The organism is Shinella sp. S4-D37 (assembly GCF_040812195.1).
Classification (GTDB): domain Bacteria; phylum Pseudomonadota; class Alphaproteobacteria; order Rhizobiales; family Rhizobiaceae; genus Shinella.
Genome location: NZ_JBFNXL010000005.1, coordinates 3555317 through 3664095, shown reverse-complemented (window position 1 = coordinate 3664095; position 108779 = coordinate 3555317). Strand labels below are relative to the sequence as shown.

The following is a 108779-nucleotide window of genomic DNA, read 5'->3' as shown; positions in this document are numbered from 1 at the left end:
GACTATCTCGACCGCCGCTTCGATGCCGCGCTGCCCGACCGCCAGCCGGCGCCGCGCCCGGAAATCCGCCTCATCCAGCGGCCGATCGGCCCGGTCGCCGTCTTCGGCGCCTCCAACTTCCCGCTCGCCTTCTCGACCGCCGGCGGTGACACCGCTGCCGCGCTTGCGGCCGGCTGCCCCGTCGTCGTCAAGGGCCATTCCGCCCATCCGGGCACGGGCGAGATCGTCGCCGAGGCCGTGCTTGCCGCCATCAAGAAGACCGGCGTGCATCCGGGCGTCTTCTCGCTCATCCAGGGCGGCAACCGCCAGGTCGGCGAGGCCGCCGTGCAGCATCCGCTCATCAAGGCCGTCGGCTTCACCGGCTCGCTCGCCGGCGGCCGCGCGCTCTTCAACCTGTGCGCCGCCCGTGCCGAGCCGATCCCGTTCTTCGGCGAACTCGGCTCGGTCAACCCGATGTTCGTCCTGCCGGAAGCCGTCAAAGCCCGCGCCGAAGGCCTCGGCCAGGGCTGGGCGGGCTCGCTCACCATGGGCGCCGGCCAATTCTGCACCAATCCGGGCATCGCCGTCGTGACGGACGGCGCGGATGCCGACCGTTTCACGGCCGCCGCCGTGGAGGCCCTCGGCAAGGTCGCCCCGCAGACCATGCTGACCGACGGCATCGCCAAGGCCTACCAGGACGGCCAGGCGCGCTTTGAAAGCCGCAACACGGTCAAGCCGCTGCTGACCACGCAGTCCACCGGCCGCAATGCATCGCCGAACCTCTTCGAGATCTCGGGCGAGCAGTTCCTCGCCGACCATGCGCTGTCGGAAGAGGTCTTCGGCCCGCTCGGCCTTGTCGTGCGCGTCTCTTCCGTCGATGAGATGGAGGCGCTTGCCCGCAAGTTCGAAGGCCAGCTGACGGCGACCATCCACATGGATGAAGGCGACCTCGAAGATGCCAGGCGCCTGCGCCCGATCATCGAGCGCAAGGCCGGCCGCGTGCTGGTCAACGGCTTCCCGACCGGCGTCGAGGTGGTGGATTCCATGGTTCACGGCGGCCCGTATCCGGCCTCCACGAATTTCGGCGCGACGAGTGTCGGCACCATGTCGATCCGTCGCTTCCTGCGTCCGGTATCCTACCAGAACATGCCGGAAGGCCTGCTGCCGGACGATTTCACTAGCTGATTCAAGCGCTTCGCTTTCAAGGGGGCGGGCTTCTACAGGGAGTCCCGCCCCCGGATATTTTCTCTGCCCGGGTATATACTTTTTGTATATTGGTTGTATTTTAGAGCCGGTTTACAGTCTCGGCGCAGGACGGACCTCCGCCGCGTGAATCGACAGACCAACCCAGGGAGAGAGTTATGAAGAAGACCTCGGTCCTCGCCTTCGGCCTCGTGGCCGCCACCGCTCTGACCAGCCCGGCCAAGGCCGACAAGCTGGACGACATCATCTCGTCGGGCACGCTGCGCTGCGCCGTCGTCCTCGACTTCCCGCCGATGGGCGCACGCGACGAGAGCAACAATCCGATCGGCTTCGACGTCGACTACTGCAACGATCTGGCCAAGGCGCTCGGCGTCACCGCCGAGATCGTCGAGACGCCCTTCCCGGAACGCATCCCGGCCCTGATGTCCGGCCGCGTCGATGTCGGCGTCGCCTCGACCTCCGACACGCTGGAGCGCGCCAAGACCGTCGGCATGACGATCCCTTACTTCGCCTTCGAAATGGCCGTCACGGCCAATGACAAGTCGGGCATCAAGTCCTTCGAGGACATGAAGGGCAAGACGGTCGGCGCCACCGCCGGCACGTTCGAGGCCATCGCGCTCGAAAAGTCGGTCAAGGAATGGGGCGGCGGCGAGTTCCGTCCGTACCAGACCCAGGCCGACGTCTTCCTTGCGCTGAGCCAGGGCCAGATCGACGCCACGGTCTCCACCTCGACGGTCGCCCAGTCCAACGTCAAGAGCGGCAAGTTCGCCGGCATCTCCGTCGTCGGCAAGGCGCCCTATGACATCGACTATGTCTCGCTCTTCGCCAACCGCGAAGAATACGGCCTGATCAACTACCTGAACCTCTTCATCAACCAGCAGGTGCGCACCGGCCGTTACAAGGAACTCTACGAGAAGTGGGTCGGCGGCGAAGTGCCGGACCTGTCCGTCAGCGGCGTTTACCGCTAATCTGCCGTTTCCCGGCGGCGCGGGGCATGCGTCCCTCGCCGTTCATCGTTTCCGAAGGGTGAGACGGCAATGTTCAGTTATACCTTCCATTGGAACCAGGCGCTGAAGGCGTTGCCGCAGATGCTGGACGGCGCGCTGGTCACGCTGCAGATCGCGCTGCTTTCCATGGCCATCGGCCTCGTCGTCGCGCTGGCGCTGACGCTCTTCCGGCTGTCCGGCAACCGCACCCTCGGCGGCTTCGCCACGGCGTGGGTCGAGGTCGCGCGCAACACGCCGGCCCTCTTCCAGATCTACATGGCCCATTTCGGCCTCGGCAGCTTCGGCATCCACTTGAGCCCGTATACGGCGCTGCTCGTCGGCATCGCCTTCAACAATGCCGGCTATCTCGCGGAGAACTTCCGAGGCGCGCTGAAGGCGATCCCCGAGACGCAGACCCGTGCCGGCCGCTCGCTCGGCATGACGCCGCTCATGGCCTTCCGCTACATCGTCATGCCGCAGATGCTGCGCATCGCCTTCCTGCCCGCCACCAATCAGATGGTCTGGGCGATCCTGATGACCTCGCTCGGCGTCACCGTCGGCATGAACACGGATCTGGCCGGCGTCACCCAGGCGCTGAACGCGGTCTCCTTCCGCACCTTCGAATTCTTCGCGCTCGCGGCGGTCATCTACTACGTGATCGCCAAGGCCGTCACGCTCGCCGCGCGCCTCGCCGCCGCGCGCATGTTCCGCTACTGAGAGGGGTAAGCCATGTTCGATACCGCTCTCACGCTCGCCGATCTCGGCTTCCTCGCAAAGGGCGCGGTGATGACGCTCGCCGTCACCGCCGTCTCCGTCCTCGCCGGCACCATCCTCGGCATCCTCTTCGGCGTGCTGCGCAACCAGCTCGGCACCTACTGGTCGCTGCCCATCACCTTCCTGCTCGATATCTTCCGCTCCGTGCCGCTGCTCATCCAGCTCGTGCTCGGCAATGCGCTGCAATCGATCCTGAAGCTCGGCTGGGCGCCGTTCACCACCTCCTGCGTGGTGCTGTCGCTCTATACGGCCGCCTATTGCACCGAGATCGTGCGCGGCGGCATCTCCGCCGTGCCCACCACCACGCGCCGCGCCGCCCGCTCGCTGGGCATGACCTGGTGGCAGGACATGCGCTACATCGTGGCGCCGCTCGCCACGCGCGTCTCGCTGCCCGCCTGGATCGGGCTGACGCTCGGCGTCATGAAGGATTCGGCCCTCGTGCTCTGGCTCGGCCTCATCGAGCTCCTGCGCGCCTCGCAGATCCTCGTCACGCGCCTGCAGGAACCGCTGTTCATCCTTTTGATCTGCGGCGCCATCTACTTCATCATCTCCTTCCCCATCGCCCGGCTGGGCGGGTATCTCGAAAGACGGTGGTCCAATGATTGAGATCGAAAACGTCCGCAAATCCTTCGGCCAGCTGGAAGTCCTCAAGGGGATCGACCTCACCGTTGAGAAGGGCGAGGTGCTGACCATCATCGGGGGCTCGGGCTCGGGCAAGTCGACGCTGCTCACCTGCATCAACGGTTTGGAGACCATCGACGCCGGTCGCATCGTCGTCGACGGCACCGACGTCCATGCCAAGGGCACGGACCTCAACAAGCTGCGCCGCAAGCTCGGCATCGTGTTCCAGCAGTTCAACGCCTTCCCGCACCTGACGGTGCTGGAGAACGTCATGCTGGCGCCCGTCAAGGTGCTCGGCCAGTCGAAGGCCGAGGCCGAGGCGATGGCCGTCAGGCAGCTCACCCATGTTGGCCTCGGCGACAAGCTGAAGGTCTATCCGAGCCGCATGTCCGGCGGCCAGCAGCAGCGCATGGCCATCGCCCGGGCGCTCGCCATGTCGCCGGCCTACATGCTGTTCGACGAGGTGACCTCGGCGCTCGACCCCCAGCTCGTCGGCGAGGTGCTCGACACGTTGCGCATGCTCGCGTCCGAGGGCATGACGATGATCTGCGTTACGCACGAAATGAAGTTCGCCCGCGAGGTCTCCGACCGCGTCGCCTTCTTCCACAAGGGCGTCATGGCCGAGATCGCCCCGCCGGAAGAGCTGTTCGGCGCGCCCAAGGATGCCGACCTGCAAACCTTCCTCGCCGCGACGCATTGAGGCCATGATGAAGACCGAAATCGAACCCGGCGTCGTCGTCATCGGCGCCGGCGTGGTCGGCCTTTCGGCGGCCATCGCCGCCCAGGCCCGTGGCCTTGCCGTCACCGTCATCGAGCGCGAAGCGCCCGCCGCCGGCGCATCCGCCGGCAATGCCGGCGCCTTCGCCTTCACCGACATCCTGCCGCTCGCCTCGCCCGGCATCCTGAGGAAGGCGCCGAAATGGCTGCTCGACCCGCTCGGGCCGCTCAGCGTGCCGCCGTCCTATGCGTTGCGCATCGCGCCGTGGATGTTCCGTTTCTGGCGCGCCTGCGCGGCCGGCCGCGTCGCCCATTCCACCGCCGCGCAGACCGCGTTGTTGGACCTTTCCAGGACGGTGCTGGAGCCCTTCCTCGGCCAGACCGGCACGCTTGCCATGCTGCGCAAGGAGGGTAACCTCCAGGTCTATGAGAGCCAGGCCGAACTGAATGCATCGCTGCCCGGCTGGAAGGCCCGCGAGGAACACGGCATCGAGTTCCGCCACATGGACGCTGCCGAAATGGCGCAGATCCAGCCCGGCCTCGCCCCGCGCTTTACCCACGGCACCTTCACGCCCGGCTGGTATTCCATCGCCGATCCGAAACTCTACACGCTGGCGCTCGCCGATCATTTTCGCGCGCAGGGCGGAAGGATCGAGCAGGCCGAGGTCTCCGGCCTCAGGCCCGTCGAGGGCGGCGTCGAGATCACGACGAGGGACGGCCGCACGCGCCGCGTGGAAAAGATCGTGCTCGCCGCCGGCGCCTTCTCGCACCGCGTCGCCCGCACGCTCGGCGAAAGCATCCCGCTCGAGACCGAGCGCGGCTACAACACGACCCTGCCGCCCGGCGCCGTCGACCTCAGGACCCAGGTCACCTTCGGCGGCCACGGCTTCGTCGTCTCCCGCCTGTCGACCGGCATCCGCGTCGGCGGCGCGGTGGAGCTCGGCGGGCTGGAACTGCCGCCGAATTTCCGCCGGTCCGAGGCCATGCTGGAAAAGGCGAAAGCCTTCCTGCCCGGCCTGAAGCCGGAGGGCGGTGTGCAGTGGATGGGCTTCCGCCCCTCGCTGCCCGACAGCCTGCCGGCCATCGGCCGCGCCCGCGCGACGCCCGATGTCGTCTACGCCTTCGGCCACGGCCATCTCGGCCTCACCCAGTCTGCCGGAACGGCGCGCCTCGTCGCCGACCTCCTGGCCGACCGACCCCCGGCGATCGACCTCACGCCCTTCTCGCCACAGCGCTTCTAGTCAACGCCCGCGCCCCTTGGGGGCGCGGCACCCGTCTCGACCATCTCCCGCAAGGCGCACCACATCGCCGGCGTCGCTCCGTGCATGTTCACAGGACGGTGAGCACAAAATCTCGGCCTACATTCCGGACGGGGAAAATCAGGGCGGGTTTGAAGAGAATATGGCGGACAGAGAGGTTGTGCGAGCAACCTTGAAAATCAGTCCGCTACCTTGTCCAACTCCCGTGAAGGTGCATTTGAAAAGATTGAGGAAATCGGCGCAGCGACCAACCGGATAAAGGTGGCAGCTCTCTGGCTTGCGCAGTCACGTGAAATGGTTGAAGGCTCTATCATCGCCGAAATGAAACGGCGCTTCGGATTGCGCAACCTTGAGGCTATCGAGGCTTGCCAGCAGGCGCATGTGCTCCTCTTTGGTGACAAGTCGATCCCGGAACCGATTGGGCGCTTCCACCTCATCGAAGGTGGCAAGCATGGGCATTCGGGGGCGTGACATGGCGATCCTCGAAGAGAACGATATCCTGTTCGCCCACAAGGCGCTCAACGTCATGGCGGGTCTGACCGAAGCGACCAAGCGCGTTGCGGCGGCGATCATCGACCATTTCAACAAACGCACCGGCCAATGCGACCCCAGCATTGAGCGCCTTGCAACGTTGCTCGGCATCGACCGGGCGACCGTCATTCGTGCGACTGAGAAGCTCCACGAACTCGGCTATGTCGAGAAGATGAGCCACGGTGGGAAGGCGCATCGCGCCAGCTACCTGCCGAATTGGGACGGCTTCCGCGCCATTGTCGAGGATTGGGACGCGCGCATGAAAACGGGCGACGGCCCGGATAAGGGCGTAACGCGTGACGTAACAGGTGACCTTCCGCCTCCGGCAAAGGTCGCACGGCTGCGACACAAACCCATCGAAGTAACCAATCGAATAAACCCATCGAAGGGGAACGCGCGGAAAAGTCACCTGAGAAGCCGCAGGCTCACAGCCCGCCGAAAGCGCAGCATGGGCTCTGGAAGGGGAACAAGCCGGGAGCGCAGCGCTCCATGCTCTTGCCGATCAACGGGGGCAGAAGCCCCAGCCATGCGGATGCAGCGAGGGCAGCAGCCGAACGGAGGTGGTATGCACAGGTTCATGCTCTCGGCTTGAAGGCGGAGGCTGACGTGCTGGAGTGGATCACCTGGGACAGGCAGGAGGCGGCAACGCAAGCCGAGATGAACCGCAAGGGCGGCGGCATTGCGTTCATCGTGGACGGCATGCAGGCGGAGAGGATGCGGGTTTATGGCTGATTGGCCGTACAACACAGGTGCCTGGCGCAAGCTGCGCGCGGCGAAGCTGGTGGCCGCTCCGCTCTGCGAGCATTGCAAGGCCCGAGGTGTGCTCGTCCAGGCGAATACCGTGGACCACAACACGCCCATAGCCAAAGGCGGAGCACCCTTCCCGGCGCTGGAAGGGCTGACCTCGCTGTGTGAGCGATGCCACAACGAGAAGACCGCGACGCATGACCGAGGAACAGCGAAGCCCTTCGCTCGACGGTTCAAGGGCTTCGATGCGAGCGGCAATCCCATCGATCTGGCCGACGAATGGCACCGCATGCGCGAGAAATGATTTTCTACAGAGGCATGGGGGCAGGTCAAATCACGGCAGTTTGGTGGGGTTCAGACCGTTGGGGAGGACGGAAGATATTTAGTTTTGGGACCTAGAGAATTGAACTTATTGGAATATTTTTGCGAAAGGCTTATCTGACATGGCGGTAAGAGGCATCGGGGCAAAGCCCCTTTCGGAACGCGGCAAGGTCGCTCAGCGGCCGGTGAAGCCTTGGGAAGAGCCTGGCTTGACCCGTCCGGAGCGGGTTATCGCCTTTCTTGAGGACTTGCCGATCACGGCCGGGAAACTGGCGGGCACGACGATGAAGATGCGGCCGTGGCAAGCCCCGTCAAAATCACTAGCATACCAGCCTCCGACGCTGGGAGAGCGCTCGGCTATCTCGCCAAAATGAAAGGAGAAGACTGGACAGAGTACTATTTCTACATGTCCGATGATTGTTGCCGCTATTGGAGCCCCATGCTCCCCAAAGACGAGCGAACTTGGCTCCGCATTATGGCGGCGACACCTATGACCCAGATGGTCGAATTTGAGGGCTTCCCCGAACCGTTAAGGTGGCGGTTTGCCCATGACGATATGGCAACCGTCCTTGGAGCTCTAGCGTGAAAGTCAGACCGTTTGCGTAAAGGCGAGTAGCACACGGTCAAGTAACCGCTCGCATGCCCAAGGCCCGTAAGGCCAAACCACAATTTCCTTCCCAACAAGCCACCTAGTCAGCACCCGCGAGCGCGGGAACCCTCGCGCTCGGCCTCAATTCAACCTCGAAGGCAAAAAGGAGAACTCTTCCATGCCTGTGAATATCAGCCCCGGTGCGGGGCATACGAAAAAATCCAAACCCCTCCCGTCCGATTTCGAAACATTCGAATCCGCCAAATTGGCGCGCACGCGGTTGATCTGCCAGTTGCGCAAGCTGGATGATCCGGCCGCTACTGCCCTTGCCGACGTGCTGGGTGCATGCCGGAAAGCGAGCCGGTGCGGCTCTGGTGCGTGCCCGGTGTGCAATCGTGTCTTCCGCATCCACCTTGCTGGCGAAGTTAAACGGGCACGTCCCTCGGCCTTTGATGTCCTCCGCATTTCGCTGATCCCCGCTAGTTTTCGCGTGGAATCTGGTGGCCTTGCTGATTTCGATCTTCGTCGCTGGGTATCGAGTCGCCATCGCACGATTGAACGGGCGCTTCCTCCGGAAAGCTTGTTCGCCGGCGGTGTCGATGTCTCCCTCAATACCCTTGAGAACAACGATCCCCATTGGTGCTTCCACATTTATGGTTTCGTGTTGTTGCCGCTCGGCTGGGGTGTGCACAATCGTTCCAAGGTGCGGCGCTTGCGCGCCGAGCTTGAACGCCGGTGCCCGCCTGTCCCGAAGTCTGATCGTATAGGTGCCGAAAAGGTCCTCACCGTTGCTGCGATGGATTCCGACAGTTTCGATGACGCGGTTCTCTATGCGCATAAGGGCGATTTCTACCGTCGCTCGCGTTACGCCTATACGCGAAGGAAAACGGGTACGCGTTCTACGAACGTAACCCCGCAAACGCTTCCTCGTTCGGCGAAGGTCGAGCTGTCGTTGTTCCTTGCCCGTTTCCCGCTGGGTTCCCGACTAATCCTCATCGGCTTTCGTCGCCGGGGTACCCTGCGCAACCTCAACGACGCCTTCCGCGGCACCTTCGTTGACGGTCACGTCGTCGCCACGCGCGGCGTTATGGTGCTCGACCCAGACGATTGGAAGGCGGTGTTTCAGGCTGTGCGGGAGTTCGATGGCTTCACGCCCGAGGACGATCCCCACGGCGAACACGACTTCGGCGTCGTCACCTTCAAGGGCGAGCGGTACTTCTGGAAGATCGATTATTACGACCTCGATCTTCGTGCCGCGTCACCCGATCCAACCGACCCAGCTTTCACCGTTCGCGTCATGACCATCATGCGGGCGGATGAGTATTGACCATGAGAGCCGCCACTCCAGCCGACTGCCTTGCAAGCCCGCCCCACCGGCGGGCTTCTTCAATTCGGGGGCCTGACCTTACGACCAGCAGGCAGTGGCAAGGGGGCAGGCTCGTCAGGGTCGATATCCCGGAACAGGGCGGAGACCCGGACGTCCAGCACTTTCGCAAAAGCCTCCAAGGTGGACACGGTGACGTTCTCCGAGCCGCGCTCGACCCGGCCAACATACGCGCGGTCGATACCAGACTCCAGCGCCAGCCGTTCCTGCGAAAGGCCCTTGGCGACCCGAAGGCGTCGAAGGTTCCGGCCGATGATGGTGCGCGTGTCCATGCGGACACATGAGCCACATCGAAGGCTTGACAATCGACGGACCAATAGTCCCTTATTATTCAACCAAACGACGAACAGGAACAACCACAGAATGAACGCCTACCTCAACGCCATGCGCCGCTATTTCGATTTCAAGGGACGGGCAAGCCGTACCGAGTTCTGGATGTTCACGCTGGTCGTGTTCGTCGGTGGCATCATCGCCTTCATATTCGATCTTGCACTTGGGAATGCCCAGAACGGGCCACCCTTCATCACAGCCCTCTGGGTCATTCCGCACTACATCCCGGCGCTGGCCGTCGCCGTTAGGCGTCTCCACGATATCGACAGGACGGGATGGTGGGTTTTGATCGGCATCATCCCGATCGGCGCGCTGGTCTTGATCGTTTTCTATTGCCAAGCTTCGACGCCCGGCGCGAACCGTTTCGGTGGTGCAACGACCGATGCCGGGGCGGCAACGGTCGACCGGGCGGGGCAGGCCATGCCCTCGGCCTCGGTTCAGCAAGCCCATAGCGCCGTGACGTTGGCCGCTGGCGGGCATTCGGCCGCGCCGGGCAGTTCGGCTGCCCCCGCACCCCTTGCCGAGCTTGAGCGCCTAGTGGCCCTCAGGGCGTCGGGCGTGATCGATGAGGCCGAATTCACCCGCCTCAAGGCCGCCGTCATCAACCCGACCAGTGCCTGACGCGTACGATGCGGCCCCGCGTCACTGCGGACCTGGTCCGCGAGGTCAACACCTAATCACCTTTGGAGGAATATCCATGAAGATCGCCGTCGGCATCATCTCCCTCATGTTGGGCCTGCTGGTCATGCTACAATCCTGCGCGGTCGGGACCGCATCGCATATGCTTGGAGAAGAGGCGGCGAGCGAGGCCGGGGCGATGGGGCTATTTGCCGGACTGCTGCTGTTCTTCGGCGGCGCGTTCGCATTCGGCCTTCCCCTAGTCTCCGCTTGCCTCTTCACCCTCGCGGGCCTGATCGCGCTCCTCGGTGCGGCCGAGGTTCCCGACTTGTCGATCTGGGCCATCATGGCATTCGTGCTCGCGCTGCTGTCCTTCTTCGCATGGCGGTCGGGCAAGAAGAAGACTGCGGCACTCGCCTCGGCATCGCCGTCGAATTCACAGTCGAGCTGAGGCGCATAATGCGTTTTCTTATCGCCGTGACTTCCGTCATTTCCGCCGTTGATAACGCCTACGATAAGGCAGACTGCGTTTGATCTTCGACCCAAGCGAACCGATGGCCCCCTATCACCGTGAGCATCGCCTAATTTTCCCGACAAAATTGCACAATGCGCATTGCAACCTTTGCTGGATTGGATAACGTTTCATCCTATCTGAGGGTTAGGGGAACACCATGTCCATCCGTCTACGAGCTACGCTCCTTTCGTGCGCGGCGGCGATTGCCTTCGCCGGAACGCCGGTTGCCGGTCAAGATCTCGGCGGCATCATCAACCTGATGGGTCGCGTCATCGAGCACGACATGCAAAATCAGGCTGAACGTCGGCGGCAGCAAGCCCAAGAACGCCTCTACAGGGAGCAGCAGCGCGCTATAGCGCGTGAAGAGCAGGCTCGTATTGACGAAGTTCGTAGACAGGAAATCATCCTCATCAAGCGGTTGCAGACGGCGTTGAGCAAGCTCGGCTTCTACGAATCCAAGATTGACGGTGACCGTGGTCCGGGAACCAGAAAGGCCGAGGCGCTGTTCTCGGCGGCATTCAATGTCGATGCGATCAATCTCGACGAAGAAACGATTGCGGCGCTGGAGGACATCGCTGCCCTAGGCTTCAGAAGTGGTGAAGAGCACCGACAGGCGACGGCGGCAGGCTTTACGAATCGGACCGATTATCTCGCGGCGATGAAAGGCGGCTTCGAGACCGCTCAAGACTACGAAAGCGCGAAGCGGCAGGGCTTCGACACGTTCGAGGATTTTCGCCTTTTCCGCACCTCCGGCTTCACGAATTCCGCCGACTATCGCATAGCCAAGCAGGGCGGCTTTTCAGACAGTGCGGAATTCGAAGCGGCGACCAAGCTGGGCTTTTCTGAGCGCAAAGATTATCTGGACTTCAAGTCGACCGGGCTGGCTGACAAGAAATCCTACGAGGCGGCGAAGGTCGAGAAACAAGCGATCCAAAAGGCAGCCGATACATGCGATCAGCTTGCGAACGGCGACGATCTCGTGCGGGCGGTCGATGTTTGCCTTGCGGCCGTTTCCTTGGGTGTCACGGCACCGCTTAAACCATCTCTCGAACGCCTGAACGACCGTATCAACGAGTCGCTCAAAATCGAGCAGGCTGCCGCCATGCCGGACGTGCAGGTCGCCTCTCAGGGCGCGGGTGGCCAGAACTTGCCCGCTGCTGGTGATTTCCTGGCCCGCCGGGCGGCGTTGCGGTCGGCGCAGCAAAGACTTGCCTGTGGCAGTGCCGTCGTGAACGGCAGTTGGAGTGATGCCGACGAGCAGTGCGGGCTTGCCTTGCAAAGTGATGCAACCGAAGAAATCCGCCAATTGAAAACCAAGGCCGGAGAAGAACTTGCCGCCGCGCAGGCGGAAGCGGAAAAGGCGGAGCGCGAACTCAAGGCAGCCGCGGATGCAGAACAAAAGCGTCTGGCGCTCGACGCTGCGCGAAACCGTATGACCGCCCTTATGTCGGCCATGACGGAGTTCAGCGCGAGCAAGGGGACCTTCAGCAACGCGATTGGCATCGCCAAGGCTGCCGTGCGACTAAAGCAACTGGAAGGATCGGAGGACGTTTCCTCCATCGAACAGGCCATACTGAGCGCTGACGAGCTTTTGAAGTCGGAAGCAGGGTTCCAGAAGTTCCTAGCCGACAAGGAAAGAGCAGGTGAAATTGCTCAGGTCAACGCGCGCGCGACCGCCCTTGCAGAAATTCGCAGAACCGAAGCTTTCATCACGCAGTTTGTTGGAAGCAATGTCCTCCACGAATCCGTGAACGACCTTCTGACGCTGCAGGATAAGCTCTCGGCGGCCAAAGGCTCCGAACAGGATGAGCGCCTTTTCCATGCACAGAAGGAAGCCAAGGCTGAGATCGAAAGGATTGGTCTCTCAGACGACCTCGCTTCTTTCATCTTTGAAGAAAATGTGCCCAAGGACACCGGGATCGCGCAGGCCGAGAATGGGCTGGCCATCACCGAGGACAATAGGGCGCTGCTGGAAGGGAACGCCAATGATGTTGTCATTCTTGGCAACTTCACGTCGGGCGCACCTCATCTCCTTGTCAATCTGCTGGGCGAGACGACCTTGGATGGCGGAAACGCCGTTTATTGCTGGATCGGCCGCGACACGAGCAACCCGCCATTATTCGATCTCGTATCACCCGTTTTGCGAAAGCTTGGGGCGAGCAGAATGGCGCCGTCGGGCGCGTGCGTAAACCAAAGCGCCTTGCAGCAAGATATTCTCATAGTTGAACGCGGCGCACTGCTAGCCCGCGATATCCTTGAGGCACGCTATCTTATCGAGGCGCTCGAGAAGGGCGACCTGAAGGTCATACAAACAATCGCATGGGGCGAGGTGGGAGCCGTTGCGGAACAGCGCAAGCAACTTTCCGACACCATACGCAGCGAGGTCGTGGGAGGCGTCCGCAGTGGCTTCGGCTTTGTTCAGGTAGAGAACACCGCCGACACACTTTGCATGGTCGTCGATCCCGCCGAGCAGTCGTTTCACGACTATGCATTCGAGATCGTAGGGCCGGAGCTGGAATTGGTGATACCGGTCGCCAAAGAGCGGACAGCCTTGTCTCTCGATCGCGCCTTTGCCGGTGCGCAGAAGAACATGTGCCGCGTCATCTATGCAAATGCGGAGAACATGGCGCGTCTAATCGAGGCCACGAAGAAGCTCAACGCCGAAGCGACGGTCCTGCCCCTGTGGATCGAAACCAAGCTGATCGAAGACGGGAAAAATCTGGCGGAGAAGTCCGCACAGGAACGGCAAGCGGAAATCGCAGCACGTAGGCAGGAAATGGAGGCGGCGGCCACGTTGGCTAAAAAGCAGAGTGAAGAAGCAGCAGTGGTTCGGGCTCGCGCGCAGCAGGAACTGCGTGATCGCTATTCGCAGGAAGCCCGTTCCGCCTATAACGAGCTTTCGGGCATCCAGAAGGCGTTCATCAGCAATGACAGCACGAAGGCGGGACAATTCGCTTCTCTCTTCCCTGACATTGCCCGCTGGAAGCAAGAGATTGCGGCAGGCGGCTGGGAACTCGACAAGTACGATGACGAGCTGGTCGACTACGGCACGGCGAACTGGATGGGGCGCAAGCTGGAAGCCGTTACGTTGAAGGCCACGATATCCACGAAGAATGCTGTTCGCGGCGAGTACGCGACGATCTGCTTTGTAACCGGCTATCTTATGGACACCGAATTCGAGATGCGGCGGGACGCTATGGCGGTGGAGTGTGGGGCTTCGGACAAGGTTCTAGCCGACTGGCAGACCAGCCGAACCTTTGAAAGCCGATGGGTGGCGAGGTAGCCCTTAGCTCGCCGCTTGCGGCGGCATCGGGTTAGCTTGGTTCAATATGCGATAAACCTGCATGCGCGAGCAGCCCACCCGCCGGGCGATCTCGGCAGGCCCGATACCAGACGCGTGGGCCTCAAGAACGTCAGCCCTGTTGATACGAGCCACGCCGCCACGATAAATGCCTTTCGCCTTCGCCCGCTCGATGCCCTCGCGTTGTCGCTCCTTGATGAACCGGCGCTCCATCTGGGCGACCATGCCCAGCACGGTCAGCACCATGTGCCCCATATCGCCGCGCGTGGTGACGTGCGGGTCGAGCACGGTCACGAACGCGCCGCGCTGTTCGCATTCGTGCACAATGTTCAGCACGTCGCGCGTGTCACGGCCCAGCCGGTCGAGGCGCGTCACGACAAGCTCGTCGCCGGGGCGCAAGAACTCGATGACCGTCGCCAGTTCGTCGCGCCCCTCGCGACTGCCGCCGGATATCTTTTCCGAACGAATGATTGCACAGCCTTCGGCCTTCAGCTTGGCTAGCTGCTGGTCAAGGTCTTGGTCGATAGTACTGACGCGGGCATAGCCGATGCGGGTCATATGTCACCTCAGGTTCAAAACCCGAGGCTACCGCGTCACAAATAGCCCCGGTCAACCCAGACGTTACGTACAGCCCATAGCTGTTGGTGGCGTCACGCGAGGGTATACCCTGATGCAGCGACGAAACGAAATTTCCGCAGAACAACCGGACCAGACCTTTCCTCGCAATTCGGGGCTCGGCGCTGGTGCCGCCCCAGAAGACGGCACCTAGGCAAAAGCCTGCGCTCGGCTTGGCCAGCAATCTAGCAGTACGTCTTGAGGATGTTCTCGGTGGTCGATAAATAGGTGATTTCCGGCTGTGCGTGATTTCTGTCTACTGGAATCGTGCTAGCTGTACTTCCTATGAACACACGTATCAAAACATTAGCAGAGTGGCTGGCAGCACGGCTCATTGGTTTGGCTGACCTATTGAGAAGCATGGAGGGCTCGGCGGCTACGCGCGCAAAGTTCGTAAATTTAGCGCCAACCGACCAAGCTGACAAAGACGGTGTATATTCCGATGCATTAAAATTCGCTACGAGTGACCCGAAGGTATTCAATATTGCCCTGACAGGCCCTTATGGGTCGGGGAAAAGCAGCATTATCCAATCCTTTCTCAAAAATTATCAGAGGCCAAGTCTTCACATATCTCTCGCGTCGTTCGCACAAGAAGCGGATGCAGGTGGGGACGAAATAAAACGCCAGAAGATTGAAAGAAGCATACTGGAACAGATGCTTTATGGCGCCGACTCTAACAAACTCCCGTTGTCTCGCTTCAAGCGAATTCAGTCGCCCGGTGTTCTGTCAGTATTGAAATCACTATACATCATGATTGGTCTGCTAGCGCTTTGGTACACTTTTGCAAAGCAGAAAGCCATTATTGACGGCACATTTTTCACTCCGTTCGAACTCGGAAATTGGCTCAATCTGGGAGGCCTCGCCCTCGCAGCGCTATTCCTCTGGACTGCGCTGCATCATTTCTACGTGGCCAGCTTCGGGCTATCACTAAAGAGTTTCTCGCTTAAAGACATTGAGATAAGGCCCGCATCAGATAATCAGGAATCAATTCTCAACAGACACCTAGATGAAATAATCTACTTCTTTCAATCGACAGACTACGATCTCGTTATAATTGAGGATTTAGACCGATTTGAAGACCCAGAAATCTTCGTCACATTGCGCGAAATCAACAGTCTGGTGAATGAGAACTCAGGCATCAAACGAAGCATTAGGTTTCTATATGCCTTACGCGATGATGTATTCGCCAACACCGATCGGACAAAATTCTTCGAATTTATTATTCCAGTTATTCCGATCATCAACACGTCGAACTCAATCGATATGGTCCTGGAGCAAGGAAAGAGGCTAGCACTCGACGGACGCCTTAATCCTCAGTTTCTGAGAGAGGTTTCGCGGTATCTCAATGATCTGAGGCTGATTCAAAATATATTCAATGAATACGCTATATACATATCCAACTTGGAAACCGACGAAGAGAATGTACTTGACGCCAATAAGCTGCTTGCAATCCTAATTTATAAGAACATTTACCCCCGAGACTTCGAACACCTGCATCGGGGCGAAGGCAATCTCGCAAATATCTTGAGCCGGCAAGATGAACTCATCATGCAGGGCGAGACTGCCTATAGATCCGAGATAGCGGATATCGAACAGAAGATTGAAGCTGGTGAACGGCAGGTACCCTCCGACCTAAAAGAGTTGCGCCAGATCTACGCAATGGCACTTGTCCAGATGCTGCCCGCGAATGTCTACGCTGTCAGCCTAGATGGACAGTCTTGGACTACCCTCAAGCAGTTGGCAGACCGCAATGATTTCGAACAATTGATCGAAGCTGGGCATCTCTACTGCCTCCAGAGCAATGGCAACCAGCCGCGTGCCAGCATCGCCAGCTTGCAGGACAACGTCGATCCCCAGAGATCTTATTCGCAGCGCAAATTGGCAATAGAAAACAAGGCGGCCGCCAAGAAAGAGGAGAGCTTGCGTCGAATTCCGGAGCTAAGATCAAAGATGAGGACGCTTCGAACAACCAAATTTAACGAGCTCGTGCGTTCAAGTGCTGAGCATGTAACCAATCTTTTCGACGGATTTTGCGAGAAAGGAGATCTGGCTCGCTTTCTGATTTTGGAAGGTTACCTCGACGACACTTACTACCAGTATACGTCGCTCTTCCATTCTGGTCGACTATCGCCAAATGACAACAAGTTCCTTATTCAAATACGGGCGTTTGCTACTCCCGACCCTGCCTTTCCAGTCGACAACCCAAAGGAGGTCATCGCGGCGATGCGCGATGAGGACTTCGGTCAAAGTTATGTTCTCAACGTCAAGCTGGTGGACAGCCTTCTGATTGAGGCGATCCGCTATGACGACCAGATTCGGAGACTCTTCGAGTTTATCGCGTCTAATTTCGATGCCTGCGAGGCTTTCTTCGAGGCATACTACGCCACGGGACGCGCCGCCGCCGGGTTGCTTTCTGGCTTGACTGACAAATGGAAGCAGTTCGTTCCAACAGCTATCGCAAGCAAACACAGTCTCTCCCATGTTACGCAGTTACTGATGAGCCTTCCTGAAAGTGCGCTGGTGGCAATGGCAAGTGATAGCGACGAATTCACTGAATTCGTCGCGGCGAACCTTTCTGAAATTCTGGCGCTTGCATCTGACCTAGCGCCCGAACGCCTAGAGCGTATTGGCGTCGAAGTTCACGACCTTCCGGCCATAGCCGCGTATCCAAGCACCGTACGGTTCATGGTAAAGAAGGGGTCGTTTGAACTCTCGATAGCCAATCTTGAACATGTCTATCGAGAGGTTGTGGGGGAGACCAATCTCACGGCGTTTCGCCAGTCCAACTACACCACAATACGCACAATGACTGATCCGACATTGATGACGAGGGTCGAGCGCGAGTTCGATATCTATCTTCGCGACGTGCTTCTTGAGCTTGACGACAATTCCGAAGAGGATGTCGCGGCTATAGTCGATATCTTATGCCGCGAAGAGCTTAACGAAGACGATTTGCGCGCGTTTCTCGGAAGGCAAATGGTTCTTCTGCCAACGTTGGCTGGAGTTCCCGAGAGGTTGCACGCCATGATGTTTGAGCTGCAACGTATTGAGCCGACATGGGAGAGTTGTATTACGTTTTTGGGAAGCAGTGGATTCGCTGCGGATACCTTGGTGGCTTATCTGGATCGGGAAGATGTGCGCGCGGCCATCTTGAAATACCCCCTGCCAAGCGATGCGAAAGCGCTGCCACTAAGACAAACCCTCATTGACGCCGATGCAATGAGCGACGAAAGCTACCAGGAATATGTCCGAGCATTGCCCAAACCATTCCAGAGATTCCCTGAAAAGTTAGCTTCCTCGAAGCTCACCATACTTATCAACGAGCATAAGATCACGTTCTCTAAAGAAAACCTCGACTCGCTAGATATCGAGACGGACTTACCTGTGCTTTTCGTAGCAGAAAACATCGACGCTTACCTCGCGAGTCCAGACACGTTTGCAGTTGACGACGACTTCCGCGAAAGGCTCCTTCGAGGCGAAACAGATGACGGAGATAAGCGTGCAATCATTGAGCTTATGGATATGAGCAAGCTCACCGAGTTGCCCAACCGAGCAGCACTCATCGGTCCGATCCTTGATCGCACAGATGGTGAATTGTCTCACCTTGATGCAAACACAGCGAGATCGCTGATTCTGAATTCAAAACCCATTGAGACCCAGATTTCTCTCTTCAACAAGCTCCACTCGACCATGACTCTAGAGGAAGCTCGCCAAGTCCTCGCGTCGCTGCCGGAACCGTTTTCTGAGATTACGACGGGATATCACTCTCCAAAATTGCCGAACTCAGATGAAAATCGTGGGTTGGTCCAATGGCTTGATACTCGCGGTGTTATCTCGTCGTGGAGTGAGATAAGCAGTTGGTTGTCAGGTAATGGCATACGCGTAAACCTGAAAAGGCGATGATAAGTTAACCGTGCCCTCGCAACAAATCCCGTGGAAGCAAGCCGAGCGAATATGTGGGCTGATTTGTTGGTTGGGTTGGCGAATTCGGTCGCCACCATATATATTTCAATAGCTTACGGGGACTAATGGCGGACAGAGAGGGATTCGAACCCTCGATAGAGTTTCCCCTATACACGCGTTCCAGGCGTGCGCCTTCAACCACTCGGCCACCTGTCCGTCCGCTCGCTGCCGACGGTCAATCCGGCGCGGACCGCTTTCCTGTTTCCATTTCGGCGGGACGGCGCGATATATACCGAGGTTTGCGGCGGGATCAACCGCTTTCTGACAGATTTTTGAAGGTTGTCCGGCTTCTGGCGAAGGATTGCGCAAAGCCGGCCGTCTTCCTATCTATAGGCGTGAAGAAAGCGGAGCGGATTTGGGCTTGCGCGGGCGATACCTGGAGGGTGCGCGATGATCCGGTTCATCCTGAAGGCCATCAGCCTCGTCGCGCTCGTCGTCGCCGTCATGGCCGGCACGATCGATGCGATCCAGTCGGTTTCGGCCTCCGAGCCGGTGCTGACGCCGCTGGCCGTCGCCTGGAGCACGGCAAGCCCCGATACGATCGCGCTCGTTGCCGACGGCATCATGCGCAACCTCCATCCCTATGCCTGGGATCCGGCGGCCATGTGGGTGCTCTCGCAGCCGGCCTTTGCCGTCCTGCTCGCCGTCTCGCTGTTCTTCTGGGTGATCGCCTACAGGCGCCCGCCCGTCGCGGGCCGCTTCACCGCCTGAAAGACACTTTTCGCGATTCCCGCCTTGCAGCCCTGCTGGAATCGCCCAACCGGCCAGGAGGCCTAGAATGTTCCTGATCGACATGTTCAACAAGAAGACCGTCATGCCCGCCGCCAGCGCAGCCCTGCCTGGGCGCGCCGAGCCCATCGCCACCTCCGATACCCATTTCGTCAACGGGCATCCGCTGAAGGGACCCTATCCGGACGGGTTCAAGACCGTGCTGCTCGGCATGGGGTGCTTCTGGGGCGCCGAACGGCTGCTCTGGAAGATCCCGGGCGTCCATGTGACGGCGGCCGGCTATTCCGGCGGCTTCACGCCCAACCCGACCTATCACGAGACGACGACCGGCCTGACCGGCCATACCGAGGTCGTGCGCGTCGTCTACGATCCGGCCGTCGTAGGCCTGGAGGCGCTGCTGAAGGCGTTCTTCGAGGCGCACGACCCGACGCAGGGCATGCGCCAGGGCAACGATATCGGCACGACCTATCGCTCGGCGATCTATCTCGACGATGCGGCGGACCTTGCAACCGCGCGCCGCGTGCGCGACGGCTACCAGGCCGCGCTGGCGGCGGCGGGGCGCACCGACAGGATCACCACGGAGATTGCCGAGGCCGGGCCGTTCTACTTCGCCGAGGACGCGCACCAGCAATATCTCGCCAAGAATCCGGGCGGCTATTGCGGCCTGCGGGGCACGGGCGTTACCTGCGCCATCGGCTGATTTCGCAAACTTTTCAGAAGGATGCGCACCGCCGCGAAAAGGCTTTCGCGGCGGCTTCTATTTTTTACCAGTTGAAAAATTTCTGGTGAATTTTTGCCGGAGCCGTGCAAGGATGCCGCCAGCCTGACCCAAGGGAACGGGTCGGTGGCTCCGTTGCGCGCCTTTCGGGCGCCCACGCGGAAGGTCCCTATAAGATCAATAGCGAACAGGGCTGCACAATGAAAAAAACCCTTCTCACCCTTCTTGCCACGGCCGCCATGTCGGCGAGCGCGCTTGCCGCGGACATCAAGCCGGCGATCATCTACGATCTCGGCGGCAAGTTCGACAAGTCGTTCAACGAGGCAGCCTATAACGGCGCGGAAAAGTTCAAGGCCGAGACCGGCATCGACTATCGCGATTTCGAGATCGCCAACGACGCGCAGCGCGAGCAGGCGCTCCGGCGCTTCGCCAGCGACGGCAACAACCCGATCGTGATGGCCGGCTTCTCCTGGGCGGCGCAGCTGGAGAAGGTCGCGGCCGAGTATCCCGACACCAAGTTCGCCATCATCGACATGGTCGTCGACAAGCCGAACGTCCGCTCGGTCGTCTTCAAGGAAGAGGAAGGCGGCTGGCTCGCCGGCATCCTCGCCGGCATGGCGTCCAAGACGAAGACCGTCTCCTTCGTCGGCGGCATGGATATCCCGCTGATCCACAAGTTCGCCTGTGGCTATATCGGCGGCGCCAAGTCGCTCGGGTCCGACATGAATGTGCTCGAAGCCTATACGGGCACGACGCCGGACGCCTGGAACGACCCGGTCAAGGGCGGTGAGATCGCCAAGTCGCAGTTCGACCAGGGCTCGGACGTCGTCTATCACGCGGCCGGCGGCACGGGCGTCGGCGTCCTCCAGGCGGCGGTCGATGCGGGCAAGCTCGGCATCGGCGTCGATTCCAACCAGAACGGCATGCATCCCGGCAAGGTGCTGACCTCGATGGTCAAGCGCGTGGACGTCGCCGTCTACGACGCCTTCATCACCGCCAAGAACGATACGTTCCAGCCGGGCGTCAACGTGCTCGGCCTCAAGGAGAACGGCGTCGACGTCGCGATGGACGAGAACAACGCCCCGCTCATCACCCCGGAAATGAAGGCTGCGGTCGACAAGGCCCGTGCCGACATCATTGCCGGCACGGTGAAGGTGCACGACTACATGTCGGACGAGACCTGCCCCTACTGAGCGGCAGCGACGGCCCGTTTGCCGGAAGGCGGACGGGCCGATTCCGTCTTCCCGGATCCGCTTCAGTAATGCGGCGGGCGGGTGACGGCCGGGGCTTCCAGGGAGCCCTCTTCCAGCGCAAGGAACCGTTCCGTCAGCCGGTCGAGCTTCGACCGCAGCTGCTCGACCACCCGCCATTGCTCGGCGAGCTGGTCGGAAAGCTCCTCGATCGTGTTGGCCTGGTGGGCGACGTGTTCCTCCAGGCGGGCGAGACGATCGGCCTCGTCGGGGCGGTCGGGCGTGGTCATGGCTTTCCTCCCCGGTGAAATACCGGGCGGCAGGAGCTATAGCGGCAGAGGGCCGGCCCCGCAATCGGACTGGACAAGGGCGGCGGAAGCAACAAGACTAAGACCGGTCGGCCGAGAGGCCCGTCGGCCTCAAATCCCCGTAAGAGTGGATCGTCATGAGCGAATTGGCAATCGAACTGAAGGGCATCGACAAGAGCTTCGGCCTCGTCCACGCCAACCGGAACATCAACCTGAAGGTCCGCAAGGGCACCATTCACGGCATCATCGGCGAAAACGGCGCCGGTAAATCCACCCTCATGTCGATCCTCTACGGCTTCTACCAGGCCGACCATGGCGATATCCTCGTCGACGGCCGGAAGGTCAGTATCCGCGATCCGAATGCCGCCATCGCCGCCGGCATCGGCATGGTGCACCAGCATTTCATGCTGGTGGAGAATTTTACCGTGCTGGAGAACATCATGCTCGGCGCGGAAGAGAGCCAGATCCTCAATGCCGGCATCACCAAGGCGCGCGCCGAGCTGAAGCGGCTGGAAAAGGAATATGCCCTGGAGGTCGATCCGGACGCCGTCATCGAGGAACTGCCTGTCGGCATCCAGCAGCGCGTGGAAATCCTCAAGGCGCTCTACCGCAAGGCCGATATCCTCATTCTAGACGAGCCGACGGGCGTCTTGACGCCGGCCGAGGCCGATCATCTCTTCCGCATCCTCGAGCAGCTGAAGGCCGAGGGCAAGACGGTGCTGCTCATCACGCACAAGCTGCGCGAGATCATGGCGATCACCGACGAGGTCTCCGTCATGCGCCGCGGCGAGATGGTGGCGACGCGCAGGACGAAGGAAACCTCGGTGGAGGAACTGGCTGAGCTGATGGTCGGCCGCCGCGTGCTGCTGCGCGTCGAAAAGGGCGAGGCGAAGCCTGCCGACGTCAAGCTCTCGGTGAAGAACCTCACCGTGCGCGACGGCCGCGGCGTGACCATGGTCGACGACGTCTCCTTCGACATCCGCGCCGGCGAGATCGTCGGCATCGCGGGCGTCGCCGGCAACGGCCAGTCGGAGCTGCTGGAGGCGATCTCCGGCATCCGCCGTGCCAAATCCGGCACGGTGCTGCTGAACGGCAAGCCCATCGACGTCACCGGCCATGCCGACCCGGCGGACCTGCGTCGGCGGGGCCTTGCCCATGTGCCGGAGGACCGGCACCATGTCGGCCTCGTTTTGAAATTCGAGGAAAGCGAGAACGCCATCCTCGGCTACCACGACGATCCGAAATACCGCAAGGGCATGCTGCTCGACATCGATGCCATCCGCGCCGATGCGGAGGAGAAGATCGCCGCCTATGACATCCGCCCGCCGAACCCGCGGCTGAAGACCGCCAATTTCTCCGGCGGCAACCAGCAGAAGATCGTGCTGGCGCGCGAGATGGAGCGCGATCCGGACGTGCTGGTCATCGGCCAGCCGACGCGCGGCGTCGATGTCGGCGCCATCGAGTTCATCCACAAGCGCATCATCGAGATGCGCGACCAGGGCAAGGCGGTGCTGCTCGTCTCGGTCGAGCTCGACGAGATCCGCGCGCTGTCCGACCGCATCCTCGTCATGTTCGCCGGCCGCGTCGTCGGCGAGCGCACGCCCGATGCCACCGAAGGAGAACTCGGTCTTCTGATGGCCGGGGTGGAAGGCCGGAAGGAGGCCGCGGAATGAGTGTCCCGCACGCGAAACTGCCCGGCTGGGCCGAATATGGCCTGATCCCGCTCGTCAACCTCGCCGTCGCCTTCCTGATTTCCGGCCTCGTCGTGCTCATCGTCGGCGAGAGCCCGCTGGAAGCGGCCTACCACATGATCAACGGGGCCTTCGGCCGCGGCGAATATATCGGCTTCACGCTCTACTATACGACCACCTTCATCTTCACCGGCCTTGCCGTGGCCGTCGCCTTCCATTGCGGCCTGTTCAACATCGGCGGCGAGGGGCAGGCCTATATCGGCGGCATCGGCGTGGCGCTCGCCTGCCTGTCCTTCGACCATACGCTGCCCTGGTATCTGGTCTTCCCGATCGCCATCCTCGGCGCCGCCTTCTTCGGCGCGCTCTGGGCGCTCATCCCCGGCTGGCTGCTGGCCAGGCGCGGCAGCCACATCGTCATCACGACGATCATGTTCAACTTCATCGCCGCCAGCCTGATGAACTACCTGCTCAACAAGGTGTTCAAGCCGCTCGGCTCCATGTCGCTGGAAACCCGCACCTTCGATGCCGGCGGGCAGCTGCCCAAGCTCGACTGGCTGATGTCGATCTTCGGCCTTTCCGTCGGCACGGCGCCGTTCAACATCTCCTTCCTGCTGGCGCTTCTTGCCGCCTTCGGCGTCTGGGTGCTGATCTGGCGCACGCGGCTCGGCTACGAGATGCGCACCATGGGCCACAGCCCCGCCGCCGCGCGCTATGCCGGCATCAAGGAGGCGAAGATCATCGTCATCACCATGATGATCTCGGGCGGGCTGGCCGGCATGATGGCGCTGAACCCGATCATGGGCGAGCAGTTCCGCATGCAGCTCGATTTCGTGCAAGGCGCGGGCTTCGTCGGCATCGCCGTGGCGCTGATGGGCCGGTCGCATCCGGCGGGCATCATTCCCGCCGCGCTGCTCTTCGGCATGCTCTACCAGGGCGGGGCGGAAATCTCCTTCGAGATGCCCTCCATCTCGCGTGACATGATCGTCATCATCCAGGGCCTCGTCATTCTCTTCGCCGGCGCGCTCGAGCACATGTTCCGCCCGGCCATCACGCGCCTCGTCCTCGGCCTGTCGCCGAAGACGCGCGACGTCGCCGCCACCAAGGGAGCCTGATATCAATGGATTTCTTTCAGGTCTTCATCGAGCTGGCCCAGTCAACGGTCCGCCTCTCGACGCCGCTGATCCTTGCAGCGCTTGCCGGCCTCTTCACCGAACGCGCCGGCGTCTTCGACATCGGCCTCGAAGGCAAGATGCTGGGCGCGGCCTTCGCGGCCGGCTGCGTCGCCTATATCACCCAGTCCGTGACGATGGGGCTTCTTGCCGCCGTGCTCGTCTCGGTGCTGCTCTCGCTGGTGCACGGCTATGCCTCGATCACCCAGCGCGGCAGCCAGATCGTCTCGGGCGTCGCCATCAACTTCGTCGTCGCCGGCTCCACCGTCATCCTCGGCGAGGCCTGGTTCCGCCAGGGCGGGCGCACGCCGGCGCTGACGGAGGACGGCCGCTTCGGGCGGATCACGCTGCCGTTTGCCGATGCGGTGCGCGAGGTGCCGATCCTCGGCCAGATCTATTCGGGCCTGCTCTCCGGCCATTCGCCGCTGACCTATCTCGCCTTCCTGATGGTGCCGGCAAGCTGGTGGATTCTCTACCGCACGCGCTTCGGCCTGCGCCTGCGCGCCGTCGGCGAGAATCCCGGCGCGGTCGATACGGCCGGCATCTCGGTCATCTGGCTGCGCTACCGCGCCGTCATCTGCTGCGGCATCCTGTGCGGCGTCGCCGGCGCCTATCTCTCGCTTTCCGCCAATGCCGGCTTCACCAAGGGCATGACCGCGGGCAAGGGCTATATCGCGCTCGCCGCCCTCATCTTCGCCAAGTGGCGGCCGAAGAACATCCTCTTCGCCTGCCTGCTCTTCGGCTTTCTCGATGCCTTCGCCATCCGCTACCAGGGCTATGCCTTCCCGCTGATCGGCAAGGTGCCGGTACAGTTCATGCAGGCGCTGCCCTATATCCTGACGGTGATCCTGCTTGCAGGCTTCATCGGCAAGGCCATTCCGCCGAAGGCCGGCGGCGTGCCCTACGTCAAGGAGCGCTAAAGACATGTCCCATGACCTCTTCGAGGCGGCGCGCGCCGCGATGGCCTTCGCGCATGCGCCCTATTCGAAATTCCCCGTCGGCGCGGCGATCCGCGCCGAGGACGGCAAGATCTATGCCGGCGCCAATATCGAGAACCTGTCCTTCCCGCAGGGCTGGTGCGCCGAGCCGACCGCGATCAGCCACATGATCATGGCCGGCAACAGGAAGATCGTCGAAATGGCCGTCATCGCCGAGAAGCTGCCGCTCTGCCCGCCCTGCGGCGGCTGCCGGCAGAAGATCGCGGAATTCGCCACCGCCGGGACGCCGATCTACCTGTGCGACGAGACCGGCGTCCAGAAGACGATGACCATGGAAGAATTGCTGCCGCACGGCTTTGCGACGGATGTGATCGGATGAGCGCGGAAACGACAGAGCTCCTTCGCGCCCGCCTCGGCGGTGTGCTGCCGCGCACCGGCATCGTGCTCGGCTCGGGCCTCGGCACGCTCGTCGAGGCCGTCGAGAACCCGCTGCGCATACCCTATGCGGACCTGCCGAGCTTTCCCGTCGGTTCCGTCTCGGGCCATGCCGGCGAAATGGTCATCGGCACGCTCGGCGGCGTGCCGGTCATCATGCTCTCCGGCCGCGTGCATTATTACGAGCGCGGCGATGCCAACGCCATGCGCCCGCCCATCGAGGTGCTGAAGGGACTCGGCGTCACGTCGCTCATCCTCACCAATTCGGCGGGATCGCTGCGCGAGGACATGCCGCCCGGCTCGGTGATGCGCATTTCCGACCACATCAATTTTTCGGGCAGCAATCCGCTGATCGGCATCGAGAGCGACGACCGCTTCGTCGGCATGACCAATGCCTATGACGCGGACCTTGCCGCGCGCATGGAGGGGGCGGCCGGCAAACTCGGCATCCCGCTGTCCTCCGGCGTCTATATGTGGTTCTCCGGCCCGAATTTCGAAACGCCGGCGGAAATCCGCATGGCGCGCGTCCTCGGCGCCGATGCCGTCGGCATGTCGACCGTGCCGGAAGTGCTGATCGCCCGCCATCTCGGCCTGAAGGTCGCCGCCGCCTCGGTCATCACCAATTTCGGTGCCGGCATGACGGGCGGCGAACTCAGCCATCACGAAACCAAGGACATGGCCCCGATCGGCGGGAAGCGGCTCGCCGCGATCCTTGCCGAAATGATCGCGGGCGGAGACGAAGACCATGCATGAGGACAGCATCAAGGCGACCGCGCAGAAGGCGCTCTCGCTGCTCGACCTGACCGACCTCACCGACAATTGCGATGCCGCCGCCATAGAAAAGCTCTGCGCCCAGGCACAGACGCGTTTCGGAAACACGGCCGCCATCTGCATCTGGCCGCGCTTCGTGGCTGAGGCGCGGGGCATCCTCGGTGCGGGCCATGCGGTGAAGATCGCAACCGTCGTCAACTTCCCCTCCGGCGACCTTGCGGTCGAGGCCGTGCTGGCGGAGACGAAGCAGGCGATCGCCGATGGCGCCGACGAGATCGACCTCGTCATCCCCTACCGCGCCTTCCTTGCCGGCAACGCGGCGGCGGTGAGCGAGATGGTGGCGGCGGTCAAGGCCGCCTGCACGCCGCCGGTGCGCCTCAAGACCATTCTGGAAACCGGCGAGATCAAGGATGCGGCGCTCATCCGCAGGGCGTCGGACCTCGCCATTGCCGCCGGCAGCGACTTCATCAAGACCTCGACCGGCAAGGTCTCGGTCAATGCGACCCTGCCGGCCGCCGAAATCATGCTGACGGCGATCAGGGACAGCGGCAAGCCGGTCGGCTTCAAGCCGGCGGGCGGCGTGCGCACGGTGGCGGATGCCGGCGAATACCTCGCGCTTGCCGCCTCGATCCTCGGCGAAGGCTGGGCGACGCCGCAAACCTTCCGCTTCGGCGCCTCCGGCCTTCTCGGCGATATCCTCTCCGTGCTCGGCGGTCAGTCCGCGCCGCCGCCGCCCGCGAGCTACTAGCATGCTCCCGCAGGAGACGATCCGCCGCAAGCGGAACGGCGAGCCCCTCACCGCCGGGGAGATCGCCCGGTTCGTCGCCGGCCTCACGGATGGCAGCGTCTCCGAAGGGCAGGTGGCGGCCTTCGCCATGGCGGTCTGGTTCAACGGCATGGCGCGCGAGGAGACCGTGGCGCTGACGCTCGCCATGCGCGATTCGGGCGATGTGCTCGACTGGTCGGACATTGACCGGCCGGTCGCCGACAAGCATTCGACCGGCGGGGTGGGCGACAATGTCTCCCTCATGCTGGCGCCCATCGTGGCGGCCTGCGGGCTTGCCGTGCCGATGATCTCCGGCCGCGGGCTCGGCCATACCGGCGGCACGCTCGACAAGCTGGAATCGATCCCCGGCTACACGATCATGCCTTCCTCCGACCGTTTTCGCCGCACGGTGCGCGAGGTCGGCTGCGCCATCATCGGCCAGACGGCGGATCTCGCGCCGGCCGACAAGCGCCTCTATGCCATCCGTGACGTCACGGCGACGGTCGATTCTGTGCCGTTGATCACTGCCTCGATCCTTTCCAAGAAGCTTGCCGCCGGCCTCCGGTCGCTGGTGCTCGACGTGAAGGTCGGCAACGGCGCCTTCATGGCGGATGCCGGCGAGGCGGAGACGCTGGCCCGCTCGCTGGTCGCGGTCGCGAACGGGGCCGGGGTCACGACCGCCGCCCTCATCACCGACATGAACCAGCCGCTCGCCGATGCCGCCGGCAATGCCGTCGAGATCGCCAACTGCATCGCCTTCCTGAAGGGCGGCAAGGCCGGGACGCGCCTGGAGCGCATCGTGCTCGCCTTCGCGGCGGAAATGCTGGTTCTGTCGGGATTGGATGGGGATATCGCCGCGGCCGAAGGCCGGGCCGCCACGGCCCTTTCCAGCGGCGCGGCGGCCGAGACGTTCGAGTGCATGGTGCAGGCGCTCGGCGGCCCGGCCGACCTCCTGGAACGCCCGGAGGTCTATCTTGCGCCGGCCCCCGCCATCCGGCCGGTCATGGCGCCGCATTCCGGCTACCTTGCCGCCTGCGACACGCGCGGACTGGGCCTTGCCGTCATCGAACTCGGCGGCGGGCGCAGCCGCCCGGACGTCGGGATCGACCATCGCGTCGGTTTCGACCGGCTGCTGCCGCTCGGCAGAAAGGTGGAGAAGGGTGAGGAGATCGGCCGCGTGCATGCGGCGGATGCGGAGCGTGCGGCGCAGGGCGCGGCGCGGCTTGCCGGGCTCTACCGCATCGCGCCGGAGGCGCCCGTGCCGTCGCCGGATATCCTGAGGCGCATCAGCGGATGAGGTGCATCCGGCCGTCCTCGACGCGGTAGGACGACAGCCCCTTCAGGAAGCTCATGCCGATCAGCGTGCCGGACAGCGCCCTGTCCTCCAGCACCATGGCGCCGACATTCTCCAGGCGTACCGGGCCGATCTCGACGCGGTCGAGCTTGACATAGGCGGCGCGCGCCTTGCCGTTCGCCGTATCGACGGCGTAGCGGAAATTGAGGTCGCCCTTGTCGATGCCGAGGCGCTGCGCCGTCGAGATGTTGATGGCGACCATGCTGGCGCCGGTATCGACCATGCCCTCTTCCTTGCGGCCGTTGATGGCGAAGCGGCCGGTGAAGTGGCCGTTCGGATCGGCGCTGATGACGGCGTTGCGGTTGCCGGTATAGCGCGCCGCGCCCGTGCCGGCCTCCACGGCCGCCTTCTCCACCTTCGCCTCGGGCACTTTGGCGGTCGCGTCGAGATAGCGCGTCGCGACGCCGGGCACGAAGGCCGCGGCCGCGACGACGGAACCGACGAGAAAGACAAGGCTGCGAACGAACATGGGACGGTCTCCGGAAGGATCTGTCCCGAAATAGCACGCATCCGGCTAACGGACGGCAAAAGGGGCGCCCGTCGGCGCCCCTCTCCACGATCTTCGATCGGTTTGGTAAATGGTGCGTTAAATGCTTTTGCGAGCACCCTCGCCCCCCTCAAGTCATCCTCGGGCTTGACCCGAGGATCCATGCGGCGGGTGTGGCGTGGATGGTCGGGTCAAGCCCGACCATGACGGAGGAGAGGGCAGAGGCCCTGTCCGGTCAGCCGTTCACTTCGTGCCGTACATGCGGTCGCCGGCATCGCCGAGGCCGGGTACGATATAACCCTTCTCGTTGAGCTGGCGGTCGATGGAAGCGGTGTAGACCGGCACGTCCGGATGGTGCGCGCGGAAGCTCTTGATGCCTTCCGGCGCGGCGAGCAGGCAGAGGAAGCGGATGTTCGTCGCCCCGCGGCTCTTCAGCGTGTCGATGGCGGCAATCGCCGAGTTGCCCGTCGCCAGCATCGGATCGACGACGATGACGAGGCGCTCGTCGATGCTGTCGGGCGCCTTGAAGAAATATTCGACCGCCTCCAGCGTCTCGTGGTCGCGGTAGACGCCGATATGGGAGACGCGGGCGGAGGGCACCAGCTCCAGCATGCCCTCAAGCAGCCCGTTGCCGGCGCGCAGGATCGAGGCGAAGACCAGCTTCTTGCCTTCGAGGACGGGTGCGTCGATCTCCTCCAGCGGCGTCTCGATGCGCTGCGTGGTCAATTCCAGGTCGCGCGTGACCTCGTAGCAGAGCAGGGTGGAGATCTCGCGCAGCAGGCGGCGGAAACTCCCCGTCGAGGTCTCCTTCTTGCGCATGATGGTCAGCTTGTGCTGCACGAGCGGGTGATCGATGACTGTAACGCCGTCCATGGCCAACCTTCCGAAAACGAGTAAACGCCTCTTTTTCCACGGAACGGCGCATGGCCGCAAGAGTGGAGCGCGCCCGGCCGGCAACATCCCCAGCCGGCTTTGCCCCTCAAAGCCGCGAAAGCAGCCGTTCGCGCGTCGGGTCGTCGACGAAGGCGGCCTCGATCGCGGTCCGCGTCATGCCGAGAAGGTCGTCGTCGCGGAAGCCCATGATTGAGGAAGCGACGTCGTATTCGCGGGCAAGCGAGGTGTGGAAGAACGGCGGGTCGTCGGAATTGAGCGTAACGCGGACGCCGGCTTCGTGAAGGGCGCGCAGCGGATGGCGCTCGAAATCGGGGAAGACTTTCAGCGCCACGTTCGAGCCGGGGCAGACCTCCAGCACCACGCCCTCGTCCGCCAGCCGCCTCACGAGGTCGCCGTCCTCGATGGCGCGCACGCCGTGGCTGATGCGGGTGGCGCGGACATGGTCGAGCGCGTCGCGCACGCTGAAGGCGCCCGAAAGCTCCCCGGCATGAATGGTGATGCCGAGGCCGGCATCGCGGGCGATGTCGAAGGCGCGCGCGAAATCGGCGACGCGGTGCATGCGCTCCTCGCCGGCAAGGTTGAAGCCGGTGATCAGCGGATGCGGCCGGCGGGCGGCATATTCCGCCGCCTTCACCACCCGTTCCGGACCGAAATGGCGGATGCCGACGATGAGGAGGCGTGTCTCGATGCCAGTTCCCGCCCGGGCCCGCTCGGCGCCCTCGGCAAGGCCGCTTATATAGGCATCGGCGCCGATGCCGACGGCGTCCCCCTGGTCGGGCGAGACGATCAGCTCGCTGTAGATGGCGCCGGCCTCGGCGATCCCGGTGAGGTAGGTCTCGGCGAGGACGGCATAGTCCTCCTCCGTGCGGAAGAGGTTGGCCGTCGCGTCGTAGCTCGCGACGAAGCTGGTGAAATCCTCCCAGGCATATTCGCCGTCGCGAATGAAGCTGGAGGTGTCGATGCCGTAGCGTTTGGCCTGCGAAAGGGCGAGGGAAGGCGGGGTCGCGCCCTCGATATGGCAGTGCAACTCCGCCTTGGGCAGGTGTCTGGTCACAGAAAGCTCCTTCCGTGCCGGCCGGGCGCAATGCCGAGATGGCGCGCGACGCTCTCGCCGATATCGGCGAAACTGGCGCGGGTTTGAAGGAGGCGCGAGCGCAGGCCCGGACCGAAGCTCATGATCGGCACGCGCTCGCGCGTATGGTCGGTGCCGCGCCAGGTCGGGTCGCAGCCGTGGTCGGCGGTGAGGATGACGATATCGCCTTGCTTCAGCTTGCGGTCCACCTCCGGCAGGCGCCGGTCGAAGGCTTCCAGCGCGGCGGCATAGCCCGCGACATCGCGGCGGTGGCCGTAGAGCATGTCGAAATCGACGAAATTGGTGAAGACGAGATCGCCGTCCGCCGCCTCGTCCATGACGCGGAGCGTGGCGTCGAACAGCGCCATGTTGCCGTTCGCCTTGGTCAGCCGGCCGATGCCCTGGTGGGCGAAGATGTCGCCGATCTTGCCGACGGCATGCACGGTGCGGCCGGCCTCCGTCAGCCGGTCGAGCAGGGTCGGTTCCGGCGGCGGCACGGAATAGTCGCGGCGGTTGCCGGTGCGCTCGAAGGTCTCCGGCGTATCGCCGACGAAGGGCCGCGCGATGACCCGGCCGATGCGCCCGCCCGGCCGCTCGTCGAGGATCTGCCGCACTCTCTCGCAGAAGGCGAGCAGCCGGTCGAGGCCGAAGGCGCGCTCGTGCGCGGCGACCTGGAAGACGGAATCGGAGGAGGTGTAGCAGATCGGCTTGCCGCTGCGGATATGGTCGAGGCCGTGGCGGGCGATGATATCGGTGCCGGAGGCATGGCAATTGCCGACGATGCCCGGCACCTTGCCGGCGCTGCAAATGGCCTCGACGAGTTCCGGCTCGAAGGCGTCGCCCTCCGTCGGGAAATAGCCCCAGTCGAAGGCGACGGGCGTACCGGCGATCTCCCAGTGGCCGGAGGGCGTGTCCTTGCCGTTGGAGACCTTGCTGGCGGCGCCGTGATAGCCGAAGACGCGCTGCGGCACGTCCATGCCCCGCGGGAAGCGGCCCGTCGCGGCGCGGGCGGCGTGCAGCAGGCCGAGCGCCGACATGTTGGGAAGCGTCAGCGGCCCCTGGCGCAGGCCCGGCCGGTCGGCAGCGCCTGCGGCGCAGAATTCGGCGATATGGCCGAGCGTATCGGCGCCGAGATCGCCGAAGGCGGCGGCATCCGGCCCACCGCCGATGCCGAAGGAATCGAGAACGAAGAGAAAGGCTCGCGCCATGGATCACCTGCCGTCTGTCCGCCTCCGTCCCGCAGGGCGGACCGGAGGAATTGCGAGACATGACACGGGCCTTGCAGCCGGTTCAAGCGAAATCGGCAGGATGCGGGAGGCGGGGTCAGCAGTCGGCGCAGTCGATCTTCTTGCCTCGGCGCAGGCGGAAATAGCTCGTCCGGCCGAGCGTGATCTTGTTGAGGTTCGAATCAAGGTTCGGCGCGAGCAGCAGGATCGAATAGGGCACCGACAGCTCCGTCCGCACGATGAAGGTTTCCATGTCCTCCATGTCGCTCGGCAGATCCACCGCGTTGCCCTTGACATAGGGGGCGTTCCCGCCCTGGTCGCGCGACCAGGCGACCGTCGCCTTGCCGTCGGCGGCGACGGAGACGCCGGTGATCTTCAGCGTGTATTCGCTGCCGAGGGGGAACGGCGCGACGATCTTGGCGACGACGTCCTTCATCGTGTCGAGCGTCGCCTTGCTGGTCGTGTCGTTCTGCGTCAGGAGGTCGGAGACGGTGGCCGACGCGCGGCTGACCTTGCGCGAGGCGGTGATGGCGACGGTGATCTCGAAGGCGCTGACATAGGCCATCATCAGGAGCGGCGCGACGATGGCGAATTCGATGGCGCCGACGCCGCGCCGATCCTCGATGAAGCGGCGCAGCCGCAGCAGGATGCCGCTTGCGGCGTCCCGCCGCCCGTCCATGCCGGAAAGGACCTTGCGCATCACGGATAGTCCTCGTTCTGGACGACGGCCGTCGCGATCATCAGGTAGTTCTGCCGCGAGCCGTCGGCCGCACGGATGTTGGAGACATAGGGCCGGACGAGGTCCGTCACGATGTCCCAGCGATAGTAGGCCCGCACGATGTTGATGGTCTGCTTGCCGCCGGGAGCGATCCTGAAGGAACTGGTGTCGAGGTCGCTGCCGACAAGCGGGATGGTCTTCGGGATGTCCGCGAACCTGGCGAAGCTCCTGACATCGAGATACAGCTTGCTGGGCGTCTTCACCTCGTCCGCCGAACAGGGCATCAGGATGGAGATCTCGTCGCAGAACGCCCTGCGGAATTCCTCCTGCGTGACGTTGGAACGGATTTCGCCGGTCCTGATCTTGCGCGCCATGGCTTCCGTGGCATTGGCGAGAAGCTGCTCTGCGGAAAAGGCGACGAAGGTTTCCAGCGAGGCGAAGACGATCGCGAAGAAGGGCAGGCTGAGAAGCGCGATCTCGATGGCCGTCGCGCCATCGCGCCGGGCAAGGAAGCGGCCGAAAAGGCGCTTCATCGGCCTCCGGCGGGCAGGTGCGTCATGATCGAGCGGCATCGCGATCCGTTCCCAAGTGCTGGCCCAAGTGCTGACCAAGTGCTGGACACGGGCGAGGATAGGCCGCGGAACGTTTATATTTCGTATGCGCGAAGCCGAAGAGTTGAACGGTTTCCCGCATTCGGACGCCCGAAGCGGGACGCGGGCATCAGCCGCCGTTCTTGTTCCGCGCGACATGCTCCTCGCAATTGGGCGTGCAGGAGAGCACGGAGCGGTCCGTCTGCCGGAAGACGCGCACCGTGTTGCCCTCGTCGATCGACACGAGGATGCGCTCGTCGACGATGGCATTGCCGTCCGCGTCGAGGAGGACCAGGTTGGTGGTGCCGAAATTGCGGCCGGTCAGCACGATTGTCTGGGCATCGGCGACGGTCGCATCGGCGACGTCGGCATTGCCGATGATCACCTTGCTGACGGGGCGGTCGAGCTTGAGCACGCGCGCGTGGTCCATATAGACGCGCATCAGCGGCTCGTCGGCAAGGGCGGAAGAAGCCGTCGCCGCCACGACAAGCGCGGCCGTCACAAGCTTTGCGGCTCCTGCAGCGAAAATCCCGTCGCGTCCCATAAACAGTCATCCCAGTGATAAAACACCGACAGCATCGCTGCGAATGGTGAACGAAGATTTAAGCCACCCGCTAACCTTGTAGATATATCCGGGATCCGGACAGGGCCCGTTGCTGCTCCGGCGGGCCGGAAACGGGGCAAATGCCTGTCTGCAGGGGGTTTAACCGGATGGTGACCATAAAACCCGCAAGCTTCTGGCAGGATTTTGTTAACCGGGTTCCTTAAGGTGATGGAAATGGCTTGCCTGTAGGTTGCAGTCATCCGAACAACGGAAACAGTTGGCGGACGTGCTGAACCAACAATCGTGGAGCTAGGAGAATACCATGACCAAGATTTTCGCTCGCCTTATGAAAGACGAATCGGGCGCCACCGCCATCGAATACGGCCTGATCGCCGCCCTGATTTCCGTTGCCCTCATCACCGGCGCAACCGCCCTCGGCAACTCGCTGAACGAGACGTTTACCACGCTGGGCACCAAGCTGACCACCGAAGTGAACAAGTAATCGCCGGCGGAAAACCAATCTCCGTATTTGGAAAGCCGCCTCTTAGGCGGCTTTCTGTTTTCCGGCATTATCCTTTTCCAAACGGATCGCGGGCATTCTTCGCCGAAAGGAGGGCATCATGACCCAGGCCATCATCTTCGTGGTTTTCCCGCTCTGCCTTGCGGTCGCGGCCTGCTCCGATTTCCTGACGATGCTCATCCCCAACCGGGTCTCGGCGATCCTCCTTGCCGCCTTCGTCGTCGTGGCGCCGCTGGCAGGCCTCGATCTTACGCAGATCGCCATGCATCTTGCCGCCGGCCTTCTCGTCTTCTCCGTCTGTTTCTCGCTCTTCGCCCTCAATGTCATGGGCGGGGGCGACGCCAAGCTCCTGACCGCCAGCGCCGTCTGGTTCGGCATGAGCCTCTCGCTGGTCGAATACCTGGTCTATGTCTCCTTCCTCGGCGGGCTGCTGACCGTCGCGATCCTCGCCCTGCGCGCCAACACGAACCTGATCCTCGCATCGGGCCTGCCGGTTCCCGATCACCTGCTCAAGGCCAGGAAGGTGCCCTACGGCATCGCGATCGGGATCGGCGCCTTCCTCGCCTATCCGTCCTCGCCGCTGATGCTCGCCGCGCTGGGTTGAGCCGGCCGCCCCCGTCATCGTCTCGGTCGTCGTTCTGCCAGCCCCGGTTGAAAAACCGGGAGCAACGCCTGCGTGCGGCCTAGCGTCGTTAGCTTCGCGTTAACCATGCGCGTAAGGCGCTCATTAACCATAATTACACCATTGCCGGTCAATGTGGGCGGATAGAAAAGTCCGCAGCCCCAGGGAAACCACATGAGACCGGCGCGAATCATCATTCTGGCAGTGGCCGTCGTTTCGGCCGGCGTCGCGGGCCTTCTGGCCCTGAAGGTCGCCGGCGGCGGTGGCGCGCCCGCCCAGACCGAAGCCGTCGTCGAGCGCGAGCCCACGGTCAACGTGCTGGTCGCCAGGGAAAGCCTGCCGGTCGGCGCGCGGCTCAATCCGGAGACGATAACCTGGAGTGCCTGGCCGAAGGGCTCGGTCGTCGAGGGCTTCATCACCGACCAGAACCGGCCGGACGCCATGGAGAGCCTCAACGGCGCCATCGCCCGCATGCCGATCTTCAACGGCGAGCCGATCCGCCAGGAGAAGATCGCCGATTCCAGCAACCGCATCATGTCGTCGCTGCTGCCCTCGGGCAAGCGGGCGGTCGCCACGGAGATCTCGGTCGCCACGGGTGCCGGCGGCTTCATCCTGCCGAACGATCGCGTCGACGTCATCATGGTGCGCAAGAGCCAGGAAGGCTCCTCCTACCTGACCGAGACCGTGCTGTCGAACGTGCGCGTGCTCGCCATCGACCAGCAGATCCAGGAGAACGAGGACGGTTCGAAATCCGCCGTCGGCACCACCGCCACGCTGGAACTGACGCCCGACCAGACCAAGGTGATCGCCGTCGCCCAGCAGATGGCCGAGCGCCTGTCGCTGGCGCTGCGCAGCATCGCGGATGCCCAGGAGGCCGATACCGGCGCGGCCGACTACCTTCTCAGCGGCGGCGACGGCATGCCGGTCATCCAGGTGATCAAGACCGGTGAAATCGTGAACGGCGGCTCGCCCGCAGCCCAGAAGTGACCAGGAGCTGACCCCGTGTTTGGAATCACAAGGACTTTTCGGGCTTCCGTCGCCGGCGGGCTGAGCTTCTGCCTGGCGCTTTCCGGCCTGTTTGAAACCGTTGTCAACGGCGCGCCGGCGCTCACCGCCGAAGCGGCGACCGCCTCCGTCATCCGCATCAGCGATGCCGGTCCCGGCGCCCGCAAGGCGGTCAAGCTCGGCCTCAACAAGGCGATCGTGGTGGACCTGCCGACCGATGCGCACGACATCCTCGTCGCCGATCCGGGCAAGGCGGACGCGGTCACCCGCACCTCGCGGCGCATCTACCTCTTCGGCAAGGACGTCGGCCAGACCAACATCTTCATCTTCGGGCCGGGCGGCGAGGAGATCGTCAGCATCGACCTCACCGTCGAGCGCGACATCGACGGCCTGCAGGCGAACCTGCGCCGCTTCATTCCCGACTCCGACATCCAGGTCGAGATCATGTCGGACAACATCGTGCTGAGCGGCACCGTGCGCACCCCGCAGGATTCCAAGCGCGCCGAGGAGATCGCCGGGATCTTCCTCAAGGGCGGCGAGGCGACGACCCGCAACATCACCGCCCAGGGCAACAACGGCGACGCGGCGATCTTCGGCGAAGTGCGCCAGCGCTCCGAAGTGGTCAACATGCTGAAGATCGACGGCGAGGACCAGGTGACGCTGAAGATCACCGTGGCGGAAGTCAGCCGCCAGGTGCTCAAGCAGCTCGGCTTCAACGGCTCCGCGCAGGGGTCGAATGCAGGTATCTCCTTCCGCAACCCGACCAATCTCGGCGGCGCCGCGGACTGGGTCTCCAACGGCGTCGCCTCCGGCACGATCGGCGGCCTCGCCCTCGCCGGCAGCATGAGCGCCATGGAACAGGCCGGTGTGATGCGGACCCTTGCCGAGCCCAGCCTGACGGCGATTTCCGGCGAAGAGGCTCGCTTCTATGTCGGCGGCGATTTCCGCCTTCCGACCGAACAGACGATCGAGGGCGGCGGCGAGGGCGAGGCGACGACGGTCAGCCGCAGCATCACCCAGGTCGAATACGGCATCCGGCTGAATTTCCGCCCGGTCGTGCTGTCACCCGGCCGCATCAGCCTGCGCGTCGAGACCGAGGTCTCCGAGCCGACCTTCGAAGGCTCGGCCACCTATGGCGGCGCCTCCACCATTCCCGGCATGACCGTGCTCGGCATCCGCCGCCGCGAGGCCACGACGAGCGTCGAACTGCCGTCGGGCGGCTCGATCGTCATCGCCGGCCTCGTCAAGGACGATATCCGCCAGGCCGTCTCCGGCCTGCCGGGCCTCTCGAAAATCCCGATCTTCGGCACGCTGTTCCGCTCCAAGGACTTCGTGCGCAACGAAACGGAAATGGTCATCATCGCCACGCCCTATCTCGTGCGGCCCGTCGCGCGCACCGCGCTCCAGCGTCCGGACGACAATTTCAACGCGACCAACGATGCGGCGAGCTTCTTCCTCGGCAAGGTGAACAAGATCTACGGCCGCAAGGAAGACGCCATGCCGGCGGGCAATTACCACGGCTCCATCGGCTTCATCTACAAGTGACGGGACGGGACATGCGCGACACGACCAGCAAGACTTGGCTTTCCGCAAGGAACCGCACCATGCACCGGCACCTGCCGACACGCGCCGCGCTTGCGGCGACCCTCATCCTGTCCGCCGCCCTCCTTGCCGGCTGCGGCGCGCGTCCCGACCGGTCCGCCACGGCGTCGATCCCGGACGACTACCGCACGCGCCACCCGATCGTGCTGTCGGAAACCGCGCAGACGATGGACATTCCCGTCGCCACCGGCGACCGGACCCTGACCATGGCGATGCGCGACAATATCCGCGGCTTTGCCTCCGACCATGCCGCCAAATCGCGCGGCGCAGTACAGATCATGCTGCCGCTCGGCTCGGCCAATGCCGCGACGGCGGATCACCTGCGCAAGGACATCCGCGCGACGCTGACGGCGGCGGGGGTGAGGCGCGACCAGTTGATCGAGACGCGCTACGACGCCAGCGGCTACGGCGCCAATGCGCCGATCCGCCTTGCCTTCTTCGCCATCACCGCCCAGACGGGTCCGTGCGGTCAATGGCCTGAGGATCTCGTCGTCAACACGATGGAAAACAAGAATTATCATAATTTCGGCTGCGCGTCGCAGGCCAACCTTGCCGCCCAGATCGCCAATCCGATGGATCTGGTGCAGCCGCGCGGCATGACCGAGATCGATGCGGCGCGGCGTTCCGCCGTGATCGACGACTACCGCGATATAGGCCAGCCGCCGCTCTGACCGGCGGCCGGGGCCAGGCACATATCCATCCGGTCCGCCGGACACCAGGAACGGGCATGACGATGAGCACAATAGACTACACCATCGAGCGCACGGGCGCAGGCGAGGCGGAGGAGACGGTCCGGCCCGCCGAACTGGACGGCGTGCGTTCGCTGCCGCGCATCTCGGTCCACGCCTTCTGCGAAAGCGAGGCCATGCTGCGCACCATGGAGCGCTGCGGCCAGGACCGTCGCATGGCCAAGGTGAGCCTGAGGGTCTCCAGCGCCAGCATCGCGGCGGCGGCCAACATGTTCGCCTCGGCGCCGACGCCCAACCTCCTGATCCTGGAGACCTCGACGGAGCCACGCGGCATCATGGACGAGCTCGCCCCGCTGGCCGAGGTCTGCGATCCCAGCACCAAGGTCATCATCGTCGGCAGCTACAACGACATCCCGCTCTACCGCGACCTCATCCGCAACGGCATTTCCGAATACATGGTCGGCCCCGTCGGCATGGCCGACGTCCTCAGTGCCATGTCGGCGATCTTCGTCGATCCCGATGCCGAGCCGCTCGGCCGCACCATCGCCTTCATCGGCGCCAAGGGCGGCGCGGGCTCCTCGACGATCGCGCACAATTGCGCCTTCGACATTTCGAGCCTCTTCCAGACGGAGGTGATCCTCGCCGATCTCGACCTGCCCTACGGCACGGCCAATATCGACTTCGACCAGGACCCGCCGCAGGGTATTTCCGAGGCGATCTACGCGCCGGACCGGCTCGACGAGGTGTTCCTCGACCGCCTGCTGACGAAATGCTCGGAGCGCCTGTCGCTGCTTGCGGCCCCCTCCATGCTCGACCGTGCCTACGATCTGGAGCGCGGCTCCTTCCAGCCGATCATCGAGGTTCTGCAGCGCAGCGCCCCGGTCACCGTGCTCGACGTGCCGCATGCCTGGTCGGAATGGACGCGTGTGCTGCTGTCGGAGGTCGACGAGCTGGTGATCACCGCGGTGCCGGACCTGGCGAACCTGCGCAACACCAAGAACATGCTCGACGCCCTGAAGAAGCTCCGGCCGAACGACAAGCCGCCGCACCTGATCCTCAACCAGGTCGGCCTGCCGAAGCGGCCGGAGATCGCGCCGGACGATTTCTGCGAACCGCTCGGCGTCCAGCCGGTCGCGGTCATCCCCTTCGATGCGCAGCTCTTCGGCACCGCCGCCAACAGCGGCCGCATGATCGCCGAGATGGATCGCAAGTCGCCGACGGCGGAGACCTTCTCGCAGATCGCCCATCTCGTGACAGGCCGCGCGACGATCAAGAAACCCAAGAAGGCGGGCCTCGGCAATCTGCTCGGCCTCCTCGGCAGGAAATAGGCCCGACGGGCGACGCAACAGACTGGATGAAGTGGCATGTTCGGCAAACGCGGCAATGAAGGTTTCGGCAAGAGCGGTGGGGCAGGTCAGCAGGCCCAGGCCGTGCCGGCTTCCGTCACGTCCGTGACGGCGGAGCGCCCGGTCGTGGCCGCGCCGCCGCAACCCGTCTTCGAGCCGGCCCCCGCTCCGGTCCCTGCACCGGCTGCGACCGCCCGCCGCCGCGCGCCGCGCACCGAAGACTATTACGACACGAAGAGCCAGGTCTTCTCCGCGCTCATCGACACGATCGACCTGTCGCAGCTCGCCAAGCTCGATACCGAGAGCGCGCGCGAGGAAATCCGCGATATCGTCAACGATATCATCACGATCAAGAACTTTGCCATGTCGATCTCGGAGCAGGAGGAACTGCTCGACGACATCTGCAACGACGTTCTGGGCTATGGTCCGCTGGAGCCGCTTCTGGCGCGCGACGACATTGCCGACATCATGGTGAACGGCGCGGGCAAGACCTATATCGAAGTCGCCGGCAAGGTGCAGGAATCGGAGATCCGCTTCCGCGACAACGCCCAACTGCTCTCGATCTGCCAGCGCATCGTCAGCCAGGTCGGCCGGCGCGTCGACGAATCGAGCCCGATCTGCGACGCGCGCCTGCCCGACGGCTCGCGCGTCAACGTCATCGCCCCGCCGCTCGCCATCGACGGCACCGCGCTCACCATCCGCAAGTTCAAGAAGGACAAGCTGACCCTCGACCAGCTCGTCCGGTTCGGCTCGATCACGCCGGAGGGCGCGACGCTGCTCCAGATCATCGGCCGGGTGCGCTGCAACCTCGTCATCTCCGGCGGCACCGGCTCGGGCAAGACGACGCTGCTCAACTGCCTGACGAACTATATCGACCGCGACGAGCGCGTCATCACCTGCGAGGATTCGGCCGAACTCCAGCTCCAGCAGCCGCATGTGGTGCGCCTGGAAACCCGCCCGCCGAACATCGAGGGCGAGGGCGAGATCACCATGCGCGACCTCATCAAGAACTGCCTGCGCATGCGGCCCGAGCGCATCATCGTCGGCGAAGTGCGCGGACCGGAGGTGTTCGACCTCCTCCAGGCCATGAACACCGGCCATGACGGTTCGATGGGCACGATCCACGCCAACACGCCGCGCGAATGCCTTTCCCGTATGGAATCGATGATCGCCATGGGCGGCTACACGCTGCCCGCAAAGACGGTGCGCGAGATCATCGCCGGCTCCATCGACGTCATCATCCAGGCCTCGCGCCTGCGCGACGGCTCGCGCCGCATCACCCACATCACCGAAGTGGTCGGCATGGAAGGCGACGTCATCGTCACCCAGGACCTGATGCGCTTCGACATCCAGGGCGAGGACGCCAACGGGCGCCTGATCGGCAAGCATTCCGGCACCGGCATCGGCAAGCCGCATTTCTGGGACCGCGCCCGCTATTTCAACGAGGACAAGCGCCTGGCGGCGACGCTCGACGCGATGGAAAAGCCGTAAGGGGCAGGGATGTTCGGACTGGATATCACCATCGTCGCGATCTTCGCCCTGGCGGCCCTTTCCACCGCGGGCCTCGCCTATGGCGTACTCTTCTCGCGCATCGAGGCGGCGAAGAAGACGGAAAGCCGCATGCGCCGCGTCCAGGCCGCCGAGACCGACCAGGGCAAGGCCAAGGCCGCGCGCGACCGCATGCAGGAACTGTCCAAGCGCCGCAAGTCCGTACAGGATTCGCTGAAGGACCTGGAGAAGAAGCAACAGGAGCAGACCAAGCGCGTCGCCACCACCTTGAAGGCGAAGCTGGTCCAGGCCGGGCTTTCGATCACCATCACGCAGTTCTACCTCCTGAGCGCCGCCGCCGGTGTCTTCGTCTTCCTGCTCGCCCTTCTTGCCGGCTCCGGCCTGCTCGTCAGCCTCGGCGCGGCCTTCATCGCCGGCGTCGGCCTGCCGCGCTGGGTGGTCGGCTACCTCGTCAAGCGGCGGCTGAACAAGTTCCTCGAGGAATTCCCCAACTCGCTCGACGTGATGACGCGCTCGATCAAGTCCGGCCTGCCGCTGACCGACGCGCTGCGCCTGATCGCCGCCGAGGGCCAGGAACCGGTGCGCACCGAGTTCCGCCGGCTGGTCGAGGCGCAGCAGGTCGGCCTCAGCGTGCCGGAAGCCTGCGCACGCATGTTCACCAACATCCCGCTGCAGGAAGTCAATTTCTTCGCCATCGTCATCGCGATCCAGAGCCAGGCCGGCGGCAACCTGTCCGAAGCGCTCGGCAACCTGTCGCGCGTCCTGCGCGAGCGGCGCAAGATGAAGGCCAAGGTGAACGCGCTTTCGATGGAGGCGAAGGCCTCGGCCGCCATCATCGGCGCCCTGCCGTTCATCGTCGCCTTCCTCGTCTACCTGACCTCGCCGGACTACATCATGATCCTGTTCCAGGATCCGCGGGGCCATCTCATCATGGGCGTCTCCGCCGTCTGGATGTCCATCGGCATCCTGGTGATGCGCAACATGATCAACTTCGACATCTGAGGGGCAGGGGCATGTCCGGACTCGTCACCACCCTTACCGATCCGGCCGTGCTGCTGCCGGCCTTCGTGATAATCGCGGTGCTCGCGACCTTCTACACGCTCGCCGCCCCCTATCTCGACCGCGGCGATCTCGACAAGCGCATGAAGTCCGTGGCGCTGGAGCGCGAGCAGATGCGTGCGCGCGAACGCGCCCGCATGAATGCCGAGGCCTCCCAGAACAAGGCATCGCTTCGCGCCCAGAACAACACCTCCGTGCGCCAGGTCGTCGAGCGGCTGAACCTGCGCGAGGCGCTGGTCGACGCCCATACGATGAACCGGCTTCGCCAGGCCGGCTACCGCTCGCAGAACGCGCTCAACATCTTCCTCTTCGCGCGCTTCGTGCTGCCTTTCGTCTTCGGCGCCGTCGGCGCCTTCTACATCTTCTTCCTCGGCCATCTCGGCGACAAGCCGTTCGCGATGCGCATCCTGGCGACGGTCGTCGCCGCCTATATCGGCTTCTACGCGCCGAACATCTTCATCTCCAACCGCGTGTCGAAGCGCCAGCTCTCGATCAAGCGCGCCTGGCCGGATGCGCTCGACCTGATGCTGATCTGCGTCGAATCCGGCATTTCCATCGAGGTCGCCTTCAAGCGGGTGGCCGACGAAATCGCCATGGCCTCGCCGGAGCTGGCCGAGGAACTGGTGCTGACCACGGCGGAACTCTCCTTCCTCCAGGAGCGCCGCGCCGCCTATGAGAACCTCGGCACGCGCATCGGCCTGGAGACGGTGAAATCCGTGACGCAGGCGCTCATCCAGGCCGAACGCTACGGCACGCCGCTCGCCCAGGCGCTGCGGGTCCTTGCCCAGGAATGCCGCGACCAGCGCATGAACGAGGCGGAGAAGAAGGCCGCCGCCCTGCCGCCGAAGCTGACCGTGCCGATGATCCTGTTCTTCCTGCCCGTGCTCGTCGCCGTCATCCTCGGCCCCGCCGGCATCCAGGTCTCCGACCGCTTCTGAACGGCCGCAAAGGCCATGCAAAAAACGCCCCGGTCGAGAGTATCGGCCGGGGCGAGGTCGTGCTTGGGAGCTGTCTCCAATGCCGTTTCAGCAGAACTGTGCGGCGGTTTTGCGTCCGCGGACGCCTTTGCAAAAATCAGTTCGTGTTGCCGCTGTCGTCGGCCGCGAGTTTCTTCCACGCGTTCTGCTGGGTCATCATCGCGCGCAGATAGGCGACATTCGCCTCGGCCTGCTCGGAGGTCAATTCGCGGCGGGCGATCGTCTCCGCTTCCTGGAATCGTCCCTGCAGACCGACGGCCAGCGCCAGGTTCTGGCGCACGCCGCTGTCGGCGCCGGGCTGCGAGGCTGCGGAGCGCAGATAGGTCTCGGCGGTCTTCAGGTCCTTCGCCAGGAGATAGGACATGCCGAGATTGGACAGGACCGAAGGCTCGTTCGGATTGATGTCGAGCGCCTCGCGATAGCGCCCGCGCGCCTCGCCGGCGCGGCCGAGCTGGTCGAGGATCGCGCCCTCGGCCGATTTCAGCCGCCAGTCCGGCCGGTCCGGCGTCTGCGCGCGCAGGATCGTGCTCAGCGCCTGCTCGAGTTGGCCGGCGGCGGCCTGCGCCTTGCCGTAGGCGGCCAGCACGTCGCGGTCACGCGGGTTGTTAATGGCGACCTGCTGCATGACGGCGAGCGCTTGGTCGTTGCGCCCGTTCATGCGCAGCACATTGGCATAGTTCATGCCGACCGTGCGGTCCTTCGGGTTCTTCTCGTAGGCCCGGCCGATCGTCTCGGCGGCGCTGCGCAGTTCCGTCGCATTCATCTCGGCAACCGGCTTCGACATTTTCGGGATGGAGCCGGTCGTGAGGTTGCTCTTGCCCGCGCAGCCCGCCACCGCGGAGGCGAGGACCAGAAGGGCCGCACCTCTCAGCAGCCCGGAACGGATTGACAAACGTGTCGGCGAAGCGGCCATGATAAGTCCCCGAAGCGATTTCCGCAGGTCGCGGCGGTCAGGAATCACGCCGCAATCTCCACTCCAGCAATAATCTGTTAACCCTAACGGAGTGTTAATCGCCTGATTCTCAAGCCCTGCCCAAAGGTTCCGCCATGGCCCCCTTCCAGTTCATCGACCGGTCCTCTCCCTTCAACACGAAGAACGGCAGGACGCTGCCGATCTTCGCGATCACGCCGGCCCATATCGAGACCGGCACGATCGACCCGATCGCGCTCGACTGGGCGAAGAAGGCCGGCTTCAAGGCGGAATCGGGGGCGCTCCTGATGGTGCCGACGGCGGACGGCCATCTCGGCGGGGCGCTCTTCGGCCTCGGCAAGAATCCGTCCGACGCGCCCTTCCTGACGGGCAAGCTCGCCCGCGCGCTGCCCGCCGGCGACTGGCATGTCGAGACCGCACCGCTGACGGCCAATCGCCTGGCGCTCGGCTACGGCCTCGGCAGCTACCGCTTCGAGCGCTACAAGGCCTCCGCCTCGGAGGCGCCGACCCTGCTCATCCCAAGCGACGCCGATGCCGCCGACATCAAGCGCCAGCTTGCCGGCGTCTTCCTTGCCCGCGACCTCATCAACACGCCGACCAACGACATGGGCCCGGACGCGCTGGAGGACGCTTTTCGCGCGCTCGGGGAACACTACAAGGCGAAGGTCTCCGTCATCACCGGCGACGATCTTCTGAAGGAGAACTTCCCGCTCATCCACACGGTCGGCCGCGCCTCCGCGCAGGCGCCGCGCCTCTTGGAACTCACCTGGGGCAAGAAGGGCCACAAGCGCGTGACGCTGGTCGGCAAGGGCGTCTGCTTCGATACCGGCGGCCTCGACATCAAGCCGGCCGCCTCCATGCTCCTGATGAAGAAGGACATGGGCGGCGCGGCGAACGTCATGGGCCTCGCGCTGATGATCATGGACGCCAAGCTGAAGGTGGACCTGCGCGTGCTGCTGCCCGTCGTCGAGAACTCGATCTCGGCCAATGCCTTCCGCCCCGGCGACATCTACCGAAGCCGCAAGGGCCTCACCGTCCAGATCGACAACACCGATGCCGAGGGCCGGCTGATCCTCGCCGATGCGCTCGCCTATGCCGACGAGGACGAGGCCGACCTCATCATCGACATGGCGACGCTGACGGGTGCCGCCCGCGTCGCGCTCGGCCCGGACCTGCCGCCCTTCTTCACCGACGATGCGGACCTTGCCCACGACCTCACCGAGGCGAGCCTGACGGTGGACGATCCGATGTGGCGCATGCCGCTCTACATGGGCTACGACAAGGACGTCTCCGCCCGCATCGCCGACCTCACCAACGCGCCGTCCGGCGGCATGGCGGGTTCGATCACCGCAGCGCTGTTCCTCAAGCGTTTCGTCACCCGCAACAAGCGCTGGGCGCATTTCGACATCTACGGCTGGGCGCAGGCCGAGCGGCCGCATTCGCCCGTCGGCGGCGAGGCGCAGGCGATCCGCGCCCTCTACCACCACCTGCGCAAGGCGACGGCCTGAGCGCCGGCTTTCCTTCCCGGAAACGATACGGTATCGTAACGAAAATACCGTCGTGCCCGGAGACGCCGTGCCGCTAGATCTGACCCCATCGCAGGCGCTCGGCCTCTGGCACGCAGTGACGCTGCAGCAGGTCCACGAGGACGGGCGCGACCTGACATTGCGCCAGCTCGCGATCCTCCTGGAGATCTATCTCGTGCCCCCGCCGCACACGGTGCGGGGGCTGGCGGCGAAGCTGGGCGTCACCAAGCCGGTGATCACCCGCGCGCTCGACACGATGGGCGAGCAGGGCCTTGTCACCCGCATGCGCGACGACCGCGATCGCCGCAACGTCATCATCAAGCGCACCGTGGACGGCGCGCTCTATCTCGAACGCCTCGGCGATCTCATCATCGCCCGGGGCCGTGCGCAAAACCCCTGAACCGGCACGATGAGGCCAGATCCATGAACGCCCTTCCCGACCGCCGCCTCAACGCTTTCCGCCCCGATCTCGCCGAGGAGGCCCTGCGCGGCACCGTTCCGGCGGCGCACTATGTCACGGGCACGCCGGCCTTCGTGGGGCAATCCGTCGCCGCGCTGCGCCCGCGGCCGGACGCCGCCGCCGGCATCGACACGGAGCTCCTCTTCGGCGAGGGCGTGCGCGTGCTCGACTGGGCGGAGGGCTGGGCCTGGGTGAAATCCGATTTCGACGGCTATGTCGGCTACCTGCCGGAGACGGCGCTGGAAGCGGGCGCGCCTGCCGCGACCCATGTCGTCGCCGTCCCGCGCACCTTTGCCTATTCCGGCCCGGACCTGCGCACGCCCGCCGCCTTCACCCTGTCGATCGGTAGCCGGATAACGGTTGTCGGCCAGAGCGAGACGCGCGGCACCCGCTACCTGACGCTCGTAGGCGGCCAGTCGGTCGTCTCCGGCCATTGCCTTGCGATCGGGCAGAAGGCGGGGGACGACTATGTCGCCGTCGCCGCGCGGTTCCTGGAGACGCCCTATCTGTGGGGCGGCCGCTCAGGCTTCGGCCTTGATTGCTCGGCCCTGGTGCAGCTTTCGATGATGATGACGGGCCGCACCGCGCCGCGCGACAGCGACATGCAGGCCGCCGGCCTCGGCACGCCGATCGAGCGCGCCGCGCTTCGCCGCGGCGACCTCGTCTTCTGGAAGGGCCATGTGGCGATCATGGAAGACGAGGCGACCATCCTCCACGCCAACGGCCACACGATGAGCGTGGCGCGCGAGGGGCTGGATGCGGCCATCGAGCGGATCGGCTGGCTCTACGAGCAGCCGACCGGATATCGCCGTCCCTGACGGAATTCGGGAAGCTCAGTAGCCCGCGCCGCGGTCGACCAGATGCTCCAGCGGCTTGCCACTTTCGAGCCGCTCGACCTGCGCCGCGACGTGGTGGAAGAGCGCGGCGACATCCGATGCCGCCGAGGCATGCGGCGTCATGAACACCGTGTCCATCCCCCAGAACGGGCTTTCGAGCGGCAGCGGCTCCTGCTCGAAGACGTCCAGCGAGGCGCCGTGCAGCGTGCCGTCGTTGAGGGAGGCGACGATATCGGCCTCTACCTGGCTGCCGCCGCGGCCGGCATTGATGAAGACCGGCGCACCGAACGGGCCTTTGCGGCCGAGGCGGGTGAAGAGGCCGGTATTGTAGATGCCCCTCGTCTCCGGCGTCAGCGGCAGCAGGCCGACAAGGATGTCGGTCTTGCCGAGGAAGGCGTCCAGGCCGCTTTCATCGAAAACCTCGAAAACCTCGAAACCCTCGACCTTGCGGCCGCTCTTCGACCAGCCGATGACGTTGAAGCCGAGCGTCTTCAGTTTCCGGGCGGAATCCTGCCCGAGCACGCCGAAGCCCATGATGCCGACGGTGAACTCCTTCGCCTGCGGCTGGGCAAGCTCCCGCCAGATGCGCTTTTCCCGCAGCGCCTCATAGGCCCGGTGCTGGCGCAGGTGCAGCAGGCACTGCATGACCACCCACTCGCTCATGCGCGTCGTCAGCGTCTCGTCGACGAAGCGCACCAGCGGCACGTCGGGCAGGCCCGGCAGCGTCAGCACATGGTCGACGCCCGCGCCGCCGGAAAACACCACCTTCAGGTCCTTCGCGCGCGAGAAGAGATCGGCGCCCGGCTTCCAGACCACGGCATAGTCGATGCCGGAGAGGTCGCGGTTGCGGTTTGCCGGATGCGAGAGGTTGATCACCTCCCGGTCCGCAAAGGCGCCCTTCAGCGCGGCGGCGACCTGTTCCTGGTCGAATTTCAGATCGATGATGACAGGGCTTTTCGTCTGCATGCTGGTTCCTGTTACTGGCGGATGGTCTCGCTGCGTACCGCTTCGAGATTGAAGGCGGCGGCCATCAGCGCCTTGGTGTAGGCCTCACCCGGCCGTTCGATGATCTCCTTCGCCGGCCCCTTCTCCACCACCTGCCCGTTGCGCATGACGATGATGTCGTTGGCCAGCGCCCGCACGACCTTGAGATCGTGGCTGATGAAGAGATAGGCGAGATTGTGCTTTGCCTGCAGGTCGCGCAAGAGGTCCACCACCTGCGCCTGCACGCTCATGTCGAGCGCCGAGGTCGGCTCGTCGAGCATGACGAATTCCGGCTTCAGCACCATGGCGCGGGCGATCGCGATGCGCTGGCGCTGGCCGCCGGAGAATTCGTGCGGGTAACGCCAGCGGGTGGCCGGGTCGAGGCCTGTCTCTTCAAGCGCGGCGGCGACGCGGCGGTCGCGCTCAGTCTCGGAAAGCGACGGTTCGTGCACCTTCAGCCCCTCCGCGACGATATCGGCGACCGACATGCGCGGCGAGAGCGAGCCGTAGGGGTCCTGGAAGACGATCTGCATGCGCCGGCGCAGGGGCCGCATCTCGCTGAAGGAGCGGCCGGCGATATCCTGCCCGACGAAGGCGATGCGGCCCTTCGAGCCGATGAGCCGCGTCAGCGCGAGGCCGAGCGTCGTCTTGCCGGAACCGGATTCGCCGACGACGCCGAGCGTGTGGCCGGCGCGCAGTTTCAGGTCGATGCCGTCGACCGCCTTCACATGATCGACGACGCGGCGCAGGAAGCCCGCCTTGATCGGGAACCAGACCTTGACATCCTCCGCCTCGATGACGACGGGCTGGCTGTCGTCGCCCGGGCGCGGCTCGCCCTTCGGCTCGGCGGCGAGCAGGTGGCGGGTATAGGCGTGCTGCGGGTTGGTGAAGATCTCCTCGACCGGGCCTGTCTCGACGATCCTTCCCTTGGTCATCACGCAGACCCGGTCGGCGAACTTGCGGACGATGCCCAAGTCGTGGGTGATGAAGAGCATGGACATGCCGTGCTCTTCCTTCAGCGACTTCAGGAGTTCCAGGATCTGCGCCTGCACGGTGACGTCGAGCGCGGTGGTCGGCTCGTCGGCGATCAGCAGTTCCGGACGGTTGGCGAGCGCCATGGCGATCATCACGCGCTGGCGCTGGCCGCCGGAAAGCTCGTGCGGATAGGCGGCGAGGCGCTTTTCCGGCTCGCGGATGCCGACCTGGTTCAAGAGTTCGAGGATTTTCGCGCGGGCCGCGGCGCCCTCGATCCCCTGGTGCAGTTCCAGGATCTCGCCGATCTGCCGCTCGATGGAGTGCAGCGGATTGAGCGAGGTCATCGGCTCCTGGAAGATCATCGTGATGTCGTTGCCGCGCACGTCGCGCAGCGTGGCATCGTCGGCCGCGAGGAGGTCCGTGCCCTTGAAATGGATCTCGCCCGACGGGTGGCTTGCGGCGGGATAGGGCAGCAGCTTCAGGATCGAGTTCGCCGTCACGGACTTGCCGGAGCCGGATTCGCCGACCAGCGCGACGACTTCCCCGCGACGGATGTCGAAGGACACGCGGTCGACGGCGAGCGCGGTGTTGCCGCCCTGGTGGAAGGCGACGGAGAGGTCGCGGACGGACAGGAGGGTTTCGGGAGCGCTCACCGGAAGGTCTTCCTCGGATCGAAGGCATCACGCGTCGCTTCGCCGACGAAGATCAGCAGCGAAAGCATGAGGGACATGACGACGAAGGCGGTCAGGCCGAGCCACGGCGCCTGGAGATTGTTCTTGCCCTGGGCGACCAGTTCACCGAGCGACGGGGAACCCGGCGGCATGCCGAAGCCGAGGAAATCGAGCGAGGTGAGCGTGGTGATCGAGCCGGAGAGGATGAAGGGCAGGAAGGTCAGCGTCGCCACCATGGCGTTCGGCAGCAGGTGTCGGTACATGATCGTCGCATTGCCGACGCCGAGCGCGCGGGCCGCCCGCACATATTCGAAGTTCCGCGCGCGCAAGAATTCGGCGCGCACCACGCCGACGAAGCCGACCCAGGAGAACAGCAGCATGATGCCGAGCAGGATCCAGAAGCCGGGCGGCAGGATGGCGGCGATGATGAGCAGGATGTAGAGCACCGGCATCGAGGACCAGATCTCGATGAGGCGCTGCATCAGGAGATCCGTCCAGCCGCCGAAATAGCCCTGCACGGCGCCGGCCGTCACGCCGACGATCGCCGAGGCGATGGTGAGCGCCAGGCCGAACAGCACGGAGACGCGGAAGCCGTAGATGACGCGGGCGAGCACGTCGCGCGCCTGGTCGTCGGTGCCGAGCCAGTTGAGGTTGGCGAGCGTGCAGTTCGGGTCCGCCGCCCCGCCCGGATAACCGGCGCAGCGCTCCTCGCCGGCCATCAGCCAGAAGGGTTTCGTCGGTGCGGAATGCGGGATGTTGGAGTTCGTCGTGTTGTAGGAATAGCGGATCGGCGGCCAGACCATCCAGCCGTTGGCCGTAATCTCCTCCTGGATGAAATCCGAGCGGTAGTCGGTCTCGGCCAGGAAGCCGCCGAACTTCTCCTCCGGATAATCGACGAGGACGGGAGCGAGAATCTCGCCCTTGTAGGAGACAAGGATCGGCCGGTCGTTGGCGATGAACTCGGCGAACAGGCTGAGGACGAAGATGACGAGGAAGATCCACAGCGACCAGTAGCCGCGGCGGTTCGCCTTGAAGTTCTCCCAGCGGCGCAGGTTTGTCGGGTTCAGGAGGCCCTTCTTCGGCGGGGCGACGGGCGTCGCATCCGTCACGGCGCTCATCACACGTCCCTCCGATCGAAATCGATGCGGGGATCGACCCAGGTATAGATGAGGTCGGAGACGAGGCTGACGACGAGGCCCATCAGCGAGAAGATGAAGAGCGTCGCAAAGACGATCGGATAGTCGCGCCGGACGATGGAATCGTAGCCGAGGCGTCCGAGGCCATCGAGCGAGAAGATATATTCGATGAGCAGCGAACCCGTGAAGAAGGCCGAGATGAAGGCGCCCGGAAAGCCGGCGATGATGATCAGCATGGCATTGCGGAAGACGTGGCCGTAGAGCACCTGCCGCTCGCTCAGGCCTTTCGCGCGGGCGGTGGTGACATATTGCTTCTTGATCTCGTCGATGAACGAGTTCTTCGTCAAAAGCGTCGTCGTGGCGAAGGCGGACAGGAGGAGCGTGATCAGCGGCAGCGTCATGTGCCACATGTAGTCGAGCGGCTTCTGCCACCAGGCGAGGCTGTCGAAATTGTCCGAGACGATGCCGCGCAGCGGGAACCAGTCGAGGAACGAGCCGCCGGCGAAGAGCACGATCAGGAGGATGCCGAAGAGGAAGCTCGGCACGGCGTATCCGACGATGATGATGCCGGAGGTCCAGACGTCGAAGGCCGAACCGTCCTTCACGGCCTTGTGGATGCCGAGCGGGATGGAGATGGCGTAGGAGAAGATGAGGATCCACACGCCGAGGGAGATGGAGACCGGCATCTTCTGGGCGATCAGGTCGATCACGGACGTGTTGCGGAAGAAGCTCTCGCCGAAATCGAACCGCAGATAGTCGCCCATCATGGTGAAGAAGCGCTCGAGCGGCGGCTTGTCGAAGCCGAACTGCTTTTCCAGCTTGGCGATGAATTCAGGATCGAGGCCGCGCGCGCCGCGATAGGCGCTGTCCTGCCCGGCATCCTGCACTATGCTGCCGCCGCCGGAGAGACGGTCGCCGGAACTCTGGCTGGTGAGGTCGGAAATCACCTGCTCGACCGGGCCGCCGGGGGCGAACTGCACGATGGCGAAGGAAATCGCCATGATGCCGAAGATCGTCGGGATCATCAGCAGGATGCGTCGAAGGATATAGGCGCCCATCAGCGGTTACCCGCTGCTGCCGGTTGCCGGTCTTCTTTTCTTGGCGCAGTCCCGTCGGTCAAGCCCAACCCTTCCGTTCTGCCGCCGCTGTCCGCGACGGTGATTCGTCACCGCTATATGGAGCCGAGGACGTCGCACGGCGCAAGCCCCGGCTCATTTCGCAGCATTCTTCGACCACCAGACATCCGGGAAGCCGAGGCTGTAGTAAGGCAGCTCCGCCGGGCGGACGAGGTGGTTCCAGTAGGCGATGCGCTGGGCCTTGGCGTAGAACAGCGGCACGACATAGTGATGGGCGAGCAGCACGCGGTCGAGCGCCCTGGTGGTCGCCAACAGCTCCTCGCGGTCCGATGCGAAGACGATTCTGCGGATCAGCTCGTCGATCGCCGGATCGGCGATGCCGGCATAGTTCTTCGATCCCTGCAGGTCGACGGCGGCGGAGCCCCAATAGTCGCTCTGCTCGTTGCCGGGCACCAGCGATTGCGCCCAGATGCCGTAGATCATGTCGTAGTCGAAGCTGCGGATGCGGTTGGTATATTGCGAGGCATCGACGGTGCGCATGCGCGCATCGATGCCGATCTTCTTCACGCTGGCGACGAAGGGGGCGACCGTGCGCTCGAAGGAGGGATTGGACAGAAGGATCTCGAAGCCGAACGGCTCGCCGGTCTTTACGTTCACCAGCTTGCTGCCCTTCAGTTCGTAGCCGGCCTCCTTGAACAGCGCGACCGCCTTGCGCAGGTTCTCGCGCACCTTCTGCGGGTCGCCGTTGACGGGGTTCGTATAGGGCGTGGTGAAGACCGCGGCGGGGACCTTGTCCTTCAGCTCCTCCAGGATCTCCTTCTCCCGGCCCTCCGGCAGGCCGGAAGAGGCAAGCTCGGTGTTCCAGAAATAGCTGTCGACGCGCTGGTAGGCGTTGTAGGCGAGGGTCCGGTTCAGGTCCTCGAAGTCGAAGGCGTAGTTCAGCGCCTCGCGCACCCGCTGGTCCTTGAACTTGTCCCGTCGCAGGTTCGGCACGAAGGCCTGCATGATGCCCACGGCGCGCAGCGGATTCTCTATCTCCTCGCGCACCACGCGGCCGTCCTTCACGGCCGGAAAGTCATAGGCCGTCGCCCAGTGGCTGGCGCTGTTGTCCTGGACATAGTCGACATTGCCGGCGCGGAAGGCCTCGAATTCGACGTTCCTGTCGCCGAAGAACGTGTAGGTGATGGTGCGGAAATTGTGCTGGCCGACATTCACGTTGAGGTCCCTGCCCCAATAGTCGTCGCGCAGCTCGAAACGGATGGAGCCGCCCGCCTGGAAAGAGGCGATCCGGTAGGGGCCGGAGCCCATCACCGGTTCCAGCGTCGTGCGGCCGATGTCGCGCTTGTTGCCCTTGGCGTCCGTGCCCTCCCACCAGTGCTTCGGCACGATGGGGAACTGGCCGAGGATGTTCGGCAGTTCGCGGTTGTTCTTCTCGTCGAAGCGGAAGGTGACGTCGCGCTCGCCGGTCTTTTCCGCCGAGATCACATGGCGGTAATAGTTGGAAAGCAGCGGATTGTGCTCCTTCGATTTGTCGAAGGAGAAGATCACGTCCTCGGGCGTCACCGGCTGGCCGTCCGCCCAATTCGCCTCCGGGCGCAGGCGGAAGGTTGCCGAGGAAAAGTCGTCGGGATAGGAGACGGCTTCGGCGAGCAGGCCATAGGAGGCGGTGATCTCGTCGTCGGCGGATTTCAGCAGCGTGTCGAAGACGAGGGTGCCGACGCCGGTCGCCGCCTCGCCCTTGGACAGAACGGGATTGAACGTGTCGAACGTGCCGGTTTCTGACAGCTTCAGTTCGCCGCCCTTCGGCGCATCGGGATTGACATAGTCGAAGCGTTCGAAGCCGTTCCGGCGCTTCAATTCGCCGATGGTCGAGATGCCGGTGCGCCAGACGGGCTCCTTCGCCTCCTGGGCCCCTGCACCGGCCGCGACCGCCAGCGACAGGGCGAGGGCGATGGTGAACACGATTTTCCCGGAGGCTGCCTGCATGCTGAAATCCTTTTTGTCTCGTTCGCCGAAGCGTGAACCAGAGAATAGGCAAAATCCGGGCAATTGACAGGCCTGCCATGAAAGCGGCGGTTTTTGGCCCGCCTATTCCGGGCGACGATTCACCTCCGCGAAAGGATGATCCTTTACCTTTCGTCAGCGATTGCGATTTTCAGACCGGACGACGCCCGTGCATCCCATCCTTTCCCGCCTGACCACCTGCCTCCTTGCCGCCGGCCTTGCGCTGACCGCGCTCACAGGCCCGCTCGCCGCCGAGGAGCGGCCGGCCAAGGAACTGTTCGGCGCCAAGCGCCTTCCGGCCAGCATGGCGGCAAGCCCCTACGGCTCCTACGCCAAGGGCTGCATCGCCGGCGCGGTGGCGATCCCGACGGACGGTCCAGCCTGGCAGGCCATGCGCCTTTCGCGCAACCGGCGCTGGGGGCATCCGGACATGATCGCGCTCATCGAACAGTTTTCCCAGGATGCGCGGACGCTCGGCTGGCCGGGCCTGCTGCTCGGCGACATCTCCCAGCCGCGCGGCGGCCCGATGCTGTCGGGCCATGCCTCGCACCAGGTCGGGCTCGACGCCGATATCTGGTTCACGCCGATGCCGGACCAGCGTCTTTCCCCCCAGGAGCGCGAAAAGCTGCCCTTCACCTCCATGCTCGACAAGAGCAAGTTCCTGACGGTCGATTCGCGCCGCTGGACTTCCACCCATGCCCGCCTCGTCATGAAGGCAGCGAGCTACCCGCAGGTCGAGCGCGTCTTCGTCAACCCGGCCATCAAGAAGAAGCTGTGCGAGACCTGGCAGGGCGATCGTTCGCTGCTCGGCAAGGTGCGGCCGATCTACGGCCATGACGAGCACTTCCACATCCGCATCAAGTGCCCGGAAGGCGCGGCCGGCTGCAAGCCGCAGGCCCGCGTTCCGGCCGGCGACGGCTGCGACAAGTCGCTCGCGTGGTGGTTCACCAAGGAACCCTGGGCAAAGCCCAAGCCGAAGAAGGACGCCAAGCCGGTCAAGCCCTGGTATCTCAGGATGTCGGACCTGCCGAAGGCCTGCGGTACGGTGCTCGCCAGCGCTTCGCCCGCTTCCGAGCAGGCGGTGACCTACCAGGGCAATGGCGGGGTCTCCTCCGCCGCGCTCGCCTTTTCCGGCGGCGGCGAGAGCGCGGGGCGCACGATCGAATCGGTGATCGCCGCCGACACCATGCTGCCGGCCATCGTGCCGATCCCCATCCCGCGGCCGTTCCAGTAAGGCGCGATAGCCTTCGGCAGCCGGATGAGGGCGTGTCAGGCCGGGGCTTTTCAAGCCCTTCCCCCTTTTGTATAAGGCGTTCAAATCGATTTAAAATCGCAAGGAACGCCCATGTCGCGCCAGAAATGCATCGCGCTCATCGCGCATGACGAGAAGAAGGACGACATGGCGGCCTTTGCGCTGCAGTATGAAAAGGCGCTGGCGCAGGCGAGGATCGTGGCGACCGGCACGACGGGCGGCAGGGTGCTGGAGGCCTGCCCCGGCCTCGACGTCACCCGCCTCAAGAGCGGCCCGCTCGGCGGCGACCAGCAGATCGGCGCGCTGATCGCGACGGGCGAGGTGGACCTCCTCGTCTTCTTCGTCGATCCGCTCACCCCCATGCCGCATGACGTGGACGTCAAGGCGTTGATGCGACTTGCCATCGTCTACGACATCCCGATGGCGCTGAACCGCGCGACGGCCGAACATCTGCTCGACTTTGACGGCGAATGACGGCACGTTCACGGGAAACGACCTCCACGCGAAATGAACGGGACAGCCTGATGGTACGGCCGAACGACAGCGACACGAATTTTCCCTTTCCCATCCTGATCGGCGATATCGGCGGCACCAATGCGCGCTTCGCGCTGCTGGTCGATGCCTTCGCCGAGCCGAAGCAGTTCCCGATCGTCCAGACGGCCGATTTCAGGAATATCGACGACGCGCTGCAGCAATGCATCCTCGACACGACGTCGGTGCAGCCGCGTTCGGCGATCCTGGCGCTGGCCGGCCCAATCGAGGGCGACGAGGTGCCGCTGACCAACTGCCCCTGGGTGGTGCGCCCGCGCGACATGATCGCCAATCTCGGCTTCGACGAGGTGCTGCTCGTCAACGATTTCGAGGCGCAGGCGCTCGCCGTCGCCTCGCTCGATGAAGGCGACCGCGAGAAGATCGGCCCCGGCACGGAGCGCCATGCCGCCTCGCGCACGGTGCTCGGCCCGGGCACGGGGCTCGGCGTCGCCGGCCTCGTCTATGCGCGCCATAGCTGGATCCCGGTTCCCGGCGAGGGCGGCCATGTGGATGTCGGCCCGCGCAGCGAGCGCGACTACCAGATCTGGCCCTTCCTGGAGCCGATCGAGGGCCGCATTTCCGCCGAACAGCTCCTGTGCGGCCGCGGCATCATGAACATCTACCACGCCGTTTCGGCCGCCGACGGCGTCGATGCGCCGCTGGAAACCCCGGCGGACGTGACCGCGCGGGCGCTGGCGCAGGACGACCGCGCGGCGATCGAGACCGTTTCGCTGTTTTCCACCTATCTCGGCCGCGTCGCCGGCGACATGGCGATGATCTTCATGGCCAAGGGCGGGGTATTCCTGGCCGGCGGCATCTCGCAGAAGATCCTACCCGCCCTGCGCGGGCCGGAATTCCGCGCCGCCTTCGAGGACAAGGCGCCGCACGGCGCGCTCCTGAAGACGATCCCGACCTATGTGGTCACCCATCCGGTCGCGGCCCTTGCCGGCCTTGCCGCCTTCGCCCGCATGCCGGACCGCTTTGGTGTTGCAACCGAGGGACGCCACTGGAAAAGGTGACGCCTCCGCCGGCGCTTCGCCGCGCCGCGGACTCGCCAAAGACGGGCCGAGCCCCTATAGAGCGGGTCCAGCGCGGCACATCCTCCCGGTGCCGCAGGATCGTGCAGGATCGTGCAGGAAAGTCAGTTTATTGGCCGATAAGAGTCGAACCGAGCGCCAACACGTCAGCTCCGACACCGTCGCCACCGTGCTCAAGCGCATCATCGCCGAAAACGGCCGCGAGCACGTCCGCGGCTATGTCCTGGCCATCCTCTGCCTTGCCATCGTCGCCGGCACCACGGGCTTTACCGCCTGGATCATGGAATCGGTGGTCAACGAGGCCTTCGCCAACAAGCGCGCCGACCTCGTCGCCCTCATCTGCGGCTCGATCTTCATCGCCTTCGTGCTGCGCGGCTTTGCCACCTATTACCAGGCCGTCATCCTGTCGAAGATCGGCAACAACATCGTAGCGCGCTACCAGCGCCGGCTCTATTCGCACCTGATGGCGCTCAGCGTCGGCTATTTCAACGAATCGCGCTCGGCCTATCTCGCCGCCCAGATCAGCCAGAACGTCACCGGCATCCGCGACGTGCTGAACATGACGGTGACGTCGGTCGCACGCGACTTCCTGACGCTGGTCGCGCTCATCGGCGTGATGATCTCCAAGGACTGGCTGCTGACGCTGATCGTCTTCGTCGTCGCCCCGCCGCTGCTCATCGGCCTGCGCTACGTGTCGCGGCGCCTGCGCAGCGCCACGCGCGAATCCGTCGAGCTCAACAGCCATGTGCTCGGCGCCATGCAGGAGACGATCCAGGGCATCGCCATCGTCAAGGCCTTCACCATGGAGGCGCAGCTGAAGACCAAGGTCGAGGGCATCATCGATCGGGCCGAAAGCCGCTCCAACCGCATCGCGCGGCTGACCGAGCGCACGGCGCCGATGACCGAGACCTTCGCCGGCGCGGCGATCGCCGGCGTGCTCGCCTATGCCGCCTATCGCTCGATCTATGGCGGCGTGCTGCCCGGCGCGTTCTTCTCCTTCGTCACGGCGCTGCTGATGGCCTACGATCCGGCAAAGCGCCTCGCCCGGCTGCAGGTCTCGCTGGAGCGCGCCGTCGTCAATGCCCGCATGATCTACGAGGTTCTCGACCTGAAGCCGCGCCAGGCCGACCGGCCCGATGCGAAGCCGCTTGCCGTTTCCAGCGCCACGATCACCTTCAGGGGCGTCCGCTTCGGCTATTCGGAAAACGAGGCGATCCTCAAGGACGTGACCTTCACCGCCGACGGCGGCCGCACGACCGCGCTCGTCGGGCCGTCGGGCGCCGGCAAGTCGACGGTCGTCAACCTCATTCCGCGCTTCTACGACCCGCAGGAGGGCGAGATCCTCATCGACGAGCAGGACATCGCCCATGTGACGAAACAGTCGCTGCGCAACGCCATCGCCTATGTCTCCCAGCAGCCCTACCTTTTCGAGGGCACCATCCGCGACAATATTCGCTACGGCCGACCCGACGCGACGGATGGCGAGATCGAGGAAGCGGCGCGCCATGCCTATGCACACGATTTCATCCTCGCTCAGCCGCTCGGCTACGACACGCCCGTCGGCGAGAACGGCGTGACGCTGTCCGGCGGCCAGCGCCAGCGGCTGTCGATCGCGCGCGCGCTGGTGCGCAATGCGCCGATCCTCCTGCTCGACGAGGCGACCTCGGCGCTCGACACGGAATCCGAGCAGGCCGTGCAGAAGGCGCTCGACGAGGCGATGAGCGGGCGCACCGTCGTCGTCATCGCGCACCGGCTCTCCACCATCGTGCGCGCCGACAAGATCATCGTGATGCAGGCCGGAACGGTCGCCGAAGAAGGTACGCACGAGGCGCTAGCAAGCCGCAAGAACGGCCTCTACGCTCGCCTCAACAGCCTCCAGGCGCCTGCCGGCAGCGCTGGGAAATAGGACGCGCCGGCGCGGGCGACCTTGCTTAGAAGACAGGAAATCGGAGCGCGCCGGCGCTCCGCGGAAGGGATGGAAGATGAGCGGCAATGCAATGAAGCTGGTCGTCGTCGGTGCGGCGGGCCGCATGGGCCAGACGCTGATCCGCACGATCCACGCCATCGAGGGCGCGGAGGTCTTCGCGGCCGTCGAGCGGGAGGGCTCGCCCTTCATCGGCCGCGATGCGGGGGAACTGGCCGGCCTCGGGCCGATCGGCGTCCCCGTCACCGACAGGCCGCTCGAAGCCTTCGTCGCGGCGGAGGGCGTGCTGGATTTCACGGCGCCCGCCGCGTCGATCGAATTTGCCGGCCTCGCCGCGCAGGCGCGAATCGTGCATGTCGTCGGCACCACCGGCTGCTCGCCGGCCGATGACGAGAAGATCAAGGCCGCCGCCCGCCATGCCCGTATCGTCAAGTCCGGCAATATGAGCCTCGGCGTCAACCTGCTCGGCGTGCTCACCGAGACCGCCGCCCGCGCGCTCGGCCCGACGGACTGGGATATCGAGGTGCTGGAAATGCACCACAAGCACAAGGTCGATGCGCCTTCGGGCACCGCGCTGCTGCTCGGCGATGCGGCCGCGAAGGGCCGCGGCATTTCGCTTGCCGACCATTCGGTGCGCGTGCGCGACGGCCATACCGGCCCGCGCGCCGCCGGCACGATCGGTTTCGCCACGCTGCGCGGCGGCTCGGTCATCGGCGAGCATTCGGTGTTGCTGGCCGGCGAGGGCGAGATCGTGACCCTGTCGCACAGCGCGACGGACCGCTCGATCTTCACGCGCGGCGCCGTGCAGGCGGCGCTCTGGGCGCGCGACAAGAAACCCGGCCTTTATTCCATGCTCGACGTGCTCGGGCTCGACTGATCCTTACTTTCGTTTTCGCATCGTTTATCCGAAAACCGGTATCCACGTTTCGGAACGATGCCAACCATCAGGAGACAATCTATGAGCGGAACCCTCGTCCTCGTTCGCCACGGCCAGAGCGAATGGAACCTGAAAAACCTCTTCACCGGCTGGCGCGATCCAGACCTGACGGCGCTTGGCGTCGAGGAGGCCAAGACCGGCGGCAAGGCGATTGCCGAGACCGGCATCAAGTTCGATGTCGCCTTCACCTCCGATCTTTCCCGTGCCCAGAAGACGCTGTCGCTCATTCTCGACGAGATCGGCCAGCCGGGCCTGGAGACGATCCGCGACCAGGCGCTGAACGAGCGCGACTACGGCGACCTCTCCGGCCTCAACAAGGACGATGCCCGTGCCAAGTGGGGCGAGGAGCAGGTGCATATCTGGCGCCGCTCCTACGACGTGCCACCGCCGGGCGGCGAGAGCCTGCGTGACACCGGTGCCCGCGTCTGGCCCTACTATCTCACAGAGATCCTGCCCCGCGTGCTGCGCGGCGAAAAGGTGCTCGTCGCCGCCCACGGCAACTCGCTGCGTTCGCTGGTGATGGTGCTCGACAAGCTTTCGAAGGAAGAGATCCTGAAGCTCAACCTCGCCACCGGCGTGCCGATGGTCTACGTGCTGAACGCGGATTCGACGGTGAAGTCGAAGGACGTGCTCGGGGACATGTCAGGCGCGCACTGAGCGCTGCGGTGAGGGCGAGAAGCCGTTGCCCTTGCTCCTGCTTCGGGTATCCCACCCCACCCGCTGCCCTCTCGTCCGTCATGGTCGGGCTTGACCCGACTACCCATCCACGCGCACGCCGGGTTGGTGGATCCTCGGGTCAAGCCAGCGGATGACGGAGGAGAAGAGGTGCTTTCAAGGGAGAAGGCCAGCGTCTCCGCCGGCCTTTCCGCCTTCACGCCCTGCCTGATTCCCACCCCAGCATCGCACGCTTGCGTGTCAGGCCCCAGTGGTAGCCTGTGAGCGCCCCGCTCTTGCCGAGCGCCCGGTGGCATGGCACGACGAAGGAGATGGGGTTGCGGCCCACGGCGGCGCCGACGGCGCGCGAGGCGGTCGGCTGGCCGAGCTTTTCGGCGATCGACGAATAGGTGACCGCGCAGCCCATCGGAATGCGCAAGAGCGCCTCCCAGACGCGGACCTGGAAATCCGAGCCGATCAGCACGACGCGCAGGGGCGCCCTGGGGTCCCAGCGCCTCGGGTCGAAGATGCGCTCCGCATAGGGGGCGGTCGCCTCGCGGTCCTCGATATAATGCGCGTTCGGCCAGCGCGAGGACATGTCCTCGAAGGCGTCCATGCCGCCCGTCTCGTCGGTGAAGGCAAGGCCCGCAAGGCCGCGGTCGGTGATCATGACGAGCGCCCCGCCGAAGGGGGAGGGGTGCAGGCCGTAGCGGATCGTCAGGCCCGCGCCGCGCGCCTTCCATTCGCCCGGCGACATGGCCTCGTGCGTGACGAAGAGGTCGTGCAGGCGGCCGGGGCCGGAAAGGCCGACCTCGAAGCTCGTCTCGAGCAACGGCAGTTCCTCCTGGCGCAGCAGCCGCTTGGCATGGTCGAGCGTCACGGCCTGCAGGAAGGCCTTCGGCGAGAGGCCGGCCCAGCGGGTGAAGGTCTTCTGCAACTGCGTTGGCGACTGGTCGAGCCGGCCGGCGATTTCGTCCAGGCCCGGCTGCTCGCGGTAATCCTCCGTGATGAGCTCGATGACCCGGCGCACGGTCGTATAGTCGTCGCCCGCGGGCGTGATGTCGGTCTTCAGGGTTGCGGCAATGTTCATCGTTCTTCTCCTGTGCCGCCAGAAAAGCACGGCGTCGCCGCGCCCGCCACCCGATTTCTGCGAGAACCGCCCTAGTAACCGCGCTTCACGCGGGCGAGCGCGCCGGAAAAGGCCGAGGCGAAACGCTCGCGGTCGTCGAGGGGAAGGAAGGTGCCAACATCCGTCTGGTTGCCGTTGCCGCGCACATGCATTGCGGTGATGCCGATCTTCGCCTTGCGCGAGACGAGGAAGCGCGCCCAGAACGGATTGAAGACATGTTCGGTCTCGCGGCCGGACGGGCTGATCTTGCGGATCGAGATGTTGGTGCGCGAGAGCGACACCACTTCGCGGGCCTTCGCCGCCCGGTTGTTCAGCCAGAAGGCGCCGAACAGCACGAGGAAATCCAGGCCGAAGAACAGGACGACCGGCCAGGCGCCGGAGATCATGAAGACGGCCATGTGGGCGAAGCTGAGCGCGCCCGCGATGATGAAGAAGATGCGGTGGCCGTTCTGGCCGAGCGACCGGTAGGGGTGCAGTTCGGCGGAGAAGACCGGCAGGTCGTTCATCGTGATGTCGGCGTTGCCTTGCGTCATGGGGCATGACTATAAGCAAGTCGCGCAAGACTGTGTAGCGGTTTTGCGGCGACGACAGGCCATTGCGGAAGCATCATGAAAAACGGAACGGTCAAGAAGAAAGTAGCGCCCCGGCGCAAGGCGCCGGCGCGGCCGAAGAGCCTCTATTCGCAGGACACGCTGAAGGAGATCTTCCGCCGCTTCTCCATCCAGCGGCCGGAGCCGAAGGGCGAGCTGGAGCACGTCAATCCCTTCACGCTCGTCGTCGCCGTGGCGCTTTCCGCCCAGGCGACGGATGCCGGCGTCAACAAGGCGACGCGCGCGCTCTTCAAGGTCGCCGACACGCCGGAGAAGATGCTCGCCCTCGGCGAGGAGAAGGTGCGCGACTACATCAAGACCATCGGGCTCTACCGCAACAAGGCGAAGAACGTCATCGCGCTCAGCCGGATGCTCGTGGAAAACTTCGGCAGCGAGGTGCCGCGCACCCGCGAGGAGCTGGTCCTGTTGCCCGGCGTCGGCCGCAAGACGGCGAACGTGGTGCTGTCCATGGCCTTCGGCGAGGCGACGATGGCGGTCGACACGCATATCTTTCGCATCGCCAATCGCCTCCGCCTGGCGCCCGGCAAGACGCCCGACGAGGTGGAGGACAAACTGATGCGCCTCATCCCGGACGAATATCTCTACCACGCGCACCACTGGCTGATCCTGCACGGACGGTACTGTTGCAAGGCGCGCAGGCCGGAGTGCGAGCACTGCGTCATCGCCGACCTCTGTCTTTCGCCGGAAAAGACCTGCGACGTGCCGGCGCCGCTCGTGGAGCTGCCGCCGCAGCTCTTCGGCCCTACGCCCTGACGAGCCCGTCCAGCAGGCCGGCGATCGCCGCCACATAGGCCGCGCGGTCGGCGCCGGCCTCGATCGCGATCGCCGCGCGGTCGAAGGCGGCGGAGAGGAGGTCCGTCAGGGCCTGGAGCCCTGCGGCGTCGACATCCTTGCCGATCAGGGCGGAGAGCCCGGCCTTGAGCGTGCCCTCGGCATTGTCCCGGTCGATCGCGGCGGCGCTCTCGAAGCCAAGCACGGCGGGGGCCTCGAGCAGCAGAAGACGCGTGCGGCCGGGCGCCGCCATGGCGTCGAAATAGGCGGAAGCGCCGGCCAGCAGCGCCTGGCGCGGCGCGGCGGCGGGCCGCGAGACCATCTCGATATGGGTGGCGACGGCCTCCGCCTCGCGCTCAAGCGTCGCGCGGAACAGTGCCTTCTTGTCCTCGAAATGGTGGTAGAGCGCGCCGCGCGTCACGCCGGCCTCCGCCACGATGTCGGGCGTTGCCGTCTCCGCATAGCCCTTCTTGACGAAAAGCCGCCGGGCCGCCTCGATCAGGGCGAGACGCGTCGCTTCCGTGCGTTCCTTGTTGCTGCGTGCCATTTTCTGCCTTTACATACAAACAGAATGTATGTTAATTGATAGAAACATGCAGACTGTATGTTTAATTCGGCGGCAAATCCAGCAAAACCTGTGCGGTGGATCGCCCCCACGACAGAAAAGGAGAAGCCCGATGAAAACGACCAGTTACTATCCGGTGATCATGACCGACGACGTGGCGGGCACCGCCGCCTTCTACGAGAAGCACTTCCGCTTCGAAGCCCTCTTCACCAGCGACTGGTACATCCATCTCCAGTCCAGCGAGGACGAGAAGGTGACGCTCGCCGTGCTCGACGGCCGCCACGAGACGATCCCGGCCGCCGGCCGCGGCAAGGTGTCGGGCCTGCTCCTGAACTTCGAGGTGGAGGATGTCGACACGGTCTATGCTGCGGTGCGCGCGGCCGGCCTGCCGATCCTGCTTGCGATCCGCGACGAGGATTTCGGCCAGCGTCACTTCATCACCGCCGATCCGAACGGCGTGTTGATCGACGTGATCAAGCCCATCCCGCCTAAGGGCGACTATGCGGTCATGTACGACGCGTCAGCGCTGCCGCAGTGAGAAGCCGGGATCCCTGCCGCTCAGTGCCTTGTGGAGATGCACCATGAGGCCGGCGGCAAAGAGCGGCGTCAGGAGATTGACGATCGGGATCGCCAGGAACGCGGCGATCACGAGGCCGGCGATCAGCACCGTCGAGGCGTGCTTGGCCCTAAACAGGCGCGCCTCGGCCGGCGGGCGGTGGCGCATCGCCGCGAATTCGAAGAATTCCCGGCCGAGCAGGTAGCCGTTTACCAGGAAGAAGGCGACGAGGTTGATGCCGGGAATGAACAGCAGGAGAAGCGCGAAAAGGTTGCCGAGGACGACGATGCCGAGGAATTTTATCGAGCCGGCGATCGCCTGGCCCATCGGCAACGCAACGCCCGGAGCCTCGGCGGGATAATCGCGCTTCTCGATCACCTCGGCGACGTCGTCGAGGAAGAAGCCGGCGATGAGCGCCGTCACCGGCGCGAGCAGGAGGGCAAGCCCGAGTGCGAGGCCGATGCTGGCGAGGACGCCGAAGACGAAGGCGAGCCAGCCCGCCCATTCCGGCAGGTCGGGCATCATCAGGCCCTGCAGGAAGGGCCAGGTGAAGGCGACGAAGGTTTCGCGAAGGCCGAACCACAGGACGATGAGCGCCAGCACGGTGAGCCCGATGACCTTCCAGAACACGCCGCGCGTCTCCGGGGCGAAGAGATTGGCGAGCGAAAGGCGGGTGGCGGCAAGGATCATCGAAAACTCCTGTTCGCTTCCGCATGTAGGATGTGAAAAAGCGGCCGGCAAGGCAGGAGATCGGAACCCTCCATTAAGCCGGCGTTAAACGACAGCTCCTAAAGTTTTGCGCACCCGCACGAAGCCGGGCTGCCAAAGATAATCAGGGAACCATCATGCGCAATGTCCGGATCAGCAGGCTTCTGCCCGCGCTCTTCGTCCTCATGGTCGTGCTGGGCGGCCTGCAAGGCGCCGTCGCCTTCCGCTCCCTCTCGGCGATGACCGGCCATATCGAGCGCATCGGCGCCGAGCGCATGCCCGAGATGAGCCGCATCCTGCAGCTCAGCCACGCCTTTTCCGAGGTGAACGCGACCTATTCGGAGCACCTGCTCTCGATGGATCCCGACGAGATCGGCCGCATCGAGGCGCGCATCAAGGAGCGCGCCGACGCCTTTGCCGGGATGGTCGACAGCTATGGCGCGGCCAACAGCGGCAATGCGGCCGCCGCCGCCGAGATCGACGGCATCAAGGCGACGCTGAAGACCTATCTCGACGATTCCGCCAAACTCATCCAGTTCTCCGCCATCGCCGCCAAGGGCCCGGCGCTGGAGGTCTACAAGGGGCCGATGCAGGCGAGCGCCGATGCGATCAGCGCTTCGCTGAACGACCTCGTCGCCAGCACCCGGAAGGTGACGGACGAGACGATCCTCTCGGCCCGCGCCGAGGAAGGCTCGGCCTTCACGCTCACCTGGGCGTCGCTTGCCATCTCCATGGGCCTGGCGATCGCCGCGATCTTCCTCGTCAACCGCCGGGTCGTCAGGCCGCTCAACGGCCTTGCCGGCGCGATGAAGAAACTGGCGGCGGGCGACAGCGCCGGCGCCATCCCCCATGCCGACCGCAAGGACGAGATCGGCGAGATGGCCGGCACCGTCGCCGTCTTCCGCGACAATGCCGCCGAGCGCCAGCGCCTGGAACGCCAGAGCGACGACGACCGCCGCCGGGCCGAGGGCGAGCGCCAGGCGCGCGAAGCCGAGCGCACCCGCGACAGCGGCCGCGTGCAGGAAGCCGTGGCCAGCCTTGCCGACGGGCTAGGCAGGCTGGCGAGCGGCGACATGACCTGCCGCATCGAAAAACCCTTCGACGGCGACCTCGACCGGTTGCGCGAGGATTTCAACGCCTCCGTCTCGCGCCTCGGCGATGCGCTGCGCGAGGTCGGCGAGAACGCCCTCGCGATCGACGCCGGCGCCAGCCAGATCCGCGCCGCGGCCGACGATCTTTCGCGCCGCACCGAGCAGCAGGCCGCCTCGGTCGAGGAAACCGCCGCCGCGCTTGAACAGATCACCACCACCGTGAAGGATTCCACCCGCCGGGCGGAAGAGGCGGGCGAGCTCGTTGCGCGCACCCGCTCGGGCGCGGAAAAATCCGGCGACATCGTGCGCCGGGCCGTCTCGGCCATGCAGGAGATCGAGAAGTCCTCCAGCGAGATCACCAGCATCATCGGGGTCATCGACGAGATCGCCTTCCAGACCAACCTCCTGGCGCTCAATGCCGGCGTCGAGGCGGCGCGGGCCGGCGAGGCGGGCAAGGGTTTCGCGGTCGTGGCGCAGGAGGTGCGCGAGCTTGCCCAGCGCTCGGCCAAGGCCGCCAAGGAAATCAAGGCGCTGATCACCACCTCGGGCGAGCAGGTGCGCTCCGGCGTCTCCCTCGTCGGCGACACGGGCCGCGCGCTGCAGGCGATCGTCACCGAGGTGCAGGAGATCAACGGCCACGTCCAGGCGATCGTCGAGGCGGCGCGCGAACAGTCGACCGGCCTGCAGGAGATCAACACCGCCGTCAACACGATGGACCAGGGCACGCAGAAGAACGCGGCCATGGTGGAGGAGACGACCGCGGCGAGCCACGGCCTTGCCTCCGAAGTGCAGGCGCTCAATGCGTTGATCGGCCGCTTCAATGTCGGCGGCAGCGCCGCTGCGGGCCGGACGGTGCACGCGCCGCACCTGCATGTCGTGCCGTCGGCGCCCCCCCCGGCCGCGCCACAAGCGGCCCCCGCCACGGCGCCGAAGCTCGCCCGCAAGTCGCCCGGCCAGTGGAACGTCAAGCCGGCCAACAGCATCTCGCGCGCCGTCGCCTCGCCGGCCCTCGCGCTCGGCGAGAAACTGGCCGGCGCCCTCGGCGTGCGGCAGGACACGGGGAACGGCGGAGACTGGGAAGAGTTCTGACGCGGCAGGCCCCGCTCCGGCGGGGCGGGGCTTTCCTCGTGGGGAGGGGTTTGCGGACGAAGACGCGTGCCGATTCCCTTTGACGGGCACCGAAAACAAGGCTAGTCATAAAGTCATCCGATGACTTTATGACTAGCCACATGCACGCCCTCAGCAAGACCAATCTCGCCGATGCCGCCGTGGAGGCGATCCGCAACGACATACTGGCGCGCCGCTGGGCGGTGGGCGAGAAGCTGCCGAACGAGGCGACCCTCTCGGCCATGCTCTCTGTCAGCCGCGGCACGGTGCGCGAGGCGGTGCGCGTCCTCGCCTCGCAGGGCTATCTCGAAACCCGGCAGGGCTCCGGCACCTATGTGCTTTCGACGGCCGATACCGCGCGCCCGCTCGGCATGGCCCGGCGCGCGGGGCTGCGCGACCAGTTCGAGGCGCGCCTGGCGCTCGATGCGGAGGCCGCAAGGCTTGCGGCGCTGCGCCACACGCCAGCCGTCGTCGCCGGGCTCCGGGCCCGGCTGGCCGCCCGCGGCCACTACGAGAACGGCGACAAGGCCGGTTTCATCGCCCGCGACTTCGCCTTCCACCAGGCCGTGATCGCCGCCTCGCGCAATGCGGTGCTGATCGGCATGTACGATTTCTTCTCGACGCTCATTGCCGAAACCATCGACGCGACGCTTGGCCAGGACCTGCCGGAACCCGACATGGCGGCCCATGTCGCCATCGTCGATGCCATCGCGAGCGGCGATCCGGACGCCGCCGATGCCGCCGTCCGCCGCTTCATGGCGCCGGTCCTTTCCGCCCTCGACCGGTTTCTGATGTCATGACCCACCTTGCCGAAACCGATCCCGGCGCGATCGACCTGATCGACGCCGAAGCCGACAGCGTGCCCGCGCCCGTGCCCCACCGGCCGAAGGCCGCCGCCGCGCGCGTCCTGCTTGGCGCCAGCCTCGTGCTCATCGCCTTCAACCTGCGGCCGGTCTTCTCCAGCGCCTCGGCGCTGCTGCCGGAAATCCGCGGCACGCTCGGCCTTTCGGCGACCGGTGCCAGCCTCTTGACGACGCTGCCCGTCGTCTGCCTTGGCCTGTTCTCGCCGCTGGCGCCGCGCCTTGCCCAGCGCATGGGCACGGAGCGCACGCTGCTCCTTGTCGTCTTCCTTCTGGCGCTCGGCACGGCGCTGCGCGGCCTTTCCTCCATTCCGCTGCTCTTCCTCGGCACGGCGCTTGCCGGCGCCTGCATCGCGGTCGGCAATGTGCTGCTGCCCGGCCTCGTCAAGCGCGATTTTCCCGACAAGGCGGCGCTGATGACCGGCTGCTATACGATGGCGCTTTGCGCCGGCGCGGCGAGCGCCGCCGGCCTGACGCTGCCGATCGAGCATGCGCTGGGCGGCTCGCTCGACGGGGCGCTCGCCATCTGGGCGCTGCCGGCGATCGTCGTTGGTCTCCTGTGGCTGCCGCAGGTGCTGGCGACGCGTTCTCAGGCCAAGCGCACCGGCTTCCGGGTCGAGGGCCTGTGGCGCGACAGGCTGGCCTGGCAGGTCACGCTCTTCATGGGCCTGCAATCGGCGCTCGCCTATTGCGTCTTCGGCTGGCTGGTGCCGATCCTGCGCGAACGCGGGCTCGACGGCGTCACCGCCGGGGCCATCGTCTCCGTCTCCGTCATGGTGCAGGCCGCCGCCTGCCTCGTCGCGCCGCATATCGCCGTGCGCGGCAAGGACCAGCGGCTGATCAACGTGGTGCTCTGCGGCTTCGCCGTCGTCGCCCTTCTCGGCCTGCTCTTCGCGCCGCTCTCCACCGTCTGGATCTGGGCGGTGCTGCAGGGCATCGGGCAGGGCGGGCTGATCGCGGTGGCGCTCACCGTCATCGTTTTGCGCACGCGCGATCCGCATGTGGCGGCCCATCTGTCCGGCATGGCGCAATGCATCGGCTACCTGCTCGCCGCCGTCGGCCCGCTGGTTGTGGGGCTCATCCGCGGCTGGACCGGCAGCTTCGCCTGGAGCGCCGTGCTCTTCGTGCTGCTCGGCCTCGGCGCGGCAGTCAACGGCTGGTTCGCCGGCCGGGCGCTCTATGTCAATGCGCGCACGGTGGAAGCCTCCGCCTGAGGCGCGGGGCGCACGGTGCCGGTTTCCGTCACGATCAGGTCCATCGGGATGTCGTGCAGCTGCGGATAGATCGTCCGAAGGCGCGCCGCGCTGTAGCCGAGGCCGATGACGCGCGGCCGGGCCGGCATGGCGGCCAGCGTCCGGTCGAAGAAGCCGCCGCCATAGCCGAGCCGGTAGCAGGCGGCATCGAAGCCGACGACCGGGGAGAGCACGATATCCGGCAGGACGAGGTTCCGCTCTGCCGGGATAGGGATGTTCCAGACGCCGCGTGACAGCGGATCGCCCGCCTGCCAGAGGTGGAATTCCAGCGGCCGTCCCTTTTCGACGACGACGGGCAGCGCCGTGCGCCCGCCGCGTCTTGCGACCTCGGCAAGCAGCGGCCGCAGGTCCGGCTCGCCGCGGAAGGGCCAGTAGGCGCTGACGATAAGTCCCTCGACATCGCCGATCTCGGCGACGATGCCCGCGGCGATCGTCTCACCCTGGCGCGCGCGCGTCTCGGCCGGTACGGCGAGGCGCTCGGCGATCAGGCGTTCGCGCTCGCTCCTGCGCCAGCGCTCGACATCCGTCCAGGCCTGCCGGTCGAGCGGGCCGGGCAGGCCCATATAAGCGGGATCGACCTCGTGCATGAAGCAGGCCGGCGAGGCGAAGGTGGCGGGAATGTCGTCATCGGCCTCCATCGTGTCCTCCTTTCGAACGTGGTACGGGACGCCTGCGGGCGATCAGCAGCCCGAAAGGCCCGCCTCGAGCCCGGCAAGCAGGTCGTCGACATGCTCGAGCCCGACGGAAAGCCTGAGCAGCCCGTCGCTAATGCCGGCCCTGCTGCGCGCTTCCGCGCCCATGTCGACATGGGTCATGGTGGCGGGGTGGGCGACGAGGCTTTCGACCCCGCCGAGCGATTCGGCGAAGGTGAAGCAGCGCACACCCTTCACGAAGCTGCGTACCGCCGGGACGCCGCCGGCAAGTTCGAAGCTCATCATCGCACCGAATCCCTGCTGCTGGCGGGCGGCAAGCGCATGGTCGGGATGGTCGGCAAGACCCGGATAGTGCACGCGGGAAACGGCGGGATGCGCGCAAAGCCGCTCGGCGATCGCCATGGCGTTGCGCTCCTGCCCGGCCATGCGGGCAAAGAGGGTCCGCAGCCCGCGCAGCGTCAGCCAGGAATCGAAGGGCGCGGCCGTCGCGCCGGTGACGTTGGCCCAGTGTTTCAGGCTGTGCGCCTCCTCCGCATCGGCGGCGATCACCGCCCCGGCGATGACGTCCGAATGGCCGTTGAGGAATTTCGTCGTCGAATGCAGCACATAGTCGGCGCCCAGCGACAGCGGCTTCTGCAGGGCGGGCGAGAGGAATGTATTGTCGACGGCGACGCGCGCCCCGGCCGCCTTCGCCAGCGCGGAAAGGGCGGCTATGTCCACCACGCGCATCAGCGGGTTGCTCGGCGTCTCGATCAGCACGAGGACCGGACGGTCCCGCAGCGCCGCCTCGAAGACCGCAAGATCCGACTGGTCCACCAGAAGCAGCGCGATCTGGCCGAGCGCGGCGCGCGCCTTGAGAAGGCGCATCGTGCCGCCGTAGCAGTCGTGCGGCGCAAGGACCAGACTGCCGGCCGCAAGCCGCCCGACGAGGAGGTCGACCGCCGCCATGCCGCTCGGCGTCATCACCGCGCCGGCCCCGCCTTCCAGCTTGCTGATCGCATCGGCCAGGAGATCGCGCGTCGGATTGCCGACGCGGCCGTAGTCATAGGCGCGCGGCGTGTCGAAATCGGCGAACTCGTAGGTGGTGGATAGATAGAGCGGTGGCGCCACCGCGCCGAAGGCGGTGTCGCTCGCCACGCCATGCGCCGCGGCAACGGTTTCCGGTTGAACTTCGATCGCCGTTCGCTCGGACATCGATGCCTGCTCCTCATGTTATGACAAGAAAATGGCCGGCTTGCCGGTCCCTGACAAATGAATTCTCTTGCGGCCAGGCTGCAAGTTTCTTGCAGTTACTACCGGAGGGCAAGACGGCTAGAGGCCGTTCTCCAGCACGTCGGCAAGCACGGCCGCATGGTTGAATTCCCGGTTGCGCGCACCGTAGAGCAGGGTGACCTTGCCGGCGGCGACACGTTCCGTGAGGTCTTCGAGCGCCGGATTGCCCTGCAGCTCCTCCCGGTAGCGCGCCTGGAATTCCGGCCAGCGCTCGGGCTTGTGATCGAACCACTTGCGGAGCGCCGAGGACGGCGCCACGTCCTTCATCCAGAGGTCGAAGCCGGCCTTTTCCTTGGACAGGCCGCGCGGCCAGAGCCGGTCGACGAGGATGCGCGTCCCGTCCGCCGCGCCGGGTTCGTCATAGATGCGCTTGATCTCCACCGGCATGGGCTTTTCCTCCCTGTCCGCCGTTCACCGTACATTTGAGATCAGAAAGCAGCCCGTCCTTCAAGCCGTAGACCCAGCCGTGGATGGAAACGTCGCGGCCGGCCTGCCAGGCCGCCTGGAGGGTGGGGGTACGGGCGAGCCGCTCCACCTGCGCGGCAACCGAGGCCTCGCAGAGCCGGTCGAGGTCCGCATCGCCCCAGGGCGCGCATTCCCGGCATTCGAAACGCCGGTCCGCCACGTCGCGCACCGGCTGCAGCCAATGGTCGATGAGGCCGAAGCGCTCGCCGCTGACGGCCGCGCGAATGCCGCCGCAGCCGTAGTGCCCGCAGATGATGATGTGCTTCACCCCGAGCTGGTGCACGGCATATTCGACCACGGACAGCATGTTGAGGTCCGCCGGATGGATGAGGTTGGCGACATTGCGATGCACGAAGACCTCGCCCGGCTCCAGCCCGGCGATCACATTCGCCGGCACGCGGCTGTCGGAACAGCCGATCCACAGATAGTCGGGCTGCTGAAGGTTGGCGAGGCGGTCGAAATAGTCGGCCTTCTCGGCCTTGCGCTCGGCGGACCAGACTTTGTTCCTGGCGAAAAGGTCCTCGATCATGACAGGGCTCCGGCTTGTGGGGATGACGCGTTTTCCGCCCGAACTTGGCTTCTGTCAAATCGGCAGACCGTCGCAGGGGCGGCGTTCCGCCGCGCCGTGGCGGCGCGGCTTGACTTTGCCCGCCCGCTCAAGCCATCATACCGGAATGACAACGACGCAATCCATCGCCCGGTTCCTGAAACGGTTGTTTCCTCTCGCAGGACATTAGCCCCCGGCTCGGTCGCGTCGCGCCCCGGCCGTGGGGCAATAGCGGTTTCGTCTTTTTACGCAAACCGTTTTGGAAAGCGCGACAGTTCTCAGATCTTCGATTCTCCGCGTGCCCTCCGGGCCGCCAAGACCCCGCGTCGTGAGGTTCCCATGACTGCCAAGACCAAGGCCATCCGTCCGCCCGCCATCACCATCGCCCGCTCCGAGCACGCGCGCCTGTCGAACCTTGCCGACATGCTGGCCGAGCGCGATCCGCACGCCGCCGAACAGCTTGCCGCCGAACTCGACCGTGCGAAGGTCGTCGACGATGCCCGCATGGCGCCCGGCATCATGCGCATGGGCTCGCTCGCCGAGTTCCGCATCGACGACGAACCGCCGCAGACCGCCGAACTCGTCTTCCCGAAGGACGCCGACATTTCCCGCCAGCGCATTTCCGTGCTGACGCCGGTCGGCGCCGCCCTGCTCGGTCTTTCGGCCGGCCAGTCGATCGAATGGGCGGCGCGGGACGGCAAGGCGCGGCGCCTCAGCGTCATCGCCGTGCATGCGGCGGTGCCGGATGCGGCCAAGGCCTCCTGAGGGGCGCCCGCCGTGAAGTTCCTGTCCTTCTTTCAGTCCGGGCGCATCGGGGGCTGCCTCGTCGCAGGATCGTGACCCCCTGTGCCGCGTATGCGGCCAGGGGGCTTCTCCACCATGGGGTTTCAGGCCGCGCTTTGCGCGCGGGCAGGATGGAGAACGGCTATGGGACGCGATCCCGCTATGCTTACGGCAAGAGACGGATATGTACTGGAGAAGCTGCTGCGCGACTGGCCGCCGCTGACGGAGGAATGGCTGGTGCTGCTGAAGCGCAAGCTGGCGGGCGGGTGCCGGCCGGCGGGAAGCCGTATCCCCGCTGATCTGGCGACGATCGATGCGCGCGTGACGTTCCGCTGCGAGAGCGGGCTCGTCGACAGCCGCACCCTCTGCCTTCCGGGCAGCTATGCGGCGGGGAGTGCCTTCCTGCCGGTCACGACCTTCTATGGGCTTGCCCTGCTCGGCCTGCGCGAAGGTCAGGCGATGGCCTTCGACCGGCCGGAGGGCCGGCGCGACTGGATCGTCCTGGAAAAGGTGCTGTTCCAGCCGGCGGCCGCAAGCCCCGCGCCGGCAGAGGCCGCGCGCTCGCCCTTCCGGGTCGTCGCCGGCGGCCTTGCCGAGCGCAGGTTCGCCGCGGCAAATGAAAACGGCCCCGGACAGGGTCCGGGGCCGTCGGCTGCCTGAGGCTTGAGGAGGGGCGATCAGATCACGCCCTGCGCGCGCATGGCTTCGGCCACGCGCGTGAAGCCGGCGATGTTGGCGCCGAGCACGTAGTTGCCCTTGGCGCCGTATTCTTCCGCCGTCTCGGCGCAGCGGTCGTGGATGCCCTGCATGATCTGGCCGAGCCGTTCGCGGGCCGTCTCGAAGCTCCAGCTGTCGCGGCTGGCATTCTGCTGCATTTCCAGCGCCGAGGTGGCAACGCCGCCGGCATTGGCCGCCTTGCCGGGGCCGAACAGCACGCCCGATTCCTGGAAGGTCCGCACCGCCTCCGGCGTCGAGGGCATGTTGGCGCCCTCGGCGACGGCGATGACGCCGTTCTTGACCAGCGTCTTGGCGTCCTTGCCGGAAAGCTCGTTCTGCGTGGCGCAGGGCAGCGCCACGTCGCACGGCACGTCCCAGATCGAGCCCTTGCCGGCCGGGATGAAATGCACGCCGGCCGTCTTGGCGCGGGCATATTCCGACATGCGCTCGCGGCGCACTTCCTTGATCTCCTTGACGAGCGAAAGGTCGATACCGCCCTCGTCATGGATGTAGCCGCTGCTGTCCGAGCAGGCGACGACCTTGGCGCCGTACTTGATGGCCTGTTCCATGGCGTAGATCGCCACGTTGCCGGAGCCGGAGACGGTCACCCGCTTGCCCTCGAAATCGGTGCCCCTGGTGGAGAGCATGGCGCGGGTGAAATAGACCGCGCCGTAGCCGGTCGCTTCCGTGCGCACCAGCGAGCCGCCATAGCTCAGGCCCTTGCCGGTGAAGACGCCGGCCTCGAAGCGGTTGGTCAGGCGCTTGTACTGGCCGAACATCCAGCCGATCTCGCGGCCGCTGACGCCGATATCGCCGGCCGGCACGTCGGTGTACTCGCCGAGATGGCGGTAGAGTTCCGTCATGAAGGACTGGCAGAAGCGCATGATCTCGCCGTCGGAGCGGCCCTTCGGGTCGAAGTCCGAGCCGCCCTTGCCGCCACCGATCGGCAGGCCCGTCAGCGCGTTCTTGAAGGTCTGCTCGAAGCCGAGGAACTTGATGATGCCGAGATTGACGGAGGGATGGAAGCGCAGGCCCCCCTTGTACGGTCCCAGCGCCGAGTTGAACTGCACGCGGAAGCCGCGGTTGATCTGCACCTGGCCCCTGTCGTCGACCCACGGCACGCGGAAGATGATCTGGCGCTCCGGCTCGCAGATGCGCTCGATCAGCGCGTCCGCCAGGTAGCCGGGATGTTTGGAGACGACGAGCCCGAGGCTTTCCAGCACCTCGCGCACGGCCTGGTGGAATTCGGGTTCCGCAGGATTGCGCTGCAGCACCTGCGCAAGGATCGGTTCAAGCTTCTCGTCGACGGTTGCCATGGCGGCACTCCTTTCGTCTCGGTCTCACATCTCTTGGAAGGGCCGCCGGCCTGGCGCCGGCAGGTTCGGGTGACATCGCTCGGGCATGGTCAGATGCCCTGCCCGTGACCGCCCATCAGCCCCGAGGGGCCGTTCTGGGAGAGGCTTTTGGCGAGCGTGGCCAGAAGATCGGTCTGGGAAATGATGCCCACCGCGCGGTGCTCGTCGTCGACGACGACGACGGCATGGATGGAACCGTCCGTCAGCCGCGGCAGGAGGCCGATGGCGGGGTCGGCCGGGCGGGCGGTCGCAGCCTGGGAGACGGGCAGGTGGGCGTTCGGCGCCATGGCGGCAAGTTCCCTCAGGCCCACGGTGCCGAGAAGGCGCCGGTCGGCGTCGAGCACGGGAAGCGTGCGGATGTCGTGGTCGAGCAGGAGGCTTCGGGCCTCGTCGGCCGTGGCGTCGCGGGCCACTGTCACCACGTCGCGCGACATGATGTCGGCCGCGGTCAGGTCGCCGCGCTGGCGCAGCAGGGCCTGCAGTTCGACCTGGCGCAACAGCGCGTCGAGGTCGGCGCGACTGATGTCCAGCGTCTCGTTGAGGCTGACGATGGCGGTATCGATGTCCTCGGTGTTGAAGCCGACGCGGAAGGCCGCCGGCTGGTCGGCGGTCTTGTGCGGGTTGACCGGCGCGACCGTCTGGCGATGCGGATATTGCCGCCCTGCCAGCCGATGGAAAATAATGCCGAGCGCCACGAGGATCAGCGAGTTGATCGCGACCGGCACCAGCGGGAACCAGAAGCCTGCCCGGCTGACCGCCGCCCCGCCGATGACGGCGGTGAGCGCGGCCGCTCCCCCGGGGGGATGCAGCGAGCGGGTCAGCGACATGACGAGGATCGAAAGCGCCACGGCAAGCCCGATGGCGATGGCGGGGTCGGTGACCAGTGTGGTGACGGTAACGCCGACCAGGGCCGAAAGCGTGTTGCCGCCGACGATCGACCAGGGCTGGGCGAGGGGACTGGCGGGCACGGCGAAGAGCAGCACCGCCGAAGCGCCGACGGGTGCGACGATCAGCGGCAGATGCGGGTCCTGGCCCAGGAAGAAGCCGCAGACGAGGCCGGTGAGGCAGATGCCGATCAGGGCCCCGACGCAGCCGATCAGGCGCTCCTTGAGCGTGGCGCCGGCGAGAATGGGCGCAAACAGCCGAAATTTGGACGGCGTGCCCGTTTTATGGGCATCGTGTTGAGGCGGGGCCACGATGATCCTGATCGTAAAAAGGCAGATGATTATTTTGCAGGCTTATGTGCCTATCGCGCCCCTGACGCAAGAGCACAAGGGGAAGATTCTGCTTTGCCGGCAAGGAGGGGGAGGGAGCCGCGTGCGGGCAACAAAAAAGCCCGGCGAGGCCGGGCTTTTTTAACGCATTCCGGAACGAACCGGAGCGGGAATTTGGTGCCCAGAAGAGGCACTGAACCGCTGTGAATGCTCGTAGAGCTATGTTTAAGCTCGTCAAACTCCTCTGGATTTCCCGCCAATCCGTTGTCTATAGGAGGCATCTGCGGTAATAATTCGTCTAGCCCAGTAAAACGCTTAAGGGTGGATGGAAAGGGGGGTAAGGTGGCGCGAGAATTAAACCGGCTGAACACTAAAGGCGTCGACGCTGCCAAGCCCGGGAAACATGCCGATGGCGGCGGTCTTTGGTTGGTTAAGCATGAGAATGGCAAAGCGCAGTGGTTCCTACGTGTAACGGTTCATGGGCGCCGTAGAGAAATGGGGCTCGGGACCTACCCGACTGTCTCACTGAAGGATGCTCGCACGGAAGCGGCCAAATGGCGAACGGTTGCCGCAAGGGGTCTGGATCCCATTAATGAACGAGAGCGAGAGCGCGCCGCGTCTGAAAAGCAGCTCCATCTCTTCGAGGATGTTGCCAACGATGCTTTCGAGAGCCGGAAGGCCGAACTGAAGGGCGACGGCAAAGCGGGCCGATGGTTCAGCCCCCTCAAGGTGCATGTGCTGCCGCGGATGGGCAAGAAGCCGATCGGCGAAATCGATCAGCGCCTTATCCGCGATACCCTCGCCCCCATCTGGCACACAAAGCCGGAAGCCGCTCGGAAGGCCCTGAATCGCACGGCCATATGCATGCGTCATGCTGCAGCGCTCGGGTACGACGTTGACCTCCAGGCCTGCGACAAGGCGAAAGCCCTGCTAGGCCAGCGTCGTCATACTCCCCAAAACATCCCGGCCATGCCATGGGCAGAGGTGCCGGCCTTCTATGCTTCATTGTCAGACGGCACGATTGCGCACCTTGCGCTTAGGCTCCTCATCCTCACCGGCGTTCGCTCCGCCCCCTTGCGATTCATGTGCCTCGATCAGATCGAGGGCGACGTTTGGACCATTCCAGGCGAGGTGATGAAAGGCCGGAAGGGCAAGACCCCCGATTTTCGCGTCCCTTTGACACCCGAGGCGCTCGCCGTCATTGAGCAAGCAAAGCCTTTCGCGCGAGGCGGCTATCTTTTCCCGAGCGTGCGGGTCGGTGTGATTTCCGACGCCACCATGTCGCGCCTTATGGAGCGCCGGAAGATGACAGCTCGCCCGCATGGCTTCCGCTCCAGCCTTCGCGACTGGATCGCTGAAACCACGGAAACGCCCTATGACGTGGCAGAAACGACACTAGGTCACGTCGTCGGCGGCAAGGTTGAGCGGGCTTATAGGCGAACCGATTTTCTTGAGCAGCGGCGCAAGCTGCTGTTGCGATGGGCAAACCACGTCACCGGCAAGGGCGGCAAGCTGCTTCGCCTGGTGGAGAACGAATAGCAAGAACCCGTAGGGATAGGCCGGCCAGCCGACAAGCCAGGATGCACCGCCTGGTTTCCCTACGGTAACACGGTGTTTCGCAAGGTGCTGCGATGGCTGGACGTTCCAAGGTCGAGGATGACAAAGAATGGTATCTGAGAATGGTCGAAGGGGTCGATCTTGATCCCGATCAACAAAACCTAATAGACGCCTACAACGCCATTGAGCGGGCTTTGTCGAACGACGAGAATTTTATTAGACGTCTCGGCGAACAAATGCTGGCAATGCGTGACCGTGGCGTCCCGATCGACCTGGAGTACGCCGCCTTCCTTACTAAGCAGCAAGCCGCAATAACCGCGGCAAGGGTGGCGTTGCGCGCTATCGCTCTTGCCCAAGACCACCCAATCCATCGGCTGATTGATGGCGCTCGAAAGAACGTCAGTAAACGCCGCGGCCCTTCGCTATTCGAGGGCCGCCTTCGCAGTTTGCTCCTATCGTTTGTACTTGCCGCGTCGTCTCGGCTTCCGGGCACTACGAAGCTGAAGGCCGCAAAGATAGCAAGCCAAACGGCCAAAGAGGTGGGCGTCTCGCAAATATCGCCAGCCGCCATCTTGGCATACGAGAGCCACCAGAACCCGTTCGGGTTTTATGAAAAAGAAGCGGTTGAAACAGACCGTAGCTTTTTCGCGACCATCCCGGCAGATACCCTTACATATAATCTGAAGATCAAGCTTGCTGAGCTAAACGGAGGAAATTCCGTCGATCTTCTATTGCAGCAACTCCTGTCTGATTACAAAAGGTAGGGGGTTCTGTAAAAACAAACTCAAAAGCTATACTGTTCTGCAAAATTCGCGGAACGCATTGTCAATTTCGTTGAAACCCGCCTACGAGAGTCAAGCAGTTGATCTCGTAGGCCACCGGCCAAACGAGGATGACAATGCAATCAGCCTTGAACGACATTGCAACGCATGATCGGCTCCTGACCGACAATGAGGTTGCCTCTCTCCTGGGCTTCCGGTGCCGCGCCACGGTGTGGAACCACGTCAAGAAGGGCCTCATCCCGCGCCCCTTGAAGCTCGGCGGTGTCACCCGCTTTCCCCTCTCCGACATTCTCGGCGTCATCGAAGCCGCGAAGCAGCAGCGCGCGGCGTAGGGGGCAGCCATGAAAACGACGAACCCGGCGGCGCGAGCAGGCGCCAACCGGGTCCAGAATGTCAAAGCGTTTCACAGCAGCATCGACAATCTGGACCTTACCGAAATTCCCGACAAATCTCAATCTGAAATGCTGGCGGCCCGCTCCGTCATGCGCAGGTTCGGCATCTCCTATTTCCATGCCGTAACCGTCTGCCAGCTCCATGGCCTTGGAGGTACGGCAGCATGAAAAAGCTCACCTTGCGCGCAGTCATCACGCTTCCGGACGGCTCCGAAAGCCTGCCGGTTACCGTCATCGGCCGGCAGGCCTGGATGCTCGATCAGTTGATACAGGCAGGACCCGGCGGCCTGACATCGATCGAGCGGCCGGCACCACGGATTTCACACTACATTTTCCGCCTTCGCGGAGCCGGTTTCGACATCGATACCGAGTATGAAGACCACGGGGGGCAATTCCCGGGAAGACATGGGCGGTTCCGCCTCCTGTCTAAGGTCCGGATCATTTCGGACAGCCGGAAGGCGGTGGCAGCATGAAGAATATCAAAGCTCGCCACATCGGTAGCAAAGAAATCAACGGCCGGCCGGTGGGGTTCTTTACCCCGCCGCACGGCGAACCGGATTTCCTCTGGGTCGAGGTCGAGGCTTTGGCCGGCGCGTTCTTGCCAGAAGACGCAGCGCGCCGGATGCTGGAGCATTGCCAAAACTTCGACCGGGATAATCGGCCCGTAGTAGCTGCTCAAAACGGTAGCTCAATCGTGACGATCATGTGCCACGCCATGGCGCAAGGCCTCTGCGGCGCAATCGATCAACTACTACACGACTATCAGAAATCCGATGATGAATGGGGCGGCGGCCCGGCAGAAACCGCGTACTGCGTAGCTGCTGGCCAGATGATGGCTGACCATTGGCCGCTGTCCATCGCGCAGCTTGCCGATGCCTTTCACAATCAGGGCGGCCCATTCATGCGGGGTGGAAAATGAGCACCGCCCTCGACGCCAGCTATATCCCTGAACTGGAGCAGGAGGTGCTTGGCGCGCTCCTCCTCTCCGGTGACGTCAAACACGTACCCGGCTCTTTGGAGCCGGGACACTTCATCGAACCCTTCCACCGCGATTTGTTCGCCAGCATGAAGCAGGCGGCCGGCCAGTATCGTTCCGTCCGCCTGGATCTCGTCCGCAATGTGCTGGCCGCGACCGTCGACATGGAGGAGGTAGCAAAGCAGCTCGGCATTCCCGTGCCGGAATACCTCGCCCGCCTGGTTGGTGGCACCGTCCGCGGCGCCGCCGGCCTGAAGGACAGCGTTCCTGCCATGATGCACCAGTGGGCACGCTTTTCGTTGGGGCGCGAGGGCGAACGCGTGCTGCTCGCGGCGGCTGATCCGGGCACCAGCCCGGCGGATATCATCCGCACCGCCGCCCAGACCTTCGATGAAGTTTCGTCCGCTCTCCGGCGCGGCAAGCACCGTAAGACCCTGTTCAGCATCGGCGAGGCTTCGGAGAATGCTGTCTCCGCGGTGTCGGAAGCCATGAAGCAGGGCGGCGGCCTCACGGGCACGACCTGGGGCCTCGCCGACGTAAACCGCGCCACGGGTGGAATACAGGCGGGGGAGATGACCATCATCGGCGCCCGCCCGTCGATGGGCAAGACGGCCGTGGCCCTCTCCATCGCCATCCAGGCGGCTCAGGCCGGTGCCGGTGTAGGATTTATCTCGCTGGAAATGGCAGCCCGCTCCTTGGCCTTGCGTGCTCTGACCGACATTGCCTTCAACGAACATGGTTCGATTGCCTATGCCGACCTCCTGACCGGCCGCGTCAGCGAAGCGGAGTTCGAACACATCGTTCTATCGCAACGGAAACTGGATGCGCTTCCGTTGATGATCGAGGATGCCTCCGGCCTGTCTATGCCCGAGATCCGCGCCAAGGTGGATCGGATGGCGGAGAATGCCGAGCGGGCCGGCACGCCGCTGAAGGTGCTGGCGGTGGACTATCTCCAGCTTATCGCGGCCTCGGCACGCTATCAGGGCAACCGCACGGCGGAAATCACCGAGATATCGGCCGGCCTGCGCAATCTCGCCCGCGAATACAATGTGGCGGTGCTCGCGCTCTCGCAGTTGTCGCGCCAGGTCGAGAGCCGCGACGACAAGCGCCCGATGCTCTCCGATCTGCGGGAAAGTGGGTCGATCGAACAGGACGCCGATACGGTCATCTTCCTGTTCCGCGAGGCCTACTATCTCGGCAAGGCCAAGGGGAAGAACGCCGACGACGAGGCCGACCGCATGGAGCAGCTTGCGGCCTGCCAGAACAAGCTTGAATTTATCATCGCCAAGCAGCGGATGGGCGCCACTAGGACGGTGAACCTGTTCATCGACGTTGCCAGTTCCGCGGTGAGAAACGCAGCGAGGGCGATGTAATGGCTCGAATTCGCACCATCAAACCCGAATTTTTCAAGCATGAAGGTATCTTCGACGCCGAGCAGGAAACGGGCCTTCCGCTGCGCCTTGCCTTTGCGGGACTGTGGACGCAATGCGACCGAGAGGGCCGTTTTGCCTGGCGTCCGCGTCAGCTCAAAGTCGACATCCTGCCATACGACGAAATCGACTTTTCACGCGTGCTCGACGCGTTGGCCACGCGTGGTTTCATTGTGAAATACGCGTCGGACGGGCGTGAATTTGGGCATATCCCATCGTGGCGTCGTCATCAGGTGATAAACAACCGCGAAACGGCCAGCATTTTGCCCGAACCTACGGAAATCGTTGCGGTATCTGACGCGTGCCCCACGCGTGCCTCACGCGACGGGCACGCGGGGAAAGCGGAAAGGAAGGGAAAGGAAAGGAATATATATTCCCGCAAAATGGATTTGCGGGCTTCCGAGCCGCCTCACGGCGATACTGTCGAGCAGGAATTTACGAATACGTTCTGGCCAGCCTATCCCCGCAAGGTAGATCGCAAGGACGCGCTCAGCGCCTTTCTCAAAGCCCGGAAGAAGGTTTCCCTCGAAGCCATCATGAAGGCTCTCGAAGCGTACAGCCGTGAGACATCCAAGGCGGACAAACGGTTCATCCGCCATGCCGCTCGTTGGCTCAACGCGGAAAGCTGGGAGAACGGCGACAACCAGCACCCCCCGCATGTCCCTGTCGATGATGAGAAGTGGCTGAAGCGGCTTCGCCATGGCCGCAACCTTCGGAAATGGTCTGTACAGGACTGGGGACCGCGCCCCGGCAATGACGGCTGCCTGGTCCCTGCCAACCTTCTGGAGCCGGGAGACGGCGACGGATGGACCGAACTCGAGGTGGCGGCATGACGACGCCTGACGATCCGATGCGCGCCGCGGCTCTCTGGCTGGCCGCACAGCTCGAGCCGATCCCGCATGTCATCCCCGCCCTGAAGGAGCGCTTCGGCCTGACCGGGCTCCAAGCCTGCCAGGCCATCGCCCTCGCAAGAAACATCACGCCCCAGCCAGGAGGCCAGAACGATGAATGAAGAGATTGAAACCGGCGCCCCGTGGGTGCGGCTCGAAATCGTGAGCGTCACGATTGGCGCCTACTTCCGTGAGGACAGCAGGAACGACCTCGTTCTTGTTCAGACCATCACGGACCTGCCGTGCATCGTGCTGGAGCTGGTATCCACCGACAACAACCGGACGGCCGTGGGCATCGCTCTCAGCTCTCCGCTGGCTGATATCCGGGACAGTGCTGTTGGCCTTGCCGAGAGCTTCGGCGTGCCTCTCGTCGACTGCACGCTTCCAGCCGCGCGGCGTGCGCAGATGTGAGGGGGCGGTCATGTCGATTGGTGACTACCTGCAAACCTGCCTCATCGTCTTCGCTGTCTGCATCGTCCCGGCCTACGGGCTCACCATCTGGAGGCTGAACCGATGAACGCCGCCAATCGGATCGAGCCCGAGGAGGGCAACGTCATCGCGCTCGTCGATGCTTCGACAGTCAGGCTCCACATCCTGCCCGACGAGGTCATGACGGTTGCCGAGGCAGCGGCCCATGCCGGCAAGACCACGAAGACCATTCGGCGCTGGTGCGACGAGTTCGGCATCTCTCGCCAGATGCGCAAGAATTCCCCGGTTCACGTCTCCCGGATCGCGCTCGACATGGTGATCCATGGCGACTGGCCGGCATTGGAGCGGCTGAAGGCTGGCGACCGCGCTCACCGCCTTGTGATGTTCTACCGAGTGCTCGCCGACCTCGATTGACCAAAAAAAGTTGGCCCAAATGTCCAACTATGTCCAACGGTGGGCAACTATGTCCAACGGTGTCCACGTTGCTAAGCAATTGAAAAGGCGGTATATTTGTCGAAATTCGAACCAAGGATTTCCGCCATGGCAGGCACTTTTCTGGATCTCTTCCGCGGCATGGGCGCTGGCAATGCTGGCGGCACGCAAACGCCTGCCGCAACACCTCAGCGGGCGCAGGGCAATGGTTTCCTCAGCGGCTTCAACCCCGATGCGCTCCTCGCTATCAGCACAGGGCTCCTGACCGGCAGCAACCCGCAGGAGCAGCTTAGCAACGCCGCCATGGGGTTCGCCAACTACCGCAAGGACGCCCGCCAGCGAAACCGCACGCTCGAAATACTGGGCAAGGACAACCCTCAGCTCGTCCAGGCCGTCGAAGCCGGCATCCTCACCCCATCCGACGCCTTCAGCCTGCACTACAAAGAGGCGCAGGAAGCGAAGAAGGCTCAGCGCCCCAGTCGGAAATTTATGACCTTGCCTGATGGTACTTTCGGGTGGGCCGACGAAAACGCCGCGACGTGGACACCTCTCGGCACGGCTCCGAAGGAAAAGACCCAGCCCGCCCTTGCGCAGGAATACCAGTTCGCGAAGGAGAATGGTTTTGAGGGCGGCTTCACCGATTACGTTCAGTTGAAGCGTTCCCGCGGCGCCGGCGGCGATGATGCGACTGGTTTCAAGGTTCCCGCCGGTTACCGGCTGAAAGACCCAGCTAATCCGAGCCTTGGCGTCGAGCCCATCCCCGGCGGCCCCGCCGAGGAAATGCCCGGTGAGCTTGCCGCTCGTGTCGGTATGGCAAAGAGCTTCATTGCAAAGGCTCCCGAACTTCGAAAGAAAATCGAAGATGGGCAAGTCACCGGATGGTGGGATCAGCCGGTAGCCGAAGGCGGATATGGCGAGAAGGGGCAGATCTACCAAGACCTTCAATCCGGCGTGGACTCGCTCATGCGCCTGATGACGGGCGCGGGTATGAACGAGACCGAGGCCAAACAGTACGCTTCACGGTATCTTCCTACGGCCCGCGATACTGCGTGGAGCGCAGCGAACAAGCTGGATCGCCTTGTCGGCGAGCTTGAGGCTACGGCGGAAGAGGCCTCCCGCGGACGTGGTGGTTTCCAATCGCCTCGCCAGCGTTCCGGCCGCATCGACGACCTCGTGCGCAAGTATGGGGGGCTGAGCATGGCCACGCTTCAGCAGCTTGAAACGGCTCTCATCAATGCCGACGCTGCCGGTGACACGGAGGCGGCAACCGAGCTTGCCCGAGAAGTCGGCCGCATGCGCCGGGAGCAGTCGGCCGCGCAGGAGCCAGCACCGGAAGGCGACGGGCTGGCTTTGAACGCAACGGCTGGCCTTAACCAGGGCATTTACAACACCCTCGGCGCTCCGGTCGATTTCTCCCGCTGGCTGATCAACAAGGGTATCGAGGGCGTTAATGCCGCTCCTTCCTACATCAACAAAGGCATCGAGTTTTCAGGGCTCGATTATCGCCTGGGTGACCCTGATCTCCCCACAATTCCCACGGACAGCTTCGGCGGCTCCGAATCCATCTCCAGCATGTTTGGCGCGGTGGGTGTTCCGGAGCCGAAGGACATTCAGGCGCTCACCCCTGAGGAGCGGATTGCCCGCGGTGTTGGTGAAGGTGTCGGCTATACCGTCACCCCTGCCGGTGTCGTTGGTGGTGCCGCCCGAACCGGCGCGCTGACCGGGCGCGCGCTCGATACCGCAACCCGCATGTTCGGGCCGGGAACCAGTGTGGGCCGCCTTGCAGGTGATGCTGTTGTAGGTGGTGCCTCCGGTGCTGGAGCCTCGGCGGCCATGGAAGCGACACCCGATCAGTACGACGCACTCGCCGGGATGGGCGGGGGCATGATCGGGGGTGGCATCGGCGCCGCCGCCGCCGGCATCCCTGCCATGCTTCGTGGTGGCTACCGTATGGCCCGTGACGCTGCAGCACCTCTCCACCAGGCCGGCAGGGAGCGCCTTGCAGCGCGCCAGCTTGCCGACAGCGCCACCGACCTTACTGCGTTCCGTCGCTCCCTTGAGGAGCCCGCGGTTGATCTGGTGGCAGGTTCCCGGCCCACCACCTTCCAGGCGACAGGCGATATGGGCGTTGGCGGCTTGGAGCGCGGTATTCAGACGAAACGGCCCGAAGCCTTCCAGCAGCGGCGTGTTGATCAGAATTCGGCCCGGCTCGCCGCCCTTGAAGGCGTCCAGCGCGACGGCTCTCCTGAAAAGGTGGCCGATGCCGCCCGTCAGATTGTCCAGGCCGTCAGCGAGCGGGCGCAGGCGGCCTATGACGATGTGGTGACCAGGGCGACGGCGCGGGCGGATGAAACCGCCGCAAATGCTCGCCGATCGGTCGAGGACGCGGCTGGTAGTCTCGGCATCCTCTCTCAGCGCATGGGCGAAGGCGTCGGCGCGCGTGCCAGCGGTGATGCAATGCGTTCGTCCCTTGAGGAGGCCCGCGCCGCTGCAAAGGCCGCAGAGCGCTCGCTGTGGGAGGCTGTAGACCCTGATGGCTCTCTCGCCCTTCCTGCGCAGAACACGCGGCAGCAGGCGGCAACCCTCATTGCCGAGCTTCCCCGATCTGCCAAGCCCCCGAGTGGGGAAGAGGGCGCCATCTTCGACGTGGTGAGCCAGTACGGTGACACCATCCCGTTTTCCGAACTGACCGCGCTCCAGAGCCGCATCAAGACCGAGATGCGCGCCGAGCGCCGCAACTTCGGGGAGACGACCGCCTATCGTCGCCTGTCCATGTTGAGCAAGGCGACCGATGCTGATATTGAATCTGCAGTCGCCGGCAAGATCCAGCAGGAAGCGCAGGCCGTAGCCAACGGGCAGATGGCCGAGGCTGATACGCTTTTCGCCAGGATGCTTCAGAAGCAGCAGGATTGGTATGAGCAGCGCACCCAAGCCCAGGGAATGGGGCAAAGCGTTAGCGAAGGTCTTGGAACCGATGCCGTCGGCCGATCGGGCGGAATTTCTACAGCATCTGGAGCGGACCAGCCGGCAGGACGGGGATTTCGAGGCGCTCAGGGAAATCCAGGAGTACAAGAAACTGGCCTCCTCCCTAACTTCGACCCCGGCGCCCGAGACCGACTAGACGCCGCCCGCACGGCCACCCGTGAGCGTGTCGAAACCTTCGACAACAAGACGCTCGGCCCGATGCGCCGCCGTCCGGCCTACACCGCCCCCTACGATATGGCCGCGGAAACCGCCCCGGCGAAGGTTTTCTTCGGCCGGCCGGAGAGCGCGCGTGCCATTGACCAGTATCGCCGGGCAGTCGGCCAGGAAGTCGCCGATCAGCAACTCCAGCAGTATGCGGTTTCGAGGCTGAGGCAGGCCGCGTTCAATGCGGATGGCACGGTCAACCTGTCCAAGCTGGACACCTGGCGGCGCTCGCATGCCGATGCTCTCGCCAAGCTTCCCGCCCTCCGCCAGCAGGTTGACCAGCTTGCCATGTCCGCGCGCGGCCTTGCCGATCGGACGGAGGCGGCCGCTCGAATTGGCAAAGATGCCGCGAAGGCGTCGAACGCGGAGATTGCCGCGGCCGCCCGTCGCCAGCGCCTCATGACGGACGCGGCGCAGCGCAGCCGCCTGGGCAAGGTCATGAACGCAGACAGCGGTGAAGCCGTCGTCAGGCAGATCGGTAATGTCTTCGCCCGGCAGGATGCCGGATCGGAGATGATGAAGCTGAACCTGGCCACGCGGGGCGATCCTGAGGCGCGGGCCGGCCTCCGTCGCGCCGTGGTGGACCACATTCTCGGAAAGTTCGTCGGCAACGCCGAGGCCGGTACGAGCGGCCAGTCACTCATCAAGGGCGATGCGTTCCAGTCTTTTGTCAAGGACAAGGCCGGCGCCCTGCGCTCCGCCGGCTTCACTCCCGACGAAATCCGGACCATCCAGAACATCGCCGCCGACATACGCCGGTCGAACCGTTCGATTTCTGCGGTACGCATTCCCGGCGGCAGCAACACCGCCCAGGACATCTACGCCGCGGCCAAGAGCGATGCGGCCGGCTCGGTTCTTTCCAGGCTCCTGGGCGCATATGCGGCGGGCGGCAGCATCGTGTCCGCGGTGGGCGGCAAGATGGCCTCAGCCCTTCGCGAGGCCGGTTTCCAGAGCGTCGACGATATTCTTGCGGACGCCCTTCTGAACCCGGCTCGCGCCAAGCTACTGTTACAGCAGATGCCGAAGAACGTCGAAAGCGGCGCGCTCGATCGGCTGGCGGAGCTTTATCGTCGCGTGCCTGGCGCTACGGCCGGAACCATTCGCGACGACGGCGAGCGCCAGAAGAAGGCGGCTCGGCTCGGCGGCGGCAATCAAACGCACCAGTGGATTGCGCAACGCCTCAGTGCATTCGGTGGCATGGGTGACGATGAAATCAGCGGTGTCATGGATGCGTTGCGCTCCGATCGATCGGGGGCCGCCGGGAGAGTGATGAAAGACCTCATCGGCTTGGAGCGCATGAACCTCTCCGAGGCCGATAAGGGGGCAGCTATCCGGTACATCCTGGAAGGTACGCTTGGGCAGAGCCCGAACACTCCCGCCTCCCGATGGAGAGGGCAGCGCAACGGTGACGCCGACAAGGTTCCGCTAGAAATCACGGTGCCGGTTCCGGTGCGATAGGTCTGCCAAAACAGGGGCACTAGCAGGGTATGACGAGAGAAAACACGCCACCAAAGGGCAAGCGATTTGAGCCCGGTCAGTCTGGCAACCCGAGAGGTCGCCGCGCCGGTTCGCGCCCGAAAGCGCTGATGGCTCTCGACGCCCTCGGCGAAGGAGAGGCCGAGGCAATCGTGTTGGCCATGGTTGAGAAGGCAAAAGAGGGTGATGCAACCGCGGCACGGACCATTCTCGACCGTGTGTGGCCAGCTCGGAAAGGTGCGCGCATGGCGTTCGATCTCCCCGAGGTCAAAACCGCCGAGGATCTGCCCGACGCCGTGGCCGCCATCACGCGCCAGGTCGCAGGCGGCGAAATCTCCCCGGATGAGGGCGCCACCGTCGTCGCGCTTCTGGAGGCGCATAGGAAGGCTATCGAGACGAGCGAGCTTGCCGCCCGTGTCGCTGCACTTGAAGAAAGGATGACGAAGAAATGAGCACCAATCTTCTGAGCCGCCTCGAAAAGCTGGAGGCAACCGCCGCGTCGAGAGACCGGCCATATCCCCGCGTTGTCCGGCTCGTCACCAACCAGGGCGAGGAAGAGGCCGCTTATAGGGAAGCTGAGGCAATGGGTATCGATACGAGCCCCGCCGGCAGCGATGTCCTCATCATTCGCCTGGTGGTTCCGTCACCGGTTGCGGCAGAAGCGGAGTAAGCCACCATGGCCAAGGTCAGCACCGTCATTGACACCATCCTTGCGGAGGCGGGCGGCAGCACTCCCGCGGAGCGGCTGGAGGACATGAAGGCGATTGCCAGCGTCATCGCCAATCGCGCCGCGCAGCTTGGCGTCTCCCTTGAGGACGTGGTGAGTGTCCCGAGCGAGTTCAATGCCTACGGCAAAGCCTTCCCTCCGGGTGTCGAGAAATACCGAGACCTTGCCGCGCGCGCCTTGAAGGATGTGCAGGAGAATGGCCCTGTTCATACCGCAACCTTCTATGCCACGCCGAAAGCAGCCCATCGGCTTCCTGACGGGCTCCAAGCTGAAACCGAGACGGCCGGCCACCAGTTTTTCAGCGACCCGGAAAGGCGGTCCATCCGCACGGCGCAAGGCTTTGTGCAGCCTGAAGCAGGTGGCGCCATGCTTGCCAGCTATGCCCCGGAAGAACGCACCAGCGCCGAGCCATCCGCCTTTGATGCGCTGTTCGGGGGCTATTCTGCCACCCCTCAACAGGGCCTGGTAAGCCAGCGCGCAAACCAGGCGGCGGCAGGCACTGGGGAAGGACTTCTCACCGCCGCCCGCGAAGGTTACGGCTCTCCCTTCGGCGTGCTCGGGGATCGGGTGACTAGCGGCTTCGGTTATCGAAATGCGCCTCGCACGCCCTTGGGACTTGGCTCCAATCTCCACCAAGGCATTGACATGTCACTTCAGCCCGGCGCCTCTGGATACACGGCAGAGGCTGCCAACGCTGGCCGGGTCACCTTCGCAGGCCCGCAACGTGGCTATGGCAATATGGTCGAAATCGAGCATCCAGACGGGATGCGGACGCGGTACGGTCATCTTGACGAAATCGGAAACCTTGCGATTGGCGATGAAATTGCGCGGGGAACTCCCCTCGGCTCCGTTGGAAACACCGGCCGTTCCCGCGGCCCGCATCTGCACTTTGAGACTATCGACCCGGAAATGGGGTTTGTAGATCCCCGGTCCGTGGTCGACTTCAATTCCGAGGTTCGCGTCCCGACCCCTGAGGCTCGCCCGAGCCCATGGGAGAGCGCGGTGCCGATGGCGGTTGAGCGTCATCCGCTTCCGAGCCTTGGCACAACGCCCGAGCAGCAGCGCGCCGGTTATGGCCTGCTCGCCGACACGATGCGACAGACGCCGAGCCTCAACCTGTCCGGTGCGGGCGCAAATCTCGGCGCCACCGGACGGATGATGGAGAGTGCCGATATTGCGATGGGTCGGGACGGCCTCCGGGACGCCATGCTCGGCGACACGGGCGTACAGCGCGCCTCTGAAGCTGAGATGGCAGCGCTGCAGGACGAAGCGAACCGCTCCCGTCAGGCGATGGAAGCCAGGATGCGTGGCGGCATCAGCTTGACGTCCGATCAGCAAGCGACGTTCGATGCGCGGCGGGAAAGCGCACTCGGCCTCCTTCATCAGCGTATGAACCCCACCCCGGCGACGGTATCGGTGCCGGATCAGGTCGACGCTATGGGCGCTGAAGCCATGACGGCCGGGCTTGTCGATCCGGTGGATTATCCGCGGAACATAGCGGCCACCGAGCGCCTTACGGGCCTCACGCCGACAATGACGCAATCCGTGTCCGTCGCCGGCATGAACCCGAATATCCAGGATCTGTCCGCGCCGCTGTCCTTGAACGAAAACACGGGCCTCTTGAGCAATCCCGGTCTTCTGAGCGCCGAAAAGCTCGGCATGACGCCCAACCGCGTGAAGACGGTCGATGTGGATCTCCTGTCTCAGCCAAAGGCGGCCGGCATGGGCGTTGTAGAGGGGCCGGTCAGCGCCGGGATCGAGGCGCAGCCGGAAGCCGCCACGAAGAAACAAGCCGAGGTGACGGGCGTTCCTTCGCGGATTGGAGCAAAGACACGAAACTTCGGCGCCACCGTTCTTGGCGGTATGGCAGGGGGTGCACTCGGCGGGCCGATCGGTAGTCTTATCGGCGCGAAGCTCGCCCGGGACGCGTTTGGCACTCCGAACACACAGCAAGGCCTCCTCAGCAAGGAAATCGAACAACGAGGCCTCCTGGGCGGCCTCCTGAATACCGTTACGGGTGGGCGCGCAGATCCCTGGAGCGGCGTCGGCACGCTGAACAACATCGGCAGTGGGGCGCAAGCTGCATATGGCGCATGGGGCGGCCCGAAAGGAACGTCGGCGTTTGCGACCGATGGCTCCCGCATCACCAGCCTTGGCGGCGGCCTCGTCTCCCGCATCGATCCCAACGGCGTCGAAACCCTGTTCCGCGACGGACAGAGTGTCGGCGGTGGTGGTGGGACCCGCGGTCTCCTCGGTGGTCTCTTCGGCCGCAATTTCGGCGACGGAAGCCGGTCTCAGGCAGACAAGGCGCGCGACAGCGTGGGCCTCTACTAATCGAAGGAGCAATATCACCATGGCAAGACCGACGAAGTTCCAGCCCTCCTACTGTGATCAGGTCATCGAGCACATGACGGACGGGGCGAGCCTCACGTCCTTTGCTGCCGAAATCGGCGTGGCCCGATCGACCATCAACGAATGGATGGAAGCGCAGCCGGACTTTGCAGACAGCGTGAAGATTGCCAAGGCGAAGTGCGCGGCCTGGTGGGAGAAGCGGGGGCGGGAACTGGCTGTTGCCGGCGGCGGCAATCCGGCTCTCGTCATGTTCGGCCTTAAGAACATGGGGGCCGACGATTGGCACGAGACGCAGCGTGTGGAGCAAAAGACGACGCTGGAGGCGGTGGACCCGCTCAGCGTATTGCTCACGCAAATCGCGGAGAGCGGCAGGCGGATCACTGATCGGCCTTAGCCAGCCGCCTCTCTCCCGTATTTAGCCGACCTTGATCGCCCCTTTGGCCACATAGTCGGTAACGTCCAAATCGAAGCGCTGCACGACGGTTGCATCTTTGCCGACGTCCGGCGCCGCTAGGTGCAAGAAATACGAGACTGGGCGCTTCATGGAGCGCTCAATCTCGGTGTCTGAGATTTTCTGACCGACATAGACGCCATCGCCGACCTCATGGCCGTCGACGATAATAGGTTCCTTCACTGTGAATTTTACGGGCTTGATAGTCATCGTCTCCTCCATTTGACCGGACATTGACACGGACAGGGCCAAAGAGAAACGCATGGGGAAAGCCAAAGTCTACACCGCCTCAGCGCGGCGATGTACGTTCGCGTCAGGCTGTCCCCATTCGGGTAAGATCTATGAGGTCTGAGACCCCATAGATTTCTAGGGCATCCGCCGCGAACTGGCGTGCATCGCCTTCATTACATCCGACAAAGGCGGGCCACTCGTCGCCGTCCTCCGCCACCGCTATAACATACCAGCAAGCCCCTTTGGGCATCCACGGCTCCATCTCGGCCCATTGGACCTTCGACGGTCTCGGCGCGTCTTCCCCGCCCTCCAGCCGAATATACGCCCACCCCTCGGGAGAGGGATAGGAGCGGTAGACTTCTGGCACTCCGGTGACAGTTCGGTCGTGGAGCCCTCGCACACCGAAGCTCCTCCACTTGTAGTCGGCCGCAGACAAGGCCGTATCCCTGTCGTGGAAGATATCGACAACATGCTCATATCCATCCGTATCGATAGCGGTGAGATAGAACGCGGGTGCGTTCGGGATGAAGGCCAGTTGCCCCCGAACGTCGGGCCGGCTGTTGAAGATCCGCATTTCGCCGTCGCTGGCGTCGAGTTGGAAATACCGATATTCGAATGTGACTTCCGACATAGCCGGGCCTCCGGTTTGGGAGGTTGATCATAACCGGACCGGGTGGTTTTCGGAAGCTTACGCGCGCGCGAGGATTAACTTATCCGCGGTTAACACTTGTCCCAGAGTTTGCCGCATTCCTTATACACAACGTCCCCGATTTTCATGGTCTCGGGGTGCTTCGGATCGAGGGTGAAGAGGAATTTTTCCCCGCCCTCGCACTGTCCCCAATGGATTGATGGCGTCAGGCTGCCGACCTTCTTGCAATCATAGACGCTCATTTCGTCCGTATCGGTGGCGTGGACGTAGAATCCGCTCTTGTGGAACTCAACAAGGCCCCCGTTTTCGCTGCCGTATCGCGGAAAGTACGGGCCAGCAGAAAACGCGGCTGGGGCTATGACAAGGAGGGCGATTGCTGGGATGAACCTTTTCATTTGTCCAGATCCGCGTCCCAAACGATTATGCCACGCTCGTCTAGGAGCTTATTAAGCTTTATCTCGATCGCGTGAAGATGAAGCCATATCACGCCGCCAGCGACCGCTATTGCCGCTCCTGTGGTTTCTCCAGCATAAGCTAGACAAACGGCTTCTACGCCCGTCGCTGGGATGAGTTGGTTGCGCATTTTCATTGCAAGCCCCTCCAGGCCGCAAATCCTAGCGCGACTTTCGACGTAAGCAAGCGTGCCGCAGGTTGTCAGGCGCCTCGCGGCTTAGAGAGCCTGACGCCCGCGCCACCACCGTTTTCTGGGATGAATGTCACGCCGGCCGCTTCAAAGGTCATACGGATCAGCTTGAGGTTCGAATCCCGCATCTCCCCACCCTTCTCGAACGCCCTGATAGATACCGTGCTGATCGAAACACGCTCGGCTAGCTCGGCTTGCGTCCAGTTCAGGAGCGCACGGGCGGCCCTGCATTGTTCCGGGGAAACCATTAACTTTCCTTTTTAGTAAGTTCGCTATTGCAAAGGCAAGTTACATAACTTATGTTAAACGTAAGTTAACACCCCAAAGGGAAACTTTCAATGTTCAACCGCTCGGAAATCATGAAGGCCGGATGGGCGCATTACCGCCGTGCACAGGCCTATGTCGCCAGCAATCCCTATCTGCGCGGCACCATCGTCCGCTTCGGAGATTGCCTTAAGGCGGAATGGAAGCGCGCCAAAGCCCAGGTCGCCAAGGCGAAGCTGGATGCCGCCGTGGTTGCCCGCATCGACGCCTTGAAGGCCGAAATCCTCACCCTCGACTGCAAAGCCTTCGGCGTCCGCATCGGTGCCGTGCGCGCCGCCTTGTCGGCGGAACTCGCAAAACTGGAGGTAGCGTAATGGAAAAGCCCACGTCGATTTATCTCCTGCTCGCCACCTATTGGCAGCGCATGGACGAACTCACCGAGGCCATACGGCGAACGGACGATGCCGCGCATGACACGCCGGAGCGCGAAGCAGCATTCGCCGCACAATTCGAAGTCGGCGGACGCGTGAACGAAGCGGAACAGGCTGTCGCCGCATTCCGTCCAGAATGGCCATATGAGGCCAAAATCAAAGCTGATTTCCTGCACCGCCTCGCCGCGGAAAATAACGGCAGGCTGGAAGACGACGTGACGGCCGCTCTCCTCTCGTCCCTTCCTGGCCTCGTAGAGTGGAGGTCGCCCGCATGACGGAAGCACTCGCACGCCTCGGCGCCACCTTCGCCGCCCTCATGGCCGACTACCGAGCCGCTCAGTCTCAGCTTGCCGCGCTCCAGCACGAAGCCGACCGCACCGCGGCCGATGCTGGCTTGGTCTACGGCTCCTCGGCATGGTCCGCGCATCGTTTCGCCGTCACCGGCCGCACTGTCCACCACGTCAATGAGCTCTACGAGAAGCTGGAGGATCTGGCGCAGGCCATCGCGCCGATGCGCCCCGCCTGCTTCGCCGGCCTCCTCATCAAGGCCCGCGCTCACCACTTCGCCGGCAACCCCGCCGCCATCATCCCCGAAATCGAAGCCCTGGCGCTCGCCAGCAATCAGGAGGCCGCATAGATGACCACGACCCGTCGCACCTTCCTTGGCGGTATTGCTGCAGTATCCATTCCGCCGGCCGCCACGGTGGTAGCTGCCGCAGAACCGGAAACTCCTTCCGTTGACCAGTTCCTCGCCGTCGCCACGCCGGCAGAGCGGGCCCGATATCACGCGGACGCGCTCAAGGAGGCTATGGCCGAAATTCACCCCGATCGGTCTTGGCGTAGCGTGATCGACGACAAGCACCAGTTCGTGCTCACCATCGGCGATCCGCGCCCGGACGCATAAGCCCCAACCTCATCAGAAATTCGGAGAAACCACCATGCCGAACGAATTCGTTCCGGTTGCCGGCGAAGCTATGCCCGCAAACCTTTCCCGTCGCTTCTTCTTGTCCCGCATGGGCGGTGTTGCCGCTGCCTCGGCGCTGGCGGCCGCCCCGGTCGCGGCGGCGAGCGGTCCAAAAGAAAACTCCGAACTGCTCGACCTCGGAGCACGGTTTGAGGCAGCTCACGCCGACTACTTCGCCACAAGTGAGCGGGTGTCCGAACTGCAGCCGGTTTTCCGCGCCATGGCACCCGCCTTGCCGACTGAGATTTCCGGTAGCGAACATGAGCGTTTCGACGGGGCGGCGCATGCCGATTTCTACCGCGATCCGGCCTCACCTAAGCTCAAAGACGTGAAGGGAGCAGACGGCCGGCGCGTGCGCATTATCTCGTCCTATGCGCTGGAGCGGAATTTCAGGAGCCAGAAGATGCCGAAGAGCATCGAAAGGCAGTACCGCCTTGCCTTGGATTTCGAGAGAGCGACGGATGCAGCTTTACAGGCGAGCGGGTTGGCCGCAGCGCTGCAAGCGCACCACAACGCGGATGGAGCCTTACGCCGCGTCATCTACGATATGTCGCAGACCCGCGCCCGCACGCCGGGCGGTCTTGCCATCAAGGTACGGGCGACTGCCGCTTATGCTGCTTTGGGTGCCGACGAGCGCTTTTCCGCAGCCCAATGGCTGGCAAAGTCCATGTGGGGCGACCTTGAGGAAGGGGAGGCTCTGTGATGGCCGCGCTGGAGACTTTCCGCCGTTCCGAACTGGAGCGCCGCATTGAGGAGATGATTGCCCTGCTCGATTTGCTGGACGATGACGCGGACATCGAGGACGGCCACGACGATGAGCCCACCTTGGGCGCTGAGAACGACCACGATGGTCGGCCCCAGGAGTTTTGGGCGCAGTCGTCTGAGCTCGATGAATGCGAGGCCGAAGACGAGCACGGTGGCGATATCCTTGACGAGCCGCACGACGACGATGAACTCGACCAGAACGGCGATGAGCAGGATTGCTGCCGATCCGAAGACGAGTGGCATCCCTTTGAGCCGGGAATGCAGTTCGATGGGACCGGAGTTGCCAAGGCGGGGGAAATGCTGCGTCGTGCCAAGACCCGCCGTGAGCCCTACAGCGAAATCATCGGCACCCGCCATCACCGTCTCCAAGATGGCAGCGTCTTCACGTCGCTCGTTCCACGTTGAGGAGGCGGACATGCTGATCGCTTATGCAGGAGCAGAACGTCGGAGCGTCGATGTTGCCCCGAAGACGCCGCGCCGCAAAGGGAACTATCGAGGCAGGAAGCCGGGCAGCAAAGCCGCGGTCTTCACCCCGGAAGACGATGCCGAAATCATCCGGCTCTACATCGACGGCGCCCCCTATAACGTCATCGCCAAGGAGGTTGGGCAGCCGCGTACGAACGTATTCAATCGCTGCCGACTGCTCGGCCTGCCTTTGCGTGTCGGCCGTTGGCGGGAGGGCAGTCGATGAAGCTCATTGCCCTTCTCATTGCAATAGCCCTCCTCCGCACCGCCAAGGGCATCGCCTGGGCGGGTGAGCGTGTAGCCGATGCCGCGGTATGGATCATCGACCAGTGCGACCCGCAGACCCGGAGGCGCACATGAGCGGCCCCGGGTTTACGATTTAGTAATTCCTCAATCTCAGGGTGAGCCCGAAGGAGAGGGTCGCTAGATGGTCGTGGTAAACTTGGAGAGCGCCAGGCGTCGGTCGCGGCGAGCATTTGCCGGGCGGGTTCTTGGAGCGTCCGCGGCGGTCTTCCTTGCAACGATTACTGTCGGCACTCATTGGCAGTCCATTGCCGCCTTCTCGGCGAATGTGGTGAGAACGGCAAAAGACGTTGTTGTCGAGTTTACAGCTTCCGACCCGATCGAGCGCAATCCCGGAATAGATGCTGACGCGATAGAGGGCATTCCCGATCCACTTCACGTTCTTGGGGAACAGTCGCCGGGGGGAATGCGAGTGAACCAGGGCTTCACCATTTGCAGCGGGTCGAAGCGGGTTACGTGCATCGTGGATGGCGACACATTCTGGCTTCGAGGCGAGAAAATCCGCATCGCGGACATAGACACCCCCGAAATCGGAAAGCCTCAGTGCGCGCGAGAACTGGCGCTTGGACAGAAGGCAAAGATGCGCTTGCAGGCCCTGTTGAATGCGGGACCATTCGAAATGCGCCCGTTGCCGGATAGGGAGGCGGACCAGTACGGTAGGTCGCTCCGCATCCTCATGCGAAACGGCCAATCGATCGGCGACAAGCTGGTGGCCGAAGGTCTTGCTCGCACCTGGGAGGGGCGGCGCCGACCGTGGTGCTAAATCGCCTTCTGGCTTGAGCCACCCAGTGCTCCCGAAACTGATCAGCAGTCTTCGCCTAGTCGTCCAACGTACCCGCCATTACGACCCATAGTTTGCTGACATACCCCGCGGGGATGGGCCAGTTCTTTCTTTTCATCTCCTGGAGACCGGCCCCCACCATGGCAGGTGTTGGTTGGCCGAAGAAATCGAACGAAACGCTCGCGTATAAAAGATGCCGTTCTCTCTCTTCGTCGCTGGCCTGCCACCATGGGTCGCCGACGCTTCGTTCATAAATCGCCTTTGCGAGCTTCTCGACCCTGTTCAATGCTGGATCTCGCTTGGCGTAACGGAGGCATTTAACCGCGCCTGAAGGAAAAGCCGTGCTCGCTGGGCGATTGCGGGGGACGTGGGGCTCGTCAACGCGTCGATCCGCAATAGCGCCTCCTTAAGCACCTCATCGCATTCGTCTGGTCTTATCCTATGCGAGGACGTCAAGTGGTCCAGAAGTGACGTGACAAGCGTGTAGGCGGCCAGCCCAGCGGCTTCATCGTTGATTGACATGCGACAATCCTCCTGATGGAGAAGAGAACACTAATTCGCGCTTGAGTCGAGTGGGCGCAAGCCGTTTTGCTGTCATCAAGCGTTGCGATGAATCTTCGCCAGCACGAAGTCGTTCGCCTCACGGTTTCCGCACTGCGTGCACCGTAGCTTCGGCTCCAAGGTGATGATCATGCGCGCCCGACCGTATCGCCGCGCCAGTTCCCGTCGATCCAGATAACCGGCGTGCTTGCAGCGAAAGCACCGGGCGCCGAGTTCGTACCATTGCGGAATGTCCTGGAAGGCGACGGAGTGCTGGCGGCTGTTGACGTTGACGCCGGTCAGCGTCGTCGGATCCATCGGATTGCCGGCAGTAAGATCTATGCCGCGACGATGGCGCATCGCTGCGGCCGTTAGTCTCGATCAGGCTCGGGACGCCAGCCGCGAGAGAATCCATGGCTCATTGCCCTGCCGGCAAGCTCAAGCTGCCAGCGCAGATAGGCGCAGTCCGCCAGGAGAGTGGCTATCGCTGCTCGGGCATCACCGTCGTGCCAGGACAAAGCTTCATCAATCGGGTTTGAGGTTTCAGAGTGTTTTCCGAGCGGACGCACGTTCTCAATCTCCTGTGAGGCCACAGCAGGCATCAAAAAATGGGTTGTCAGGTAGCGGCCGCATCGCCGGTGTGTTCTTAGTATGTTCTCGCTCTGGAATGAGTCAAGCAGCTTGAGAAATTAATCCTGAAGCGATCCGAAAAATGCCCTTGGGCTGCCGTCCTAACCGCCATGCCGGCCCGGCGCGGCGTCGTCCGAGCGCGTCGTTCCCGCCTCCTCGGATAGATGGCCCTCATCAGGCGCGCGCGGGTGAGCCTGCCCCGGGCGCTCCACTTTGAAAAGCAGCGTCTCGAGCTCTCTAGCGCTGAAGCTCGATTCGAGCCTACGTTTTGCTTCGTCCACCAAAATCTGATCCGGCACTTCGGATGCGGCATTGAAAGGAACAAGCGCCAAGAGTTCATGCCCCGGCTGGTTCCGATAAGCTCTTACGACTAATAGGTTCGCCATTTCCCTCCCCTTTTTCGTCTGCAACGATAGTTCGCTGACTGTTTGCATCGTAGACGTGTAGAGATGGGAGCTTATTCGAGTGTAGAAGAGTTTCGTGTTTCTGGCATTGCCTATGCCATGCCGGGCTTTGCGACCGGTACGCACGAAGGCCGCTTCTGCCGCTGCGCGCCGCTTTTCTGCGCGTTATGGCGCTGACGATCCAACGAGCCATCGCATGGTCGATCGATCGGGCAGGACCTTGGTGATCTGCTCATCATGATGGGCACGGGCCGCGCATGGAGCTCTGCGTCCATGATATCGGATGAAAACGCTTGGTGTTAGACCGAGTATCCCGGCCATGTGAGGTCGTGCATCGGCTCCCCGGAGCATCGATAGTTGTCTGCAAACTGTCCGGTCATTTTCGACCGGCATGCCCACAGTAAGCCATAGGCGTTGGGGCTGCTGAACTGATCCCAAGCGTAATCTTCGATGTACCCCGCTCCACCGCCACAATGATGGTTTGCACAATACGCTACGGCGCCGCCGACCAATGCCACCGCTACGAGCGCGGCGGCTGCCTGGTTCTGTTGACGTACCATATCGCCGCAAGAGGCCGGATTGATCGTTCGCTTCGTCAATTCGGAGTGAATTTGGTAGCGCAGGCCTTCGTCTCGCGTCTCGACGTACGAGCGGCACAATGCAGCCTTGCTTACCTTATGCGGCTCTTTCTGCATTTGCGAAGTCGAAGTAGTGCAAGCGGTCAACGCAAACGACAACGCGGCGGCGACAAGCCCCCGGCCCCAAGACATCCCCATGCCCCTCTCCCTTTTCGGGAAAGGAAGCACTTATTCACGCAGGAGTCGAGTCTGCTTTCCTGCGAGCTAGGATTGCGTCGATCCTGTTCTCGGGCTCATTGGGAAGGTCAGAGAATGCCGCATCAAGGGCCACGCGGTCCCAAATCACGCGGCCATCTACCCGCTTGGGCGTCGGCATCCTACGGTCGGCGACCATTTCGTCAAACTTTGTCGTTCCGACGCCGATATACCTAGCAGCCTCCTCCCGCGACATGCCGCGAGGAGGATATGCCAGAGTGTCGCGAAACCTAGACACTGCGCTATCCCCTGCCATCGCGTAGAGCTTTCACCCGTGCGCGCGTGAGTGGGTTATCCAGCCTCTTGATCCGTTCCTTTTTTTGCAGTGGCGCATTAGGAGGCGGCTCCATCGGTTCGGGTACGGCGGGGGCCTCAAGGACGTTCGAGGCTGAGTTTTCGATCCGTTCTACCTCCTCGCGGGTGATGCGAAGAAGTTTGCCGCCCAGATTGAATCCCGCCAGCCGCCCAGTCGCTACCATGTTTCGAATGGATTGGTCCGAGCAATGCCATCGCTTCGCAAGCGTAGCAGGGGAGAAGACCTGCGCCGTCTTAGTAGCGCTATTGATTCCAGCGGCATCCGCCTCGCTGGGCTGAAATGGTGGCGGGACAATCCCAATGGATATTGATCCGTCAGCCTGAAGGCGAATGCCTACGCTCTTTTCCTTGGCAATGTCGGCGGCCGCGCGCAGTTCATCGGCCGACCATCTGCCGAACATCTGACACGCGGTGCCCATTCCTCCCTCCAATCAATTCGTCGGATGCTTCGGCCCGGGTGGGACCTTATATTTAAACTCAATGCCTTCATTCACCAGCACGCGGTTCCACAATAGATCCGGCATATCCAGGTAATGCTTGCGCCACGTCGACTCCGCCGCATCGCTGCTCACGCTGAGCCGAAGCCCGTTCCGGATAACCCGGTAGGGATATCCCACGAGATAGACCGTCCACGCTACCGGTATTACTCCTATGGCAAGAGAACTTATGCCAGGCGAAATGCTGAAGCCTGCCGACGCCACAAATTGCATTCCGAAGCCCAGAAGGAGTTGGCCCAGACCGAACCGGGTGTCCAATCGCGTCTCTGCGAATGCACGAGCCGTGGCCGGGTTGGTGCCCCATGCAGAGGCGGCTTGCCGCTTTAGTCTGGCGTCACTTACGAAGAACCAACCGCGTGAAAGGGCCACTGCTCCAGAGAAATCCCACGCGATGCCGGCCAGCGACAAGCCGTTGATCGCCGTATTTGACCAGTCAAGCATATCCTGCCGTCCCTCCTCAAAGCACACCATGGTACGTGGCACCCGAACCGGGGGCAAGGAAGCCGCGAAACGCGAAGTCTAGGCGTGGAGGGATGGTGCTCACTCCAGGCTAGACATTTATCGCGAGCGGGGCGCCGACCGTCTGACCCCTGCTAAAGCAGGGTATTAACAGGCCCTGCGTGCTTCTTCCGAAATCCCGCCCTACATTTGGGATGGGATGAGATTTTTCGGGAAATGACGATGGAAGACGCGAACCAGACCACCCATCAACGATGCAAGGAAGCCGTGATGGCCGAGCTGATCGCCGCGGGATGCACGCCGGACCATCCGATCGACCTTTACCTCGTCGGCCCGACCCTGGTTGCGGCGGGCTTCACCGAGCATCAAATCGTTACCGCGCTCGACAGCCTCGAATACGAGAGGTGTATCGAATATACCGGCGGCAACCGCGTGCGGCTCACCCGGTGACCTGCACTCGACTCCTGCGCCCTGCCGTTGCATCCTGCTTTATCGAACCGGAGGAGTTTGCGTCATGGCTCGACAAGTCGCGCTTTGCTTTGTCATCGGCATAGCGGCCTACGCCTGCTTCTGGATGGCATGGCATTGGTTTTGAGGTTGATATGGATGTTCGCGCCCGCCTCCGCCGGATGATAAAAAACGAGGAAACGATACTCGATCTGCAGCACAACGGCATTCGCGACGGCGGCACTGAAAAGACGCTGCGTTGCGAGAACGATGCTACTGCCGAGGCAAGGCGCCGGATCGCCATGTATGAAATGCTGCTGGCGGATCTCGATAAGCGACGGGGAGATCCGCCATGAGAGATGGGCTACTGTAGATTCAGCACCGAGCGGAAGGGGAGGATTTCAATCACCCGACCGCACTCGTCGGCTATTTCAAAGCGCTGCCCGTCGAGCGGCTCACCGGCCCGCAACATCTCGGCCATCATTTCCCTGGCTGCTGCTTTAGCGTCGACGATGGCATCCTCGACGCTATCGAATTCAACCCCTTCCGGATCGATCTCAAAGCTATCGCTATCTCGAATGTGAAAGAAAAATCGCGGCATGGACACCTCTCGCGGCGACAACTTCCTCGAAATCAGAAGGTTCCTGTCGGGAGAGAAAGAGGCGGGCCATCTGCTGAATTAGAAAGCCCGCCCCACCCAAGACCCCACGAGGGACCGTCGCGGAGGCGCACAGGTAACCGTGGGCCGCGCATGAAGTTCCAACTCGTAGATGAAAAAACGCCCCGCCGAGGCGGGGCAAAATGATGCGGCAGATTGGCTAGGTGCCGCTGGGAGGGCCTATGAAAGGCCGCACTCGCATTAAGCCGGATATGGCCGGGGCCCGAAAGGTCAGATTCAGGAAAAGCGGTACGGTTGGCAAACAAAATGGCACCGCCGCAACGGAGACTTTACAGGGCCCAGGGAGTGGAGAACGCTCACGAAAGCAGTTCGTGCCTACGCAGGCGCCGCCTCCTATTTCGAAGTTCAGAGACGACGCCCGCACGGACCCACCGCAGGGGCAGGGCCTTCCTTATTACCAACTTGGGGAAGGCCAGCCCACCGTAGCTCTCATGGCGCCCGCCTGCTTTCAAAATCCGGTCATTTTGTCATGAGAGTGCCATTTACCACTCCGTTCCTCAGTTGATGATTTCGTTTCGCTCGTCTGCGAGCAGTGTCGCCAGTCGTTCTCTCCACATTTCTAGGGTTTCAGGCGTCAATCTCGTCCAATCGGTGATTTCGCCGACGACCTTGAGTGGTGCGCTGCTGCGATACGACCGAGTGGGATTGCCCGGAAATTTCTTGTCGGTCACGTTCGGATCGTTCTCGAATGCTCCGGTGGCCTCCACGACGTAAACACGCGGGACGGCGCCGCCCGAGTTGAGTTCCGCCGCGATTTCAGCGGCTAGCCCAGCACCATTCACAATGGCAGTGAAGTAGATGTGGTTCATAATCACCTCGGGGCGATAGTTCGATCGCCACCCTGCGGTGAGGAAATCACCAACGCGTAAATCCGCGACTGTTCCGTGAAAGAACGGCCCCTCGTCCAGTACTTCGGTCATCGTCCTCGTCCTTGTCGCCATCCCCAACCGAGCCGAATAGCATCCCGGCCATTCAAGCTCTCACAAATACGCCGGCCTCAGTCGCCGCCGCTAAAAATGCCTCCCTCGCCTTTTCAGGCGGAGTCGTGCCTTCCAAAGCGAGCAAGCACATGGACTTTGCAGTCACGAACGCCTCGCTTTCATCGATTGGCCATTCCCCGAGTAAAAGAAGGGCCGCTTCTGCGGCGCTGGAGACAATTCGATACTGACCGGGGGTGGCGGTCTCGATCGTGACTGGTTTGTCCCAAAATGCCCAATGCATGCTGTCTTTCACGAAAAATCCATGCAGCAATGCCCCCGCATCAGCGGAGGGTAGAGATATAACTAACGGGCTCGGAAATGCAGGGCCGGATCGATTGTTCCCCTAGAGGGAATTTATAATCGGCGCCGGCCGCCCGGTAAAGCGGGAGCTGTTGATGTCCCGGCTGACCCGGTGCATCTGCATCTGGCCGTCCAGATGGTGCCCCAGGATGCCCTTCAGATTTTCTTTCGGCGTTGCCGGATTCAGCCAGCCTTCGAAAACGTCAGGATCGAGGATGACGGGCATCCGGTCATGAATCTGGCTGATAGGTGCGATCGACGGCGCCGTTATGATGGTGCAGCTGGTAACGTCGAGCTTGCTGTTATGGGCCCAGAGGCCGGCAAAGGCGAAAGGTCGCTCCCCCGGCATCTGGATAAGCCACGGATCCTTGCCGCCGTCTTCCGCCTTGGTCCATTCATAGAAGCCGTCCGCGGGAATAAGGCATCGGCGCATCTTGAAGGCGTCCCGAAATGCCGGCGAGGTATCAACGGTCTCGATCCTCGCGTTGAACATCGCGGCCTTGGGCATCTCCTTGGCCCAGTGAGGCACGAGCCACCACCGGCCGTCATCGACGACCTGGTTGCCGTCATCATCAATTCGGACAAACGGGACGGTCTGCGTTGGGGCGATGTTATAGCGCGCCTCGGTGTTGCGGATCACATACTTGTCGGTCAGGCGGTAGAGCGAGACGAGCTCCCGCCATGACAGCATCTGCGTGAAGCGGCCGCACATATTCTGCCCCCTTAGTCCCGAAGCTTCCTCGCGAGGTTCGGTGATTGGCATGCGGAGAGGATAGGGCGAGGGGCATAGGCCGACAAGATGCCCCCTGCGCGCGCCCATTGGGGTCTTCTCACGGCAATGGTCGCAACTCGGGATGCAGGGCGCGGCGTCTACCGGTCTTCTTACACTCAAATTCCCGGTGGCATCGCTGACGACGCAACATGCCGCGTCGATAACGAAACCGTGATCTAGGCTAAGCGAGCGCTGAAAGGTGGGCCAAAAGGTGGATCGGCGCCTAGGGTGTTCCACCTAAGCGCCTGATCTACAAGCAAAACTGCTTTGGAATTTGGTGCCCAGAAGAGGACTCGAACCTCCACACCCTTTCGAGTACCAGCACCTGAAGCTGGCGCGTCTACCAATTCCGCCATCTGGGCGACGGAGAGGCATGTAGAAGGACCGCCTGCCGGTGTCAACAGGCTTTTTGAAGTTTTTGCAACGGCTTGGCAAAAAACATCTTTCCCACGAAAGCGCGCGGCGGGTTTTCGGGTAGGGCAAATGTTCAGTGGCTCGCGGCGAAGGCACGAATCCGGTCCAGCCCGGCGGCAAGCAGCCGCGCGGCGGCGGCTTCGCTCCCGGCTTCCACATAGCAGCGCATTTCCGGCGCGTTGCCGGAGGGGCGGAAATGGATGACGTTGCCGTCCTCCAGCGTGACGCGCAGCCCGTCGATGTCGCTCACCTTGGCCGGCACGCCGATCGGCGCCAGGAAGACGGAAAGCGCGCCGGCGCCAGAGCGCAGCTCCGCCATCAGGGCGGCGCTGGCCTCCACCGGCATGTTCTCCAGCCGGTCGCTGGCCGCGGCGGGCAGGGCGAAGCCGGCGGCGATTTCGGACAGCGGCCGGTTTTCCGCCGCCGCAAGCGCCAGCACCGCGAGCACCGGCATCAGGCTGTCGCGGGTGGGCAGGGCGACCACCGCGTGGCCGTTCACGGTGAAGGGCGTCGCCGTCAGCGTGCCGCCATTGGCCTCGAAGCCGGCGACGGCCGTTTCGCCGGCGGCGACGGCCTCGTTCATGGCGGCGATCACGAAGGGCGATCCCACCCGGGTGCGCAGCACCGTGCCGGACACGGCGGCCTCGATGCCCGAATTGGAGGTGACGGGCGTCGCGATCGCGGTCGCGCCGAGGAAGCGGCTGGCGATGAGGCCGAGGAGGTCGCCGCGCAGCGGCGTTCCGGTCTCGTCGGTGACGAGCGGCCTGTCGCCGTCGCCATCGGCGGAGACGATGGCGGCAAGCCCGTGCTGCGCGGCCCAGTCCTGCAGGAGGGCGATCGTTTCGGCGGAAACGGCCTCGGTATCGACGGGGATGAAGTCCTCCGACCGGCCGAGCGCGACGACATCCGCGCCGTAATGGACGAGCACCGAAACGAAGAGGTCGCGCGCCACCGTCGAATGCTGGTAGACGCCGATACGAAGGCCGGCCAGCGCCTGCTCGGGCAGCAGCGCGCGGTTGCGGGCGGTGTAGAGCGCCAAGGCGGCGTCGTGGAGGTCGTCGGCGGTTTCCTGCGCGGCGTCGAAGGCGAGGCCCTCGGCACGAATCGCCTCGGCGGCGGCGGTGATGGCGGCCTCGTCCGCCTTGTCGATCTCGCCGTTCGGCCGGTAGAACTTGATGCCGTTGCGGTCGGCGGGAATGTGCGAGCCCGTCACCATCAGACAGGCCGCCTTGCGGCAAAGGCCGAGCAGCGCCAGCGCCGGCGTCGGCAGCGCGCCGCAATCGCGCGGGGAAAGGCCCGCCTTGCCGAGCGCCGCGATGGCGATGGCGGCGATCGCCGGGCTGGAGGCGCGGAAATCGCGGCCGATCAGGATCTCGTCACCCTGCCGGGCGAGGCCGGCGGCGAGCAGGTGGCGGGCAAAGGCGGTGGCGTAAAGTGCGGTGGCCGGCCCTTCGAGATCCACGGACAGGCCGCGCAGGCCGCTGGTTCCGAATTTCAGACTCATGCAGTCACCTCATGCCTCTTGCGGTTCGATCCCGTGAAGGAGGCGACATGAATAAAACAAAATGGGTGAACGTAATGCAAAGCAGGGACGTGACAGGGAAAAATCCCGCCAGAACAGTGAGGATCACATGTCGAAGTTTCGAAATCTCGTTTTGGGCTGCGCGATGGGGATAGCCTCCGCGATCGCGCCCATGGGTGCTGCCCAGGCCGTTCCGCTCGCCATGCCGGACATGAAGGTAGACACGAAAAGCGACGTCACGAAGGCGCAGGTGGAGTTCTGCTACGGCTATGGCTGCGACCGCCGTTACTATCGCCGCCACCATCGTCCGAATTACAGCTATGAGCGGCGTTATTATCGCCCGCGCTACGAGCGGCCGCGCCACTATGGCGGGCGCCGGGCGCATGTGAACTGGTGTGCCAACCGCTACCGCACCTACGATCCCTACACCAACCGCTATCATGCCGGCGGGGGTGTCTATCGCCTGTGCTATTCGCCCTATCGATAGGCACGACGAGACGCGCCTGACGGACGGCGGGCCTCGGCCCGCCGTTTTCGTTTCAGCCCTGGTCGCTGTCAGCGGTGCGGTCGACGTGGCCCAGGTCGCGGCCCGGCTCGATGATGTCGCGCACGCGCTGCTTCAGTTCCTTCGGCCCGGGAAAACCGCCGTCGCGCTTGCGCTCCCAGACCAGCGCCGCGCCGACGCGGATCTCGAAATTGCCGCCCGTGCCGGGAATGAGCGCCACCTCGCCGAGCCCGTCGGAAAAGGTCGAAAGCAGCTCCTGCGCCATCCAGCCGGCACGCAGCAGCCAGTTGCACTGGGTACAGTAGAGAATGGAAACGCGCGGCTTTTCCCCGGTCATGGTCACCTCCTGAGCGATGGCGAAAGCATATAGCAGCCGCGCCCTCTTGGCACGCGCCCGCTCGCGGCCTCCTCACAGAAATGTCAACTGAATTCATCATGTTTTGTTGGCGGGCATCTTGTTGCAACCCGATTCCTGGAGGAGACGTGGTGCACTGCAACATACCCACAGGAGATCCCATGACAGAGCTTGCTGGCAACCGCCCCCGCCTCATCATCCCCTCGCTCGGCGGCCTCTATGCCGCGCTCGGCGAAAGCGCGGAAACGATCCTGCGCGTCGCTGCCGGCGCGCTGCTCGTCACGCACGGTTACGGCAAGATCCTCAACCCCTTCGGCGCCAGCGGCATGGTCGAGAGCCTCGGTTTCTATCCCGGTGCCTTCTGGTCGCCGCTTCTTGCCGCCACCGAATTCTTCGGCGGCATTCTGCTGACGATCGGCCTCTTCACGCGCCCGGCCGCCTTTGCGGCGATGATCGTGCTCGCCGTCACGGTCTATTTCCACGGCATCGTGCGGGCCGAGGGCCTGATGGGCGCGGAAAAGTCCATCCTGTGGGCGCTGATCATGTTCTATTTCGTGATCCGCGGCGCGAACGGCCATTCGGTCGATGCCAGGCTCGGCCGTCAGTTCTGATATGCTTCCCCGGCCGGCCGCGGCTTCTGCCGCAGCCGGCCCGTGACATGCGCGACCAGCGTCTCGCCATCATGGGGCTTCATGAGGACGGGGATGACCTCGAAGCCTTCGACGCCGTCGCGATGGTTGTCGCCGACGGTCGTGAAGAGCAGCGGCACGCCGTTCGCCACCAGGCGTTCGACGCGCTCCCTGATCTGTGCGGCATCGAGCGGCACGTCGAGCAGGCAGAGATCGACATCGGCGAGCATGGCCGTCTCCCACTGATCGAGCTGTTCGGGCCGCAGCAGGGTCGTCCGGCAGTTCAATGCCGCCTTGATCAGGTATTCCGCGTCGAGCGCGATCAGGAATTCGCGTTCGGCGATCAAGATGTGCGGAAGTGAATGGTCCATGGCGCCGCACTCCTCGTCCATGTGGAACCGCCGGATATGGCGGCGGTTCGGGAGGCGGACTGTGGGCCCGGCCCCGCGGACATGTCATTTAAAAAAGACATAGCGTGCCCGCGATGGAACAACCGCGCCCGCGCGGCGTTTTCCGGGCCAGCCCGCGGGGGGCCGGGCAGGAACGGGACAGGCGGGGGCATGATGGCGGATGGTGCGGCGGTCAATCAGAAAGCCAGGTGGCGCACGCCCTGTCAGCAATGTCCCCTGCGCAGCCTTTCGACCTTCCGGGATTTTTCGGCGCGGGAACTGGATTTCGTCTCGCAGTTCAAGAGCGGCGAGCTTTCCAGCGAACGCGGCGCGACGATCCTCGTCGAGGGCATGCACAGCGCCCATCTCTTCACCGTGCTGTCGGGCTGGGCCTTCCGCTATAAGCTTCTGCCGGACGGCCGCCGGCAGATCATGAACTATCTCCTGCCGGGCGATCTCATCGGCCTGCAGGGAAGCCTGATGGGCGAGATGGACCATTCCGTCGAGGCGCTGACGCCGGTCACGCTCTGCGTCTTCGAGCGTGCGAAGCTGGAGCAACTGTTCGAGCGCCATGCCTCGCTCGCCTATGACCTCACCTGGATCGCCGCGCACGAGGAGCGCATCCTCGACGAGCACCTGCTCTCCATCGGCCGGCGCTCGGCGCTGGAGCGCACGGCCTACCTGCTCTCCTTCATCCACCAGCGTGCCCATTCGGCTGGTCTCAATGGCGGGCGGCGGGTCATTCCCATCACGCAGCAGCATGTCGCCGATACGCTCGGCCTCTCGCTCGTCCACACCAACAAGACGTTGCGCAAGCTTGCCGACCGCACGCTGATGCGCTGGCAGGACAAGGGCTGCGAAATCCTCGACGCAGATGGCCTTCAGGCGCTTGCCGGCTGGGAAGGGCTGAAGGAAGGAGCGCGCCCCTTCATCTGATCCTTCTTGCCGACGCAAAGCCGCTGCGCATTCCTACTGGAACTGCTCAGGCGACGTCCCAGTGCAGCGGGAACATCGGGTCGAATACCGTCACCGGCCCTGCGCCCGTGTCGACCTTCGCCGGGAAGGCGACGGGCTCCGCGCGCCGGACGAGGCGGATCGTCTCCCGGTTGACGGGCAGGCCGTACCAGGCGGGACCGTTCAGCGAGGCGAAGGCTTCGAGCCTGTCGAGTGCGCCGTTCTCCTCGAAGACATGGGCAAGGCAGCTCATCGTGTTGATCGAGGTATAGACGCCGGCGCAGCCGCAGGCGCATTCCTTCAGCGGATCGACATGCGGCGCGGAATCGGTGCCGAGGAAGAAGCGCTGGTCGCCGGAGGTCGCGGCGGCGCGCAGCGCCAGCCGGTGCTCCTCGCGCTTGGCGACGGGCAGGCAGTAGTAATGCGGCTTGATGCCGCCGACGAGGATCGCGTTGCGGTTGATGATGAGGTGATGCGTGGTGATCGAGCCGGCAAGGTTCGCCCTGGCGGACCTGATATAGTCGACCCCGTTCCTCGTCGTCACATGCTCCATGGTCACGCGCAGGTCCGGAAGGCGGGTGCGCAGCGGATCGAGCACCGTCTC

General features: G+C 64.0%; 125 protein-coding genes and 2 tRNA genes (2 of these 127 running past the window's edge). 81 read left to right on the top strand and 46 right to left on the bottom strand.

Features of this window, described 5'->3' with window-relative positions:
- The 11 genes from AB3G45_RS25560 to AB3G45_RS25510 form a co-directional block, all read left to right on the top strand.
- Positions 1 to 1164: the 3' portion of an aldehyde dehydrogenase (NADP(+)) gene (locus tag AB3G45_RS25560; protein ID WP_367833198.1), read on the top strand. It extends 354 nt beyond the left edge of the window; only the last 1164 of its 1518 coding nucleotides appear in the window; its start codon lies beyond the left edge, outside the window; the stop codon is at positions 1162 to 1164.
- A 176-nt stretch (positions 1165 to 1340) separates the two neighbouring features.
- Positions 1341 to 2150, top strand: a complete 810-nt coding sequence (locus tag AB3G45_RS25555; protein ID WP_367833197.1) for a transporter substrate-binding domain-containing protein — start codon at positions 1341 to 1343, stop codon at positions 2148 to 2150.
- A gap of 69 nt (positions 2151 to 2219) precedes the next feature.
- Positions 2220 to 2885 carry an amino acid ABC transporter permease gene (locus AB3G45_RS25550; protein ID WP_367833196.1) on the top strand — a complete coding sequence of 222 codons (666 nt, stop codon included), beginning with the start codon at positions 2220 to 2222 and terminating at the stop codon, positions 2883 to 2885.
- Positions 2886 to 2897: 12 nt separating this feature from the next.
- Complete coding sequence (locus AB3G45_RS25545; RefSeq protein WP_367833195.1) at positions 2898 to 3548, top strand: amino acid ABC transporter permease; 651 nt, start codon at positions 2898 to 2900, stop codon at positions 3546 to 3548.
- A complete protein-coding gene (locus AB3G45_RS25540; RefSeq protein ID WP_367833194.1) occupies positions 3541 to 4263 on the top strand; it encodes an amino acid ABC transporter ATP-binding protein in 723 nt (240 codons plus the stop codon). Before AB3G45_RS25545 ends, AB3G45_RS25540 begins: the two co-directional genes overlap by 8 nt.
- A gap of 7 nt (positions 4264 to 4270) precedes the next feature.
- The gene (locus AB3G45_RS25535; RefSeq protein ID WP_367833677.1) at positions 4271 to 5521 is read left to right on the top strand and encodes an NAD(P)/FAD-dependent oxidoreductase; all 1251 of its coding nucleotides are present in this window, start codon (positions 4271 to 4273) and stop codon (positions 5519 to 5521) included.
- Positions 5522 to 5731: 210 nt separating this feature from the next.
- On the top strand, positions 5732 to 6010 hold the full coding sequence (locus AB3G45_RS25530) for a hypothetical protein (RefSeq protein WP_367833193.1): 279 nt from the start codon (positions 5732 to 5734) through the stop codon (positions 6008 to 6010).
- A gap of 1 nt (position 6011) precedes the next feature.
- On the top strand, positions 6012 to 6662 hold the full coding sequence (locus tag AB3G45_RS25525) for a helix-turn-helix domain-containing protein (protein WP_367833192.1): 651 nt from the start codon (positions 6012 to 6014) through the stop codon (positions 6660 to 6662).
- 14 nt (positions 6663 to 6676) lie between these two features.
- Positions 6677 to 6802 (top strand): hypothetical protein, encoded by a 126-nt coding sequence (locus AB3G45_RS25520; protein WP_367833191.1) that lies wholly within the window; start codon positions 6677 to 6679, stop codon positions 6800 to 6802.
- Positions 6795 to 7121 carry an HNH endonuclease gene (locus AB3G45_RS25515; RefSeq protein WP_367833190.1) on the top strand — a complete coding sequence of 109 codons (327 nt, stop codon included), beginning with the start codon at positions 6795 to 6797 and terminating at the stop codon, positions 7119 to 7121. Before AB3G45_RS25520 ends, AB3G45_RS25515 begins: the two co-directional genes overlap by 8 nt.
- 784 nt (positions 7122 to 7905) lie before the next feature.
- On the top strand, positions 7906 to 9054 hold the full coding sequence (locus AB3G45_RS25510) for a DUF3768 domain-containing protein (RefSeq protein ID WP_367833189.1): 1149 nt from the start codon (positions 7906 to 7908) through the stop codon (positions 9052 to 9054).
- A gap of 59 nt (positions 9055 to 9113) precedes the next feature.
- Here AB3G45_RS25510 and AB3G45_RS25505 read toward each other — a convergent pair whose 3' ends face one another.
- On the bottom strand, positions 9114 to 9383 hold the full coding sequence (locus AB3G45_RS25505) for a helix-turn-helix domain-containing protein (protein WP_367833188.1): 270 nt from the start codon (positions 9381 to 9383) through the stop codon (positions 9114 to 9116).
- A 91-nt stretch (positions 9384 to 9474) separates the two neighbouring features.
- Between AB3G45_RS25505 and AB3G45_RS25500 the strand changes: the two genes are divergently transcribed.
- From AB3G45_RS25500 to AB3G45_RS25490, 3 genes are all read left to right on the top strand, one after another.
- Complete coding sequence (locus AB3G45_RS25500) at positions 9475 to 10062, top strand: DUF805 domain-containing protein (protein ID WP_367833187.1); 588 nt, start codon at positions 9475 to 9477, stop codon at positions 10060 to 10062.
- 76 nt (positions 10063 to 10138) lie between these two features.
- On the top strand, positions 10139 to 10510 hold the full coding sequence (locus AB3G45_RS25495) for a hypothetical protein (protein WP_367833186.1): 372 nt from the start codon (positions 10139 to 10141) through the stop codon (positions 10508 to 10510).
- Positions 10511 to 10730: 220 nt separating this feature from the next.
- On the top strand, positions 10731 to 13856 hold the full coding sequence (locus AB3G45_RS25490) for a peptidoglycan-binding protein (RefSeq protein ID WP_367833185.1): 3126 nt from the start codon (positions 10731 to 10733) through the stop codon (positions 13854 to 13856).
- Positions 13857 to 13859: 3 nt separating this feature from the next.
- Here AB3G45_RS25490 and AB3G45_RS25485 read toward each other — a convergent pair whose 3' ends face one another.
- Positions 13860 to 14432, bottom strand: coding sequence for a recombinase family protein (locus AB3G45_RS25485; protein WP_367833184.1), 573 nt, complete (start codon positions 14430 to 14432; stop codon positions 13860 to 13862).
- Positions 14433 to 14774: 342 nt separating this feature from the next.
- Here AB3G45_RS25485 and AB3G45_RS25480 point away from each other — a divergent pair, with 342 nt between their 5' ends.
- Positions 14775 to 18392, top strand: coding sequence for a P-loop NTPase fold protein (locus AB3G45_RS25480; RefSeq protein WP_367833183.1), 3618 nt, complete (start codon positions 14775 to 14777; stop codon positions 18390 to 18392).
- 126 nt (positions 18393 to 18518) lie between these two features.
- Here AB3G45_RS25480 and AB3G45_RS25475 read toward each other — a convergent pair.
- Positions 18519 to 18608, bottom strand: a tRNA-Ser gene (locus AB3G45_RS25475).
- A 234-nt stretch (positions 18609 to 18842) separates the two neighbouring features.
- On the opposite strand from AB3G45_RS25475, the gene AB3G45_RS25470 reads away from it, so the two are divergent.
- The 3 genes from AB3G45_RS25470 (at position 18843) to AB3G45_RS25460 (ending at position 21092) form a co-directional block, all read left to right on the top strand.
- Positions 18843 to 19163, top strand: a complete 321-nt coding sequence (locus AB3G45_RS25470) for a hypothetical protein (protein WP_367833182.1) — start codon at positions 18843 to 18845, stop codon at positions 19161 to 19163.
- A gap of 67 nt (positions 19164 to 19230) precedes the next feature.
- A complete protein-coding gene (gene msrA, locus AB3G45_RS25465; RefSeq protein WP_367833181.1) occupies positions 19231 to 19881 on the top strand; it encodes a peptide-methionine (S)-S-oxide reductase MsrA in 651 nt (216 codons plus the stop codon).
- 218 nt (positions 19882 to 20099) lie between these two features.
- Entirely contained in the window at positions 20100 to 21092 is a 993-nt protein-coding gene (locus AB3G45_RS25460) for a BMP family protein (RefSeq protein ID WP_367833180.1), read from the top strand.
- Positions 21093 to 21154: 62 nt separating this feature from the next.
- On the opposite strand, the gene AB3G45_RS25455 is transcribed toward AB3G45_RS25460, so the two are convergent.
- Positions 21155 to 21379: a SlyX family protein gene (locus AB3G45_RS25455; RefSeq protein WP_367833179.1), complete on the bottom strand. Its 225-nt coding sequence runs from the start codon at positions 21377 to 21379 to the stop codon at positions 21155 to 21157.
- A gap of 155 nt (positions 21380 to 21534) precedes the next feature.
- Here AB3G45_RS25455 and AB3G45_RS25450 point away from each other — a divergent pair, with 155 nt between their 5' ends.
- The 7 genes from AB3G45_RS25450 to deoA are packed head-to-tail and all read left to right on the top strand — an operon-like array spanning position 21535 to position 28464.
- Positions 21535 to 23070, top strand: coding sequence for an ABC transporter ATP-binding protein (locus tag AB3G45_RS25450; RefSeq protein ID WP_367833178.1), 1536 nt, complete (start codon positions 21535 to 21537; stop codon positions 23068 to 23070).
- A complete protein-coding gene (locus AB3G45_RS25445) occupies positions 23067 to 24200 on the top strand; it encodes an ABC transporter permease (protein WP_064332134.1) in 1134 nt (377 codons plus the stop codon). The genes AB3G45_RS25450 and AB3G45_RS25445 overlap by 4 nt, the downstream gene beginning before the upstream one ends.
- A 5-nt stretch (positions 24201 to 24205) precedes the next feature.
- Entirely contained in the window at positions 24206 to 25177 is a 972-nt protein-coding gene (locus AB3G45_RS25440; protein WP_367833177.1) for an ABC transporter permease, read from the top strand.
- 4 nt (positions 25178 to 25181) lie between these two features.
- Positions 25182 to 25574, top strand: a complete 393-nt coding sequence (locus AB3G45_RS25435) for a cytidine deaminase (protein WP_367833176.1) — start codon at positions 25182 to 25184, stop codon at positions 25572 to 25574.
- Positions 25571 to 26383 carry a purine-nucleoside phosphorylase gene (locus AB3G45_RS25430; protein WP_367833175.1) on the top strand — a complete coding sequence of 271 codons (813 nt, stop codon included), beginning with the start codon at positions 25571 to 25573 and terminating at the stop codon, positions 26381 to 26383. Before AB3G45_RS25435 ends, AB3G45_RS25430 begins: the two co-directional genes overlap by 4 nt.
- On the top strand, positions 26376 to 27149 hold the full coding sequence (gene deoC / locus AB3G45_RS25425; protein WP_367833174.1) for a deoxyribose-phosphate aldolase: 774 nt from the start codon (positions 26376 to 26378) through the stop codon (positions 27147 to 27149). Before AB3G45_RS25430 ends, deoC begins: the two co-directional genes overlap by 8 nt.
- 1 nt (position 27150) lies before the next feature.
- Positions 27151 to 28464, top strand: a complete 1314-nt coding sequence (gene deoA, locus AB3G45_RS25420; RefSeq protein ID WP_367833173.1) for a thymidine phosphorylase — start codon at positions 27151 to 27153, stop codon at positions 28462 to 28464.
- Here the strand turns inward: deoA and AB3G45_RS25415 are convergent.
- The 7 genes from AB3G45_RS25415 to AB3G45_RS25385 all read right to left on the bottom strand — a co-directional run bounded on the left by AB3G45_RS25415 (position 28454) and on the right by AB3G45_RS25385 (position 34010).
- On the bottom strand, positions 28454 to 28990 hold the full coding sequence (locus AB3G45_RS25415) for a TIGR02281 family clan AA aspartic protease (protein ID WP_367833172.1): 537 nt from the start codon (positions 28988 to 28990) through the stop codon (positions 28454 to 28456). The genes deoA and AB3G45_RS25415 overlap by 11 nt on opposite strands.
- A gap of 261 nt (positions 28991 to 29251) precedes the next feature.
- The gene (gene upp / locus AB3G45_RS25410) at positions 29252 to 29881 is read right to left on the bottom strand and encodes a uracil phosphoribosyltransferase (protein WP_023515052.1); all 630 of its coding nucleotides are present in this window, start codon (positions 29879 to 29881) and stop codon (positions 29252 to 29254) included.
- 106 nt (positions 29882 to 29987) lie between these two features.
- The gene (locus AB3G45_RS25405; RefSeq protein WP_367833171.1) at positions 29988 to 30956 is read right to left on the bottom strand and encodes an adenosine deaminase; all 969 of its coding nucleotides are present in this window, start codon (positions 30954 to 30956) and stop codon (positions 29988 to 29990) included.
- Positions 30953 to 32182, bottom strand: a complete 1230-nt coding sequence (locus tag AB3G45_RS25400; RefSeq protein WP_367833170.1) for a phosphopentomutase — start codon at positions 32180 to 32182, stop codon at positions 30953 to 30955. The genes AB3G45_RS25405 and AB3G45_RS25400 overlap by 4 nt, the downstream gene beginning before the upstream one ends.
- Before the next feature lie 115 nt (positions 32183 to 32297).
- Positions 32298 to 32900, bottom strand: coding sequence for a TadE/TadG family type IV pilus assembly protein (locus AB3G45_RS25395; protein ID WP_367833676.1), 603 nt, complete (start codon positions 32898 to 32900; stop codon positions 32298 to 32300).
- Positions 32900 to 33451, bottom strand: coding sequence for a TadE/TadG family type IV pilus assembly protein (locus tag AB3G45_RS25390; RefSeq protein WP_367833169.1), 552 nt, complete (start codon positions 33449 to 33451; stop codon positions 32900 to 32902). Before AB3G45_RS25390 ends, AB3G45_RS25395 begins: the two co-directional genes overlap by 1 nt.
- A 187-nt stretch (positions 33452 to 33638) precedes the next feature.
- Positions 33639 to 34010 carry a pilus assembly protein N-terminal domain-containing protein gene (locus AB3G45_RS25385; RefSeq protein WP_367833168.1) on the bottom strand — a complete coding sequence of 124 codons (372 nt, stop codon included), beginning with the start codon at positions 34008 to 34010 and terminating at the stop codon, positions 33639 to 33641.
- 364 nt (positions 34011 to 34374) lie between these two features.
- Between AB3G45_RS25385 and AB3G45_RS25380 the strand changes: the two genes are divergently transcribed.
- The 9 genes from AB3G45_RS25380 to AB3G45_RS25340 all read left to right on the top strand — a co-directional run bounded on the left by AB3G45_RS25380 (position 34375) and on the right by AB3G45_RS25340 (position 43342).
- Positions 34375 to 34554, top strand: coding sequence for a Flp family type IVb pilin (locus AB3G45_RS25380; protein ID WP_064332146.1), 180 nt, complete (start codon positions 34375 to 34377; stop codon positions 34552 to 34554).
- A gap of 118 nt (positions 34555 to 34672) precedes the next feature.
- Positions 34673 to 35176 carry a prepilin peptidase gene (locus AB3G45_RS25375; protein WP_367833167.1) on the top strand — a complete coding sequence of 168 codons (504 nt, stop codon included), beginning with the start codon at positions 34673 to 34675 and terminating at the stop codon, positions 35174 to 35176.
- A 192-nt stretch (positions 35177 to 35368) separates the two neighbouring features.
- Complete coding sequence (gene cpaB / locus AB3G45_RS25370) at positions 35369 to 36181, top strand: Flp pilus assembly protein CpaB (protein ID WP_367833166.1); 813 nt, start codon at positions 35369 to 35371, stop codon at positions 36179 to 36181.
- A gap of 15 nt (positions 36182 to 36196) precedes the next feature.
- Entirely contained in the window at positions 36197 to 37744 is a 1548-nt protein-coding gene (locus AB3G45_RS25365) for a type II and III secretion system protein family protein (RefSeq protein ID WP_367833165.1), read from the top strand.
- 11 nt (positions 37745 to 37755) lie between these two features.
- Complete coding sequence (locus AB3G45_RS25360) at positions 37756 to 38472, top strand: CpaD family pilus assembly protein (protein WP_367833164.1); 717 nt, start codon at positions 37756 to 37758, stop codon at positions 38470 to 38472.
- Positions 38473 to 38534: 62 nt separating this feature from the next.
- On the top strand, positions 38535 to 39818 hold the full coding sequence (locus AB3G45_RS25355; protein WP_367833675.1) for a CpaE family protein: 1284 nt from the start codon (positions 38535 to 38537) through the stop codon (positions 39816 to 39818).
- A 36-nt stretch (positions 39819 to 39854) separates the two neighbouring features.
- Entirely contained in the window at positions 39855 to 41327 is a 1473-nt protein-coding gene (locus AB3G45_RS25350) for a CpaF family protein (RefSeq protein ID WP_367833163.1), read from the top strand.
- Positions 41328 to 41336: 9 nt separating this feature from the next.
- A complete protein-coding gene (locus AB3G45_RS25345) occupies positions 41337 to 42347 on the top strand; it encodes a type II secretion system F family protein (protein ID WP_367833162.1) in 1011 nt (336 codons plus the stop codon).
- A gap of 11 nt (positions 42348 to 42358) precedes the next feature.
- Positions 42359 to 43342 carry a type II secretion system F family protein gene (locus AB3G45_RS25340; protein WP_367833161.1) on the top strand — a complete coding sequence of 328 codons (984 nt, stop codon included), beginning with the start codon at positions 42359 to 42361 and terminating at the stop codon, positions 43340 to 43342.
- 136 nt (positions 43343 to 43478) lie between these two features.
- Here AB3G45_RS25340 and AB3G45_RS25335 read toward each other — a convergent pair whose 3' ends face one another.
- Complete coding sequence (locus AB3G45_RS25335; protein WP_367833160.1) at positions 43479 to 44294, bottom strand: tetratricopeptide repeat protein; 816 nt, start codon at positions 44292 to 44294, stop codon at positions 43479 to 43481.
- A gap of 134 nt (positions 44295 to 44428) precedes the next feature.
- Here AB3G45_RS25335 and AB3G45_RS25330 point away from each other — a divergent pair, with 134 nt between their 5' ends.
- The 3 genes from AB3G45_RS25330 (at position 44429) to AB3G45_RS25320 (ending at position 47116) form a co-directional block, all read left to right on the top strand.
- Positions 44429 to 45820, top strand: a complete 1392-nt coding sequence (locus tag AB3G45_RS25330) for a M17 family metallopeptidase (protein WP_367833159.1) — start codon at positions 44429 to 44431, stop codon at positions 45818 to 45820.
- 67 nt (positions 45821 to 45887) lie between these two features.
- On the top strand, positions 45888 to 46238 hold the full coding sequence (locus AB3G45_RS25325) for a helix-turn-helix domain-containing protein (protein ID WP_064332155.1): 351 nt from the start codon (positions 45888 to 45890) through the stop codon (positions 46236 to 46238).
- Positions 46239 to 46261: 23 nt separating this feature from the next.
- Positions 46262 to 47116, top strand: coding sequence for an NlpC/P60 family protein (locus AB3G45_RS25320; RefSeq protein ID WP_367833158.1), 855 nt, complete (start codon positions 46262 to 46264; stop codon positions 47114 to 47116).
- Between the two features lie 15 nt (positions 47117 to 47131).
- Here AB3G45_RS25320 and AB3G45_RS25315 read toward each other — a convergent pair whose 3' ends face one another.
- The 5 genes from AB3G45_RS25315 to AB3G45_RS25295 all read right to left on the bottom strand — a co-directional run bounded on the left by AB3G45_RS25315 (position 47132) and on the right by AB3G45_RS25295 (position 53962).
- Entirely contained in the window at positions 47132 to 48100 is a 969-nt protein-coding gene (locus AB3G45_RS25315; RefSeq protein ID WP_367833157.1) for a 2-hydroxyacid dehydrogenase, read from the bottom strand.
- A gap of 11 nt (positions 48101 to 48111) precedes the next feature.
- Positions 48112 to 49746 carry an ABC transporter ATP-binding protein gene (locus AB3G45_RS25310; RefSeq protein WP_367833156.1) on the bottom strand — a complete coding sequence of 545 codons (1635 nt, stop codon included), beginning with the start codon at positions 49744 to 49746 and terminating at the stop codon, positions 48112 to 48114.
- Positions 49743 to 50882, bottom strand: a complete 1140-nt coding sequence (locus AB3G45_RS25305; RefSeq protein WP_367833155.1) for an ABC transporter permease — start codon at positions 50880 to 50882, stop codon at positions 49743 to 49745. Before AB3G45_RS25305 ends, AB3G45_RS25310 begins: the two co-directional genes overlap by 4 nt.
- A complete protein-coding gene (locus AB3G45_RS25300) occupies positions 50882 to 51958 on the bottom strand; it encodes a microcin C ABC transporter permease YejB (RefSeq protein ID WP_367833154.1) in 1077 nt (358 codons plus the stop codon). Before AB3G45_RS25300 ends, AB3G45_RS25305 begins: the two co-directional genes overlap by 1 nt.
- 153 nt (positions 51959 to 52111) lie before the next feature.
- On the bottom strand, positions 52112 to 53962 hold the full coding sequence (locus tag AB3G45_RS25295) for an extracellular solute-binding protein (RefSeq protein WP_367833153.1): 1851 nt from the start codon (positions 53960 to 53962) through the stop codon (positions 52112 to 52114).
- Between the two features lie 208 nt (positions 53963 to 54170).
- Here AB3G45_RS25295 and mepA point away from each other — a divergent pair, with 208 nt between their 5' ends.
- From mepA to AB3G45_RS25265, 6 genes are all read left to right on the top strand, one after another.
- Positions 54171 to 55214: a penicillin-insensitive murein endopeptidase gene (gene mepA / locus AB3G45_RS25290; protein ID WP_367833674.1), complete on the top strand. Its 1044-nt coding sequence runs from the start codon at positions 54171 to 54173 to the stop codon at positions 55212 to 55214.
- 111 nt (positions 55215 to 55325) lie between these two features.
- Positions 55326 to 55706 carry a methylglyoxal synthase gene (locus AB3G45_RS25285; RefSeq protein WP_367833152.1) on the top strand — a complete coding sequence of 127 codons (381 nt, stop codon included), beginning with the start codon at positions 55326 to 55328 and terminating at the stop codon, positions 55704 to 55706.
- Between the two features lie 50 nt (positions 55707 to 55756).
- Positions 55757 to 56782 (top strand): glucokinase, encoded by a 1026-nt coding sequence (locus tag AB3G45_RS25280; protein WP_367833151.1) that lies wholly within the window; start codon positions 55757 to 55759, stop codon positions 56780 to 56782.
- A 130-nt stretch (positions 56783 to 56912) separates the two neighbouring features.
- Positions 56913 to 58706 (top strand): ABC transporter ATP-binding protein, encoded by a 1794-nt coding sequence (locus AB3G45_RS25275; protein WP_367833150.1) that lies wholly within the window; start codon positions 56913 to 56915, stop codon positions 58704 to 58706.
- A 76-nt stretch (positions 58707 to 58782) separates the two neighbouring features.
- Positions 58783 to 59601 carry a 4-hydroxy-tetrahydrodipicolinate reductase gene (gene dapB, locus AB3G45_RS25270; protein WP_367833149.1) on the top strand — a complete coding sequence of 273 codons (819 nt, stop codon included), beginning with the start codon at positions 58783 to 58785 and terminating at the stop codon, positions 59599 to 59601.
- Between the two features lie 81 nt (positions 59602 to 59682).
- On the top strand, positions 59683 to 60318 hold the full coding sequence (locus AB3G45_RS25265; protein WP_133035461.1) for a 2,3-bisphosphoglycerate-dependent phosphoglycerate mutase: 636 nt from the start codon (positions 59683 to 59685) through the stop codon (positions 60316 to 60318).
- A 214-nt stretch (positions 60319 to 60532) separates the two neighbouring features.
- Here AB3G45_RS25265 and AB3G45_RS25260 read toward each other — a convergent pair whose 3' ends face one another.
- Positions 60533 to 61405: a methylated-DNA--[protein]-cysteine S-methyltransferase gene (locus AB3G45_RS25260; RefSeq protein WP_367833148.1), complete on the bottom strand. Its 873-nt coding sequence runs from the start codon at positions 61403 to 61405 to the stop codon at positions 60533 to 60535.
- Between the two features lie 71 nt (positions 61406 to 61476).
- On the bottom strand, positions 61477 to 61977 hold the full coding sequence (locus AB3G45_RS25255) for a DUF2244 domain-containing protein (RefSeq protein ID WP_367833147.1): 501 nt from the start codon (positions 61975 to 61977) through the stop codon (positions 61477 to 61479).
- A 75-nt stretch (positions 61978 to 62052) separates the two neighbouring features.
- Here AB3G45_RS25255 and nth point away from each other — a divergent pair, with 75 nt between their 5' ends.
- A complete protein-coding gene (gene nth, locus AB3G45_RS25250) occupies positions 62053 to 62808 on the top strand; it encodes an endonuclease III (RefSeq protein ID WP_367833146.1) in 756 nt (251 codons plus the stop codon).
- On the opposite strand, the gene AB3G45_RS25245 is transcribed toward nth, so the two are convergent.
- A complete protein-coding gene (locus AB3G45_RS25245; RefSeq protein ID WP_367833145.1) occupies positions 62798 to 63373 on the bottom strand; it encodes a TetR family transcriptional regulator in 576 nt (191 codons plus the stop codon). The genes nth and AB3G45_RS25245 overlap by 11 nt on opposite strands.
- Positions 63374 to 63503: 130 nt before the next feature.
- Between AB3G45_RS25245 and AB3G45_RS25240 the strand changes: the two genes are divergently transcribed.
- Positions 63504 to 63929, top strand: a complete 426-nt coding sequence (locus AB3G45_RS25240) for a VOC family protein (RefSeq protein ID WP_367833144.1) — start codon at positions 63504 to 63506, stop codon at positions 63927 to 63929.
- On the opposite strand, the gene AB3G45_RS25235 is transcribed toward AB3G45_RS25240, so the two are convergent.
- Entirely contained in the window at positions 63912 to 64637 is a 726-nt protein-coding gene (locus tag AB3G45_RS25235; protein WP_367833143.1) for a sulfate transporter family protein, read from the bottom strand. The two genes, AB3G45_RS25240 and AB3G45_RS25235, sit on opposite strands and share 18 nt — an antisense overlap.
- 155 nt (positions 64638 to 64792) lie before the next feature.
- Between AB3G45_RS25235 and AB3G45_RS25230 the strand changes: the two genes are divergently transcribed.
- From AB3G45_RS25230 to AB3G45_RS25220, 3 genes are all read left to right on the top strand, one after another.
- On the top strand, positions 64793 to 66835 hold the full coding sequence (locus AB3G45_RS25230) for a methyl-accepting chemotaxis protein (protein ID WP_367833142.1): 2043 nt from the start codon (positions 64793 to 64795) through the stop codon (positions 66833 to 66835).
- Between the two features lie 140 nt (positions 66836 to 66975).
- Entirely contained in the window at positions 66976 to 67653 is a 678-nt protein-coding gene (locus tag AB3G45_RS25225; protein ID WP_367833673.1) for a FadR/GntR family transcriptional regulator, read from the top strand.
- Positions 67650 to 68927 (top strand): CynX/NimT family MFS transporter, encoded by a 1278-nt coding sequence (locus AB3G45_RS25220; RefSeq protein ID WP_367833141.1) that lies wholly within the window; start codon positions 67650 to 67652, stop codon positions 68925 to 68927. Before AB3G45_RS25225 ends, AB3G45_RS25220 begins: the two co-directional genes overlap by 4 nt.
- Here AB3G45_RS25220 and AB3G45_RS25215 read toward each other — a convergent pair.
- The 4 genes from AB3G45_RS25215 to AB3G45_RS25200 form a co-directional block, all read right to left on the bottom strand.
- The gene (locus AB3G45_RS25215) at positions 68891 to 69604 is read right to left on the bottom strand and encodes a 5-formyltetrahydrofolate cyclo-ligase (RefSeq protein ID WP_367833140.1); all 714 of its coding nucleotides are present in this window, start codon (positions 69602 to 69604) and stop codon (positions 68891 to 68893) included. The genes AB3G45_RS25220 and AB3G45_RS25215 overlap by 37 nt on opposite strands.
- A gap of 42 nt (positions 69605 to 69646) precedes the next feature.
- Positions 69647 to 70813, bottom strand: coding sequence for a cystathionine gamma-synthase (metB, locus tag AB3G45_RS25210; protein ID WP_367833139.1), 1167 nt, complete (start codon positions 70811 to 70813; stop codon positions 69647 to 69649).
- Between the two features lie 117 nt (positions 70814 to 70930).
- A complete protein-coding gene (locus tag AB3G45_RS25205) occupies positions 70931 to 71278 on the bottom strand; it encodes a DUF488 domain-containing protein (protein WP_367833138.1) in 348 nt (115 codons plus the stop codon).
- Positions 71250 to 71885: a carbonic anhydrase gene (locus AB3G45_RS25200; RefSeq protein WP_367833137.1), complete on the bottom strand. Its 636-nt coding sequence runs from the start codon at positions 71883 to 71885 to the stop codon at positions 71250 to 71252. Before AB3G45_RS25200 ends, AB3G45_RS25205 begins: the two co-directional genes overlap by 29 nt.
- 357 nt (positions 71886 to 72242) lie before the next feature.
- Here AB3G45_RS25200 and rnk point away from each other — a divergent pair, with 357 nt between their 5' ends.
- Together rnk and AB3G45_RS25190 are read left to right on the top strand one after the other, a co-directional pair.
- The gene (rnk, locus tag AB3G45_RS25195; protein ID WP_367833136.1) at positions 72243 to 72668 is read left to right on the top strand and encodes a nucleoside diphosphate kinase regulator; all 426 of its coding nucleotides are present in this window, start codon (positions 72243 to 72245) and stop codon (positions 72666 to 72668) included.
- A gap of 180 nt (positions 72669 to 72848) precedes the next feature.
- Positions 72849 to 73346: a hypothetical protein gene (locus AB3G45_RS25190; RefSeq protein ID WP_367833135.1), complete on the top strand. Its 498-nt coding sequence runs from the start codon at positions 72849 to 72851 to the stop codon at positions 73344 to 73346.
- Between the two features lie 17 nt (positions 73347 to 73363).
- Here the strand turns inward: AB3G45_RS25190 and gdhA are convergent, their stop codons facing one another.
- Positions 73364 to 74719, bottom strand: coding sequence for an NADP-specific glutamate dehydrogenase (gdhA, locus tag AB3G45_RS25185; RefSeq protein ID WP_367833134.1), 1356 nt, complete (start codon positions 74717 to 74719; stop codon positions 73364 to 73366).
- An 89-nt stretch (positions 74720 to 74808) separates the two neighbouring features.
- Entirely contained in the window at positions 74809 to 75960 is a 1152-nt protein-coding gene (locus AB3G45_RS25180; RefSeq protein ID WP_367833672.1) for an HPP family protein, read from the bottom strand.
- Here AB3G45_RS25180 and AB3G45_RS25175 point away from each other — a divergent pair.
- The 17 genes from AB3G45_RS25175 to AB3G45_RS25095 all read left to right on the top strand — a co-directional run bounded on the left by AB3G45_RS25175 (position 75956) and on the right by AB3G45_RS25095 (position 90998).
- A complete protein-coding gene (locus AB3G45_RS25175) occupies positions 75956 to 76117 on the top strand; it encodes a hypothetical protein (protein WP_367833133.1) in 162 nt (53 codons plus the stop codon). The genes AB3G45_RS25180 and AB3G45_RS25175 overlap by 5 nt on opposite strands.
- 197 nt (positions 76118 to 76314) lie before the next feature.
- Positions 76315 to 77511 (top strand): tyrosine-type recombinase/integrase, encoded by a 1197-nt coding sequence (locus AB3G45_RS25170; RefSeq protein ID WP_367833132.1) that lies wholly within the window; start codon positions 76315 to 76317, stop codon positions 77509 to 77511.
- Between the two features lie 92 nt (positions 77512 to 77603).
- Positions 77604 to 78293, top strand: a complete 690-nt coding sequence (locus AB3G45_RS25165) for a hypothetical protein (RefSeq protein ID WP_367833131.1) — start codon at positions 77604 to 77606, stop codon at positions 78291 to 78293.
- A gap of 134 nt (positions 78294 to 78427) precedes the next feature.
- Positions 78428 to 78643: a helix-turn-helix transcriptional regulator gene (locus AB3G45_RS25160; protein ID WP_367833130.1), complete on the top strand. Its 216-nt coding sequence runs from the start codon at positions 78428 to 78430 to the stop codon at positions 78641 to 78643.
- Positions 78644 to 78652: 9 nt separating this feature from the next.
- Positions 78653 to 78871 carry a hypothetical protein gene (locus AB3G45_RS25155; RefSeq protein WP_367833129.1) on the top strand — a complete coding sequence of 73 codons (219 nt, stop codon included), beginning with the start codon at positions 78653 to 78655 and terminating at the stop codon, positions 78869 to 78871.
- On the top strand, positions 78868 to 79176 hold the full coding sequence (locus AB3G45_RS25150) for a hypothetical protein (protein ID WP_367833128.1): 309 nt from the start codon (positions 78868 to 78870) through the stop codon (positions 79174 to 79176). The genes AB3G45_RS25155 and AB3G45_RS25150 overlap by 4 nt, the downstream gene beginning before the upstream one ends.
- Entirely contained in the window at positions 79173 to 79622 is a 450-nt protein-coding gene (locus AB3G45_RS25145) for a hypothetical protein (RefSeq protein ID WP_367833127.1), read from the top strand. Before AB3G45_RS25150 ends, AB3G45_RS25145 begins: the two co-directional genes overlap by 4 nt.
- A complete protein-coding gene (locus AB3G45_RS25140; protein ID WP_367833126.1) occupies positions 79619 to 81052 on the top strand; it encodes a replicative DNA helicase in 1434 nt (477 codons plus the stop codon). The genes AB3G45_RS25145 and AB3G45_RS25140 overlap by 4 nt, the downstream gene beginning before the upstream one ends.
- Complete coding sequence (locus AB3G45_RS25135) at positions 81052 to 81942, top strand: hypothetical protein (protein WP_367833125.1); 891 nt, start codon at positions 81052 to 81054, stop codon at positions 81940 to 81942. Before AB3G45_RS25140 ends, AB3G45_RS25135 begins: the two co-directional genes overlap by 1 nt.
- Positions 81939 to 82121, top strand: coding sequence for a hypothetical protein (locus AB3G45_RS25130; protein WP_367833124.1), 183 nt, complete (start codon positions 81939 to 81941; stop codon positions 82119 to 82121). Before AB3G45_RS25135 ends, AB3G45_RS25130 begins: the two co-directional genes overlap by 4 nt.
- On the top strand, positions 82114 to 82410 hold the full coding sequence (locus AB3G45_RS25125) for a hypothetical protein (protein WP_367833123.1): 297 nt from the start codon (positions 82114 to 82116) through the stop codon (positions 82408 to 82410). The genes AB3G45_RS25130 and AB3G45_RS25125 overlap by 8 nt, the downstream gene beginning before the upstream one ends.
- 102 nt (positions 82411 to 82512) lie before the next feature.
- A complete protein-coding gene (locus AB3G45_RS25120; protein WP_367833122.1) occupies positions 82513 to 82842 on the top strand; it encodes a hypothetical protein in 330 nt (109 codons plus the stop codon).
- A 126-nt stretch (positions 82843 to 82968) separates the two neighbouring features.
- On the top strand, positions 82969 to 87507 hold the full coding sequence (locus AB3G45_RS25115; RefSeq protein WP_367833121.1) for a hypothetical protein: 4539 nt from the start codon (positions 82969 to 82971) through the stop codon (positions 87505 to 87507).
- 29 nt (positions 87508 to 87536) lie between these two features.
- Complete coding sequence (locus tag AB3G45_RS25110; RefSeq protein ID WP_367833120.1) at positions 87537 to 87977, top strand: DUF5681 domain-containing protein; 441 nt, start codon at positions 87537 to 87539, stop codon at positions 87975 to 87977.
- Complete coding sequence (locus AB3G45_RS25105) at positions 87974 to 88195, top strand: hypothetical protein (RefSeq protein WP_367833119.1); 222 nt, start codon at positions 87974 to 87976, stop codon at positions 88193 to 88195. Before AB3G45_RS25110 ends, AB3G45_RS25105 begins: the two co-directional genes overlap by 4 nt.
- 6 nt (positions 88196 to 88201) lie before the next feature.
- Positions 88202 to 90586 (top strand): peptidoglycan DD-metalloendopeptidase family protein, encoded by a 2385-nt coding sequence (locus tag AB3G45_RS25100; protein WP_367833118.1) that lies wholly within the window; start codon positions 88202 to 88204, stop codon positions 90584 to 90586.
- A gap of 19 nt (positions 90587 to 90605) precedes the next feature.
- A complete protein-coding gene (locus tag AB3G45_RS25095; protein ID WP_367833117.1) occupies positions 90606 to 90998 on the top strand; it encodes a hypothetical protein in 393 nt (130 codons plus the stop codon).
- A gap of 21 nt (positions 90999 to 91019) precedes the next feature.
- On the opposite strand, the gene AB3G45_RS25090 is transcribed toward AB3G45_RS25095, so the two are convergent.
- The 4 genes from AB3G45_RS25090 to AB3G45_RS25075 all read right to left on the bottom strand — a co-directional run bounded on the left by AB3G45_RS25090 (position 91020) and on the right by AB3G45_RS25075 (position 92826).
- Positions 91020 to 91265, bottom strand: coding sequence for a hypothetical protein (locus AB3G45_RS25090; protein ID WP_367833116.1), 246 nt, complete (start codon positions 91263 to 91265; stop codon positions 91020 to 91022).
- Between the two features lie 103 nt (positions 91266 to 91368).
- Positions 91369 to 91917 carry a hypothetical protein gene (locus AB3G45_RS25085; RefSeq protein WP_367833115.1) on the bottom strand — a complete coding sequence of 183 codons (549 nt, stop codon included), beginning with the start codon at positions 91915 to 91917 and terminating at the stop codon, positions 91369 to 91371.
- A gap of 89 nt (positions 91918 to 92006) precedes the next feature.
- A complete protein-coding gene (locus tag AB3G45_RS25080) occupies positions 92007 to 92330 on the bottom strand; it encodes a hypothetical protein (RefSeq protein WP_367833114.1) in 324 nt (107 codons plus the stop codon).
- A gap of 259 nt (positions 92331 to 92589) precedes the next feature.
- On the bottom strand, positions 92590 to 92826 hold the full coding sequence (locus AB3G45_RS25075; protein WP_367833113.1) for a helix-turn-helix domain-containing protein: 237 nt from the start codon (positions 92824 to 92826) through the stop codon (positions 92590 to 92592).
- A 90-nt stretch (positions 92827 to 92916) separates the two neighbouring features.
- Between AB3G45_RS25075 and AB3G45_RS25070 the strand changes: the two genes are divergently transcribed.
- The 9 genes from AB3G45_RS25070 (at position 92917) to AB3G45_RS25030 (ending at position 96533) form a co-directional block, all read left to right on the top strand.
- Positions 92917 to 93216 carry a hypothetical protein gene (locus tag AB3G45_RS25070; RefSeq protein WP_367833112.1) on the top strand — a complete coding sequence of 100 codons (300 nt, stop codon included), beginning with the start codon at positions 92917 to 92919 and terminating at the stop codon, positions 93214 to 93216.
- Positions 93216 to 93548, top strand: a complete 333-nt coding sequence (locus AB3G45_RS25065; protein ID WP_367833111.1) for a hypothetical protein — start codon at positions 93216 to 93218, stop codon at positions 93546 to 93548. Before AB3G45_RS25070 ends, AB3G45_RS25065 begins: the two co-directional genes overlap by 1 nt.
- On the top strand, positions 93545 to 93910 hold the full coding sequence (locus tag AB3G45_RS25060) for a hypothetical protein (RefSeq protein ID WP_367833110.1): 366 nt from the start codon (positions 93545 to 93547) through the stop codon (positions 93908 to 93910). The genes AB3G45_RS25065 and AB3G45_RS25060 overlap by 4 nt, the downstream gene beginning before the upstream one ends.
- Positions 93911 to 94177, top strand: coding sequence for a hypothetical protein (locus AB3G45_RS25055; protein WP_367833109.1), 267 nt, complete (start codon positions 93911 to 93913; stop codon positions 94175 to 94177).
- A gap of 34 nt (positions 94178 to 94211) precedes the next feature.
- Positions 94212 to 94940: a hypothetical protein gene (locus tag AB3G45_RS25050; protein ID WP_367833108.1), complete on the top strand. Its 729-nt coding sequence runs from the start codon at positions 94212 to 94214 to the stop codon at positions 94938 to 94940.
- On the top strand, positions 94940 to 95407 hold the full coding sequence (locus AB3G45_RS25045) for a hypothetical protein (protein ID WP_367833107.1): 468 nt from the start codon (positions 94940 to 94942) through the stop codon (positions 95405 to 95407). The genes AB3G45_RS25050 and AB3G45_RS25045 overlap by 1 nt, the downstream gene beginning before the upstream one ends.
- A gap of 10 nt (positions 95408 to 95417) precedes the next feature.
- On the top strand, positions 95418 to 95693 hold the full coding sequence (locus tag AB3G45_RS25040) for a hypothetical protein (protein WP_367833106.1): 276 nt from the start codon (positions 95418 to 95420) through the stop codon (positions 95691 to 95693).
- Positions 95690 to 95827, top strand: a complete 138-nt coding sequence (locus tag AB3G45_RS25035) for a hypothetical protein (protein ID WP_367833105.1) — start codon at positions 95690 to 95692, stop codon at positions 95825 to 95827. The genes AB3G45_RS25040 and AB3G45_RS25035 overlap by 4 nt, the downstream gene beginning before the upstream one ends.
- 67 nt (positions 95828 to 95894) lie before the next feature.
- Positions 95895 to 96533 (top strand): thermonuclease family protein, encoded by a 639-nt coding sequence (locus AB3G45_RS25030; RefSeq protein ID WP_367833104.1) that lies wholly within the window; start codon positions 95895 to 95897, stop codon positions 96531 to 96533.
- Positions 96534 to 96588: 55 nt separating this feature from the next.
- Here AB3G45_RS25030 and AB3G45_RS25025 read toward each other — a convergent pair whose 3' ends face one another.
- The 6 genes from AB3G45_RS25025 to AB3G45_RS25000 form a co-directional block, all read right to left on the bottom strand.
- A complete protein-coding gene (locus AB3G45_RS25025) occupies positions 96589 to 96837 on the bottom strand; it encodes a hypothetical protein (RefSeq protein ID WP_367833103.1) in 249 nt (82 codons plus the stop codon).
- 311 nt (positions 96838 to 97148) lie between these two features.
- The gene (locus AB3G45_RS25020) at positions 97149 to 97409 is read right to left on the bottom strand and encodes a hypothetical protein (RefSeq protein WP_367833102.1); all 261 of its coding nucleotides are present in this window, start codon (positions 97407 to 97409) and stop codon (positions 97149 to 97151) included.
- 413 nt (positions 97410 to 97822) lie between these two features.
- Positions 97823 to 98107: a hypothetical protein gene (locus AB3G45_RS25015; RefSeq protein WP_367833101.1), complete on the bottom strand. Its 285-nt coding sequence runs from the start codon at positions 98105 to 98107 to the stop codon at positions 97823 to 97825.
- A gap of 828 nt (positions 98108 to 98935) precedes the next feature.
- Positions 98936 to 99214 (bottom strand): hypothetical protein, encoded by a 279-nt coding sequence (locus tag AB3G45_RS25010; protein WP_367833100.1) that lies wholly within the window; start codon positions 99212 to 99214, stop codon positions 98936 to 98938.
- Positions 99201 to 99692 (bottom strand): hypothetical protein, encoded by a 492-nt coding sequence (locus tag AB3G45_RS25005; RefSeq protein WP_367833099.1) that lies wholly within the window; start codon positions 99690 to 99692, stop codon positions 99201 to 99203. The genes AB3G45_RS25010 and AB3G45_RS25005 overlap by 14 nt, the downstream gene beginning before the upstream one ends.
- A gap of 12 nt (positions 99693 to 99704) precedes the next feature.
- Complete coding sequence (locus tag AB3G45_RS25000) at positions 99705 to 100211, bottom strand: hypothetical protein (protein ID WP_367833098.1); 507 nt, start codon at positions 100209 to 100211, stop codon at positions 99705 to 99707.
- Positions 100212 to 100451: 240 nt separating this feature from the next.
- Between AB3G45_RS25000 and AB3G45_RS24995 the strand changes: the two genes are divergently transcribed.
- Both AB3G45_RS24995 and AB3G45_RS24990 read left to right on the top strand, forming a co-directional pair.
- Positions 100452 to 100679, top strand: a complete 228-nt coding sequence (locus tag AB3G45_RS24995; RefSeq protein WP_367833097.1) for a hypothetical protein — start codon at positions 100452 to 100454, stop codon at positions 100677 to 100679.
- 152 nt (positions 100680 to 100831) lie between these two features.
- Positions 100832 to 101032: a hypothetical protein gene (locus AB3G45_RS24990; protein WP_367833096.1), complete on the top strand. Its 201-nt coding sequence runs from the start codon at positions 100832 to 100834 to the stop codon at positions 101030 to 101032.
- Between the two features lie 8 nt (positions 101033 to 101040).
- Here the strand turns inward: AB3G45_RS24990 and AB3G45_RS24985 are convergent, their stop codons facing one another.
- The 6 genes from AB3G45_RS24985 to AB3G45_RS24960 all read right to left on the bottom strand — a co-directional run bounded on the left by AB3G45_RS24985 (position 101041) and on the right by AB3G45_RS24960 (position 105325).
- On the bottom strand, positions 101041 to 101277 hold the full coding sequence (locus AB3G45_RS24985) for a hypothetical protein (protein WP_367833095.1): 237 nt from the start codon (positions 101275 to 101277) through the stop codon (positions 101041 to 101043).
- Positions 101278 to 101852: 575 nt separating this feature from the next.
- A complete protein-coding gene (arr, locus tag AB3G45_RS24980) occupies positions 101853 to 102275 on the bottom strand; it encodes an NAD(+)--rifampin ADP-ribosyltransferase (protein WP_367833094.1) in 423 nt (140 codons plus the stop codon).
- A 52-nt stretch (positions 102276 to 102327) separates the two neighbouring features.
- The gene (locus AB3G45_RS24975; protein ID WP_367833093.1) at positions 102328 to 102588 is read right to left on the bottom strand and encodes a DUF982 domain-containing protein; all 261 of its coding nucleotides are present in this window, start codon (positions 102586 to 102588) and stop codon (positions 102328 to 102330) included.
- Positions 102589 to 102678: 90 nt separating this feature from the next.
- Positions 102679 to 103347: an SOS response-associated peptidase gene (locus tag AB3G45_RS24970; protein WP_367833092.1), complete on the bottom strand. Its 669-nt coding sequence runs from the start codon at positions 103345 to 103347 to the stop codon at positions 102679 to 102681.
- 335 nt (positions 103348 to 103682) lie between these two features.
- Positions 103683 to 103769, bottom strand: a tRNA-Leu gene (locus tag AB3G45_RS24965).
- A gap of 125 nt (positions 103770 to 103894) precedes the next feature.
- Positions 103895 to 105325, bottom strand: a complete 1431-nt coding sequence (locus AB3G45_RS24960; protein WP_367833091.1) for a phosphomannomutase — start codon at positions 105323 to 105325, stop codon at positions 103895 to 103897.
- 127 nt (positions 105326 to 105452) lie between these two features.
- Between AB3G45_RS24960 and AB3G45_RS24955 the strand changes: the two genes are divergently transcribed.
- A complete protein-coding gene (locus tag AB3G45_RS24955) occupies positions 105453 to 105830 on the top strand; it encodes a BA14K family protein (protein ID WP_367833090.1) in 378 nt (125 codons plus the stop codon).
- A 52-nt stretch (positions 105831 to 105882) separates the two neighbouring features.
- Here the strand turns inward: AB3G45_RS24955 and AB3G45_RS24950 are convergent, their stop codons facing one another.
- Entirely contained in the window at positions 105883 to 106185 is a 303-nt protein-coding gene (locus tag AB3G45_RS24950; RefSeq protein WP_367833089.1) for a SelT/SelW/SelH family protein, read from the bottom strand.
- A 179-nt stretch (positions 106186 to 106364) separates the two neighbouring features.
- Here AB3G45_RS24950 and AB3G45_RS24945 point away from each other — a divergent pair, with 179 nt between their 5' ends.
- Positions 106365 to 106814: a DoxX family protein gene (locus AB3G45_RS24945; protein WP_367833088.1), complete on the top strand. Its 450-nt coding sequence runs from the start codon at positions 106365 to 106367 to the stop codon at positions 106812 to 106814.
- Here AB3G45_RS24945 and AB3G45_RS24940 read toward each other — a convergent pair.
- Positions 106805 to 107203 carry a hypothetical protein gene (locus AB3G45_RS24940; protein WP_367833087.1) on the bottom strand — a complete coding sequence of 133 codons (399 nt, stop codon included), beginning with the start codon at positions 107201 to 107203 and terminating at the stop codon, positions 106805 to 106807. The two genes, AB3G45_RS24945 and AB3G45_RS24940, sit on opposite strands and share 10 nt — an antisense overlap.
- Before the next feature lie 192 nt (positions 107204 to 107395).
- Here AB3G45_RS24940 and AB3G45_RS24935 point away from each other — a divergent pair, with 192 nt between their 5' ends.
- A complete protein-coding gene (locus tag AB3G45_RS24935) occupies positions 107396 to 108157 on the top strand; it encodes a Crp/Fnr family transcriptional regulator (RefSeq protein ID WP_367833671.1) in 762 nt (253 codons plus the stop codon).
- A 46-nt stretch (positions 108158 to 108203) separates the two neighbouring features.
- Here the strand turns inward: AB3G45_RS24935 and pyrC are convergent, their stop codons facing one another.
- Positions 108204 to 108779: the 3' portion of a dihydroorotase gene (gene pyrC, locus AB3G45_RS24930; protein WP_367833086.1), read on the bottom strand. Its footprint extends 465 nt past the window's final position; only the last 576 of its 1041 coding nucleotides appear in the window; its start codon lies beyond the right edge, outside the window; its stop codon occupies positions 108204 to 108206.

Coding starts and splice junctions, on each gene's coding strand:
- AB3G45_RS25555 (WP_367833197.1), top strand. CDS start 1,341: ATGAAGAAGACCTCGGTCCTCGCCTTCGGCCTCGTGGCCGCCACCGCT.
- AB3G45_RS25550 (WP_367833196.1), top strand. CDS start 2,220: ATGTTCAGTTATACCTTCCATTGGAACCAGGCGCTGAAGGCGTTGCCG.
- AB3G45_RS25545 (WP_367833195.1), top strand. CDS start 2,898: ATGTTCGATACCGCTCTCACGCTCGCCGATCTCGGCTTCCTCGCAAAG.
- AB3G45_RS25540 (WP_367833194.1), top strand. CDS start 3,541: ATGATTGAGATCGAAAACGTCCGCAAATCCTTCGGCCAGCTGGAAGTC.
- AB3G45_RS25535 (WP_367833677.1), top strand. CDS start 4,271: ATGAAGACCGAAATCGAACCCGGCGTCGTCGTCATCGGCGCCGGCGTG.
- AB3G45_RS25525 (WP_367833192.1), top strand. CDS start 6,012: ATGGCGATCCTCGAAGAGAACGATATCCTGTTCGCCCACAAGGCGCTC.
- AB3G45_RS25515 (WP_367833190.1), top strand. CDS start 6,795: ATGGCTGATTGGCCGTACAACACAGGTGCCTGGCGCAAGCTGCGCGCG.
- AB3G45_RS25510 (WP_367833189.1), top strand. CDS start 7,906: ATGCCTGTGAATATCAGCCCCGGTGCGGGGCATACGAAAAAATCCAAA.
- AB3G45_RS25505 (WP_367833188.1), bottom strand. CDS start 9,383: ATGGACACGCGCACCATCATCGGCCGGAACCTTCGACGCCTTCGGGTC.
- AB3G45_RS25500 (WP_367833187.1), top strand. CDS start 9,475: ATGAACGCCTACCTCAACGCCATGCGCCGCTATTTCGATTTCAAGGGA.
- AB3G45_RS25495 (WP_367833186.1), top strand. CDS start 10,139: ATGAAGATCGCCGTCGGCATCATCTCCCTCATGTTGGGCCTGCTGGTC.
- AB3G45_RS25490 (WP_367833185.1), top strand. CDS start 10,731: ATGTCCATCCGTCTACGAGCTACGCTCCTTTCGTGCGCGGCGGCGATT.
- AB3G45_RS25485 (WP_367833184.1), bottom strand. CDS start 14,432: ATGACCCGCATCGGCTATGCCCGCGTCAGTACTATCGACCAAGACCTT.
- AB3G45_RS25480 (WP_367833183.1), top strand. CDS start 14,775: ATGAACACACGTATCAAAACATTAGCAGAGTGGCTGGCAGCACGGCTC.
- AB3G45_RS25470 (WP_367833182.1), top strand. CDS start 18,843: ATGATCCGGTTCATCCTGAAGGCCATCAGCCTCGTCGCGCTCGTCGTC.
- msrA (WP_367833181.1), top strand. CDS start 19,231: ATGTTCCTGATCGACATGTTCAACAAGAAGACCGTCATGCCCGCCGCC.
- AB3G45_RS25460 (WP_367833180.1), top strand. CDS start 20,100: ATGAAAAAAACCCTTCTCACCCTTCTTGCCACGGCCGCCATGTCGGCG.
- AB3G45_RS25455 (WP_367833179.1), bottom strand. CDS start 21,379: ATGACCACGCCCGACCGCCCCGACGAGGCCGATCGTCTCGCCCGCCTG.
- AB3G45_RS25450 (WP_367833178.1), top strand. CDS start 21,535: ATGAGCGAATTGGCAATCGAACTGAAGGGCATCGACAAGAGCTTCGGC.
- AB3G45_RS25445 (WP_064332134.1), top strand. CDS start 23,067: ATGAGTGTCCCGCACGCGAAACTGCCCGGCTGGGCCGAATATGGCCTG.
- AB3G45_RS25440 (WP_367833177.1), top strand. CDS start 24,206: ATGGATTTCTTTCAGGTCTTCATCGAGCTGGCCCAGTCAACGGTCCGC.
- AB3G45_RS25435 (WP_367833176.1), top strand. CDS start 25,182: ATGTCCCATGACCTCTTCGAGGCGGCGCGCGCCGCGATGGCCTTCGCG.
- AB3G45_RS25430 (WP_367833175.1), top strand. CDS start 25,571: ATGAGCGCGGAAACGACAGAGCTCCTTCGCGCCCGCCTCGGCGGTGTG.
- deoC (WP_367833174.1), top strand. CDS start 26,376: ATGCATGAGGACAGCATCAAGGCGACCGCGCAGAAGGCGCTCTCGCTG.
- deoA (WP_367833173.1), top strand. CDS start 27,151: ATGCTCCCGCAGGAGACGATCCGCCGCAAGCGGAACGGCGAGCCCCTC.
- AB3G45_RS25415 (WP_367833172.1), bottom strand. CDS start 28,990: ATGTTCGTTCGCAGCCTTGTCTTTCTCGTCGGTTCCGTCGTCGCGGCC.
- upp (WP_023515052.1), bottom strand. CDS start 29,881: ATGGACGGCGTTACAGTCATCGATCACCCGCTCGTGCAGCACAAGCTG.
- AB3G45_RS25400 (WP_367833170.1), bottom strand. CDS start 32,182: ATGGCGCGAGCCTTTCTCTTCGTTCTCGATTCCTTCGGCATCGGCGGT.
- AB3G45_RS25395 (WP_367833676.1), bottom strand. CDS start 32,900: ATGCGCAAGGTCCTTTCCGGCATGGACGGGCGGCGGGACGCCGCAAGC.
- AB3G45_RS25390 (WP_367833169.1), bottom strand. CDS start 33,451: ATGAAGCGCCTTTTCGGCCGCTTCCTTGCCCGGCGCGATGGCGCGACG.
- AB3G45_RS25380 (WP_064332146.1), top strand. CDS start 34,375: ATGACCAAGATTTTCGCTCGCCTTATGAAAGACGAATCGGGCGCCACC.
- AB3G45_RS25375 (WP_367833167.1), top strand. CDS start 34,673: ATGACCCAGGCCATCATCTTCGTGGTTTTCCCGCTCTGCCTTGCGGTC.
- cpaB (WP_367833166.1), top strand. CDS start 35,369: ATGAGACCGGCGCGAATCATCATTCTGGCAGTGGCCGTCGTTTCGGCC.
- AB3G45_RS25360 (WP_367833164.1), top strand. CDS start 37,756: ATGCGCGACACGACCAGCAAGACTTGGCTTTCCGCAAGGAACCGCACC.
- AB3G45_RS25355 (WP_367833675.1), top strand. CDS start 38,535: ATGAGCACAATAGACTACACCATCGAGCGCACGGGCGCAGGCGAGGCG.
- AB3G45_RS25350 (WP_367833163.1), top strand. CDS start 39,855: ATGTTCGGCAAACGCGGCAATGAAGGTTTCGGCAAGAGCGGTGGGGCA.
- AB3G45_RS25345 (WP_367833162.1), top strand. CDS start 41,337: ATGTTCGGACTGGATATCACCATCGTCGCGATCTTCGCCCTGGCGGCC.
- AB3G45_RS25340 (WP_367833161.1), top strand. CDS start 42,359: ATGTCCGGACTCGTCACCACCCTTACCGATCCGGCCGTGCTGCTGCCG.
- AB3G45_RS25335 (WP_367833160.1), bottom strand. CDS start 44,294: ATGGCCGCTTCGCCGACACGTTTGTCAATCCGTTCCGGGCTGCTGAGA.
- AB3G45_RS25330 (WP_367833159.1), top strand. CDS start 44,429: ATGGCCCCCTTCCAGTTCATCGACCGGTCCTCTCCCTTCAACACGAAG.
- AB3G45_RS25320 (WP_367833158.1), top strand. CDS start 46,262: ATGAACGCCCTTCCCGACCGCCGCCTCAACGCTTTCCGCCCCGATCTC.
- AB3G45_RS25315 (WP_367833157.1), bottom strand. CDS start 48,100: ATGCAGACGAAAAGCCCTGTCATCATCGATCTGAAATTCGACCAGGAA.
- AB3G45_RS25305 (WP_367833155.1), bottom strand. CDS start 50,882: ATGAGCGCCGTGACGGATGCGACGCCCGTCGCCCCGCCGAAGAAGGGC.
- AB3G45_RS25300 (WP_367833154.1), bottom strand. CDS start 51,958: ATGGGCGCCTATATCCTTCGACGCATCCTGCTGATGATCCCGACGATC.
- AB3G45_RS25295 (WP_367833153.1), bottom strand. CDS start 53,962: ATGCAGGCAGCCTCCGGGAAAATCGTGTTCACCATCGCCCTCGCCCTG.
- AB3G45_RS25285 (WP_367833152.1), top strand. CDS start 55,326: ATGTCGCGCCAGAAATGCATCGCGCTCATCGCGCATGACGAGAAGAAG.
- AB3G45_RS25280 (WP_367833151.1), top strand. CDS start 55,757: ATGGTACGGCCGAACGACAGCGACACGAATTTTCCCTTTCCCATCCTG.
- dapB (WP_367833149.1), top strand. CDS start 58,783: ATGAGCGGCAATGCAATGAAGCTGGTCGTCGTCGGTGCGGCGGGCCGC.
- AB3G45_RS25265 (WP_133035461.1), top strand. CDS start 59,683: ATGAGCGGAACCCTCGTCCTCGTTCGCCACGGCCAGAGCGAATGGAAC.
- AB3G45_RS25260 (WP_367833148.1), bottom strand. CDS start 61,405: ATGAACATTGCCGCAACCCTGAAGACCGACATCACGCCCGCGGGCGAC.
- AB3G45_RS25255 (WP_367833147.1), bottom strand. CDS start 61,977: ATGACGCAAGGCAACGCCGACATCACGATGAACGACCTGCCGGTCTTC.
- nth (WP_367833146.1), top strand. CDS start 62,053: ATGAAAAACGGAACGGTCAAGAAGAAAGTAGCGCCCCGGCGCAAGGCG.
- AB3G45_RS25245 (WP_367833145.1), bottom strand. CDS start 63,373: ATGGCACGCAGCAACAAGGAACGCACGGAAGCGACGCGTCTCGCCCTG.
- AB3G45_RS25240 (WP_367833144.1), top strand. CDS start 63,504: ATGAAAACGACCAGTTACTATCCGGTGATCATGACCGACGACGTGGCG.
- AB3G45_RS25235 (WP_367833143.1), bottom strand. CDS start 64,637: ATGATCCTTGCCGCCACCCGCCTTTCGCTCGCCAATCTCTTCGCCCCG.
- AB3G45_RS25230 (WP_367833142.1), top strand. CDS start 64,793: ATGCGCAATGTCCGGATCAGCAGGCTTCTGCCCGCGCTCTTCGTCCTC.
- AB3G45_RS25225 (WP_367833673.1), top strand. CDS start 66,976: ATGCACGCCCTCAGCAAGACCAATCTCGCCGATGCCGCCGTGGAGGCG.
- AB3G45_RS25220 (WP_367833141.1), top strand. CDS start 67,650: ATGACCCACCTTGCCGAAACCGATCCCGGCGCGATCGACCTGATCGAC.
- AB3G45_RS25215 (WP_367833140.1), bottom strand. CDS start 69,604: ATGGAGGCCGATGACGACATTCCCGCCACCTTCGCCTCGCCGGCCTGC.
- metB (WP_367833139.1), bottom strand. CDS start 70,813: ATGTCCGAGCGAACGGCGATCGAAGTTCAACCGGAAACCGTTGCCGCG.
- AB3G45_RS25205 (WP_367833138.1), bottom strand. CDS start 71,278: ATGCCGGTGGAGATCAAGCGCATCTATGACGAACCCGGCGCGGCGGAC.
- AB3G45_RS25200 (WP_367833137.1), bottom strand. CDS start 71,885: ATGATCGAGGACCTTTTCGCCAGGAACAAAGTCTGGTCCGCCGAGCGC.
- rnk (WP_367833136.1), top strand. CDS start 72,243: ATGACTGCCAAGACCAAGGCCATCCGTCCGCCCGCCATCACCATCGCC.
- AB3G45_RS25190 (WP_367833135.1), top strand. CDS start 72,849: ATGCTTACGGCAAGAGACGGATATGTACTGGAGAAGCTGCTGCGCGAC.
- gdhA (WP_367833134.1), bottom strand. CDS start 74,719: ATGGCAACCGTCGACGAGAAGCTTGAACCGATCCTTGCGCAGGTGCTG.
- AB3G45_RS25175 (WP_367833133.1), top strand. CDS start 75,956: ATGATCCTGATCGTAAAAAGGCAGATGATTATTTTGCAGGCTTATGTG.
- AB3G45_RS25165 (WP_367833131.1), top strand. CDS start 77,604: ATGGCTGGACGTTCCAAGGTCGAGGATGACAAAGAATGGTATCTGAGA.
- AB3G45_RS25160 (WP_367833130.1), top strand. CDS start 78,428: ATGCAATCAGCCTTGAACGACATTGCAACGCATGATCGGCTCCTGACC.
- AB3G45_RS25155 (WP_367833129.1), top strand. CDS start 78,653: ATGAAAACGACGAACCCGGCGGCGCGAGCAGGCGCCAACCGGGTCCAG.
- AB3G45_RS25150 (WP_367833128.1), top strand. CDS start 78,868: ATGAAAAAGCTCACCTTGCGCGCAGTCATCACGCTTCCGGACGGCTCC.
- AB3G45_RS25145 (WP_367833127.1), top strand. CDS start 79,173: ATGAAGAATATCAAAGCTCGCCACATCGGTAGCAAAGAAATCAACGGC.
- AB3G45_RS25140 (WP_367833126.1), top strand. CDS start 79,619: ATGAGCACCGCCCTCGACGCCAGCTATATCCCTGAACTGGAGCAGGAG.
- AB3G45_RS25135 (WP_367833125.1), top strand. CDS start 81,052: ATGGCTCGAATTCGCACCATCAAACCCGAATTTTTCAAGCATGAAGGT.
- AB3G45_RS25130 (WP_367833124.1), top strand. CDS start 81,939: ATGACGACGCCTGACGATCCGATGCGCGCCGCGGCTCTCTGGCTGGCC.
- AB3G45_RS25125 (WP_367833123.1), top strand. CDS start 82,114: ATGAATGAAGAGATTGAAACCGGCGCCCCGTGGGTGCGGCTCGAAATC.
- AB3G45_RS25120 (WP_367833122.1), top strand. CDS start 82,513: ATGAACGCCGCCAATCGGATCGAGCCCGAGGAGGGCAACGTCATCGCG.
- AB3G45_RS25115 (WP_367833121.1), top strand. CDS start 82,969: ATGGCAGGCACTTTTCTGGATCTCTTCCGCGGCATGGGCGCTGGCAAT.
- AB3G45_RS25110 (WP_367833120.1), top strand. CDS start 87,537: ATGACGAGAGAAAACACGCCACCAAAGGGCAAGCGATTTGAGCCCGGT.
- AB3G45_RS25105 (WP_367833119.1), top strand. CDS start 87,974: ATGAGCACCAATCTTCTGAGCCGCCTCGAAAAGCTGGAGGCAACCGCC.
- AB3G45_RS25100 (WP_367833118.1), top strand. CDS start 88,202: ATGGCCAAGGTCAGCACCGTCATTGACACCATCCTTGCGGAGGCGGGC.
- AB3G45_RS25095 (WP_367833117.1), top strand. CDS start 90,606: ATGGCAAGACCGACGAAGTTCCAGCCCTCCTACTGTGATCAGGTCATC.
- AB3G45_RS25090 (WP_367833116.1), bottom strand. CDS start 91,265: ATGACTATCAAGCCCGTAAAATTCACAGTGAAGGAACCTATTATCGTC.
- AB3G45_RS25085 (WP_367833115.1), bottom strand. CDS start 91,917: ATGTCGGAAGTCACATTCGAATATCGGTATTTCCAACTCGACGCCAGC.
- AB3G45_RS25080 (WP_367833114.1), bottom strand. CDS start 92,330: ATGAAAAGGTTCATCCCAGCAATCGCCCTCCTTGTCATAGCCCCAGCC.
- AB3G45_RS25075 (WP_367833113.1), bottom strand. CDS start 92,826: ATGGTTTCCCCGGAACAATGCAGGGCCGCCCGTGCGCTCCTGAACTGG.
- AB3G45_RS25070 (WP_367833112.1), top strand. CDS start 92,917: ATGTTCAACCGCTCGGAAATCATGAAGGCCGGATGGGCGCATTACCGC.
- AB3G45_RS25065 (WP_367833111.1), top strand. CDS start 93,216: ATGGAAAAGCCCACGTCGATTTATCTCCTGCTCGCCACCTATTGGCAG.
- AB3G45_RS25060 (WP_367833110.1), top strand. CDS start 93,545: ATGACGGAAGCACTCGCACGCCTCGGCGCCACCTTCGCCGCCCTCATG.
- AB3G45_RS25055 (WP_367833109.1), top strand. CDS start 93,911: ATGACCACGACCCGTCGCACCTTCCTTGGCGGTATTGCTGCAGTATCC.
- AB3G45_RS25050 (WP_367833108.1), top strand. CDS start 94,212: ATGCCGAACGAATTCGTTCCGGTTGCCGGCGAAGCTATGCCCGCAAAC.
- AB3G45_RS25045 (WP_367833107.1), top strand. CDS start 94,940: ATGGCCGCGCTGGAGACTTTCCGCCGTTCCGAACTGGAGCGCCGCATT.
- AB3G45_RS25040 (WP_367833106.1), top strand. CDS start 95,418: ATGCTGATCGCTTATGCAGGAGCAGAACGTCGGAGCGTCGATGTTGCC.
- AB3G45_RS25035 (WP_367833105.1), top strand. CDS start 95,690: ATGAAGCTCATTGCCCTTCTCATTGCAATAGCCCTCCTCCGCACCGCC.
- AB3G45_RS25030 (WP_367833104.1), top strand. CDS start 95,895: ATGGTCGTGGTAAACTTGGAGAGCGCCAGGCGTCGGTCGCGGCGAGCA.
- AB3G45_RS25020 (WP_367833102.1), bottom strand. CDS start 97,409: ATGGATCCGACGACGCTGACCGGCGTCAACGTCAACAGCCGCCAGCAC.
- AB3G45_RS25015 (WP_367833101.1), bottom strand. CDS start 98,107: ATGGCGAACCTATTAGTCGTAAGAGCTTATCGGAACCAGCCGGGGCAT.
- AB3G45_RS25010 (WP_367833100.1), bottom strand. CDS start 99,214: ATGGCAGGGGATAGCGCAGTGTCTAGGTTTCGCGACACTCTGGCATAT.
- AB3G45_RS25005 (WP_367833099.1), bottom strand. CDS start 99,692: ATGGGCACCGCGTGTCAGATGTTCGGCAGATGGTCGGCCGATGAACTG.
- AB3G45_RS25000 (WP_367833098.1), bottom strand. CDS start 100,211: ATGCTTGACTGGTCAAATACGGCGATCAACGGCTTGTCGCTGGCCGGC.
- AB3G45_RS24995 (WP_367833097.1), top strand. CDS start 100,452: ATGGAAGACGCGAACCAGACCACCCATCAACGATGCAAGGAAGCCGTG.
- AB3G45_RS24990 (WP_367833096.1), top strand. CDS start 100,832: ATGGATGTTCGCGCCCGCCTCCGCCGGATGATAAAAAACGAGGAAACG.
- AB3G45_RS24985 (WP_367833095.1), bottom strand. CDS start 101,277: ATGCCGCGATTTTTCTTTCACATTCGAGATAGCGATAGCTTTGAGATC.
- arr (WP_367833094.1), bottom strand. CDS start 102,275: ATGACCGAAGTACTGGACGAGGGGCCGTTCTTTCACGGAACAGTCGCG.
- AB3G45_RS24970 (WP_367833092.1), bottom strand. CDS start 103,347: ATGTGCGGCCGCTTCACGCAGATGCTGTCATGGCGGGAGCTCGTCTCG.
- AB3G45_RS24960 (WP_367833091.1), bottom strand. CDS start 105,325: ATGAGTCTGAAATTCGGAACCAGCGGCCTGCGCGGCCTGTCCGTGGAT.
- AB3G45_RS24955 (WP_367833090.1), top strand. CDS start 105,453: ATGTCGAAGTTTCGAAATCTCGTTTTGGGCTGCGCGATGGGGATAGCC.
- AB3G45_RS24950 (WP_367833089.1), bottom strand. CDS start 106,185: ATGACCGGGGAAAAGCCGCGCGTTTCCATTCTCTACTGTACCCAGTGC.
- AB3G45_RS24945 (WP_367833088.1), top strand. CDS start 106,365: ATGACAGAGCTTGCTGGCAACCGCCCCCGCCTCATCATCCCCTCGCTC.
- AB3G45_RS24940 (WP_367833087.1), bottom strand. CDS start 107,203: ATGGACCATTCACTTCCGCACATCTTGATCGCCGAACGCGAATTCCTG.
- AB3G45_RS24935 (WP_367833671.1), top strand. CDS start 107,396: ATGGCGGATGGTGCGGCGGTCAATCAGAAAGCCAGGTGGCGCACGCCC.